Below are 114,207 nucleotides of genomic sequence, written 5' to 3'. Positions count from 1 at the left end.
CGTATCCGTCGCATTGTCGTTCAACCGCATGGCGAGCTGGCAGATCGGGCGAGAGAAGCAGGCGGGCATTTGATTGACTGAGATTATGGACTGGTACGGAAAGCCGCACGCCACGACAGCCGCTTCGTTAATGCAAGTGCCGCCTTCCAATCCGGGGAAGAAATGCGAACCCGCGAGGAGTTTCCAATTCAGGATGTGATCGAAGTCGCTCATGGTGGCCAACTCCGTAGGCGCCCCCATACTGAGCCTCCTCCCGTGCGGCGACACCGTCAACGGCTTGGACGTCGTCGCCTGAAGAGGGCGGGTCGGTGCCGCAGCACTGCCCGCACCTGCGCAATCGTGCGGCGGCGCGAACCATTCCAGACCTCTGGGACGCCATACGGCGCAGCCTGACTCGCCTCGCGCCAGATGAGTGCCGAGCCTACCTCGCCGCTGCAGGCTACGAGCTACCTGATCGGATGCCGCTCTAACCACCTTAAGAAGGGGGCAGCGGACGCCTGGTCATTTTCGGAGGCGCTCGCCGAATTGGAGCGGCGTACCGCCGGCGAACTCGATTTCGATGAGTTCTTCTCTGTCATCCGCGAAGCTGCGCGGAAGTTGCAGGAGGTATTGCCTCGTCCGTCGCAATCTGGTGCGCGAACAGGACACCTACCCGTGACGATGGCGGCGCTCTCACCAATCTCAGCTGAGGGGTGGTGGAGAAGGTCCAAGCTTCGTTTGCTTTCGTCTACCTGACCGTCCAGCAAGGTAGCCAAGACCAGCCGCGCCTGCGCAGGCGAGCGCAAACCCGCTTAGCGTTAGTCGTCCGGAACCGCGATGCTGGCGCGCTCGCAGGGTCCGCAACTTGGCGCGGATGAAAGCGTGCGCGGCGGCATCGACTTGCGCCGGCGAGAGGAGGTCCCGAGCTGCCGGGATCAGCTCCTGTGTGTAGCAGCGGAGGTGCTCACCGATCAGAGTGATGTCGAGAGCCGCTCCCCGCCAGCGGCCACTGCCGCCCCGCCGCAGCCAGGCAAGCGTATCGAGTTGCCCGATGAACCGCGCGTGCTCGTGATGCAGGTCCTCGGCCAGTTGACGCGTCCGATCCAGCTGGCGCAGCGGCATGTAGAGGCTGGCCTCCAACGCCTCGGCGTGAGCGGCAAGCTCGTCGATCAGACCGCCCAGGACCTCCTCACGGTCGCGGTTCGACAAGGTACCTGCGGCGTACCGGATCTCCGCGATGAGGTGCGCAAGAAAGGCGTGATCACGCGCGATGAGCTGCCACACGTTCATGCACCGAATCATCTCCGCCGTGCTCGATGGCTAATCCATTGTCGTTACTAAAGTTTCCGGCAGAATATCCGGCCGCCCGGGGCGGGATCTGGTCGGCGGCCGGCTGCGTCGATACGAGAGAAGGGCATGAGAGGTCGGCCTGGATGCCCACACGATCCAGGTCATTGCCTCCGGGCATCGCCTGCTCGGCGACCGAGAGTGTCTGCAGCCGAAGGATGTTCAGCCGGCCTATGGGGTACGACCTGGACCGCCCACGCTCGCATTCGTGGCGGCATAGATCTCTGTAGAGGGACGTGATCGTCCGTGAGGGAGCCTCGCCGGATGTGCGAGCGGCGTTCGCGAGAGGTAGCGGCGGATGTCCACGCTTGTGTCGACGATTGGCTGTGTGCTCGTGTTGGCGGGTTTTGCGGCCGAGAGGTACGCTGAGCATCGCTGGCTGGCTGCAGGCCGACCAGCCCCTTTGGACGCTCTGGCTATCTTCGGGCTGCTCTTGCCCTTCGCCGGCCTCGCCCTGCTGGCCAGTCCGCACGTCTGAGGCACCCCTCTCTGGCGCTGCACTGAGTTGCCGTCGGATGCGTTCAGCTTCTCGCTCCGCGAGTGCCCCAACGCATCCTGCTTTTGCCGGAACGACAGACGGCCCCGAATTGAAAAAATGGCCGGGGCTTCTCTTTGCGCAACCTTGGCTTCACTCGACCGCAGCCGTCTTCCTCGGCTTGCGAGCCCTGGTCGGCTTCTCAGCCAGCTTCGGCGCAGGCTCGGCAGTCTTCTTCGGGCCGCGGGCTTTTGGTGCCTCGGTGACGGTCTCGGCGACAGCAGCAGTCTTAGGAGCGACCCTCCGACGCTGTGTTCCAAGACCGAGGCTTCGTGCGAAGTCGGCACGCATGGCCGAGTAGCTGGCCGCTACCGATGGGTAGTCGGCCGGGAGGCCATAGCGGGCCCGGTATTCCTCGAAAGTCAGGCCGTGGCCGGACAGGTGCCGCTTCAGGGTCTTGTACGGCTTGCCGTCAATGAAGGAAATCAGCGCATCCGGCTTGATCGAACGCTTGATCTGTGCGGACGTCGGCTTCTCCGCTTGAGACTCGGCAGAAACAAAGGTGCCGCTCAGCCCGGCGAGGGTGACGTGAACGCCGGACAGGAGCGCCGGAAGTTCAGCCACCGGGACAGAGTTGTTCGCAACGTATGCGGCGACAAGGTCGGCAGCCAGACTGATGAAATCGGGCTTGTCTGCTGCAGGGGCGGATGTGCTCTCGGCCATTTGCGCCTCCTTCATATGCATGCAGAACAAACGCTCCGAGTTCGGAGGTTAGTCAAGGCGCAGTTTTGGAAATTCGGACGATCATGACGGATATCTACCGCTTTCGCGGTCGATCTCTAATGCATATCAGCAAACGCCGGTGTGAGAACGGGAAGGACAACGGTCCTGCTCAGTGGCCCGTGCCCTCCCAGGCCCGGTCACGCCCTCGCGGATCGCGGTCCGCCTGGTCGGCGGCAGATAACGGCAAGGCGGGGCGTGCAGCGCGACGAAAGTCCGACGCATCGAAGCGCGAGCCGTCTAGTACGATAGGCTCGAGGTCTCGATATCGCGGAGCGCGAGGAACTCGGCGCACCGCCGCTCAAGGTCCGAGCGCGGCTCAAGGTCTGGCTGGGTGCGCTTGGCCTCTTGCCACGCTTCAACGGCGGCCTCGGCGCTCGCCTGCATCGCGTTGTCCTGGGCGATGGTCAGCGAGCGAGACGGCTCTAGGCCGAGCTGGTGGCCGATCTCGCGTTCAACCGCTGTCATTGCAGCAAGGATGCGGAATTTGATCTCGTGCGCCTCGTTCATGCTCGCACTCCAGCCGACGAGCTGGTCTCGGGTCCTTGTAGCCGGTTGTCCATGGCTTTGAGCCAGCCATAGACGTGGTGTCAGACGCCCAACAGCTCGCACGAAGCGAGCAGGGTGCCGAGATTACCACCGACCGTTTTGGCGATCGAGACGGTGACGGTCGGCCTCCCCGCCCTGCGGCCAAAATACAGCCCGGCCTCACGCCGCACCCGACGGTGGTATTCGCTGCACGGCCTCGCTCCAGTCGAGGATGGCCAGCCAAACGTCTGCGTGAGCAGAGGGTGCCACCAGGGGCCGAGATGCTGGATCAGCGGGCCTCGCCCACCGTCATATTCGAGGGTGGTGACGGACAGGCCTGGTACGGCGTCGAAGCCTCTCAGGAGTGAGGACGGAGGTCCAACGCGGCCGTACGCATTTGTGACAACCATGACAGGCGCGCAAATCGCCGATCTCAATTCGGGCCTCCTCGCCAACTCCTCTGGTCGGCCTGATCCTCTCAATCAGCCCGGTCCAAAGCCAACCGGTCAGGTCAACCCCTCCGTGATGATCTGCTCCAGGGGAATGTCATGCGGCTGTGGGTAGATCGTTTCCAAGCGCCCGAGTTCGAAGCCGACACCGATGGTGCGCGGCCTCTCGGGCATCGCGACAATCGTTCGATCATAGAAGCCGCCGCCATAGCCCAGCCGGTAGCCTTGGCTATCAAACCCAACTAGCGGCACTACCAGGGCGTCGGGGAAGACCGACTCTCCCGACTCGGGCATCGGGATCTTCCAAGTGCCCTGCACCATCAGGCTACCCGGCGACCACTCGCGGAAGACGAGCGGCTGACCGCGTTCGACGATCACCGGGAGGGCAAGGCGTGAGCCGCGCTCCCGCATCGTGGTGAGAACGCCTCGTGGATCATACTCGCCCCGGAAAGGCCAGTAGAAACCGATCAGTCTGCCCGCATATAGCTCAAGAGCCAGCTCCAAGGCCCGGCTGATCCTCTCGCTCCAGACGGACCGATCCTCGGCCGAGATGCCGACACGCCGTGCGATCAGCCTGTCTCGGGTTTCCTTGCGCCAATCACGGATTGTTGGCCAATCCGCATTGGCGGCCGGCAACGCCGGACGGGAGCCGGCCACCTCGGGCACCTTGCTCATAGAAGTCATTCCCGGCCGCTCCCGTGTTGCTGTCTGAGATACACTACTGGTCGGTGCGAGTGCACCGCATGGCACTTTGGCTACTGTCCGCCGAAGGCGCGCAGCGGCCGTCCAGCTTCCGAGCGGTGCATCATCACGGCCGTTCCCGCCGCATCATCGATTGCAGCAAGCCGAGGCCCCACGGCTGCATGGAGGGACATCTCACTGCGATCCAGAACGAGATTGATGCGCTCGCACCACTCGGTGTCCGGGCTGTCGGCCGCCTCCGCTTCCCGGAGTGCCTCCGCAATCACTTGACGAACCTCGTCCACGAGCTGGCGTGTCAGGGGTGGACGCGTTCTGGCCGCATACGCCTCGGTGATGATCCCAGCCCACTCGTCTGCCGTTCGACCAGGGTGCGTGCGCATGTGCCCTCCCTTGCCCTCGAATGTACTCAATATTCAGAATGGATATGATCAATCCCTCCTGCGCTGGATACTTACTACACTCATCGGCAGCCAAACCAAACTCTGGGTCACAATAGAGATGCCACGGCGGGAACAGGCCGGGGGACGAACCGTGGAGGCCCTCGTGGCGCGGGACGCCCCCAGCACATCGGGAGCGAGTGATCCGTGCCAGCCCTCGGTACTGCTACAGGGAACGGAAGGAGCGCGCGCCCGAGCGGGTGCAGGCGGTGGCTGCCGACATGGACCTTGTGAAGCGGGGGATCGTCCGCTTCCCGGCAGCTCCGCACGTCGTAGCGCATCACCTTCGAGATCCAAGTTGGGTCATCATGGAGCTTCGGAAGGCCTCACGCTGATGGTCCGCTTCCTTGGGGCCAGATGCGGAAAGCAGACTGGCAGCTTTCGGCCAGAGTACGTCACGCCGGATCACCATCGGGCGTAGGACCAAACGTTCGGCATTGCGCCCATCCGGGTCATAGGAAACCGTAGGACAACGTCTCCAATGCGGACATCGAGGTCTCAGTCACCAGCGATAGCTCTTCTCGGGCGATCGCGGCTGAGGAAGCTCTACGCGCCGAGGTGATCGGGGGCCGCGAGCACTTGCTCTCGCTAGACGAGAAACTTCAGGCCGAGAACACCACGCTCCTGGCTCGCACCCAGTCCGCCGAGGCAGACGACGGTCGCGTCCAGGCTCGGCTGATAGATGACATGGCGGCGCGCGGGGAGAGTGTCGCAGACGCGGGCCGAGCTTGCGCTGCCATGGTGCCGGCGGTCGTAGAGAGGCCCCGTGGCGTGGATTTCCCGCTCGTGGCTTTCCTATCCGAGGCGCTGGCGGAGCGTGGCGACCGTCCCCGGGGCGGCAGCGGCAATGCGGGCGAGGTAATCGGCCTTGCTCGCCTGCATGTGATCGACGCCGAGCTGCGCGAGCGCCCATCGGTCGCGCCCGCGCAGGAGGTCGATCATGATCCCATGCTGATCGATCGAGAGCCGAAGGCCGTCGGCGTCCGCCAGGTTCTTGGCGCGCATCGGCAGCGTCAGGCCCATGTAGTCGATGAGCGTGCGCACGAGGTACGGGTTCCCGCACGCATCGAACAGGGCGATGTGGAAGGCGTCGTTCGCCTCGTGGATGCCGCGCAGGTCGCGCTTCTCCACCGTGTTGCGGTATGCGCCCTGGAGCGCTTCCAGGCGGGCGATCAGCCCGGGCTCGGCCGGCAGCGCAATCATCAGCATCGCCTGCCGCGTCAGCATCTCGCGGACCTCGTAGATCTGCCGCACTTCCTCGGCGGAGTAGGACCTGACGGTCGCCCCGACGTTCCGCTCCCGCCGCACGACGCCCCGGCGTTCCATCTCGACGAGGGCCTGGCGGATAAAGTGTCGGGAGGCGCCGAACCGCGCCATCAGGGCATCCTCGGTCAGGCGGGCTCCGGGCGCGAGCCGCCCGAAGATGATGTCCTCCTCCAGGAGCGCTACGATGGCGCCGATGCTGTCGCGCCGGAGGGGCAGGACGGGATCCACGGGCTCGTCCCCGGTCATCGCGCGTCCGCCCGGCCCGCGAGCCGGTAGCAGTCCTCCACGAGCCGCAGCGTCTCGAGATTGTCGGCCGGCGACGTCTCGAACGGCGCGCCGTCGTCCAGACGATCGATGAAGTGGGCGATCGTGGCCGCGTAGGAGTCCTCGTAGGTGGCGGCAAGGTCGAAGCTCTGTTTCCGTGTCTCCCGCCCCGTCATCGACAGTTCGGATCCGTGGAGCCGGATCGCGCCGTCGGGGCCGAGGATCTCGAGGCGGTCGGGGGCCGCGGGCGGGGCCCCGTGCGCCGCCAGGGTTGCGAACACCTGCACGGCGACCCCGCCGGTGCCGGCGAGTTGGATCAGCGCCGTGTCTTCCCCCGAGAGGTCCGGACACGTCCGGCTGGTCGCACAGGCGGTGACCCGCAGGGGCCCCAGCAGCATGCGCAGCGTGTCGAGGTGGTGGATGAGGACTTCGGCGACGAGCATCCGTGCCTCGCTGCGCATGAAGGGCTGGCGCTCCAGAGCCGGGAACCGGCCCGCGTCATCCAGAAGGGTGCCGCTCGTCACGAGGTCCAGACGCGCCGCGAAGGGCCGCCCGATCACGCCCGAGCGCAGCCACGCCGCAGCCTCGCGGTAATAGGCGCGAAACCGCCAGTTCTCGTGCACCATCAAGCGCGCCCGGTTGTCCACGGCGGCCACCAGCGCCTCCGCCTCCGCGAGCGTCGGGGCTAAAGGCTTCTGGCAGAGGATCGGCAGCCCGCGGTCGGCCGCCAAGCGGACAAGCTCGGCATGCGCCGCGCGGGGCGCTGCGATATCGACGGCGTCGAGGCCCTCCGCCTCCAGCATCTCACAGGCGCTGGCGTAGGTGTGCTGGACATGGAACGCGCGGGCGCGCGCCTCGCGCCTCTCGCCCGACGGGTCTGCGATCGCGACGACCTCGGCGCGGCCTCTCAGGGCGGCCCAGCCCGCGAGATGATGCTGTGCGACCCAACCGGCCCCGACCAAGCCGATCCGCCGAAGGGCACTCAATGGACTGCTCCCGCCCTGGTCGGGCCGCCTCCCGGCATAGAGAGTGTGGGAACGGCGGCCGTGTTCCGCGCATCGAACAGAAAGGCGGCATCGGGCCGGAAGAACAGGTCGACGACCTCGCCCACCCGCGCTCGCGTGTCGCGCGGCAGGCGCGCCGTGCATTCAGTTCCCCCCTCCGTCTCCACGACGAGGAGCGTCTCGGCGCCGAGCGGCTCGACGGCGAAAACCCGCCCGCGGATCCGGCCTGCCCCCGCAGTCCCGGTGGATTCGGCGGAGAGGTGCAAGTCCTCCGCCCGAACGCCGAGCACCACCTCGCGGCCGGCGAGAGGGGCGAGCGCGACCGGCGTCCAGCGTGTGAGCGCGGTATCGATCGCGGCTGTGTAGACCCGGCCCCCGCCGGTGAGCGGCACGGTGAACAAGTTCATTGGCGGCGAACCGAGGAAGCGGGCGACGAAGGTGTCGGCCGGGTTCCAGTAGACGTCGAGCGGTCTCCCAACCTGGGCGACGCGCCCGCCATTCATGACGCAGATCCGCGTCCCCATGGTCATCGCCTCGACCTGGTCGTGGGTCACGTAGATCATCGTGGATGCGAGGCGATGATGCTGCTTGATCAGCTCGTTGCGCGTGTTGACGCGCAGGGCCGCGTCGAGGTTCGACAGCGGCTCGTCGAACAGGAAGACCATCGGCTCGCGCACCATGGCGCGCCCGAGCGCCACCCGCTGGCGCTGTCCGCCCGACAGGGCTTGGGGCCTGCGCTCGAGGTAGGGCACGAGACCTAGCATCGCGGCGGTCTCCTTGACCCGCCTCTCGATCTCGGCGGACGGCGTACGGCGACGCTTGAGGCCGAAGGCCAGGTTCTCGGCGACTGTCATGTGCGGGTAGAGGGCGTAGGACTGGAACACCATCGCGATGTCGCGGTCCTTGGCGGGCACATCGTTCATCGTCCGACCGTCGATCGAGAGCGTACCGGACGAGATGGTCTCCAGGCCGGCGATCATGCGCAGGGTCGTGGACTTGCCGCAGCCGGACGGGCCGAGCAGCACCATGAACTCGCCGTCCCCGACCGTGACGTCGACGTTGTCGACCACGGTCGGGCCGCCGGAGCCGTAGCGCTTGCAGATCTTGGACAGCTGAACGACGGCCATCGGGGTCCTTACTTGACGGCGCCCGCAGTCATGCCGCGGATCAGCTTCTCGGAGAAGAAGACGTAGGCGAGGATCACGGGCACGACCGAGATCATGACCCCGGCCGCGATCATGCCGATGTCCTGGAAATGGTCGCCCATGAAGGCCCGGATGCCGATCGGGAGGGTGCGCTTGTCCGGATCGGTGATGAGCACCACCGCGAACAGGAACTCGTTCCAGAGCTGGATGAAGTTCAGGATCAGGGTGGTGGCGATCGCCGGCATGCCGATCGGCAGAACGATGCGGCGGAAGATCTCGATGTCGCCGTAGCCATCCATCTTGGCGGCGTCGAAGAGGTCCTGCGGGATCCGGGCGAAGAATCCCTCCAGCAGGTACACCGTCAGCGGCAGCTGGAGCGAGACGTAGACGAGCGTCAGCCCGAGGAGGCTGTTGTAGAGCCCGTAATCGACCAGGATCTGATAGAGCGAGATCAGGGTGATCTGCGGCGGGAAAATGATCGACGAGAACAGGATGCCGTAGATGATGCGGTTGCCGCGGAAGCGGTAACGGGCGAGGGCGTGGGCGGCCGCGGCGCCGACCAGCGTCACCACCGCGACCGCGGCGACGACGACCACGGTCGAGTTCCAGAAATAGGTGGCGAAGTCGGAATCGACCCAGGCGATCCGGAACTGCTCCCAGTGGAACGGTCGGGGCCACGCGTAGTGGTCGGCCGAGATCTCGCCCGTGGTGCGCACCGACATGGTGGCCAGCCACAGGAACGGCCCGAGCGTGTAGACGGTGTAGGCGGCGATCACGACCGCGAGGGCGGTCCGGCTCGCCAGGAAGCCGCCCCGCCCGGCGGCCGGGGGCAGGGTCGCGTCGGCGCTCACGTCAGTACTCCAGCCGGTCGCGGGACTTGAACACCCGGTTGAGGACGATGACGGCCGCGCAGACCACGCCGAACCAGACCGTCGCGATCGCCGACGGGTAACCGAGATCGAAGGTGTTCCAGTTGAAGGCGCGCTTGTAGACGTAGGTCGAGACCGTCTCGGTCGCCCAGAGCGGGCCCCCGCCGGTCATGATCCAGACGAGGTCGAAGACCTTCATCTTGCCGATGAAGGCGAGGACGTAGAGGTTGAGCAGCGTGGGCCGCAGCATCGGCACGATGATGTGGCGCAGCTTGGCGCCCCAGCCGCAATTGTCGAGTTCCGCCGCCTCCAGCACCTCGGACGGCAATGCGTGGATCGCCGCCAGACAGACCACCATGTTGAACCCGGCCCACTTCCAGGCATGCGTCACGATCAGGGCCGCCAGCGCCGTGTTCGGGTCGCCGAGCCAGGAGCGGGCCAGGACGCCGAGGCCGACGGCCCGGAGGCCGTCGTTCACCACGCCCCAATCGTAGTTGTAGATCCACATCCAGAGGATCGCGACCACGACGTAGGAGAGAAGGACGGGCGTGAACCACGCGACCCTCAGGAACCGCGCGAACGGGACGCCGGCGTAGAGCGCGAGCGCCAGGAGGAGGCCTGTCGCGACGTCCAGAACCGGGGCGACGAAGGCCCACACGAACGTGTTGCGGACCGCGATCCAGAACGTCTCGTCGCCGATGAGGTCGCGATAATTGGCGAGGCCGACGTAGCTGCGCTCCATCCCCTCGATCGTGAACAGGCTGTCGAAGATCGTCCGGAAGGCCGGATAGGCCGTCAGGCCGAGATAGATGACGAGCGCGGGGGCGAGGAACACCAGCAGGACGGGCCAGGGCACCCGCCGCGGATCCGACACGCGGCCGGATGCCGGTACGCTCTCCGGAAGCGCCGCCTTCGTCTCGACAGCCGTCGTCCCCGCCACCGCGTCAGCTCCCTTTGCGGCAGGCCGCGTCCATCTTGTCGGCGGCCTCGTCCACCCCGATCAGGCCGGCCGGAAGGGCGTTGTTCATGACCTGGGTGTACGTCTCGGCGCACTTGGATCGATAGTACATGAGCGGCGTTCCGAAGAAGTAGGTCGCGCCTTTGTTGCGGGCGTTCAGCTCGGCGAAATATTCCGCGTGGCTCGATTTGATCTTGGCAGGGTCAGATTTCAGACCGGTCTGCAGGGAAACCTGATCCATCCACTTGTCGCCGTTCCCAGGCGCGGCCATGGAGTCGAGCAGCGCGCCGGCGCAGGCCTTATTCTTCCCGCGCGCATACATGACGAAGCTGCCGGCCACCGCCAGCGTCTTGCAGGTCGGGCACTGGCCATCGTCCATGGCCGGGAACTGCATGATGCCGAGCGGGAAGCTCACCGGCATGCCCCCGCTCTCGGGCGGGGCGAAGGCGCGTCCCGTGAACCAGCTCGGATCCGGGAAGGTGAGGGAACCCGGCTTCTGGTAGAAGTAGTAGTGGGACTCGCCGAGCTTCAGCGTCGCGAAGCTTTTTGGATAGGCGCCGTCATCCACCAGCCCCTTGAACCAGGTCATCACCGCGTGGACACGCGGATCCTTGAAGGACAGCGTCCCGTTCAGGAGTTTCCCGTAATCCTCAGTGCCCAGCTTGCGCAGGAGCGACTCGAACAGCAGCAGGCCGCCGGGGAACGGTCGGTCGCCGACGCCCTGGGACACGGGCGTGATGCCGGCCGCGACACCCTTCCTGACCAAGTCCGCGAAGCCGGACTGCGTGAGCTGGAAGGAGGGCGGTACCTCGACCCCGACCTTCTTCACCAGATCCTTGTTGTAGTACAGCTCGACCGTGTAGGCCTCGACAGGCAGGCCGTAGACCTTGCCCTTGGAGGTCCAGGCCGGCTTGGCCCAATCCTCCAGCTTGGCCAAGTCGACATGGCCATCGAGCGGCTCGAGGAAGCCGCCCGCCAGGAACTCGGGCTGGTCGGGCTCCAGATAGAAAACGTCCGGTGCCTGGCCGGTGCGAACGGCGGATTTGGCCTGCGTGTAGATGTCGGCCTTCGGGATGAAGCTCAGCTTGACCGCGCACTGCTTGTTAGCGGCCTCAAATTCCCGGACGCGTGCGGCCACCCATTCCTTCTTGGCCGGCTCGTCCGGCCAGTTCGACCACATCGTGATCTGAACGGGCTCGGCCGCCACGGCAGTCCCGGCCGCGAGCAGGCCCAAGCCGAAGAGGGCCGCTATCCCGGTGCCCGCCCTGCGCATCGCACCTTCCTCCCTTGTGATTGTTACGCCGATCGTCCGCGACCGGTCCGAAGTTGTCAATAAAAATGCGGGCGGCTCGGACAGCCCCGCCGATGCCGCCTCCGATCTCGTGCATTTTATTGACAATCGAGTGCGTGGCCGCAAATTCGCGGAAGCCCGCGGTGCATGATTCGGGGGAAGGCTTCCGTCTGGCGAGTGGCCGCATGAGAGGTTGTCGCGGTACGGGAATGCCGAGCGCTCGCTTTGCGTGCGCAAGTCCCTCCTTCAACGGTGATCAGGTAACGCGGGGCTGTCGGTCAGGCGGGTGTCGTCAGGCCGATGGCGGCGTTCTCCTCGGGTGTGGCGAGGGCGTAGCCGTATGCCGCCGCGTGACGCAGGAAGGCATGCAGGTCGTCCCGGCCCGGTGGGCGTAGTTTCCGGGTCGCGGGTGCCGTGCCTATCGTCGCGAAGAAGCGGGCCCTGCGCACCGTCGCGCCCATCAGCATGCGTGCCACCGTCTGAGTGGGATTGCGCACGGCGTCGCGGATGCGTGGAGGCACGTAGGCGGCCTGATACGGCCCGACCGCCTCCCACTCGGTCGTCGGTCCTTCACGGAAGATCCCCAGTCGGCCAGGCAACCTGATTGTCCTGACGGGCTCTGTGCAAAAGAATTATTGATCGGATATAAGGCATTGACAAGCTGTTAACCATCACTCCGATCAACTGGCCGATAAACCATCCACGATGCTGATCGTATCAACGCAAGCCGTATACTGCTCTGATCATCACGGTTTGCCCCCGCAATGGCACTGCAGCTCCTTCAAGAATTCCGGTCGGACCGCTCCGGCGCTTCCGCTGTCGAGTTCAGCCTGGTCGCCCCCCTGTTTGTCGGCCTGATGATGGCGATCTGCGAGTTCTCGTTCGCCTTCTTCACGCTTACCTCCGCACAGCAAGCCGTATGGACCGAAGCGCGCCAACTCGCCCTTGGCCGGATCACGACGACGGCTGCCCATGACGCCGTGGTGGCTGCCCTCCCACGCTGGGCGCAGACGAAGGCGACAGTGACAGCCGCCAAAGATCCCGCTGACGCCACTCGCTACCTGGTCACAGCCGCGATCCCTCTCACCAGCGCAGCGCCGACGAGCTTCTTCGCCAGCCTCTACGGCACCCGATCGATGACTGCCTCCGCAACGTTGCCCCAGGAGAGCCAATGATGCGGAGGTTCCTGCGCAACGAGGAGGGCGGGATCACGGTGCTCTCCGCGCTGACCATGCCGGTTATGCTCGGCGTCGGCGCCCTCGCGGTCGACCTGGGTGTACTGCGCTACAACGGTATGCGCCTGCAGATTGCCGCTGATGCTGGGGCGATTGCGGGCGTGCGCCAGTTGCCGTCATCGACGAACGCAGTCCAGGCAGCGGTCACCCTGGCGAACCTGAACGCGCCGCCCAACGCCGGGCAAGTGACGCTCGCCAGCGACGTCGAGTTGGTCGTCTACGACGCCTCCACCAAGACGTACCGAGCACCGGATGCGAACACACCCGCGAATGCCGTGCGGGTGACGGCTGCCAGAGACGTCGCGCATCAGAACCAGGTGCCCGGCTTCTTCTCGCGCTTTGCCGGCTCGGCCGGTCCGTTCAGCCTGTCGGCCCACTCAATCGCCATCATGACCAGCGACGGGGACGGTGTCGCTGGTACGGCCTGCCTGTACGCGCTCGATCCGACGAGCGCGGACACACTCACGATTGCCGGCAGCACAGCGGTGACGCTGAACTGCGCGGCGAGGGCAAAGTCCTCCGCAGCGACCGCGATCTCATCGAACGGCAACGCCGCGCAGATGACGGCGACTTCGATCTGCCAAGCCAACACTCCGTCCCAGAGCCCCCGCGGCTACAGCCCAGCCGTCAGCAAGTGCGGCTCACCCACGACCGATCCGCTCGCGGCGGTCGCCGAGCCTACACCGACCAACTGCAGAGCGGGAGGCACCTTGAGTGGGACGCTCACGTCGGGCTGCTACACCGGGGCGGCGACGTTCAGGGGCAACGTCACCCTGGCGGCGGGGATCTACTACTTCCAGGGCGCGTCGGTCAAAATCGACAGCAATGCCACCATCTCTGGATCGGGCGTGACCCTGTTCCTCGATGCGAACTCGTCCCTCGATATCACTGGTACGCCATCGATCAGCCTGACCGCCCCGAGCAGCGGATCGCTCACGGGCATCGTGCTCTTCCAATCGCGCTCGGCGAGCGGCACCTCCCTGTCGATCAGCGGCAACTCCACCGTCTCTCTTGACGGGGTGCTGTATGCACCAGCCACATCGGTGACGTTCACAGGAAACGGAACGACCACGAACCCGGCCCGCTACGGTTCGGTGATCGCATCGCAGGTCCACTTTACCGGGAACTCGGCCTTCACGTTCGGCTCCACGCTGCCGAGTGGGCCAGGCAATGGGCACTCTGCCTTGGTGAATTGATTGCGCTGATCGCAAGCGTCCGATCCGAACCGCTCAAGTTCGGAAACGAGCGGCGACGGTCCCTGCTGAGGCATGTACCCACACGCTGACCGGTATTGTTCACACAGCCGACGACGACTGGAGACCCGACCGGGCGCGCTATCCAAGTACGCGAAGGCCTGCTCCGGTGCCCTATGCGGATGTTGCGCAGGTCCGCAATCCAGGCCAGCCAGACTACCAAAAGGCAGACTTCCTGAAGGCCCGAGATGGGTCGACTTCTGGCGTCCAGCCCATGTCGCGCGAGCGGTCGCTTTCCCCTACCTTCGTCCAGAAGCGGACCGGCAGCTTCCGGCCATACCCGGCCAGCCGCTCCACAAGTACTCCGCCGATCCGAGCTGTTCGACGCGTGGATCGCGTGCGGACGCTGCTCACTCGGCGGCTGTGTCGCACGTCTCCGGCGGGGGACAATTGCACATGAGATTTCGGTCGCCGTAAGCGTTGTCTACCCTGTTGATCGGAGGCCAGTACTTGTCCATCCTCCGCGCCCCTGCCGGAAAACAGGCGGCCTCGCGGGAATAGGGTCGCTCCCAGGCGCCGATGAGGTCTTGCACCGTGTGCGGCGCATTCTTGAGCGGGTTGTCGGTCCGATCTGCTCGCCCGGTCTCGATCGCGCGGATCTCCTCGCGGATCGCCAGCATCGCGTCGCAGAACCGATCGATCTCGCCCTTGGTTTCGGATTCGGTCGGTTCAATCATCAGAGTGCCCGCGACCGGCCAGCTCATGGTCGGCGGGTGGAAGCCGCAGTCGATCAGCCGCTTGGACACGTCCTCATTCGTGATACCGGCGCTCTTCTGGAACGGCCGTAGGTCGACGATGCATTCGTGTGCGACGCGGCCCTTCGCGCCCGCGTAGAGGATCGAGTATGCGCCCTCCAGGCGCTTGGCGATGTAGTTGGCATTGAGAATCGCCACGCGCGTGGCCTGGGTGAGGCCGCGCCCGCCCATCATCAGGCAGTAGCTCCACGAGATCGGCAGGATCGAGGCCGAGCCGAACGGTGCGGCCGAGACCGCCCCTGCCTCTCCATTGCGTGGGTCGGTCGGCAGGAAGGGGATCAGATGCGCCTTAACGCCGATCGGCCCCATGCCCGGCCCGCCGCCGCCGTGCGGGATGCAGAAGGTCTTGTGCAGGTTGAGGTGACTCACGTCGGCGCCGATGTCGCCGGGCCGGCCGAGCCCGACCAGCGCATTGAGGTTCGCCCCGTCGAGGTAGACCTGGCCGCCATGGGCATGGACGATGTCGCAGATCTCGCGCACGCGCGCCTCGAACACGCCGTGCGTCGACGGATAGGTGATCATGCAGGCGGCGAGTCGATCCGCATACTGCTCGGCCTTGCGGCGGAAATCAGCCACGTCGACATTGCCGCCGGAATCGGCGCCGACCACCACCACGCTCATCCCGCACATCTGCGCCGAGGCCGGGTTGGTGCCGTGCGCCGAGGAAGGGATCAGGCAGACATTGCGGTGTCCCTCATTCCGAGAGAGGTGATAGCCGCGGATCGCGAGAAGTCCGGCGTACTCACCCTGCGCGCCCGAGTTGGGCTGCATCGACATCGCGTCGTAGCCGGTGATCGCACAGAGCTTCTGGGACAGGTCGTCGATCAGCGCACGGTAACCGAGCGCTTGGTCATCGGGAACGAAGGGGTGAATCTCCGAGAATTCCGGCCAGGAGATCGGCAGCATCTCTGCCGTGGCATTGAGCTTCATCGTGCAGGAGCCAAGCGGGATCATCGCTCGGTCGAGAGCGAGGTCGCGGTCGGCGAGGCGGCGCATGTAGCGCGTCATCTCGCTCTCGGCCCGGTTCATATGAAAGATCGGGTGGGTCAGGTAGGCGGAGGTGCGGCGCAGGGCCTCCGGCAGCCGCGTTTCAGGCCACGTCTCGTCGTAGGCGAGGTGATCGCCGCCGAAGGCGCGCCACACCGCCTGGACAATGTCCGGCCTTGTGCGTTCGTCGACCGTGATGCCGACGCGGTCCTCGCCCACCTTGCGAAGGTTGACGCCATTGGCCACTGCGCTCCTCATGATCACGCCCTGGAATGGGCCGACTGGCACCGTCACCGTGTCGAAGAACGACGCGTGATCGGGTGTGAAGCCAAGGCGCTCGAGCCCCTCGGCGAGGCGCACCGCATCCCGGTGCACACGGCTCGCGATCGATCTCAACCCGGCCGGCCCATGATAGACCGCGTACATCGAGGCAACGATGGCGAGTAGCACCTGGCTCGTGCAGATGTTGGAGGTCGCCTTCTCGCGCCGGATGTGCTGCTCGCGGGTCTGCAGCGCCAGGCGGTAGGCGCGGTTGCCGCGGGCGTCGACCGAGACGCCGACGATCCGGCCGGGCAGAGCCCGCTTGTGCGCGTCGCGGGTCGCCATGTAGGCCGCGTGCGGCCCGCCATAGCCCATCGGCACGCCGTAGCGCTGCATCGAACCGACCGCGATGTCGGCGCCCATCTCCCCCGGCGCCTTGAGCAGAGTTAACGCCAGTGGGTCGGCGGCGACGACAGCAATCGCGCCGGCCTCGTTCAAGGCCGCAATTGGGCCCGAGAAGTCGTGGACCGCGCCGTTCACAGCCGGATACTGGAACAGCGCACCGAAAACGGCCCGAGGATCGAGTTCCGTGAAGGGATCGCCGACAATCACGCGCCAGCCGAGCGGCGCGGCGCGGGTCTTCAGCACGGCGATCGTCTGCGGCAGGCAGTCCCGGTCGACGAAGAAGGCGTCCGCCCTGGAGCCCGCAATGCGCTTGGCCACGCCCATTGCCTCGGCCGCGGCAGTCGCCTCGTCGAGAAGCGAGGCGTTGGCGACGTCGAGCGCGGTGAGATCGGAGACCAGCGTCTGGAAGTTCAGCAGTGCTTCGAGCCGGCCCTGGCTGATCTCCGGCTGATAGGGCGAGTAGGCCGTGTACCACGCCGGATTTTCGAAGATGTTCCGCTGGATCGCGGGCGGCATAGTCGTTCCGTGATAGCCCTGGCCGATCAGGGAGACGAGGAGCCGGTTCTTGTCGGCCGTCCCGCGCAGCCGGTCGATCGAGCGCCGCTCGGTGAGTGCGCGCCCGAAGTCGATGGGTTCAGCTTGCCGAATGTCGGGAGGCACGGTCTCTTCGATCAGGGCGTCGAGGCTCGGCGCACCGACGCACCCCAGCATCTCGGCGATCTCGGCCACCGTTGGGCCGATATGGCGGCGGTTGGCGAAGTCGTAAGGGTCATAGTTGCTGGGGGCGATCGTCATGGGCGGATCACGGTCCAGGTGGGCGTCTGCGGATCGTCGCGCGGTCTTGTCTGTCGCGATCAGCCGGTCAAACGACTGGCCATTCGGCGCAGAGTTACTTGTCCAGGGCGCCGTAGGCTGCCTCGTCCAAGAGTGCGTCCAGCGCGGCCGGGTCCGCGAGGCGCATCCGATAGAGCCAGCCCGCGCCCTGCGGATCAGCGCCGACGCCGGCGGGATTGTTGACTGCCGCCTCGTTCACCTCCGTCACCTCGCCGTCCAGCGGCGCGAAGACGTCGGAGGCTGCCTTGACCGACTCGACCACCGCGGCCGGCTCGCCCTTGGTCAGCTGGGCCCCAACCTTCGGCAACGCGACGTAGACGAGTTCGCCAAGCATCTCGGCGGCGTGCGCGGTGATGCCGACCGTGGCGACGCCGTCCTCCAGCCGCAGCCACTCGTGATCCTCGGTAAATCTCAGCATGATGATCTCCCAGATCAGCCGCGTTTGTACCTGGCGGGGACGAAGGGAAGGGGTGCTACGGCCACCGGCAAGCGCTGGCCGCGCACCTCCGCGAAGACTCTGGTGCCGGGCTCGGTCAGCGCGGCAGGCAGGTAGCCCATCGCCACGGGCACGCCGAGGCTCGGGCCGAAGCCGCCCGAGGTGACGCGGCCGGCGGGGGCGGCAGCGCCGATCTCGGCGAAGAGGAGCGCCCCGGCGCGCACGGGCGCACGCCCCTCCGGGAGCAGGCCGACGCGGCGGCGCGCGGGTCCCTCGGCTATCTCGGCCAGGATGCGTGTATCGCCCGGGAAACCGCCAGCCCGGCTGCCGCCGCTACGCCGGGCGGGCGAGATCGCGAAGGTCAGAGCGGCCTCGACGGGGCTCGTGGTCGCGTCGATGTCGGTGCCGTGCAGGCAGAGGCCGGCCTCTAGGCGCAGGGAGTCGCGCGCGCCGAGGCCGATCGGCCGCACCGCGGGATCGGCGAGCAGCGCCTCCGCGACCGCTTCGGTCGCTGCGCGCGGCGTCGAGATCTCGAAGCCGTCCTCGCCCGTGTAGCCCGAACGGGTCACGAGGCAGGGTGCGCCCACGACCTCGATCCGGTGCGCGTCCATGAAACGCATGTCTTCGACCGCCGGGGCGAGCGCGGCGAGCACGGTTTCGGCAGCGGGACCCTGCAGGGCAAGGAGCCCCCGGCCCAAAACGTCGACGGCCACCTCGGAGGGCAGGCGCGCCCGCAGGTACGCGGCGTCCGCCCGCTTGTTGGCGGCGTTGACCACGAGAACGAGGCGATCGCCGAAATTGGCGATCATCAGGTCGTCGAGGCTGCCGCCGGCCGCGTCGGTGAAGAGCCCGTAGCACTGCCGGCCCGGCGCCAGCCCGACCACATCGGCCGGAACCATGGCTTCGAGAGAGCGTGCGGCCTCAGCCGGATCGTCAGAACTCAGGGCGATCTGGCCCATATGCGATATGTCGAACAGCCCGGCGGCGGCGCGCGTGTGCAGGTGCTCCTTCAGCACACCTCCCGGGTACTGGATGGGCATCGCGTAACCCGCGAACGACCCCATTCTCGCACCCAGGCGCAGGTGCAAATCATAGAGCGGCGTGCGTTCGAGGGGGGCGGTCTCGGCGACCGTTGCCGGCATCTGGACTCTCCGCGACGAGACCGCCGGACGCACCGCACGGGTGTGTCCGATTGCCCCCATCTGTCGCGCTTACCTGAGAGTTTCCCTCACGTCGCAGACGCGAGGTTTCTCCTTCGGTGGACACCGTGCGGTGCCTCTCTCCAGATCGTCCAACGATACGGTGATTGTGCCTGAGAGTTTCCGGGGGTGGTTGCTCCGTCGGCGCCATACCTGACTTGTGATCGGGCTGGGCTCTCCCGCATCGCCTTGAGGACGCGCTGAGATAAGCATATGGGGCCTCGCAGCACAACACGAAGCGATGAAGGCACCCGAATGGGTGTCTGGCACCTCGGGTCGTTTCCCCTGGCGTGGTGTAGCTTGCTGAGAGCCACCACGATCACCGGCTTGGGCCGGGAGGATCAGGCTGCCAGGGTGGGCAGGCTGACGAGGGGATCATCGCCGATCGGAGCGATGCTTTCCAGGGTGATGTAGCGCGAGCGCTGGACGGCCCACTCGTCGTTCTGTTCCAGCAGGATCGCGCCCACGAGGCGCGTGATGGCCGCCTCGTTGGGGAAGATGCCGACCACCTCGGTCCGGCGTTTGATCTCACCGTTCAGGCGTTCCAGCGGGTTCGTGGAGTGCAGCTTGACCCGATGCTGGATGGGGAAGCCCATGTAGGCCAGCACGTCCGGCTCGGCCTCGTCCATCAGCGCGGCGAGTTTGGGCACCTTGGGCCGGAGTTGATCGGCCACGCGCCGCCACTGGAGCCGGGCCGCCTCGGCGTCATCCTGGGCGAACGCCGTGGCGATGAAGGCGGAGACGACGCGCCGCCCGCTGCGCCCGGCATGGGCGAGCACGTTGCGCATGAAGTGGACACGGCAGCGCTGCCAGGTCGCGTTCATGATCTTGGCCACTGACGCCTTGATGCCCTCGTGCGCATCCGAGATGACCAGCTTCACGCCGCGCAGGCCCCGGCGCGCCAGCTTGCGGAGAAAGTCCGTCCAGAACGTCTCGGCTTCGGAGGGACCGACATCCATGCCCAGCACCTCACGCCGGCCGTCGCTGTTGACGCCCACCGCCACGATCACCGCCACCGAGACGATGCGTCCGTCCTGGCGCACCTTCACGTAGGTCGCATCGATCCAGAGGTAGGGCCACTCGCCCTCGAGCGGACGGTCGAGGAACGCGCCGACCCGCTCGTCGATCTCCTGGCAGAGCCGGCTGACTTGGCTCTTCGACACGCCCGTGCCACCCATGGCTTGGACCAAGTCGTCCACGGACCGGGTCGAGATACCCTGGATGTAGGCCTCCTGGATCACCGCCGTGAGCGCCTTTTCAGCCATCCGGCGCGGTTCCAAGAAAGCCGGGAAGTACGAGCCCTTACGCAGCTTGGGGATGCGCAGTTCGACTGTCCCAGCCCGCGTCTGCCAGTCCCGTCCCGGTAGCCGTTGCGCTGGACCAGCCGCTCGGCGCTCTTCTCGCCGTGGGCCGCGCCGGTCAGGCCGCCGACCTCCAACTCCATCAGGCGTTCGGCCGCAAAGCCGATCATCTCGCGCAGGAGATCTGTGTCGGCGCTCTTCTCCATCAGCCCACGCAGGGCCATCATCTCGTCGGTCATCGGGGGTCTCTCGGGTTTGAGGTTGGTGCCAGCAACCCGACCCTACCCGGCAACCGCCGATGACCACCCCGCGAGAGATCCCGCCTGCTACAGCGCTGGGAGGGGCGCGCAGGCGGGCTCTCCCGCTACCGGCGAGCTACACCACCACCCGGGACACGACCGCACCTCGCGAGACCCTCCCAGAAGCGAACGCCCAACTCAGGTCGTCCATTCGGTCTCGTCAAATCGCTCATGAACCGCTGTGCTTGATACCTTGCGCCGTCGTCTCGGCCGAGCCGGGCACGCTTCGTGCTGAGCTTTGACTCGAGATGAGCCGCCCAAGTTGATCGCTATGGGTAATATCCGCGCCTCATCCCATAAGGCCGTTCGTCTAAACCGACTGTCTGGCATGCAGACAGTCCACTGCGTTGTCCTGTAGAGGCCGTCTTTGTGGTCACCGCTTCGATGAGTTCTGCCCGGGCATTTGCACCTCACCCCGCCACTCTCCGGTGAAGTCCGCCTTCGAGGTGTAGGCAACCGAAAAGTTACCGTTGCCCTTCACACCGGCCAACTCACCGGTGCTGTTGGTGACTTGGTAAGTGCCTCGCGCAGTAACCCGCCCCTGAGGATCAGTGGTGGCCGTGCCTTTGTAGGCGCTTGATGTTGCACCGGAGGGCGTGGTGAACGTGATGGTGCCATGGACGGGTCCCTGCCCATTCTTGAGCGTCACCGTCTCGACCCACTGCACCTTGGCGCCATCGAGCGGCGTGCCGGGACCCGTATTCATTCCCGAGGCCGTCTGCTGGATCTCCACCTCGTTCGGCCCACGCGGGTGCGATGTCTGATTATCGACGTGCCCCGTGTAATTGCCGCCCATCGGCATTGCGAGTGCAGGAGCCATTGCAGCACAGATGATAGCGGCAAGCGCCATAGAGCTGCCTCTCGGTGTGAGGGTCCGCCCAACCATCATCACGGGCAGCAGCATATCCTTGCTCATGCGACCTCCTATAGTGGCTGGCGCAGGTCGGAGCCCATCTCTCGACACGATCTGCACAGTGAACATGAAGGCGAATTGGGTAGGCCTTCAAACTGCAGATCACCATGGTTGATGCTGAACGTCCTGGCAGGATCGCTGAATGGCGCTGAAATTTTCCGAATGATTCTGAAATCGTGTTGAGATTTCGAGATTTCGCTGCCCACTTCTTGGGATCTGCTGCCTCTGGTCCGCTGGTGCCGACCGCACGAAGTGCGGGGCATTGCCGTTAGCCTCTCGATCAGTCCCGAGGAAGGCGTCGGCTTAGCCGCAAAGGGAGAACCCTGCCGGTTCCTCTAGCAAGAGCCACCGGATTTTCACTGGTCAGAGCGACGTTTTAGATGAACCGCGTATGGCGGTTGTCGAGCGGCAGGATCATTGGCGGCTCAAGGCGCGCGTGATTCTGCGTCCTGACGCTTGGATGGCGGCCGTTCGCCTTGAGTTTCCCGACGTATGGTGATTGCTATCTGCGGTACACGGTCGACACAGATCGGTCTTCGATGATCGACGGCATCACGCTCTCCGACGTCGCAATCGATCTCCGGCGCGAGCAGGTCGTCGGGCACGACGGGCAGCGGCGGGAGCTGCGTCCTCGCTCCTTCGACGTGTTGCGGCGACTTGCTGCAAGCGCGGGCGATCTCGTCAGCAAGGATGCGCTCCTCACTGATTGCTGGCCCGGCGTTATCGTCACTGAAGATTCCCTCACCCAGTGCATCTCAGAGATACGCAAGGTTCTGGGTCCTGATGCGCGGGACCTCATCCGAACCATCCCTCGGCGCGGCTACATGCTGGTCCTGCCCGACGAGACCAAGCCCGCAGCCGCCGTGCGCAGTGACGTCAGGCCTCCAGCGAGCTTCTGGCCGAGCATCGCCGTCCTGCCCTTCGACGAATTCACGGACGGCCCAGGCGCCTACGGGGCTTTGGGGGCGGGCTTTGCCGAAGACATCATCACTGAGCTTTCCCGCAATCGGAACATCACCGTCATCGCTCGCCAAAGCTCCTTCGCAGCAAAGTCGAGCGGCGGAACGGCGGCGGATGTCGCGCGGCTCCTCGACGTGCGCTACGTGCTTGAGGGCAGCATCCGGCGTGCCGGCGAGCGCATGATCGTCAACGCGCAGCTCGTGGAAGGCCCCTCGAACAGCCACGTCTGGGCAGAACGCTACGCCTTTGCGGCGGGCGAGGTCTACGCGGTGCAGGACGAGCTGGTGGTGCGGATTGCCGGTACTTTGTTCTCGGGCCTTCAGAGCCACGAGCAGGCCGCGAGCCTGCGTCGGCCACCGGCAAGCCTCGACGTGTACGAGCTCACGCTCCAGGCACTCGCGCACATGCTGCAGTTCAGCCACGCTGGCGTCACGGCGGCGCTGGAGGAGGTTGAGCGGGCTGTTGCCCTGGATCCCACCTATGCACCGGCGCACATCGCGCGGGGCTTCTGTCTCGCGACGGATGCCGGCATGGCGATCTCCGGCGAAGCTGGCCCGGAGCGTCTGGTGGATGCCGTGCAGGCAATCCGTCATGGGCTGGAACTCGATGCGTCGCTACCGGTCGGCCACCGCGCCCTGAGCTATGCGCTCCTGGTGACCGGCCGATGCGATGAGGCCTTGATCGCTGCCGAACGCGGGGTTGCTCTCAGTCCTGGCGATGCCCTGGCTCTGGCCTTTCTCAGCCTGGCCCAAACCGCGATGGGCCGCTACGCCGCCGCACTCGCCAGCATCGATCGCGCGATCGGCCTCAGCCCCTTGGCTCCCGGCTTCTTCCAGGGCGTGGCCGCAAGCCCACTCTATGCCCTGGACCGCTTCGATGAGGCGGTCCGGAACGCAACCGAGGCCAGCTTCAGGAGCCCGAGCTACCTGATGGCTTACGTCATGGCAGCCGCCTCATGCGTCGCTCTGGGACGCAGGGATGAAGCGTCAACGTGGATCTCGGATCTCTTGCAACGGAGCGCAGGGTTCAGCCTCGCTCTTCCGAGAGTGGCGAACGCTTACCGGCATGACCAAGGCATGGCGGAGCGGTTCAGCCAGCACCTGCGCGTGGCCGGGCTACCCGGCTGACGACCGCGCCGGGTTTGGGATCGCGCCTCGACACGGCCGATCGGGACGCCTCCCTGAGCGTCAGCCGGTTTGCCGGTTATCGGGCCGGCTCTGAACGATCGAGGGTCCGGACAGCACTGGTGTGAAGGGGCCGACGGGTATGACAGCGGTACGCCGAGAGGCCCCAGATTGCAGCGCCTGTCCCGACCTCTTCGTCATCATGCTGGGGATGCAGGTGCACACCGGCTACGGTTTGAAGACGCTTCTCGGCCTCGGGAAGCCCTTCGACGCGGCCGGTGTCACCCGGCCCGAAGGACTGCTTTATTACAAGAACCGGATCATATTCAGCCTGAGGCCGGCCCCTATCGGCATGCGCTGGTACTGGCGTGACATGCAGAGCCTACAGGCTTGTTCAAAGTCGGATCCACACCGCATTTGTCGGATACCACGATACCCAGGCGTGGACTCTCTCGCTCCGAGAGTGGCGCCCTGTCGGGTGAGCTTTATGGAAGCGCTGTAGTTCACCCATATGAACAGAACGCCGCGAGCATCACCGCGTGAGCTGAGAGGCAACGGCGTCTCTCATACCCCGCGCTTGATCATCTGAACGATCTGCTCATCGGTTTTCCCGCGGGGCCGGTATCCTCGGCGCTCCAACGCGATGATCATGTTCTCACGGGTATGAAACTGCTGCTCCAATGATTTGCTCATTGGACCAAAACGGGCGACGACAGCTTGGCGGAGGCGTTCTGGCATACTCATCGGCCAGATATGGCACACCGCGCCCGTTTTATTAAGGCGGGCTCAAGCGGGCGGAGCTGCCATGCGTTCTCATACCGGATCATTCTGCGGTCCGGCCGCGTTTGAGCTTTGCCGCATCGGCCGAAACCCGGAACCTGACGTGCATAGCCCTTTCCTGTCATTCCTGATGCTCGCGATCGAGTCGCAACGCGTCATCGAATTGCGGCTGGTGCGTCTCGCCTGTGGCGGCAGCGAAGGCTGCGCTGAGGCACAGTCGATGGTCATGGAGAAGATCAACGCCGCAGCCGAGGCCATGACGATGCTGATGCTCGGCGGCTCATCCGAAGCCGTCATCGCACGCTACCGCGAGCACGTGGCCGCAAACACGACGCTTGAGATTGTAGGACACCGCAATGCCGAATGCCGATGCCCACTCTTCCGATGCGGCAATGATTGAACCCAATCAGACTGGATACATCCTCAAGGTCACGCGCCCCGATGACGCGGAGCAATCCGGGCATCTGGTGATGTTCTACGCCGCGATCACGACCTCAGAGGACGATGCGCTCGCCATCGTGCGTCGGGCAGTGAAGGCAGACGCGGAAGTCGAGACGACCGGTGTGCGCCTTTCTCAGCAGACGGCCAGCGCGCTCGGTCTTGAGGCGGGCCTCGCTAGAGCCCTCTGACGCGGCTCCGGGATTAGGACACGCCGATCAGCTGCGGCGGCTGGCACCATCGGCCCGGATAGCGCGAAGCCCTGGACTATCACCAAGAGCGGTGCCGATCAGGCGCGCCTCTGGGTCCGCGCCGACGCCACTCCCCGCCTTTTGCTTGAGCGGCCAGTGAGTTGGCGTCTCGACCTCAATAGGTCGGCCACGGCCGATGATGACGCGGTTCGAACCTCCGCGGCATGGTCAGGGGTTGGAGCGCACTTCAGGGAGCGCGGCAGTTCGGGTCGAGGACACGTTTCGTCCGCCCCATCGGTCTCGCTTCCGATGATGCCGCACGCTCCGACGAGGACGCGGTCACGATAGACCGGCAGGCCAATCTGGCGGCGGATGAGTGGCATTCCCTCTCCGGCGACGGTCGAAAATCCTCCAGAAGTCTCGCCGGGCACGGGCATGTAATCGCTCGGATGGTCCGTCGACGCTGACGCGATCGCCTTGCCGATCGCTTGGTGGTTGCTCGTATCTGCTTGCTATGTTGGAGCGCTCGGCATCGGTTCACGCTGTCGACCGGCCCACGCCGGTCGCGGCTTGAGACACGGTTTGCGCCAGCAGGCGGGCCCCTCTCTCAAACAGCGCTCGGCGGATTCAGCGGCGGGCGCTGGAGCAAGCTCTCACTGCGGCGAGTGTCGAGGCCGAGAGAGTGCGCCATGAGGCGCGACGCGATCCCAACCTCGTACTATTATGGGGCGAGTTCTACCTGTAGACTCAGGAGCCGCGAGATCTCCGATCCTGCCTCATCTGCCAGCAGGTCCGCCAGTGTGTAGCCGTCGAGCACGGCCAGGAACGCACCCAAAGCCTCTCCGAGTGCTCGCTTCAGGCGGCACGACGCTGTGATCGCGCAGACCCCGCTCGCGAAGCACTCAACGAGCGCGAGATCGTCCTCAGTCTGCCGCACGACCGCGCCGATGACGATCTCGGCAGCCGGCCTGCCAAGCCGTAAGCCGCCGCCACGGCCACGGATAGTCCGGATCAGCCCTACGCGGCCGAGTTGATGCACCACCTTGGTCAGGTGGTTCTCCGAGATGCCATAGGCGCGCGCGATCGCGGCGATCGAACTCTGCCGCGGCTCATGCAGGCCGACGTATATCAGCGTGCGTAGGGCGTAGTCTGTGTAGCGGGTCAGACGCATCGCGTACCCTGTGTGAAATGAAGGTATATCTCGCTTGCATCTTTAAAGCCAGAGCGGCATAAGATGCAACGCACATACACCTTTGTGAGCTGCTGATGCCGACCCCACTCGCTCCCGCCACCGTCGCGATCATCAAGGCCACCGTGCCGGCCCTTGAGGCTCACGGCCTGACCATCACGAAGCGCATGTACGAGCGCCTCTTCCAGAACGCGGCGATCCGCGACCTCTTCAACCAGTCCCATCACGGCGAGACCGGCTCGCAGCCGAAAGCCCTGGCCCAGGCGGTGCTCGCCTATGCGCGCAACATCGACAATCTCGGCGTCCTCGCGGGGGCGGTCGAGCGCATCGCGCAGAAGCATGTCGCGCTGAACATTCTGCCGGAGCACTACCCCTACGTGGCCGATGCCCTGCTGGGCGCGATCGGCGACGTGCTCGGGGAGGCTGCCACGCCTGAGATCTGCGCGGCCTGGGGCGAGGCATACTGGTTCCTGGCGGAACTGCTGATCGGGCGGGAGGCCACGATCTATCGCGATCTCGCGGCCAAGCCGGGCGGCTGGAACGGCTGGCGTGACTTTGTGGTCGAGAGCGTGGCGCGGGAGAGCGAGACGATCCGCTCCTTCGTCCTGGTGCCTGCCGATGGCGGCCCGGTGCTGCGCCACCAGCCGGGGCAGTATCTCGGTTTCCTCTTCGACCTGCCGGGGCGCGGTGTCCTGAAGCGGAACTACTCGATCTCCTGCGCGCCGAACGACCGGGCCTACCGCATCACCGTCAAGCGCGAGGGCGCGGCAGACGAGCCGGCCGGGATCGTCTCGAACTGGCTGCACGATCACGCCAGATACGGGACGGTGCTTCGCGCGGCACCACCGGCCGGTGACTTCTTCCTCGACCGGGCGTCGAACGCCCCGGTTGTGCTTGTCAGCGGCGGCGTCGGGCTGACCCCGATGATCAGCATGCTGGAGACCATCGCGGCGGAGAGCCCGGACCGGCCGACCTGGTACGTCCACGGGGCGCTCAACGGCCGTGTGCACGCGATGCGTGATCACGCGAAGGCGCTGACCGCCGGCAACGAGAAGGTCCGGTTACACACCTTCTACGCGGAGCCGGAGGCGCATGATCGGCAGGGCGATCACTACGACGCAACCGGCCTGATCAGCGCAGACTGGCTCGTGGCGCAGACGCCCCGTGAGGAGGCCACCTATTATCTCTGCGGTCCCAAGCCGTTCCTCAGCGCGCTGGTAACCGGGCTTCAGCGGCAGGGCATCCCGGCCGAGCGTATTCGCTTCGAGTTCTTCGGTCCGGCGGATGAGCTGATCGAAGAACCGCGGCAGGCGGCGTGAGCACGATGGCGCCGCTCCTTTAGGTGAGCGGCGCCACAGCCGGAGGAGCGCCTGCGTGGACTACACTCGTATTGTGGCTGACGCCATTCTGTCTGCCTCCGCAGATGCGGTGATTGCCTCCGACGGCGATGGTGTTATCCACATCTGGAACCCGGGAGCCGAGCGCATCTTCGGCTACACGGCCGACGAGGCAGTCGGCCAATCGCTCGACATCATCACGCCCGAACGGCTGCGCAAGCGCCACTGGGAGGGGTACCGCAAGACCATGGCGACGGGGGAGAGCCGCTATGGTGAGGGCGCTCTCCTATCCGTCCCCGGCATCCGTAAGGATGGGCGGCAGATCTCGCTGGAGTTCACCATCGTGCCGCTCAAAGATGAGCAGGGGGCGATGATCGGCATGGTCGCGGTGATGCGCGATGTCACAATCCGCTTCACCGAGTTGAAGGTCTTGAGAGAGCGCTTAGCCAAGCTCACCGAGGGGCGTGCCGATACACCGTAGTGAGGGAGCGCATCATGGTTGGTCGTTTAATCAAGCCGCCTGAGATGCCGCCGGATTCTGCGGCTCCCGAACTTCCTAAGTTCGGCGAGTACAGCTCTCCACCCTGCTTCATGCATGAGCTCGATCCCGACTTCATCAGCCCGAAGATGGAGGCGCAACCTTCCGAACCGCGCGCCTCCGAAGTCTCCTCATCCGACTGGCCGAGCGTGCGGCGGTGGCGAAAGGAAACCCGAGCCGCTCTTATTGAGCAACGGGTCAGCATCTCTGCCCAGGACCGCGCCGCCTGGGGCGACCGCATCAGCCGGGCACTTGAAGCCGCACTACCCTCAGCGTCAGGCACATCCATCGGCTTCTACTGGCCCTTCAGGGGCGAGTTCGATGCCAGACCACTTTTGACAGAGCTGCGTGGTAAGGGAACACGACTGGCGCTCCCGGTCGTCGTGGAGAAGGGGCGTCCCCTACAGTTTCGCGCCTGGTCGCCTGGCGAACGCCTGGTCCGAGGCGTCTGGAACATACCCATTCCCGCTGAGGGCGAGGCCGTGGATCCAGACGTTCTGATAGCGCCGCTCGTCGGCTTCGATCCAGCCGGGTACCGCCTCGGGTATGGTGGCGGCTTCTATGACCGGACCATCGCGTCCAGGCCAACGAAGCCACTGGTCATTGGCGTCGGCTTTGCCCTTGCGCGGCTCGCGACGATTTACCCGCAGGCGCACGACATTCCCATGGACGTCATCGTGACAGAAGGTGCCTGGCCAGACTCGGACGAACCTTGATCTCGCTGTGGAGTTGGGATGGTGTTCGCGTTAGATAGTTTCTTAGGCGATGCGGCTCCAATCTACCCTGATTCAGGTTTGCGCGCTCTGGCCTATAAAGCTTTGATGGGCGAGATTGCCGAACTGCGCATCTATGATCATCCAGGCGAGCTGCAGCTTGATGAGTGCAAACTGTCGAGGGATCTTGGTGTCAGCCGCACGCCCATCCGAGAGGCTCTGACAATCCTGGAACACCAGGGGTTCGTACGTCGGCGGCCGCGACACGGCGTGTTCGTTGTTAAGAAGACCAGGCGTGAGATCATCGAGATGGTCTATGCCTGTGCTGCACTGGAGAGCATGGCTGTCCGGTTGGCATGCGCCAAAGCGACGGAGGCGCAGCTCGGCGCGCTTCGTGCGAGCTTCAGCGCCTTCTATGAGGTAGATCCTCCGAGCGGATATCACCGCTACTTTGAGGCTCGATGGCGGTTCTGCCGCCATGCCGCCACGCTCGCTCAATGCGGGGAGATCCTGTCCATGCTCGACCATCTCTTGCTGCATTTGCGGAGCATTCATGAGACGATTTTCCGCCAGAGCATCAATCTCGGATATTTGAGGGCCGCCTATGGAGCGATTATCGAGGCGCTAGAGCTGCGAGACGCCGAGCGCGCGAGCCAGCTTGTTCTAGAAAGAGGCTTCAGGTTTGCTCGCGACATCGAGAGCTGCGGCCATTGTTTCGAGCCTCCGAAAACCGTGATCTAACGATCTCCCGGCTCGATCTGTCGCCGAACCCACGTTCACTGTGGTCGGCTGATTCTCGTGGAGGCGGATCAGTGTTGCTCGCCCATCACATGCCCCCCCCCCGCAGGAATCCGTTCCTTCGGCGTTTTCACACAGTTTCCGTCGGCAGAGGCCTGCCCGTCTTTGCGGCGGATCTACTCCGAAGCAGACGAATTGCGTTCGGCTCACAGGCGCGACGCCGACGACGGCCGGACAACCTACGGCAACTGTGATGAAGCTGTTGCAGATGGTGCGCACGGATCGGCTCTAGCGATCCGACGAACCTATCCATAGCACTGAAGCCAAGCGATGGCGGTTTCGCAACAGGTCGTCACCTCACGTCTGCTGCAGTCTTAGCGCTTCTTCCACAAATCTTCCGGCAGCTTCGAAGTGGGACGGCCTCCGGCTGCCTCAAGTCCCTTCAGCGGTTCATACTGACGGCCAGTCGCGTCAAGCTCAGGCCCGGTCGCCTTCCCGCCAAAGGGACGGAGCTCCTCGCTGACGACGCGGAGTAGCCTCTCTCGAAAAACCGCATCGGGCTCCGGATCGCTCATGCCTTGCGCAACGACCCCACAAGTCAGACGTCCTGCGGCAGTGGCTATTATGGCAGCGTTCCGGAAGCCTTGTGCCCATTGCCGCCAAAGCTGTAACGGCAGTGCTGAATGCAGATAGTTGCTGGCGTCCGAACCTTCAGAGCCGATCCCAATCGCCAGTAGGACGAAAGTGAGCTCTGAGCCGATTCACTTTCGTCCCGCTGTGCATCAATCCCGCCATGAGTAAGCTGGGTGCAAGCTCCCCCAGCGCGGCGGTGGCTCGGCCTTGCCTAGAGGTGGCCGGCGCCGCGCGCCCACTTGTACTTGGCCCCCAGCACCTCGACGGGCAATTCAGTCGAATAGGCGTAGGCTGGGATGCCGTGATCGTAGAGGTACTGCGAGGCCTCCTCGACCTGCACATCGCCCGCGAGCGAGGCAACGATCGGCTTCTCGATGCCCTTGGCGCGCATCTCGTCGCGAACCTCGACGACGTTCTTAGCAAAGACCATCGGAGGCGTGATGATGGTGTGCCAGTAGCCCAGGATGAGCGCGTGGATCCGCTCGTCCTCAAGCCCGAGGCGAATGGTGTTCTGGTAGGTAACCGGAGGCTCGCCGCCCGTGATGTCGACGGGGTTGCCCGCCGCGCCGAAGGGCGGGATGAACCTGCGGAACGCGGCATCGAGATCGTCTGGCATCGCCATGAGCGACAGGCCGTTGTCGACGACGGCATCCGACAGGAGAACGCCGGAGCCACCAGCGCCCGTGATGATCAACACGTTCTCGCCTTTGGGCGTCGGCAGGACCGGCACGCCTCGGGCGAATTCGAGGAGCTGACGCAGCGAGCGGGCTCGGATGACGCCGCACTGTTTGAATACGTCCTCGTAGATCTTGTCATTGCCGGCAAGCGCTCCTGTATGGGAACTTGCCGCCTTCGCCCCTGCCGAGGTCCGGCCAGCCTTCAGCACGATGACCGGCTTCTTCTTCGAGACGCGGCGGGCAGCCTCCGCGAAGCTGCGGCCGTCTTTCAGATCCTCGCAATGCTGCGCGATCACACGGGTCGAGTCGTCCTGTTCGAAGAACGTGAGCAGATCGTCCTCGTCGATGTCCGACTTGTTCCCGAGTCCTACGATCGCCGAGACGCCCATCTTGGTCGAACGCGAGAAGCCGATGATGGCCATTCCGATTCCACCGGACTGGGACGACAGCGCCGCCTGGCCCTGGACGTCGAAGGGCGTGCAGAAGGTCGCACACAGGTTCTTGGCCATGTAGTAGAAGCCGTAGATGTTCGGCCCCATGAGGCGGATGTTGTAGCGGCGGCCGATCTCTTGGAGCTCGTGCTGTCCCGCCTCGTTCCCGGTCTCGGCAAATCCGGACGGGATAAGAACTGCCCCCGCAATACCCTTTTCGCCGCACTCGGTGAGCGCCGCGGCCACGAATTGAGCAGGGATGGCGAAGACGGCGACGTCCACCGGACCCGGCAAGTCCCTCACCGATCTGTAAGCCTTGATGCCCAGGATGGTGTCCGCTTTCGGGTGAACCGGATAGATCGTGCCTTTGTAGCCGCCATTGATGAGGTTCTTCATCACGGAATTGCCGATCTTGCCATCCTCTGCGGAGGCGCCGATCACCGCCACTGCGTCGGGACGCATGATCCGGTTCATCCCAGCCACGATCTCGTCATGCGACCGGGTTTGAGGCTTGGGGCGCTGCGCGAAGTCCACCACGATCCGCACGTCCGCGGCAGTCGCGTCGCGTGCGGTTGCGAAGACCGGATTGAGGTCGAGTTCGGAGATTTCCGGGAAATCGGTGATGAGTTGTGAGACCTTGACGATAATGTCCGCCAGCGCCTCGCGGTCAACCGCATCCGACCCTCGCACACCCTTCAGCATCTCAGCGGCTTGAATGCCGTCGAGCATCGAGAGCGCATCTTCGCGCGTGGCGGGTGCCAGCCGGAACGTGATGTCTTTCAGCACCTCGACCAGCACGCCGCCGAGCCCGAAGGCCACGAGCTTGCCGAAGGAGTCATCGGTGACCGCACCGATGATGACCTCGGTGCCCCCGATGAGCATCTGCTGAACTTGTACGCCATCGATCCGGGCATCGGCCTTGTAACGCTTTGCGTTGGCCAGGATAGTCTCGTAGCCGTCGGCCACAGCCTGCGCGGAAGAGACGCCGACAATGACGCCGCCAGCTTCCGTCTTATGCAAGATGTCAGGAGACACGATCTTGAGAACGACGGGAAAGCCCATGTTCTCGGCCGCCTGTACGGCGTCCTGCGCCGACGTCGCGAGGGCCTCCTTCGGCACCGGAATGCCGTAAGCGTCACAGACGAGGCGGCCTTCAGGGGCGGTCAGTGCGTCGCGCCCGTCCACCCGCACGCGGTCGAGGATCTGACGGACTGCACTTCTGCTGTCGGCAGGTGAATGTTGGACCGAGCGCTGCAGGGCCGTTTGGGCCATCGTCGTTCCTCCTGATCTTCGATTGTTTTATTTCGTTGGTACTACGAAGGCTACGTAGCCGAACTTATCTGATTTACTCAGCCGCAATCTGAGTCGGTGTACCGATAGCGCCGGAATTGGCGATCTCGCCGACTTCTGCGTCCGAGTACCCGAGCACATCGCGCAGGATCTCGTCGGTGTGCTCGCCGAGCAGCGGAGACCGCTTCACCTCGCTGGGGCTCGCCGAGAGCTTGATGGGATTTCCCACCGTCAGGTACTTGCCGCGGGTCGGATGGTCGACCTCGACGATGGTGCCGGTTTTCCGCAGCGCCTCGTCCTCGGCGATCTCCTTCATCGACAGGATCGGGCCGCAGGGAATGTCGTACTTGTTCAAGGTGTCCATCGCCTCGAACTTCGTCACCTTCATCGTCCACGCCTCGATCCGCGTGAAGATCTCGTTGAGGTGCGGCAGGCGCGCCTTCGGGGTCGCGTAGTTCGGGTCCGTCTTCCAGCCGGGCTCGCCGATGATGTCGCAGATCGGCTCCCACACCGCGGCCTGGGTGATGAAGTAGATGTAGGCGTTGGGATCGTGCTCCCAGCCTTTGCACTTGAGGATGCGGCCAGGCTGGCCGCCGCCGGAATCGTTGCCCGCGCGCGGGGTCGCGTCGCCGAACGGGATGCCCTCGCCGAACTGGCTGTACTCCTTGAGCGGACCGTGCTGCAGCCGCTGCTGGTCACGCAGCTTCACCCGGCACAGGTTGAGCACGCCGTCCTGCATGGCGCAGTCGACCTTCTGGCCGAGCCCGCTCTGGGTGCGATGGTACAGGGCGGTGACGATGCCGAGCGCAAGGTGCAGGCCGGTGCCGGAATCGCCGATCTGCGCGCCCGTGACCATCGGGATGCCGTCCCGGAAACCGGTGGTCGAGGCCGAGCCGCCGGCGCACTGGGCGACGTTCTCGTAGACCTTGCAATCCTCGTAACGGCCAGGCCCGAAGCCCTTGACCGACGCCAGGATCATGCGCGGGTTGACCTCGTGGATCTTCTCCCAGGTGAGCCCCATCCGGGCCAGCGCGCCGGGGGCAAAGTTCTCCACCAGGACGTCGCATTCCTTGATGAGGCGCCAGAGCACCTCCTTGCCCTTCGGGTTCTTCGAATCAAGCGTGATCGAGCGCTTGTTGTGGTTCAGCATCGTGAAATACAGGCTGTCCACATCCGGAATGTCCTGGAGCTGCTGGCGCGTGGCGTCGCCCACGCCCGGCCGCTCGACCTTGATCACGTCTGCCCCGAACCAGGCCAGAAGCTGCGTGCAGGTCGGACCAGATTGGACGTGGGTGAAGTCCAGGATGCGAACGCCTTCAAGGGCCTTGGTCATGGGATAAACCCCAGGCTGTGATGATCAGGACAAAGTCTTAGGAGCGCTCCTCAGGAGCGGGTCTACGGCTCGCGAGATCGCCGATAGCGATCAGAAAGGAGCTTCCGCGACCGGGCCGCTGCTGTTCGACCACAGTCACAGCTCGACGCGCCATCTCAGGATCCTGCATGAGCGATCACGGAAACGTCTCATGCAGGATGTCGCATTCTCGTCTGGCATGCAATATGCCATTTGCATTTTGATGCATCTGCCGCACCCCAGCGCGACAAGCGTTCCTCATTGACCGAGGCCGCGACGTCCCGGCCGGATCCCAAAAGAGCGCACAACCAGATCGCGGGCTCGCCGCTTGACTGCCACGTTCGGATCATCGGCCGCCGGACTCGGGCTTCTGGATGACCGGCTGCATCTGAGCACTCCACGAAACCGCGCTTGCATCGGTCTATCCAAAAATCGGCTCGGCATTATTCTTTAGCAAACCGAAATAGGAAGCCACCACAGCTTTGCCGGAGGTCCTTATCTGCCGGCGCAATTAGGATTCTTGCACAGTTTGAATGCTCGAACCTTCAGTGCGCACCATTTGATCGACCTGTCCACGGCGCGTCTCATCTGCATCGAGCATTTGGCGGCGAATGGGACGCAATACGAACAGCGCGAGCGCAGCAACTGCGATGTTCATCAGCGTGGCAACAACAAACACTGCGTGCCATGTGCCGGTCGTACTCTTCAATACGTTTGCAAGTGGTACGAGCCATGCAGAAGTGCCTTTCGCCGTATACAGCAGCCCTGCGTTCGTGGTCGCAAATTTTGAGCCGTACGTGTCCGTACAAGTCGCAGGAAAAAGGCTATAAATTTCTCCCCAAGTGAAATAGACTATTCCAGCCGTCAATACGAAGGTCACCGGCTGGCTTCCTACGGTTCCAAGCAGCCAGTATGCAACGGCACCCAGTGTGAATACGAGAGCCATCGTGGTCTCCCGTCCGATGTGATCGGATACCCACCCGAAGAACGGCCGCGCCAGTCCATTCAAGACATTGTCGACGACCAGCGCAACCGTAAGCGTTGATGCTCCAAAAATCAGAACCGCGTCGGCGATGCCGTAGTCGCGGGCGATTGGCGCGATTTGCGCTGTCACCATGAGGCCACTTGCTGCGACCATGACAAACATAAGGTACATGACCCAGAACGCTGGCGTACGCACCATTTCAACGGCCGTATAATCCCGATTGGAGACACGAAGCTTCGGCATCGGGGATGCTAGCCCGCGCGGCGGTGCGGCGAGAAACTGTGATAATCCGAGGACCACTGCGCCTTGAGCGAGGCCGAACCACTGAAAAGCAGTCTCGTATCCGTAGGCCGCTATGACTTCCCTGACGGGAATTACAGATAGGGCAGCGCCAGCGCCGAAGCCGGCAGCCGTGATGCCAGCCGCAAGGCCTCTTCGATCAGGGAACCATTTGAGCGCGTTTCCGACGCATGTGCCGTACACAGCGCCCGCACCGACCCCGGCGACGGCGCCAGCGAAATACAACATCACGAGAGAGCTTGCATGGGCATCGATAGTCCATGCCGCTGCTACGAGAACCCCGCCTAACGCCACGATGATCCGGGGGCCAAATCTGTCGACCAGCCAACCCTCGACGGGAACGAGCCACGTTTCAGTAGCAACGAAAATGCTAAAGGACACCTGGATTGCAGCTCGGCCCCAATGGTACTTGGAGTCGATTGGGTTGACGAACAGCGTCCAGCCGTATTGAAGGTTGGCCACCATAACCATACAGATAACGCCGAAGGCAAGTTGCACCCAACGGTAGTTTTCGCCCTTTTTTGATTGAGGAAGCTGGATCACGCTCACCTCCGTCGTCTCCACAATGGCATCGGATTCGCGAATGCCGCTAGTACATCTGTCAAAATATATTACAGAGTTCTTCTAGCCAGCCTTTCGCGATCGGCTTGGCGTGCCGCCCGGCGGACGTTGTCGCTTGCAATAACGACGTGCAGTGCGCCCTTTAGCCGGCACCGCTATAAGAAGCGGAACCTCGCACCGTGAACAGCGAACTGCTCCAATGGATGCGGAACTTCGTCAACGCTCGCGTCGATCACACGCCGATTATAGGGAAAGCGACTCTCCCTCCGTCTGAACTCACTCATGCTGGCGAAGCTGCCAAGCTTTCGCGCCGCGTCCGATATCATGCGCCTTGATTTGGTTATTTGATTTGCATTGCGCGCATATCAGGTAGGCATTTTGAAATGGGCGCTGGAAAACAGGGCCCGCAACGATGCTCAGCCTCAGCAGATCGGCAGACTCGAGGCCGACGCGAGCGGGGAGCATCGTCTCGAACTTCGCCCGCTGCCCGAGCCGAACGCTTGGTGCCGGTACGCGGCTCGAGCACACAGGTCGTGTAAGTCGGGACTCAGATCCGCTCGAAGGCGTGCGCCCGGTCCGCCGCTGCCGCCCTGGAGTTCAGCCCCGGGAACAACGGCGCTGAGACTCGCTCTCGGGAGCAGAAGCCAAATCGAACTTTACGCTGCCCCCTCGTTGATAAGCCCTGAAGGATGGATACAGGATTTCTTGCTGTCTGCGCGTTCAAACCACTGTGGGATGCAAGAGCCCGCTCACGGGAGGTTTGACATGGCGGCCAGCGGCAGCCTCGCGCACGCCTTCCCTGCACTGTCCGAGTCCGAGCATCGTGCGCAACCGCGCCGCGCCGTCATCGCCGGAACCGTCGGCACAACCATCGCGCGGTACGACTTCTTCCTCTACAGTACAGTCACGGGCCTCGTCTTCGCCAAACGCGTTCATCGCGGAGGACGGCAGCCGGGCCGGCACCCGGTTTCGAGAGCGGAAGGGAGGGAATGCCACTAGGCCCGTCTCCCTCCTGCGTGCTCCTGCTGGCCTCACCCGGGCGCGTGCGAAAGCGGTCGCGCATATGGGCGCGGCACTCGCAGCAGGCCTGTTCGGCGGCGTTCCGGTCGGGGAGTATCAGGCGGCCGTGACCGATCCGTATGAGGCCGCAGCGCTGCAGGTCGCCGAGGATACGGGTGAGCAAGCTTCGGCGCACGCACAGAACAACCAAAGCCCTCTCCGAGCCACCTTGAGCCAGTCTGGTGCGTCCACGAGTTGCCGCGCTCAGAAATCAAAGAGCGCGGCGGGATTCTGGACGAGAATACGTCGGCGATTCACTTCGTCGGGAACCCAAGAGCCGAACTGCTCCAAGAGATCACTCGTGTTCGGCATCCCGCTCTTCAGCCCGACATGCGGCCAATCACTCCCCCACAGGATCCGATCAGGCCGGGTTGCAAGCAGCGCGTCCGTAAACGGCCGGAGTTCCGGATAGGTTGGCCCGTTGCGCGAGAGGCGGTACGCGCCTGACAGCTTGACCCAGCCGGTCGCGGTTTGAACGAGCCGCTGCAAGGCGCGAAATCCAGGCTGATCAACTCCGTGTTCGGGCGCGAGAAAGCCCATATGGTCGATGACCACAGGACAGGGAAGCCGCTGTAAGCGCGGCTCCAACTCCACCAAGTGCGCGGGTTTCAGCAGGAACTGGAGGTGCCAGCCCATCTCGGACGCCCGAGCTGCGGCACGCTCGATCCCGGCCGGATCGAGGCCGCCAGGGTGGGCCATGATGAACCGAATGCCGCGGGCGCCCTGCTCGTGAAGCCTGCGCATCTCAGCCTCAGGCGCGTCAGGCCTCACTACCACGACCGCGCGCATCGGAAGCCCGATCTTGGCACCCTCCTCGAGCTGATCACGGTTGTCGTGGCCGAAAATGCTCGCCTGGATGACGACAACTCGCTCGATACCGAGCGTGTCGAACAATCGGCGGGCGCTCTCGGCATTGGCTTCCGGAGGTGTGTAGTCACGCTGCGCAACCAGTCGCTCAAGCCGTCTCGGACCGAAGACGTGGAAATGCGTGTCGGTCGCGCCAGCGGGCATCCGGAAGGTCGGACGGCGCAGGTCCGGATCGGGGGCGAGGCAGCTATCGTCAGTCATGGGCGCTAGCGAGTTCCGACGAGATTGGGCAGGGCGTGCGTGAACCAGGGTATGAACGCCACGGCGAGCACGCCGAGTACGAGCACGATGAGGTAGGGGATCATCGCCCGGCTGGCCGCCTCGATGCGGCTCTCGGCGACGGCGCATGAAATGTAAAATCCGATGCCGATCGGCGGGATGAAGATGCCGATCCCCATCGCGAGAATGATGATCATCGCGTAATGGATGCTGTCGATCCCGTATTGTCCGGCGATGGGGATCAGTAGCGGCCCGAGAATGATCAACGCCGGCAGGCCCTCGAGCAGTGATCCGACCACGACGAGAAGCGCGAGCGAGCCGATCAGGAACGCCGCCTTGCTGTCGCCGAGCGCATGCAGGAGCCCGATCAGGGCAACCGGTAGGTTGGCCGCGGTGAGCGTCCAAGCGAACGAGCCGGCGGCAGCGATGATGAAGAGCACCATCCCGGACAGAAGCCCGCATTCCACGACGATCCGCACGAGATCGCGCATCCCGAAGGCGCGGTATACGCCGCAGGCCAGGATCAGGCCGTAGAGCACCGCGACGGCCGAGATTTCCGTCGGGGTCGCGAAGCCGAAACGGATGCCGACGACCATCAGGACCGGCATGACGAGCGGCAGCACGGCCGCCCCGGCGGCCAGACCAAGTTCGGGTCCGGTCGCGCGGGGCATACGCGGTGCACCTTTGCGCACGGCCAGGAACCAGTTCAGCGCCATCAAGAGAATTGCGATCACGGCCGCGGGCAGAAGACCGGCGATGAAAAGCGTACCGATGGAAATCGGTGCGACGGAGCCAAGAACCAGCATCGCCAGACTCGGCGGGATCGTCTCCGACATCGCCGCCGAGGCCGCGAGGACGGCCGCGCCCTGCTCAGGTCCGTAGCCCTGCTTCTTCAGCTCTCCCCGCAACACCGAGCCGACCGCGACGACGTCGGCGACCTTCGATCCGGAGATGCCGGAGACGAGATAGATGGTCAGCACGACGACTTGCAGCAGGCCGCCCCGGAGATGACCGACTAGCGCCATCGCGAAGCGAACCAGTCGCAGGCTGATACCGCCGCGCTCCATGATGAGCCCCGCCCAGATGAAGAAGGGCAGCGTCAGAAGGATGAAGTTGCCCGTCCCATCGACGGTGTTCTGGGCCGCCGCGATCAGCGGCGCCGTGCCGGTAAGCTGCAGGTAGAACAGAGAGCCGAGCAGCATCGCGAAGCTGACCGGCAGACCCAGCAGGACGGCCGCGAAAAACAGGATCAGCATCAGGCTGAGCGTCGCCTGCGAGCTGGGATGCGGAATAGCCGGCAGAGAGGCGAGGGCGGACACGACCAAGGCGGCAGCGATGACGACGGCCAGCGTGCGCCGGACGAGGGCAGGGCGGTAGTCCGTCACGAACCGTTCAATCGCAAACAGGACGACGAGCGCCATCCCGGCGCTGAGTGGGACGACGAACCAAGCTGCACTGATCTGCAGGATCGGCGTCGTGGACAGCGAGGCGATCGACAGAAGGTCTAGAGAGACAAAGGCAACCGTTGCAGCGGTCACGAGGACGAGGCCGTCGATCGCGATCGCGACGGGCTCGCGCAAACCGGCAGGCAAAAGCTGCCGCACGAACTCGACTGTGGTGTGGTGTTTGGCCCGGTAGGCCAGGGCGCCTCCGATGAAGGCTAGCGTCGTCAGGCACAGCTTGGCGGCTTCATCCGCCCACAGCAGTGATAGATCGATCGTCGAGCGCGCGGTGATGTCCCACAGAACGACGCCGAGTTCGCCGACCAGCGCGACGACGAGGAGACTACGACAGAGCCACTCGATAACATCGAGCCCCCGCCCGTACACGCGCAGCACAGCGTATGGAGAGAGCGCCAGCGTGGTTGACGTCCGCTCGATCGCACCATGCGCGAGCGCCGAATCCCCGGCTGACATCGGGTTAGCCCTTCCCGACCTCCTTCAGCACTGAGTCGACCAGATCCGGGCCGATGGTGTCGCGAAACTGCTTGTATACGGGTTCGACCTGCTTGCGGTACGCATCTTGATCAGCCTGCACGATCGCAAGACCCTTCGCCTTAAAGCGCTCAGCTGTCTCATCGCTTGCCGTCGCGATTGTGGTGCGCCAATCGGCAGTCATATCTTTGGCGGCTGCCCTGATTGCGCTCCGCGCATTCTCCGGCAGGGCATCGAATTTGGCCTTGCTCGCCATGAGGACGCCCACGTTGTAGACGTGATTGGTCGTGTTGATCGTCCGCACGACCTCATCGTGTTTGCCGGCCGCGACTGAGATCATCGGCGTCTCAATGGCCTCGATCGTGCGCTGAGACAGCGCGAGGTAGACCTCTGTCAGATCAATCGCGATGGGGTTTGCATTGAGTGTCCGGAACATCGCTGCGAAGATCGCGCCGGGCTGAACGCGGATCTTGAGCCCCTTGATATCGGCTGGCTCCGGCACCTTTCGTTCGACGGTCGACACGACGCGCCAGCCCCAGTGACCATAGGACAGTCCGTAGATGCCCTTCGCGGGCATCAGGTCGAGGAGTTGAGCCCCAATCGGCCCGTCCAGAACCCGCTCGGCAGTCTTGGCATCGGGGAAGAGGAACGGCAGATCCACCACCTGAAATCGCGGGAAGAGCGGGCCGATGAAGCCGGAGGTGTGGGCGCACAGGTCGATGATGCCGGTCTGCATGCCGGTCATGATGTTGGTTCCGCTGCCGAGTTGGCCAATGCTGAACACCTGGATCTCGACAGCGCCGTCCGTCCTCTTGTTCACGTTCTCGGCAAAGCGCTTCAGCACAGCGTAGAGCGGATGTGCCTGAGTATCCGCGAAGGTGAGCTTCAGCGTGTGCATAGGCGTGGCGGCAAAGCCCGATCGCGCGAGAAACGGCAAGGCTACAGGCGCGCCGAGGATGGCACCAGCAAATGTGCGACGATTGATCAAGGACGTTCCCCGTTCCCTTGGCAGGCTCATTGGGCGGCCAGCCACTCATTCCGGCAGTCCGTTTTTCCCACGGCCGCGGATTGCTCAGGAGGATGTCGCTCGCGGCGCTGTCCGTCAATCATGCCAAACACGCCTGAACAGCTGATCTTGGAGACAAACTCGAAGGTCAGTCGCCGCCTAGGATAGCACCGGTGCCGACAAGGCTGCTTATGTCCCGCAGGCTAGGCCCTCGAGATGAGATCCGCCTCTCTGGTCCGAGGCAAACCATCCAAACAGCGTCAAGGGAGGGCGAGAACGACAGGTGTATCAACCGAGGGGAGGTGGGCCGAACGAAGGATCCTGTAGGCGTGAAAGGGAGGGCTGTGGCGGAGGGGGTAGAAACGATACCGCTCACCTTCCCGCCTTTCGCTGCATATCAACCTCTGCTCTGATGGACCTTTGACCGATATTGCCTTTTCAGATCAGACCGGCATCTCGGACCATGCCAAAGTCCAACCGCCTGGCGAATTCGGCAGCCTATGCGGGTCTCCTCTCGGCCGCATGGCCGTTGGCGCTCCGTGCAACACATGGTGGTCATGCACACGCTCGGTAGAACAACCTACGTTCCTGACGATCGAAGCACGAAGAGCGGTTCGCTTGACGATCGCGAAAATGTGGACGGCCTACTCGCCGGCCGATCGAACGCTAGCTACGGCAGTGACCGACCGGCTGCAGCGGACGATCGCTCTTCACACAAGTTCGTGTCAGTTTCTTGCCAGAGCAGACTAAAAGCCTGCGGATCACAATAGGATAGCTTCCCTATGGAATTTCTGCACACCATGGTCCGGGTGGCCGACCTCGACCGCGCGCTCGCCTTCTATGTCGACACGTTCGGCCTGAAGGAGGTCCGCCGGGTTGAGAACGAGAAGGGCCGCTTCACCCTCGTCTTCCTGGCCGCACCCGGGGATGTCGAGCGCGCGACGGCGACGAAATCGCCGCTGATCGAGCTCACCTACAACTGGGACCCGGAGACCTACACGGGAGGACGCAATTTCGGCCATCTCGCCTATCAGGTCGACGACATCTACGCCTTCTGTACCCGGCTGCAGGAGAAGGGCGTGACCATCAACCGGCCGCCGCGCGACGGCTACATGGCCTTCGTGAAGTCGCCGGACGGCATCTCCATCGAGATCCTGCAGAAGGGCGGTGCCAAGGAGCCGCAGGAGCCGTGGAAGTCCATGGAGAACACCGGCACCTGGTGAGCGTCCTGCACCCTTGACCCGGACGGCACCGCGGGCGCATCTGCTCATGGATCAGCCGGCCGGGCGGCCGCTCCGGACGCGCGAGCGTCCGGGGAGGAAAGTCCGGGCTCCATGGAGAGACGGTGCCGGATAACGTCCGGCGGGGGCGACCCCAGGGACAGTGCCACAGAGAGCAGACCGCCCCGGATGCGTCCGGGGTCAGGGTGAAAGGGTGCGGTAAGAGCGCACCGCGGACGCGGCAACGCGGACGGCACGGCAAACCCCACCGGGAGCAAGACCGAATAGGGGCGGCGCGCCCTTCGCGAGAAGGGCAGGCTGGCTCTCCAGGCCAGTCGCCCGGGTTGGTTGCTCGAGGCGGTCGGCGACGACCGTCCCAGAGGAATGGCCGCCACGTCGGGGCGCGCGAGCGCTCCGGCCCTACAGAACCCGGCTTACAGGCCGGCTGATCCACCGAAATTGCAATCTCACCAACGCATTGTCTGCCAGAGCCGCCACCCCGCCGCCGATGCAGCGGGTCCGAAATTCGTGAGCGGCAAAAACCTTCGGTTAACCTTGCCGGGTTCAGATCGGTCCGCGCGGCAGCGCCAAGCTTGTGCGTTGACGATCCTCCGAGGCCCATGATACCCGGCATCCTCCCGTCAACGGCGTGTATCGGATCGCCGGGCGCCACCTGCCTCACCGCAGGTCTCGTCCGTGCGCGGCGTTTTGCGCACTCCGCATCCGGTGCCGTTCCCGTCACGCGCGCCGCCCTCGTGCGGCCCGGCACAGGGCATCATGAGACGCACGAGCCGCATCCGCACCCGGCCCTCCGGGGTGCGCAGAGCCTTCGCCCCTTCCCGCGTTTTACCGGCGACACGCGCATGATCCGGCGCCGCCCCCCGGCCGAGCTGACGGCCGCCCCGCAGCCAGAATCCGCACCGCACGTGCCCGTGCTGCTCGACGAGGTGGTCGAGGTACTCAAGACCGAAGGCGGCCTCGCCGTCGACGGCACCTTCGGGGCGGGCGGCTACACGCGCGCGCTGCTGGCGGCTGATCCGGCCCTGCAGGTGCTGGCCATCGACCGCGATCCCACGGCCATCGCCCGTGGGCAGGCGCTGCTCGCGGAGGTCGGAGGGCGCCTGCGCCTCCTGCCCGGCCGCTTCGGCGATCTCGACACCCTCTTGGCCGAGGCCGGCGCGCCCCGGGTGGACCGGGTGGTCCTCGACATCGGCGTCTCGTCGATGCAGCTCGACGCTCCGGAGCGGGGCTTCTCGTTCCGCAACGACGGCCCCCTCGACATGCGCATGGGCGGCGACGGCCCGAGCGCAGCCGACCTCGTCAACGAGGCCGACGAGGCGGTGTTGGCCGACATCATCTACCATTACGGCGAGGAGCGGCGCTCCCGTGCCGTGGCGCGGGCGATCCACGAGGCTCGCCGCCGCGGCCGGATCGAGACCACGGGCCAGCTTGCCGAGCTGGTCGCCGGCGTGGTGCGGGCCGAGCCCGGCAGCCACATCCACCCGGCCACGCGGACGTTCCAGGGCCTGCGGATCGCCGTCAACGACGAACTCGGCGAACTGGCGCGCGCGCTCCACGCGGCCGAGCGGGTGCTCAAACCGGGCGGGCGGCTCGCCGTCGTGACGTTTCACTCGCTCGAGGACCGGATCGTCAAGCAGTTCTTCGCCGCCCGCAGCGGCCGTTCCGCGCAGGGCTCGCGCCATCTGCCCGGCGCCCCGGCCGAGACGATCCGTAGTTTCCGCCTCGTTACCAAAGGTCCTGTCCTGCCGGGCGAGGCCGAGACCGCGCGCAACCCGCGCGCCCGCTCGGCCAAGCTCCGGGCCGCCGAGCGCACCGAATCCGACGTGCCGGAGCCACTGGCGGCGCTGACCGCCCTGGCGAGCCTGCCCGAAGCCGCCCGCGGGGGCCATCGCCGATGATCCGCCTCCTGAACCTCCTGGCTGTGGCCGGTCTCGTGGCCTCGGCGATCTACGCCTACTCGATCAAGTACGATACGCTCTACCAGGGCGGTCAGGTCTCCAAGCTGCAGAGCGCGCTGCACTCCGAGCGGCAGGCGATCGCGGTCCTGCGCGCCGAGTGGCAGCTCCTGACCCGGCCGGACCGGCTGCAGGCCGCCGTCGACAAGCATCTCGCCCTGGAGCCGATCGGCACCAGCCATCTGGCCCGCCTCTCAGACCTGCCCGCCCGGCCCGAGCGCGGCGACGAGATCGGCCGGCTGCTCGCGGCGACCGCGACGCCCAAGGACAAGGGCATGAGCGAGCCGCGCACCACCGGCTCCATCACCCGCACCGTCACCACGACCCGCACCCCGACGACGGCTTCGAGGTAGTCATCCGTGTCTGAAGATGCCGACCAGACCCTAGACGCGGCAGCCGCAGCGGAAACGGCCGAGGCCGACGTGTCGGAGCACGAGGCCGCCATGCTGGAGGCCGCCGCGCTTGCGCATGCCGCGACCGCGCCGCGCCCCATCGAGGAAGACGCGCGCGAACCGGAGCCGCGGTCCGAGCGTGCCAAGGCGTTCGTGCGGAGCATGTTCCGGCTGGCCATCGAGCGCTCGCACATGCGCGTGGCGCTGGTCGGGCTGGTCTTCGTCGCGGTGTTCGGGACGATCTCGGCCAAGCTCCTGATGATGGCGATCTTCGGGGATCCGCCGAGCCAGGAGCACCGGGTCGCCGCCGCCTCCTCGACGGCCTTCCGGCCCGACATCGTCGACCGCAACGGCGAGATCCTGGCCACCGACATCCGCACCGTCTCGGTCTTCGCCGAGCCGGGCAACATCTACGACAAGGACGAGGCGGTGGAACTGCTCACCGCAGTCCTGCCGGAACTCAACGCCTCGGAGCTGCGCGCGAAGCTGTCCTCGCGCAAGGGAAGGAGCGGCGCGGGCTTCGTGTGGGTGAAGCGCGAGCTGACCCCGAAGCAGCAGGCCGAGGTCCATAGGCTCGGCATTCCGGGCATCGGCTTCCTGCCCGACCACAAGCGGGTGTACCCGAACGGCACCGCCGCCGCCCACATCCTGGGCGCGACCAATCTCGACGGCGTCGGCATCGCCGGCATGGAGAAGTACATCGACTCCACCGGCCTGCAGGCGCTCAACAGCTTCGGGCTGATCAACAAGCAGGCCGATCTCAAGCCGGTCCAGCTCTCCATCGATCTGCGCGCCCAGTTCGCCGTGCGCGACGAGCTGGCCTGGGGCATCGACCACTTCAAGGCCAAGGCCGGCGCCTCGATGATCCTCGACGTGAAGACCGGCGAGGTGATCGCCCTGGTCTCCATGCCCGACTTCGATCCGAACGATCCGAAGGACGCACTCTCGCCCGACCGCATCAACCGCATGAATGTCGGCGTCTACGAGATGGGCTCGACCTTCAAGGCGATGACGCTCGCCATGGCGCTCGAATCCGGCAAGTACAACGTCAACTCGACCTTCGACACCCGCGGCGGCGTGCTGAACTGGGGCCGCCAGAAGATCCACGAGTATCACGGCACCAACCGCGTCATCACCATGCCGGAGGTGTTCACGCACTCGTCGAACATCGGCTCGGCCAAGATGGCGCTCGGCGTCGGTGTCCCCGGCCACAAGGCCTTCCTGAAGAAGATGGGCCTGCTTGACCGGCTGCGCACGGAGCTGCCCGAAAGCGCGGCCCCGATCGTCCCGGCGCGGTGGAGCGAGATCAACACCATCACCATCGCGTTCGGCCACGGCATCGCGGTGGCGCCGATTCAGGCGGCGATGGCGGTCGCGGCCATCACCAACGGCGGCGACCTCATCACGCCGACCTTCCTGAAGACGACCCCCGAGGAGGCCAAGGCCCGCGCCACGCACGTGCTCTCGGCGCAGACCTCTGAGGCGATGCGCTACATCATGCGGCTGAACGCGACCGAGGGCTCGGCCAAGAAGGCGGCGATCCCGTACTATTTCGTCGGCGGCAAAACCGGCACGGCCGAGAAGGTGATCGGCGGCCGCTACATCCACAACCGCCTGTTCACGACCTTCATGGCGGCGGCGCCGATGAACGACCCGAAGTACCTGTTCGTGACCATCATGGACGAGCCGCAGGGCCTGCCGGAATCGGGCGGCTACGCGACTGCGGCCTGGAATTCCGGCGTGGTCACCGGCAAGGTGATCGAGCGGGTGGCGCCGATCCTCGGCCTGCCGCCGCAATTCGAGCCGCCGGTGAGGCCGTTCCCGCAGATGGTCAAGCTCAACGCCTACCACATCAACCAGCTCGGCGGCCCGTGAGTATGCGGCTCGCCGACCTGTTCCCGGAGGCCGCCGGGCCAGCCGCGGACCTGACCGTGTCGGACCTCACGGCCGACAGCCGGCAGGTCGCCACGGGCACGGTGTTCGTGGCCGTGCCGGGCACAAAGGCCGACGGGCGCCGCTTCGCCGCGCAGGCGGCGCAGCGCGGCGCCGCGGCGGTGGCCGGGGAGGGGAGCCGGCCCGCCGACCTGCCGGAGGCTGTCGCCTGGATCGCGGTTTCCGATGCGCGCCGATCCCTGGCGCTGGCCGCAGCCCGTCTGGCGGGCGCGCAGCCCGAGACCGTGCTGGCTGTCACCGGCACCGCCGGCAAGAGCTCGGTGGCCGACTTCGTGCGCCAGATCCTGTCTCGCCTCGGCCGCGACGCGGCGAGCCTCGGCACCGTCGGGATCGTCACCAATCGCGGCGCGCAGTACGGCTCGCTCACAACCCCCGATCCGGTGACGCTGCACCGGACGCTGGCGCGGCTCGCCTCCGACGGCATCACCGATCTCGCCATGGAAGCGTCCTCGCACGGCATCGAGCAGCGCCGTCTCGACGGCGTTCGGCTCACCGCGGCGGGCTTCACAAATCTCGGCCGCGACCACCTCGACTATCACACCACCATCGAGGAGTATCTCGCGGCCAAGCTGCGCCTGTTCACGGATCTTCTCCCGCCAGGCTGCCCGGCCATCGTCAACGCCGACGGCGCCTATGCCGACCGGGTGACCGCCGCCGCCGGAGGCGCCGGGCGGCCCGTCCGCACGGTCGGGCGGGGCGGCCGTGACCTGCGGATCGAATCCGTCCGGACGGAGGGGTTCGCACAGGCGGTGAGGCTCGCCTTCGGCGGTCGCGCCCGGGAACTGCGCCTACCGCTCGTCGGCGAGTTCCAGGTCGAGAACGCCCTGGTGGCGGCCGGCCTCGCGCTCGCCACCCCCGCCGGTGCCGCCGACCCCGACGGGGTCTTCGCGGCCCTCGACCATCTCACCGGTGTGCCCGGGCGCATGGAGCGGATCGGGGAAGCGCAGGGGGGGCTCTGCCTCGTCGACTACGCGCACAAGCCCGAGGCGCTCGAGAGCGTGCTCACCGCGCTCCGCCCCTTCGCGTCGGGGCGGCTGGTGGTGGTCTTCGGCTGCGGCGGGGACCGAGACCGGGGCAAGCGCCCCGTGATGGGGGCGATTGCCGCGCGCCTCGCCGACGCGGTAATCGTTACGGACGATAACCCCCGCACCGAGGAGCCTGCGACCATTCGCCGGGCGATCCTGGAAGCTGCCCCGGACGCGGAGGAGATCGGCGACCGCGCCGAGGCGATCCGCACCGCTGTCCGCCGCCTCGGCCCCGGCGACGTGCTGGTCGTGGCCGGCAAGGGTCATGAAACCGGCCAGATCGTGGGGGATCGCACGCTGCCGTTCTCGGATCACGCGGTGCTGCGCGCCGCGATCGCCGAGGCGGTCGTCTGACGGGCGGCTCGATCGCCGCAGGGGCTGACCATGACCGCACTCTGGACCCGCCAGGAACTCGAGGCCGCCACCGGCGGGCGCCTGATCGGCGAAGGCCGCCCGATCGGCGGCGCCTCGATCGATACCCGAACGCTCCAGCCCGGCGACCTGTTCTTCGCGATCCGGGGCGAGACCCGTGACGGCCACGACTTCGTCGCCGACGCCCTCGGGCGCGGAGCCGGCGCCGCGGTGGTGAGCGCGCCGCGCGCCGCGGAACTGGCGGTACACGGCCCCGTCCTGGCGGTGCCGGAGCCGGGCCCCGATCCGGTCCTGACGGCGATGATCCGCCTCGGCGCGGCCGCCCGCACCCGCACGCGGGCCCAGGTCGTGGCGGTGACGGGGTCCGTCGGCAAGACCGGGACCAAGGAGGCCCTGCGCCACGTGCTCTCCGGGCAGGGCGAGACCCACGCCTCGGCAGCCTCCTACAACAATCACTGGGGCGTGCCGCTGACGCTGGCCCGGATGCCGCGTTCCACGCGCTACGGCGTGTTCGAGATCGGCATGAATCATGGGGCCGAGATCGTGCCGCTGACCGCGCAGGTTCGTCCCGACATCGCGCTGATCACCACGGTCGAGCCGGTCCATATCGAGCATTTCGCCTCGCTCGCCGCCATCGCGGATGCCAAGGGCGAGATCTTCTCCGGGCTGCAGCCCGGCGGCGTGGCAATCATCAACCGCGACGTCCAGCATTTCGACCGGCTCGTTGCCCACGCGCTTGCGTCCCGGGCCGGCCGGGTGATCACCTTCGGCGAGCACCCGGAGGCCGACGTGCGCGCCCTGAAGATCGTGCTCCGCCCCGACCTGTCGGTGGTCGACGCAATCGTGATGGGCCAGCCCGTGACCTACAAGCTCGGCACGGCCGGGCGGCATGCGGCGCTGAATTCCCTCGGCGTCATGGCGGTGGTCCACGCGCTGGGTGCCGATCTCGCTCAGGCGGCCCTGTCGCTCGGCGGGCTGACGCCGCCGGTCGGGCGCGGCGAGCGCACGGCTCTCGAGATCGGCGGCGGCACCGCCTACCTGGTCGACGAGAGCTACAACGCCAACCCGGCCTCCGTGCGTGCGGCCCTCGCGACACTCTCCGGCATCGAGACCGGGCCGCGGGGGCGCCGCATCGCGGTGCTGGGCGACATGCTGGAACTGGGCGCCGCCGCACCCGACATGCACCGCGGCCTCGCCGAGGCGGTCGAGGCGACCAGGATCGACCTCGTGTTCGCCGCCGGTCCGCTGATGCGCCACCTGTTCGAAGCCCTTCCGGTGAGCCGCCGCGGCGCGGTGGCCGACACCGCCGCCGACCTGCTCGAGCCGCTCGCCCGGGCCCTCAGGGCGGGCGACGCCGTGATGGTCAAGGGATCGAACGGCAGCCGCATGGGCCGGATTGTCGAGGCGCTGAAAGCCCGCTACGCGGTCGACCCGACGCGGCGCGCGGATCTCGAGACCCGCTTGGCCGCCCCGTGATCGGCACGCCCGGACGTTCGCGACGCTCGGTGCCGCCCCCGAAACCTACGCCTGAACAAAGGGGCCGAGCGCCCGAATGCTGTACCTTCTCTCGGACCTGAGCAGCGCCTTCACGCCGCTCAACGTGTTCCGCTACATCACCTTCCGCACCGGCGGCGCGCTGTTCACGGCGGGCCTGTTCGTGTTCTGGTTCGGGCCCTGGATCATCTCCCTGCTGCGGATTCGCCAGGGCAAGGGCCAGCCGATCCGCGAGGACGGGCCGCAGACCCACCTGCTGACCAAGCGCGGCACACCGACCATGGGTGGCCTGATGATCCTGGCGGGCGCCGTCGTCGCGATCCTGCTCTGGGCCAACCCGCGCAACCACTACGTCTGGGTCACGCTGACCGTCACCCTCGGGTTCGGGGCGATCGGCTTCTACGACGACTATCTCAAGGTGACCAAGCAGTCGCACAAGGGCTTCTCGGGCCGGTTCCGGCTTACCCTGGAAGCCGTGATCGCGATCGCGGCCTGCGTGACGATCTCGGTCTACTCGCCCGCCGCGCTCCAGAACCAGCTCGCCTTCCCGGTCTTCAAGGACGCGCTCCTGAACCTCGGCTGGTTCTACGCCCTGTTCGGTGCCTTCGTGATCGTCGGGGCGGGCAACGCCGTGAACATGACCGACGGGCTCGACGGTCTGGCCATCGTGCCGGTGATGATCGCCTGCGGCACCTTCGGGTTCATCGCCTATCTCGTCGGCAACTCGTTCACCGCGAGCTACCTCCAAGTGAACTACGTCCGCGACACGGGCGAACTCGCGGTGGTCTGCGGCGCGGTGATCGGCGCCGGGCTTGGCTTCCTCTGGTTCAACGCGCCGCCGGCCCAGATCTTCATGGGCGATACCGGTTCCCTGGCGCTGGGCGGCCTGCTCGGCACCATCGCGGTGGCGACGAAGCACGAGATCGTCCTAGCGATCGTCGGCGGCCTGTTCGTTCTGGAGATGATGTCGGTGATCATCCAGGTCGCCTCATTCAAGCTCACCGGCAAGCGCGTCTTCCGCATGGCGCCGATCCACCACCACTTCGAGCAGAAGGGCTGGAAGGAGCCACAGGTGGTGATCCGGTTCTGGATCATCGCGGTGATCCTGGCCCTGGCCGGTCTGGCGACGCTGAAGCTTCGCTGAGGATCTGTGCTAGACACCTGTTCCAAGTGGCAGATCCCACCCAGGCCCTCATCCTGAGGTGCCGTCGCACAACGGCGGCCCCGAAGGAGCCCTCCAGGGATCGCGCGATGGCTGGAGGGCTCGTTCGAAGCCCGCTGATGCGGGCATATCAGGATGGGCATGGGATGGGATCGGCGGTCTTTCTCGTCCTATCCTGAGCTTTCCATGACGCCGATCACCACCTTCGCCGACCGCACCGTCGCCCTGTTCGGGCTCGGCGGCTCCGGGCTCGCCACGGCGCTGGCGCTAAAGGCGGGTGGTGCCGGCGTGCAGGCCTGGGATGACAACGCCGACAGCCTCGGGCGCGCGCGAGAGGCGGGGATCGAGACGCAGGACCTGCGCGAGGCCGATTGGTCCGGCTTCGCGGCCCTGCTCCTGAGCCCTGGCGTACCCCTGACCCATCCCGAGCCGCACTGGAGCGTCCGGCTCGCCCGGGAGGCGGGCGTCGAGATCATCGGCGACATCGAGCTGTTCTGCCGCGAGCGGCGGGCACGCGCGCCGGGAGCGCCATTCGTGGCGATCACCGGGACCAACGGCAAGTCGACCACCACCGCGCTCATCGCCCACGTTCTCGCCCAGGCCGGGCGCGACGTGCAGATGGGCGGAAATATCGGCACCGCGATCCTGTCCCTGGAGCCACCCGAGGCGAACCGCGTCCACGTCATCGAGATGTCCTCGTTCCAGATCGATCTGACGCCGAGCCTCGACCCGACCGTCGGCGTGCTGATGAACATCACCCCGGATCATCTCGACCGCCACGGAACGATGGAGCAGTACGCTTCCATCAAGGAGCGCCTGATCCGCGGCGCGGGCCTCGCGGTGGTCGGCGTCGACGACGGGCCCAGCCGGGCCATCGCCGAGCGGCGTCAGGGCGACCTCGTGCGCGTCCACGTTCCGCACGGCGAGGTGCTCTGCACGGACGCGCTGACGGTGCGCGAGGGGATCGTCCGCGATCCGGACGGAACGGCGCTGGCCGACGTCAACGGCATCGGATCGCTGCGCGGGGCCCACAACTGGCAGAATGCGGCCGTCGCGGTGGCCGTGGCGCGGGCGCTCGGCCTGTCGGGTGAGGAGATCCAGGCCGGGCTGACCTCGTTCCCCGGCCTGCCGCACCGGATGGAAGAGGTCGGCCGGCGCGGCCACGTCCTCTTCGTCAACGATTCCAAGGCGACGAACGCGGATTCCGCCGAGAAGGCCCTGACCGCCTTCCGGGACATCCACTGGATCCTCGGCGGCAAGGCCAAGGAGGGCGGCATCTTCCCGCTGGTGCCGTATTTCGAGCGGGTCGCCCACGCCTACCTGATCGGCGCGGCCTCGGATGCCTTCGCGGCGACACTCGAAGGCGCCGTGCCCTACACCCGCTGCGAGACGCTCGAGGTCGCGGTCCCGAAGGCCGCCGAGAATGCCACCGCCTCGGGTGCCCCCGAACCGGTGGTGCTGCTCTCGCCGGCCTGCGCCTCCTACGACCAGTTCCGGAATTTCGAGGTCCGCGGCGACCGCTTCCGCGAGCTGGTGCGGGCACTGCCCTGAGGCGCTGCCCGCGGGTTCCTCAGCGCGCCAGCACCTTGGCGGCGTCGCGGGTGGTCTCGACCGCCTGCGAGACGTTCGCCACCGACTGGACGATCGCCCCGATGTTGCCGGTGATGGCCGTGACCGCGCCGGCGGCGCTCTGCATGTTCTCGGCAAGGTCGCGGGTCACCGCGCTCTGCTCCTCGATGGCGGCGGCCGTGGCCACCACGGTCTCGCGCATCACCGAGACCGAGGCTCCGATCGCGCTGAGCGCTCCCACGACTTCCTGCGAGACGCGCTGCACGCTGGCGATCTCGCCGTTGATCTGACCGGTGGCGCGGGCCGCCTGATCGGCCAGGGCCTTCACCTCGGAGGCGACCACCGCGAAGCCGCGGCCGGCCTCGCCCGCGCGCGCCGCCTCGATGGTGGCGTTGAGCGCCAGCAGGTTGATCTGCCCGGCGATGTTCTGGATCAGGCCGACGATGCCGGTCATCGCGGTCGCGGTGTCGGCAAGGCGCTTGGTGTGGCCGTCGGCTTCCTGGACGCAGGCATAGGCGGTATCGGTGGCGCCCTGGGAGCGCACGATGCTCTGCGACATCTCCGCCACGGAGGCGGCCAGCTCCTCGGCGGCGGCGGCCACGGTCTGGACGTTCCCGGAAGTCGAATCCGCAGCCGAGGAAGCCAGCGCAGCCGCCTTGGTCGAATGCGTCACCGCTTGGTCGATCTCGCCGAAGTTCTGGTCGATGAGCGTCCGGAGGTTGGCGAACAGGCGGATCTGGTCGGTGATGTCGGTTGCAAATTTGACGATCTTGTAGGGCCGGCCGGCCGCATCGAAGATCGGATTGTAGGAGGCCTGGATCCAGACCTCCCGGCCACCCTTGCCGAGGCGCCGGAACTGGGCCGCCTGATAGGTGCCGTTCCGCAGGGCTGCCCAGAACGCCCGGTAGGCCTCGCTGTCGCGATAGGCGGGCTCGACGAACAGGCTGTGATGCTGTCCGACTACCTCGGCGCGCTCGTAGCCCACGGCGGCGAGAAAGTTGTCGTTGACCTCGAGCACCGTGCCGTCGAGGTCGAAGGCGATCACCGCCTGGACCTTGTGGATCGCCGCGATCTGGCCGGCGCGGTCGGCCTCCTCGGTCCGCTGCAGGGTGATGTCGGTGGCGAACTTGACCACCTTGTAGGGGCGGCCTCGAACATCGAACATCGGGTTGTAGGAGGCCTGGATCCAGATCTGGCGGCCACCGCGGCCGATGCGCTGGAACTGTCCGGACTCTAAGGCGCCGGACCGCAGGCGCTCCCAGAACGCCCGGTACGCCTTGGATTCCCGCTCGGCCGGATCCATGAACAGGCTGTGATGCTGCCCGACAATCTCCGGAAGCGTGTAGCCGACCACATCGAGGAAGTTGCTGTTCGCCGAGAGGATCCTGCCGTCGAGATCGAACTCGATCACGCCCTGGACCCGGTCGAGGGCCGCGAGCTTGGCATGCGCTTCACGGACATTCAGAGCAGAGAACATGGCGGGCGTGCTTCCGCTTGGCGGATCAGGCATCGCCGCGCGGCTTTCAGGGTAGGCCGCTCGCCGATCCGCGGCTTACATCCGAAAGTTGTGCGAAGGAGATTAACGTAGAGTGCCTTTTGTTCTCTAGATGACTAAACGAACTCGGCTTTCCGCGATTGGCGCCCTTCCGATCCTTGACGCATGATCGACGTCCCAACAGCGCGCCCGCGCGACGCTGGGGTTGGGCCCAGGAAGGCCGCGCATAAGCCTCCGTTTACCATTCCTGCACAGGATCCATTCCGACCCGCGCGGATCGGCATCCGCGCGGCCTGGAGTCGTTGCCCGGCATGATGTCACGCGCGGAACGCACCCCCCTGACGGATTGGTGGTGGACGGTGGACCGCGGGCTGCTCGCGGCCCTGTTCGCGCTGATGGTGGCCGGCCTCGTTTTCCTGATGGGCGGCGGCCCACCGGTGGCCGAGCGGATCGGCCTGCCGACCTTCTACTTCCTAAATCGGCAGGCGATGTATCTCGCGCCGACCATCCTGCTGATCTGCGCGGTTTCGTTCCTGTCCCTGCGCGGAATCCGCCGGCTCGCCCTGATCACCTGGGTCTGCGGCGTCATCCTCTGCCTGCTCGCCGGCAAGTTCGGCCCCGAGATCAAGGGCGCCCACCGCTGGATCCAGTTCGGCTCCTTCGGCCTGCAGCCCTCGGAATTCGTGAAGCCCGCCTTCGTGATCGTCGCCGCCTGGGCCTTTTCGGAGGGCGCGCAGCGGCGCGACATGCCGGGCGGCATCCTCGCCCTGCTGCTCCTGCCGATCACCATCGTGCCGCTGCTGCTCCAGCCCGATTTCGGCCAGACCATGCTGATTACCATGGTGTGGTGCGCGCTGTTCTTCGTGGCCGGCCTGCACCTGATCTGGGTGGCCGTACTCGGCGTGCTCGGGCTTGGGGGTGTCTTCGCTGCCTACATGTTCTTCCATCACGTTCGTGAGCGATTCAACAAGTTCCTCGACCGGGACTCGGGGGGCGGCTTCCAGGATTTCTGGTCGCGGGAATCCTTCCGCTCGGGCGGCTGGTTCGGCACGGGGCCGGGGGAGGGCGTGGCCAAGCGCCACCTGCCGGACGCCCATACCGACTTCATCTTCTCGGTCACCGGGGAGGAGTTTGGCGTGATCGTCTGCCTGTGCCTCGTGGCTCTGTTCGCCTTCATCGTGCTGCGCGGTCTCAAGCTCGCCCGGCGCACGGACGACACCTTCTCGCGATTGGCGATCACCGGCCTGACCACGCTGTTCGGGCTCCAGGCCTGCATCAACATGGCGGTGAACACCCAGCTGATGCCCGCCAAGGGCATGACGCTGCCCTTCGTCTCCTACGGCGGCTCGTCGCTGATCTCGCTGGCGCTCGGCACCGGCTTCCTGGTCGCCCTCACCCGCAAGCGCCCTCGGACCGTGATGCTCAGCCAGAAGCCCCCCGGCACCGCGCCGGCTACCGTCGCCGGGGTAATGCGGTGACGGTCTTCACCCCCACGATCCTGCTCTGCGCGGGCGGCACCGGCGGACACCTGTTCCCGGCAGAGAGCCTTGCCCACGCGCTGCGCGCCCGGGGCATCCGGGTGGCGCTCGCCACCGATGCGCGCGTCGACGCCATCGCGTCCGAGTTCCCGGCCTCCGAGGTGATCACCATCCCATCGGCGACGCCCTCGGGACGCTCGCTGGTGCGCCGGGCGAGCGCCGTGCTCACGCTCGGGCGCGGCTTCGGCGTCGCCGCAAAGGAAATCCGGCGGATCAACCCGGCGGCCATCGTGGGCTTCGGCGGCTACCCGACCGTGCCGCCGGTGCTCGCCGGCCAACTCCTGCGGGTCCCGACGGTGCTGCACGAGCAGAACGCCGTGATGGGCCGCGCCAACGCCTTCCTGGCCCGCGGTGCCCGCACTATCGCCACCGGCTTCAAGGAGGTCCGCGGCGTGCCCGACACGGCGCGTGCGCCCCGCATTCACACCGGCAACCCGCTACGCCCGGCGGTAATCGAGGCGGCCAAGGTCCCGTATCCGGCCTTCGGGACGGGCGATACCCTCCGCCTCCTCGTGTTCGGCGGCAGCCAGGGCGCCCGCGTCATGGGCGAGGTCGTGCCCGAGGCGATCACGCGCCTCCCTGCTGCGCTGCGAGCCCGGCTTCACCTCGTCCAGCAGGTCCGGCCCGAGGACCTGACCGCGGTGCAGAACCGCTACCTCGCCATGGGGCTCGCCGGGATCGAGGCGGCCCCGTTCTTCAAGGATTTGCCGGCTCGCATGGCCGCGAGCCACCTCGTGGTCTCGCGCTCCGGCGCCTCAACGGTCTCGGAACTGGCGGCGATCGGTCGCCCGGCGATCCTCGTGCCGCTGCCCGGCTCCCTCGACCAGGACCAGGCCGCCAACGCCGCGACCCTCGACGCGATCGGCGCCGCGCTCGCCGTGAAGCAGGCCGATTTCACCCCGGATCGCCTCGCCGGGGAACTCACCGCTTGCTTCGAGGCGCCGGCAAAATTGACCGCGGCGGCCGATGCGGCCAGAAGCGCGGGCATCCACGACGCCGCCGAGCGGCTGGCCGAGGTCGTCATCGAGACGGCCGCCCGCACTTGATCATCCGGGATTTCGCACCGGCGATCCCTCCACCAGACGGTTCGACCCATGAAGCTGCCCGACAAGCTCGGACCCATCCACTTCATCGGCATCGGCGGCATCGGCATGTCCGGCATCGCCGAGGTGATGCACAATCTCGGCTACACGGTGCAGGGGTCGGACGCTTCCGACAACGCCAATGTCCGGCGACTGGCCGAGAAGGGCATGCGGACCTTCGTGGGCCACGATGCCAAGAACGTCGAGGAGGCGGCCCTCGTCGTCGTCTCCACGGCGATCCGCCGTGACAATCCCGAGTTGCAAGCCGCCCGGGAGCGGCGGCTCCCCGTCGTGCGCCGGGCCGAGATGCTGGCCGAGCTGATGCGCTTCAAGTCCTGCGTCGCCATCGCGGGTACGCACGGCAAGACCACGACCACCTCACTCGTGGCGACGCTTCTCGACGCCGGCAACCTCGACCCGACGGTGATCAACGGCGGCATCATCAACGCCTACGGCACCAACGCCCGCATGGGCGCGGGCGAGTGGATGGTGGTGGAGGCCGACGAATCCGACGGCACATTCCTGAAGCTGCCGGCCGATGTGGCGATCGTCACCAACATCGACCCCGAGCATCTGGATCATTTCGGCTCGTTCGACGCCATCAAGGACGCGTTCCGGCGCTTCATCGACAACATCCCGTTCTACGGCTTCGCGGTGATGTGCATCGATCACCCGGTGGTCCAGGATCTCGTCGGCCATATCGAGGACCGGCGGATCATCACTTACGGCGAGAACCCGCAGGCCGATGTGCGCCTCATCGACGTGGACCTGCGCGGCGGCCAGAGCCGCTTCCGGGTGATGATCCGCGACCGTCGCCCCGGCTACCGGATGGAGATGGAAGATCTCGTCCTGCCGATGCCCGGCAAGCACAACGCGCTGAACGCCACGGCGGCCCTCGCGGTCGCGCACGAGCTCGGCGTGAAGCCGGACGCGATCCGACAGGCGCTCGCCGGCTTCGGCGGCGTGAAGCGGCGCTTCACCCGCACCGGCGAGTGGAACGGCGCGACGATCTTCGACGATTACGGACACCATCCGGTGGAGATCAAGGCGGTGCTCAAGGCCGCCCGCGCCTCGACCGAGCACGGCGTCATCGCGGTGGTGCAGCCGCATCGCTACACCCGGTTGCAGTCGCTGTTCGACGATTTCTGCACCTGCTTCAACGATGCCGACACGGTCATCGTCGCGCCGGTCTACGCGGCCGGCGAGCAGCCGATCGAGGGCTTCGACCGCGACAGCCTCGTGGCCGGCCTGCGCTCCCGCGGCCACCGCGACGCCCGGGCCCTGGAGCGGCCGGAGGAACTCGCGGGGATCATCGCGGAACTCGCCAAGCCCGGCGATTACGTGGTCTGTCTCGGCGCCGGCACGATCACGCAGTGGGCCTACGCCCTGCCGGACGAACTCGCCGCGCGGGGACGGTAGGCGCGGTGCGTGATCCCGCCCCGGGAGACGTCTCGGGTCGGCGGCACCTTCTATCGTCGATGCTGGGCTGCGCTGTGAGGATGGACCCGGCGGTGAATCTCCGGACCCCGGCCCCACAGCGTCCGCTGCCACCCCGATGCGATGACGACCGGGTCGTCGCATCCCTCTCCCCGCAGGCGGAGAGAGGGGAGATTCAAGAATGACCGCATCCCTCCACGATCGCATCCGGGCCGCCGCGCCCGACCTCCGCGGGCGCCTGCTCGCCGACCAGCCGCTCGCCGACCTCACTTGGTTCCGGGTCGGCGGACCGGCCGAGGTCCTGTTCACCCCGGCCGACGAGGAGGATCTCGCCCGCCTCCTCGCATCCCTCGATCCGGACGTGCCGGTCACGGTGATCGGTCTCGGGTCGAACCTGATCGTGCGCGACGGCGGCGTACCGGGCGTCGTGGTGCGCCTCGGCGGCAAGGCCTTCGGCAGCATCGCGATCGACGGCGACACGCTGACCGTCGGCACCGCGGTCCCGGACATGCGGCTCGCCAAGGCGGCGGCCGAGGCCGGTCTCGACGGGCTCGCCTTCTACCGCGGCATCCCGGGCTCGATCGGCGGCGCCCTGCGCATGAACGCCGGCGCGCATGGGGGCGAGACCACGGACGTGCTGGTGGAGGCGCGCGGCATCGACCGCCAGGGCGCGCTCCGCACTTTCAGCCACGCCGCGATGGGCTTCTCGTACCGGCACTCTGACGCCCCGGAAAACGTGATCTTCACGAGCGCCCTGTTCCGGGGCAGGCCCGGTGACCGCGTCGCCATTGAGGCCGAGATGGAACGGGTCACGGCCGCCCGCGAGGCGGCCCAGCCGATCCGCGAGCGCACCGGCGGTTCGACCTTTGCTAACCCGCAAGGCGGCAAGGCGTGGCAGCTCATAGACGCCGCCGGCTGCCGCGGGCTGACCAGGGGGGGCGCCCAGGTCAGCGAGATGCACTGCAACTTCCTGATCAACGCCGGCAACGCCACCGCGGCCGACATCGAAGGACTCGGCGAGGAAGTCCGTCGCCGTGTTCGGGAGGCGAGCGGGGTCGAGCTGCGGTGGGAGATCCGCCGGATCGGGCTGTCGGCCGGCACGACGTGAGAGCGGCGATCCGGACGCGCAGATGCGGCTGAGATACGTTGCTGGGCCGCCAGCGGTGACCGTTCGGACGCATTCAGATCCTGTTTGAAGCCGACCTATTCGAGGTGCCCTGATGTCCAAGCACGTCGCCGTCCTGCTGGGCGGCACCTCCAATGAGCGCGAAGTCTCGCTCAATTCCGGCAAAGCCTGCGCGGATGCGCTCGAGGGGGAAGGCTACCGGGTCACGCGGGTCGATGTCGGGCCCGACATCGCCTCGGTGCTGACCGCGCTCAAGCCGGACGTGGCCTTCAACGCGCTGCACGGGCCGGACGGAGAGGACGGCACGATCCAGGGTCTCCTGGAGATCCTGAAGATCCCCTACACCCATTCGGGCGTCCTCGCCTCGGCGCTCGCCATGAACAAGGAGCGGGCCAAGACCGTGATGCGCGCCGCCGGCGTCGCGGTCCCGGAGGGCCGGATCGTTAACCGTCGTGAGGCCGCCAGGACACACCCCCTGCCGCCACCCTACGTGGTGAAACCCATCGCGGAAGGCTCATCGGTGGGTGTGATCATCGTGCGCGACGGGCGCTCGCACCCACCCCAGATTCTCGCCTCGGACGCCTGGACCTTCGGCGAGCAAGTCCTTGCAGAACCTTACATAGCCGGCCGCGAACTGACCTGCGGCGTGATGGGCGACAGGGCCCTCGGGGTGATCGAGGTGAAGGCGGCCACCGGGGATTGGTACGACTACGACGCCAAATACGCTCCGGGGGGGTCCGTTCATGTGCTCCCGGCCGAACTTAAACCAAATGTTTACCAGCGTGTCCAAGAACTGTCGTTAACGGCGCATCAAGCACTGGGCTGTCGGGGCGTCAGCCGTGCCGACCTTCGCTACGACGACACACCGGGTGGAACCGGTCTGCTCGTCGTGCTGGAGGTCAACACGCAACCCGGCATGACCCAGACGAGCCTTGTGCCGGAGATGGCGGCCCATGCGGGCCTGAGTTTCGGTGAGCTCGTCCGATGGATGGTGGAGGACGCTTCCCTGAATCGCTGAGCGGCGGTGACGCCGCCGGCCGGACCGGCCCCGCGCGCCTCGTCGGCGCCGTGCTGGGACGGATCACCGGTCGCCTGCCGTCTCGCTCGCTCTCGGTCCGCCGGGCCCGTCAGGGCCAGCGCCTGAGCGAGCGCCTGCCCCGCGGCGTCGGCGCGGTCGGGGTTTCGGTTTCCTGCGCGGCCGTGGCACTCGCCGGCTTCGTGGCGAGCGGGCGCTACGACGCCTTCGTGGCCGAGCAGGGCCGCCCCCTCGACATCGCCGCGCGTCTGGCCGGCTTTGGCGTCGAGCGCGTGACCATCTCGGGCATCTCCCGGATGTACGAGCGCGAGGTGCTGGCCGCCGCCGGCATCGACTGGCGCTCCTCGGTCCCGTTCCTCGACGTCAACGCGGTCCGCGAGAAGCTCCTGCGCGTGCCCCTGATCGCGCAGGCTTCGGTCCGCAAGATCTACCCCAACGAGATCGCGATCACGCAGGTGGAGCGCGAGCCCGCCGCCCTCTGGCAGAAGAATGGCGAGATCAGCGTGATCGCCGCCGACGGCACCGTGATCGACGCCATGCGCGACGACCGCTACGCCAGCCTGCCGCTGGTCGTCGGCGAGGACGCCAACACCAAGCTTCCCGAATACCTCGCCCTGATCGCCGCCGCCGGGCCGCTGGCCGAACGGATCAAGGCCGGCACCTACGTCTCCGGCCGGCGCTGGACGCTCAAGCTCGACGGTGTCGACGTGCGCCTGCCCGAAGCCGATCCGGCCGCGGCGCTCGCCCGCCTCGTCCGGTTCGAGCGCGAGGCCGGTCTGCTCGAGAAGGACATCATCGCGGTGGACCTGCGCATGCCGGACCGCCTGGTGGTGCGCCTCACCGAGGAGGCGGCCGCCGCCCGCGCGGAAGCCCAGAAGGCGAAGAAGAAGGGCGCGGCCAGCTGATGTCCTTCCTGTCGATCTCCGCCCGTCCCGCATCCCGCGTCCGGTAGCGTCAATGCACAGCCAACACGGCCTCACGCCGCGCTTGAAGCCGCTCTCCGCCCGGCGTTCGACCACCCTTTCGGTGCTCGACATCGGCACGAGCAAGGTGGTCTGCCTCATCGCCGAGCTGCAGCCTGCAGAGGCGCTGACGACGCTCCGCGGCCGCACCCATCTCGCGCGCATCATCGGGATCGGCCACCAGCGCTCGCTCGGCCTCAAGGGCGGCGCCATCGTCGACCTCGCCGCCGCCGAGGGCGCGATCCGTCAGGCGGTGCACGCCGCCGAGCGGATGGCTAAGGTCGAAGTCCAGTCGGTCATCGTCAACATGTCGGGCGGGCGGCTCGCCTCCCAGCATTTCCAGGCGCGGGTGAATGTCCGCTCCGGCACCGTCACGGGCAGCGACGTCGAGCGGGTTCTGGAGACTGCGAGCGCTCATGGCGTCAGCCCCGGCCGGGCCGTGCTGCACGCCCTGCCCACCGGCTACGCGCTGGACGGCCAGGGCGCGGTCATCGACCCGTCGGGCATGATCGGCGAGGCGCTCAGCGTCGACCTGCACGTGGTGACCAGCGAGCTGGCCGCCGCCCGCAACGTCATGCTGGCGGTGGAGCACTGCCACCTCGGCGTCGAGGCGGTGATCGCCACGCCCTACGCGGCCGGGCTCTCGGCGCTGGTCGACGACGAGGCCGAGATGGGCGTCTGCGTCGTCGACATGGGCGGCGGCACGACGAGCGTCGGCGTGTTCTCGGGCGGCCACCTCGTCCACGTGGACGCCCTGGCGGTCGGCGGCCACCACGTCACCATGGACATCGCCCGCGGCCTTTCCACTCGCATGGCGGCGGCCGAGCGGCTGAAGACTCTCTACGGCTCGGCCCTCTCAACCCCGTCGGACGACCGCGACATGATCGCGGTGCACGGGGTCGGCGAGGACGAGGGCGAGGCGCCGGCCCACATCCCGCGCTCGCAGCTCGTGCGGATCATCAAGCCGCGCGTGGAGGAGGTGGTCGAGCTGGTGCGCGACCGCCTGCGGGACGCGGGCTTCGCCGCCCAGGCCGGTCGGCGCGTGGTGCTCACGGGCGGCGCCAGCCAGCTCGTCGGGCTCCCCGAGGTCGCCCGCCGCGTCCTCCAGGGCCAGGTGCGGATCGGACGGCCCCTCGGCATCCGGGGCCTGCCCGAGGCCGCCAAGGGGCCGGCCTTCTCGGCGGCGGTCGGCCTGCTGGTTTACCCGCAGGTGGCCCATGCCGAGCATTTCGAGCCGCGGGGGCACGGCGCCTTCGCGGCCACGGGAACGGACGGCTATCTGCACCGGGTCGGCCGCTGGATCCGGGACAGCTTCTAGGTTTCGCCCCCGCCCTACGGGCGGATTGAAAAGAATCCGGCGCCGCGGCGTCGCACGGACAGCACAGTTAGCGAGAGGCTCGACACCATGGCCATCACCCTCCAGGCGCCGGACATCCGGGAACTGAAGCCCCGCATCACCGTCTTCGGCGTCGGCGGCGCCGGCGGCAACGCCGTCAACAACATGATCGAGTCGGGCCTTCTGGGCTGCGAGTTCGTCGTGGCGAACACCGATGCGCAGGCGCTCACCTCCTCCAAGGCCGAGCGGGTGATCCAGATGGGCCTGGGCGTCACCCAGGGCCTCGGTGCCGGCTCGCACCCGGAGGTCGGCTCTGCCGCCGCCGACGAGGTGATCGATGAGATCCGTGACCAGCTCTCGGGCGCCCACATGTGCTTCATCACCGCCGGCATGGGCGGCGGAACCGGCACCGGCGCGGCCCCGGTCATCGCCCGCGCCGCCCGCGATATGGGCATCCTGACGGTCGGTGTCGTGACGAAGCCCTTCCAGTTCGAGGGCATGCGCCGGATGCGCACCGCCGAGGCCGGCATCCAGGAGCTGCAGGCCGCGGTCGACACCCTGATCGTGATCCCGAACCAGAACCTGTTCCGGGTCGCCAACGAGAAGACCACCTTCGCCGACGCCTTCGCGATGGCCGACCAGGTGCTCTACTCGGGCGTCGCCTGCATCACCGACCTGATGGTGAAGGAAGGTCTCATCAACCTAGACTTCGCCGACGTCCGGGCGATCATGCGCGGCATGGGCAAGGCCATGATGGGCACCGGTGAGGCGTCGGGCGAGAAGCGCGCCAACCGCGCCGCCGAGGCTGCCATCGCCAACCCGCTCCTCGACGACGTCTCGATGAAGGGCGCCCGCGGCCTGCTGATCTCGATCACGGGCGGCTCGGACCTGACCCTGTACGAGCTCGACGAGGCTGCCACCCGCATCCGCGAGGAGGTCGACCAGGACGCCAACATCATCCTGGGCGCCACCTTCGACGAGAGCCTCGACGGCATCATCCGCGTGTCGGTGGTCGCCACCGGCATCGAGCCGGCGCTGATCTCGGCGAACTCGCCGAACAACCCGGCGATCGCCGAGACCGAGCAGCGCATCGCCGAGGTGGCCGAGCGCCTGCGCGCCGAGGCCCGCGCCCGCGCCTCCTCGCCGGTCCCGAGCATCCGGACCGAGTCGGCCGCTCCGGCGCAGAGCTCCGCTCCGGCGCCCGTCGCGCCGCAGCCGGCTCCCGAGATGCGGGCCGAGCCGCGGATCGAGGCCGCCGCGCCGATGACCCGCGACGACGTCGTGCTGGCCCCGGCCCAGCCGCGCGCCGCCGCGCCCTTCGTTCCGCCGCCCGCGCCGCAGCCGGCCGAGCCCGCGCCGCAGTTCCAGGCCGGTCCGTTCGTGCCGCCGCGCCCGGCAGCCCCGGCGGGCGCTCCGCTCGCGCGCGCCCCGCGGATGCCGCAGATCCACGAGCTGCCGCCCATCGCCCAGACCCAGATCATGGCGAACCGCGCAGCCGAGGAGGCCGCTCCGGAATCCAAGCGGACCTCGCTCCTGCGGCGCCTCGCGACGGTGGGCTTCGGCGGCCGGCGCGACGAGATGGAAGGCGCCGCTCCCGCCGCCCGGACCGCGCCCCCCGTCGCCCCGCAGCCGCAGCTGGCCCAGCCGCACGTGCCGCCGGCGCCGCGCGCTCCGGCCGCTCCGGCCGTCCCCCAGTACCGCCCGGCACAGGGGAGCCTCGACGCCCAGGGCCGCGTCGCGCCGCAGTCCCGGATGATGGACGACGACCAGCTGGAGATCCCGGCCTTCCTCCGCCGCCAGGCGAACTGAGCGGACCGACAGCGAGAAGGAGCGTGAGCCGGCGGGAAACCGCCGGCTCTTCGTGCTGGACCGCGACAACTCACGGTTGATTTCTGAAGATGCGCACCGATCCTCCGGCTTAACGCATGTCATGTTTTGCCGGGTCGCGTGGTGCATACGCGCCACAGAACGGCCGCCTGTTAGCCACGCATTAACCAACCTTTAAGCCTCTGTTGCAGCTGCATTTTGCTGCGAAGCGCAGGCAAGCGTGTCTGTAACAGAGCGTAAGAATCCGTGATTTGGCTGGCCTATGCGGTGCAGCTATAGAAGCGTCGAGACCGACAAGACACGCACCGGGACACAACCTGGTCGCGTGGGCAGGGGCATCAAGCAGCGGACGGATCAGCCAGTTTCCTCACCATCCCCAGTCGGGGTGGCGGGACCTGATCGCGGCCGGGGGCTAAGGAATGCGAACGCATAAGCAGACGACCCTCAAAGGGCCGGCGACACTTTCGGGCATCGGGGTCCATTCCGGTAACCCCGCCGAGATCACCATCCGACCCGCTCCTGCCAATCACGGCATCGCTTTCCTCCGAACCGGCACCACCCACGGCAATGACCGCCTGATCAAGGCGCATCACGCCCTTGTCTCCGCCACCGAACTCTGCACCGTCCTGGGTGACATCGAGTCCGGCGCGGTCGCCACCGTTGAGCACCTGATGTCCGCCCTCTACGGCCTCGGCGTCGACAATGCCCTGGTCGAGATCGACGGCCCCGAGATGCCGATCCTCGACGGGTCCGCGCTCCCCTTCGTCCAGGCAATCGATCACGTCGGGATCGCCATCTCGGATACTCCTCGGCGCTGGCTGAAGATCCTCCGCCACGTCCGAATCGAGACCGGGACGTCCTTCGCGGAGCTCCGCCCCATCGACCGGGGCTTCCGCCTCGACGTCGAGATCGATTTCGAGAGCCCGGTGATCGGCCGCTCCCGCAAGGCAATGGACCTCTCGCCCGCCTCCTACCGCCGCGAGATCGCCGGCGCACGGACCTTCGGGATGATGCGAGACGTTGAGCGCTACTGGAAGGCCGGGTTCGCCCTCGGCGCCTCGCTTGAGAACACCGTCGCAGTGGGCGAGACCGCGGTGGTGAATCCCGAGGGGCTGCGCTTCCCGGACGAGTTCGTCCGGCACAAGATCCTTGACGCGATTGGCGACCTTGCTCTGGCCGGACTGCCGATCCAGGGCGCCTACCGGTCTTATTGCGGCGGCCACCGAATGAATGTCGGCGTGCTCTCCGCCCTCTTCGCCGACCGGGCCAATTACGCGATCGTCGAGGCCCAGGGCTCGCGGCGTGAGACAGTCCTCTCCGAGCTGAGCGTCGGTCTCGGCATCGCCGCCTTCGTGAGCGACCTCTGAAAAAACCAGCTGTGGCCCGAGGGCAACAGTCAGAAACCGATCCTGGCCGCCGCAGCGTTGCCGCTTTCGTGCCCGAATCGAACGTCACGGTTTAACCGTCCGTGAACGGAAGGCACGGCCCGGAAGGGTCGGATCCAACTCACGCGATGGCACGACGGCGCGGGACGGCGCCGGTTCCGGGAAAGAGCGCCAGATGCCTGTCACCATTCGTCATCGCCGGGCGGCGGCCTTCGTGGCGCCTCTCGTGGCCGTCCTCGGCCTGGGCCTCGGCGGCTGCGACTTCGACCCGACCAATCTCTTCGCCGAGAAATACAAGCCCGAGGTCGTTCCGGATGTTCCGGCCGACAAACTCTACAGCGACGGCTTGGCCAAGCTCGAGGACAGCGACTACGAGGGCGCCGTCAAGAAGTTCGACAGCCTCGACAAGCAGTACCAGTATTCCGAATGGTCTCGGAAGGCGCTGCTGATGACAGCCTACGCGAATTACGAGGGCCAGAAATACGAAGACGCGATCAGCGCCTCGAAGCGGTACCTGCAGCGGCACCCGGCCAGCAAGGATGCCGCTTACGCGCAGTACCTGATGGCGATGTCGAACTATAAGCAGATCCCCGACGTGACCCGGGACCAGGAACGGTCCGAGAAGGCGCTCGTGGCCCTGCAGGAGCTGGTCCAGAAGTATCCGACGTCCGAATACGCTGCCGACGCGAAGGCGAAGATCCAGATCACCCGCGACCAGCTCGCCGGCAAGGAGATGGAGGTCGGGCGCTTCTACCTGGAGAAGCGCAACTTCCCGGCGGCGATCAACCGCTTCCGCGATGTGGTGGCCAAGTACCAGACCACCCGGCACGCCGAGGAGGCGCTGGAGCGCCTGACCGAGGCCTACTGGGCGCTCGGCATCACCCAGGAGGCGCAGAACGCTGCCGCGGTGCTTGGGCACAACTTCCCGGAAAGCCCCTGGTACAAGGACGCGCACGCACTCCTGGCGCAGAACGGCCTTGAGCCCCGCGAGGAGAAGACGTCCTTCCTCTCGAAGATCTACCGGACGGTGACGGGCAAGACCGCCTCGGCCGAGTGACGCGCCGGGCCGGCCCCCGGCCCGAACCGCACCGCTTGAGGGCCCGGAGCCGCCGCTCCGGGCCTTTGCCGTTGCGGCGCACCGGCAGATCGGTGCGACGCATTTTTGGGGTGAATCCGCGCCGCAGCGGCCTTATGTCTGCGGTCCCATTCTGAGGAATCTCCGTCGCCGCATGCTGGCGCAGCTCGCGATCCGCGACATCGTCCTGATTGACAGGCTCGAACTGAATTTCCGGACAGGCCTGAGCGTCCTGACCGGGGAGACGGGTGCGGGCAAATCGATCCTGCTCGACGCCTTCGCGCTGGCGCTCGGCGGCCGCGGCGACGGCCGTCTGGTCCGCCATGGCGAGGCACAGGGCGTCGTCACGGCGGTGTTCGACCTTCCCCTCGACCATCCGGCGCGCCGGATCGCCGCCGAGGCCGAGATCGATACCGAGGGCGATCTCATCCTGCGCCGGACGCAGATGGCGGACGGCCGCACCCGTGCTTTCGTCAACGACCAGCCTGTGGGCGTGCAGGTGCTCCGGGCCATCGGTGCCGCACTCGTCGAGATCCACGGGCAGCACGACGACCGGGCGCTGGCCGATCCCGCCTCGCACCGGGCGATCCTCGACGCCTTCGGCGGTCTCCAGGGCCAGCTCGCCAAGGTCGGAGCGGCGTCCCGGACCGTGCGCGCGGCCCGCACCGAACTCGCCGAGCACCGCGCCCGCGTGGAGGCGGCCCGCAAGGAGGCCGACTTCCTGCGCCACGCCGTGGAGGAACTCGCCGAACTGGCGCCCCAGCCGGGCGAGGAGGCCCAGCTCGCCGAGCGCCGCAGCATCATGCAGCAATCCGAGAAGGTCGCGCGCGAGCTCAACGAGGCGCTGGACGCCGTCGGCGGTCCGCATTCCGGCGTACCCCATCTCTCGGCCGCCCTGCGCAAGCTGGAGCGCCGGGCCGCGCAACTCCCGGCGCTCGTCGATCCCTGCGTGAACGCCCTGGACGCCGCGCTGGTGGCCCTCGACGAGGCCCGCTCAGTGCTCGACGCGGCCGTGGCCGAGACGGAGTTCGATCCCCGTGATCTGGAACGGGTGGAAGAGCGGCTCTTCGCTCTGCGCGCGGCCTCCCGCAAATACGATGTCCCGGCCGACGACCTCGCCGCCCTGGCGGAGCGCTATGCCGGGGACGTGGCGGCGATCGACGCCGGCGAGGTGGCGCTGTCCGCCCTGGAACAGGCGCTCGCTCAGGCCGAGACCGACTACGCCGAGGCGGCCGAGAAGCTCAGCGCCGGCCGGCGCCGCGCGGCCAAGCAGCTCGATGCCGCCGTGAAGGCCGAGCTGCCGCCCCTGAAGCTGGAACGCGCCCAGTTCATCACCGAGATCGCCACCGACCCGGACTCACGCGATCCGGCCGGGACCGACCGGGTCGAGTTCTGGGCGCAGACCAATCCCGGGACCAAGCCGGGTCCGATGATGAAGGTCGCCTCGGGCGGTGAGCTGTCGCGCTTCATGCTGGCGCTTAAGGTGGTCCTGGCCGACAAGGGCTCGGCCCCGACACTGATCTTCGACGAGATCGATACGGGGGTCGGCGGCGCCGTGGCCGACGCCATCGGCCTGCGTCTCGCCCGGCTGGCAGCGACCGTGCAGGTGGTCGCCGTGACCCATGCGCCTCAGGTTGCCGCCCGTGCCGACACGCATTTCCTGATCGCCAAAACACCCGTGAAGGGTGCCGGCCGTGTGGCGACCCGCGTCGCAAGCCTGCCGGTGGCGGAGCGCCGGGAGGAGATCGCCCGGATGCTGGCGGGCGCCACGGTGACCGACGAGGCCCGGGCGGCCGCGGCCAGGCTCCTCCAGGGCGCCGACGCGTAAACGCCCGTCAACCTTAACCGTTGGTTGTGGTTAAAGCTTCATTAACTATTTGCAGTGAGAGTTTCCCGATCCCGGCGCCGTAGCGGGCCTGCGCGGTTGATGGGCGGGAGGGAATGATGAAGCCGTCACTCGTCGAGCCGAACGGGCATTCGCATGCGGGGCCGCCGTCGAAGCAGGCGCTCGATACGCGCCAGCTCGGCCTTACCCTCCGCACGGTCTATGAGGGCAGCGTCGACACCCAGCCGATCACCGACACCCATGTGGAACTGCTCCTGCGGCTGCGCCAGAAGGAGCGGGAACTGCGCCGGGCGAGCTGAGCGGACGCCGCCCTGCGACGCACTACCAGCGGCGCGCGCCCGGCCTTCGGCGGTATTCGGCGGCCCGAATCAGAGTCAGGACGCGGTCGAGGCTGACGAGCAGTTCCGCCTCCTCCAGCCGTGCCTGGTCCACCGTCTTGGGATCGGTGCTGAATTTCTGACGCGCCTGCGCGAGCGCCAGCGCGCGTTCGAGGGACTCCCGTTCGGCATGCAGGGCAAGCCAAGCCGGGTCGGCCTCTGTGTCTGCGTCGGCTTCCTCGCCGCCCACGATTCGAGCTTCCTTCTGTCCGCCTCGTCGGAGTTGAACGCGCGAGGTCCATGAACCGTGCCGCGCGAACCGCAGCGCGATGTCATGCCGGTGTCATCTATCTGTCGTAACCGCCCGGACATCGGGCGGCCGGCGCTGGGTCTCGTTGAAGATCGGCCGCAGGGCTCTGCCGCGGGCATAGGCTTGCCGGCGGAGGAGCGCAGGCTCTTGCCCGACGGCAACGGAGATTCCCTTGAGACCCTTCGCTTACGCGCTCGCCGTCGGCCTCGCGACGGTTCAGCTGGCGTCCGCAGCGCTCGCCGCCGACATCACAGGCGCCGGCGCCACCTTCCCCTTCCCGGTCTATTCCAAATGGGCTGAGGCCTATCGCAAGGAGACCGGCTCGGGCCTCAACTATCAGTCGATCGGCTCTGGCGGCGGGATCAAGCAGATCCAGGCCAAGACGGTCGATTTCGGCGCCACCGACGCGCCGCTGAAGGCCGAGCAGCTGTCCAAGGACGGGCTCGTCCAGTTCCCGACCGTCATGGGCGGCGTGGTGCCGGTGGTGAACATCCCCGGGATCGAGCCGGGCAAGCTCAAGCTCACCGGCGACGTGCTGGCCGATATCTACGCCGGCAAGATCTCCAAGTGGACCGATCCGCGGGTCACGAAGCTCAATGAGGGGCTGAAGCTGCCCGACGCGAACATCACGCCGGTCTACCGCTCGGACGCCTCAGGCACGACCAACATCTTCACCACCTACCTCTCCCAGGTCTCCGAGCCCTGGAAGAAGGAGTACGGCGCGGCCACGACGATCTCCTGGCCGGTGGGGCAGGGCGGCAAGGGTAACGAGGGCGTGACCGCCACCGTGAAACAGGTGCCGAACGCCATCGGCTACGTCGAGTCGGCTTACGCCAAGCAGAACAAGCTGTCCTACGCGCTGCTTCAGAACAAGGCCGGGAAGTTCCCGCAGCCCGACGACAAGGCGTTCCAGGCCGCGGCCGCCAGCGCCGATTGGAAGGCGGCCCCGGGCTTCGGCATCTCGCTCACCAACCAGCCGGGCGACGACGCGTGGCCGATCACGGCGGCGACCTTCATCCTCGTCCACAAGGATGCGGTCGATCCGGCCAAGGCCGGTGACGTGCTCAAGTTCTTCGACTGGGCCTACAAGAAGGGCGACAAGCTCGCCTCGGACCTCGACTACGTCCCGCTGCCGGACAACGTCGTCGAACTGATCCACGAGGAGTGGAAGACCGTGAAGGGTAAGGACGGCAAGCCCGTCTTCAACATGTGAGCGTGGCCGGGAGGGGGCTGCGGTCTCCTCCCTCGCATCTCGGATCGCACCGCGCTACCACGCCACCTTTCGCAGAGAACCGCGGATGCCCGCTTTGACAGAAACGATTGCTTTTGCCCGACCCCGTGCTGCGACCGCACGGAAGGGGCCGAGCCGGAGCGTCGATAACCTGTTCCGGGCCTGCGCCTACGGGGCGGCGCTCCTCGTTCTGGCCGTACTCACCGGTATCCTCGGCTCGATCCTGTACGGAGGCTGGCCGGCCTTCCGCGAGTTCGGCTTCGGCTTCCTGACCTCAAGCGCCTGGAACGTCGGAACCGAGCAGTACGGCGCGCTCGTCGCCGTGATCGGAACCGTGGCCTCAGCCTTCCTGGCCCTCCTGATCGGCGTTCCGATCTCCCTGGGGATCGCCATCTTCCTGACGCAGCTCTGCCCGGGCTGGGCGCGCAAGCCGGTCGCCATGACGATCGAGCTGCTCGCCGCGGTGCCGAGCATCATCTACGGCATGTGGGGGCTTTTCATCTTCGCCCCGCTCTTCGCGCGCTTCGTCGAGATCCCGGTCTCCAACCTCGTCGAGGGTCTGCCCATCGTCGGTACCCTGTTCTATGCCCGGGTGCCCTCCGGCGTGGGCGTGCTCACCGCAGGCATCATCCTGGCGATCATGATCGTGCCGTTCATCGCCTCGATCGCCCGCGACATGCTCGACCAGATCCCCACCGTGCTGCGCGAGAGCGCCTACGGTATCGGCTGCACCACCTGGGAGGTCGTCCGCTACGTGCTCGTGCCCCAAGCCGCCGTCTCGATCATCGGGGCGATCATGCTCGGCCTCGGGCGGGCGCTCGGCGAGACCATGGCCGTGACCTTCGTGGTCGGCAACGCCAACCGCCTCTCGGCCTCGATCTTCGACCCGAGCTCGACCATCGCGTCGCGGATCGCCAACGAGTTCAACGAAGCTGACGGCCTCCAGCTCAACGCGCTGATGGCTTTGGGCTGCATCCTGTTCGTGATCACCTTCGTGGTGCTCATCATCGCCCGTCTGCTGACGCGCCGCGTCACGGCCGCCTGAGGAGTTCGCGCGATGGACGCCTCCAACCCGATCAAACCCGCCGCGCCCCGGCGTGCCGGCCGCGTCCGCCAGGGCCGGCGCATCGCCGACCGGAGCCTGCGCGTCGCCTGCACGGCCGCCACGGCCGTCGGCGCTGTGGTGCTGGGGTCGATCCTCGTGATGCTGATCGTTCAGGGCGTGCGCGGCTTCACGCCGGCCCTGTTCGCCAACCCGACCCCGGGGCCGGGCTCCGAAGGCGGCGGTATCGCCAACGCGATCCTGGGCAGCTTGGTGCTCACCGGGATCGGCATCGCCATCGCCACGCCGATCGGCGTCATGGCCGGCACGTATCTCGCCGAGTACGGCCGCGCATCGCGCCTGGCGACCCTGATCCGGTTCCTGAACGACGTGCTGCTCTCGGCGCCCTCGATCCTGATCGGCCTGTTCGTCTACACGCTGATGGTGCGGCCGATGGGGACCTATTCGGGCTGGGCCGGGGGCGTGGCGCTGGCCATCATCGCGGTACCGGTGATCGTGCGCACCACCGAGGATATGCTGCGACTCGTGCCGGGAACCCTGCGTGAGGCCGGTGCGGCCCTCGGCGCCCCGCCCTCGACCGTGATCACCAGCGTGACCTGGCGCGCAGCCTCGTCCGGCATCGTGACCGGGATCATCCTGGCGCTGGCCCGCATCGCCGGCGAGACGGCGCCGCTCCTGTTCACGGCGCTCAACAACAACTCCTGGTTCTCCGCCGACCTCATGGGCGGCGTCGCGAACCTGCCAGTAATGATCTACCAGTTCGCGCTGTCGCCGTATCCGAACTGGCAGGGCCTGGCCTGGGCCGGGGCGCTCCTGATCACCCTAACGATCCTGGCGCTGTCGATCATCGCGCGCGTCGTGATCAAGCCGCAGACCTCGCGCTGAGACCCTTTTCGAGGACACGACGATGAACGCCGCCTCCGCGAGTCCCACGGTCGACCTGAACCGCAACCGCGCCGACGAGGGCGGGCCGGTGCGGATCGCCGTGAAAGGGCTCAACTTCTACTATGGGGCCTTCCACGGGCTGAAGGACATCAACATCAACTTCCATGACAGGCAGGTCACGGCGCTGATCGGCCCGTCCGGCTGCGGGAAGTCGACGCTGCTGCGCTGCTTCAACCGGATCTACAGCCTCTACCCGGAGCAGCGAGCGGAGGGCGAGATCCTGCTCGATGGCGAGAACATCCTCGACCCGTCCATCGACCTGAACGAGCTGCGCTCGCGCATCGGCATGGTCTTCCAGAAGCCGACGCCGTTCCCGATGTCGATCTACGACAACGTCGCCTTCGGGCTGCGGCTCTATGAGAAGCTGCCGAAATCCGAGCTCGACGGCCGCGTGGAGGAATCGCTCCGCAAAGCCGCCCTCTGGGACGAGGTGAAGGACAAGCTGCGCCAGTCGGGCACGGGCCTCTCGGGCGGCCAGCAGCAGCGCCTGTGCATCGCCCGCACCGTGGCCCAGCGCCCGGAGGTGATCCTGTTCGACGAGCCGACCTCGGCGCTCGATCCGATCTCCACCGGCCGGATCGAGGAGCTGATCGAGCAGCTGCGCGACGAGTTCACCATCGTGATCGTCACGCACAACATGCAGCAGGCGGCGCGCATCTCGCAGTTCACCGCCTTCATGTATCTCGGCCAGCTGGTCGAGTTCGGCCCGACCAGCCGGATGTTCATGAATCCGACGGAACGCCGCACCCAGGACTACATCACCGGCCGTTTCGGCTAACCTGTTCGAACGATCCGGCACCGGGGAACGCCAACCGGCATTCGCCGGCGCGGCGGCGGATCCACCGGACCCGACGGATCGCTTTTCGCGGGCCCCCATCGAAGGATCCACCATGCCCGGCCATATCGTCACCTCCTACGACACCGACCTGGAGAACCTGCGTCGCTCGATCTCGGAGATGGGCGGCGTGGCCGAGAAGATGACGGCGGAGGCGACCGACGCTCTTGTGCGCCGGGACGACGCGCTCGCCCAGACGGTGATCGTCGCCGACAAGCGCCTCGACGCGCTCCAGCGTGACATCGAGGAGCGCGCCGTGCTGCTCATCGCCCGGCGCCAGCCCCTGGCGATCGACCTGCGCGAGACCATCTCGGCGATCCGCGTCTCCGGCGATCTCGAGCGGATCGGCGACCTCGCCAAGAACGTCGCCAAGCGCGTCGTCGCGATCTCCGACCAGGCGCCGGCGCAGAAGATCGTGCTGGGCGTGCGCCACATGAGCGACCTCGCGGAGGGCCAGCTCAAGGACGTGCTCGACGCCTACGCGAGCCGTGACGTCCAGGCGGCCCACGACGTCTGGGAGCGCGACGGCGAGATCGACGCGCTGTACAATTCGCTGTTCCGCGAGCTCCTGACCTACATGATGGAGGATCCGCGCAACATCTCGTTCTGCACGCATCTCCTGTTCTGCGCCAAGAACGTGGAACGCATCGGCGACCACACCACCAACATCGCCGAGACGATCCACTACCTCGCCACCGGCGAGACGCTGGCGGGCGACCGGCCGAAGAACGATGCGTCGAACTACGCGACGGTGGACGGCAGGCAGGCTCCGTAAGAGCGAGCCGCTGCCGTCCAAGCGCGGCGCGCGCTCCTTCCTGTGGCGCGCCGCCCGAAAATCGGAGGGTGTGGGTTGAGGCTGAGCGGCGCCTCCCGCACCATCCGCCGGCCCGCCCGCTCCGGAGGGAGCCGGCGAGCCCGCAGGCCGAACGGCGCCGCCTCGTGAACGGGTCATCGAACGTGAGCATGCAAGTCCTGATCGTCGAGGACGAGGAGGCGCTGACCACCCTGCTGCGCTACAACCTGGAAGCCGAGGGCTTCGTGGTGGATTCGGCCGCGCGCGGCGACGATGCGGAGTTGCTCCTGGCCGAGCGGATCCCCGATCTGGTCCTGCTCGACTGGATGCTCCCGGGCCTCTCGGGGATCGAGCTCTGCCGCCGCATCCGCGCCCGCCGCGAGACAGAGCGGCTGCCGGTGATCATGCTCACCGCCCGCGGCGAGGAAGGGGACCGGGTCCGGGGCCTCGGAACGGGCGCGGACGATTACATCGTCAAGCCGTTCTCCGTGCCGGAGCTGCTCGCCCGGATCCGCGCGCTGCTGCGCCGGGCCAAGCCCGCCCATGTCTCGGACCGCCTGGCCGCCGGCGATCTCGAACTCGACCGCACCGGCCACCGCGTCCGCCGCGGCGGCGAGGAGCTGCATCTCGGCCCCACCGAGTTCCGGCTGCTGGAATTCCTGATGCTGGCCCCGGGCCGGGTCTTCTCCCGCGAGCAGCTTCTCGACGGGGTCTGGGGCCACGACGTCTATATCGACGAGCGCACGGTGGACGTGCATGTCGGGCGGCTGCGCAAGGCGCTGAACGGCCCGCGCCAGCCCGACCCGATCCGCACGGTCCGCGGCTCCGGCTACGCCTTCGACGAGACCTTCTCGCTGGAGGCTTAGCCGCGCCCGCTCAGCGGGTCAGCGCCGCGCTCTTGCCGTCCTTGGCCGCCGGCACGGAGTCCAGGGCCGCCAGCACCGTCCCCTCGGTGAGGATCTGCGGCAGCACCTGAGGCTCTCCCATTCCCGTGTAGAGCAGGTAGAGCGGCACGCCGCTGCGCCCGTGCTTCTCCAAGAGGCGGGTGATCTCCGGGTTCTGGTTGGTCCAGTCCCCCTTCAGGTAGGTCACGCCCCGCTCCGCCATCGCGGCCCGTACGGCCTTGGTGGAGAGCGAGGTCGTCTCGTTGACCGCACAGGTGATACACCAAGCCGCGGTGAGATTGACGAAGACCGGCCGCCGCCCGTTCACCAGGGTGTCGAGACGGGCCTGGGTGAAAGGCTCGATCCCGCTGGCGGCGGCCTGCACCGCCGGAGCGGCGCGGTTCTGGGCGAGGGCCAGCGTGAGGCCCCCGACGGCGATGAGCGCCAGGACCGCGCAGGCCCGGGCAATCGGCCCCGCCATCCGCGACGCACCGCGCCCGTGCTCCCAGGCCCAGGCGCAGAAGCCGACCAGCACGAGGCCGATCAGCGCCATGAGGAGCCCCTGCGGGTCGACCTGCTGGGCCAGGACCCAGATCAGCCACGCCACCGTCGCGTAGACCGGGAAGGCCAGGACCTGCTTGAGGGTCTCCATCCAGGCGCCCGGCCGGGGCAGGGCCCGCAGGGCCGGCGGCCAGAGGGTGAGCGCCAGGAAGGGCAGGGCGAGGCCGAGCCCGAGGCTCGCGAACACCGCGAGCGCCACGCCGGCGCTCTGGGTCAGCGCGAAGCCCACCGCCGAGCCCATGAACGGTGCCGTGCAGGGCGTCGCCACCAGCGTGGCGAGGACGCCCGTGAAGAAGGAACCGCTCAGCCCCGCACGCCGGGCCAGGCCGTCGCCGAGACCGGCGAGGCGTCCGCCGATATGGACCGCCCCGGACAGGCTCAGGCCCATCGCGAAGAGCAGATAGGCGAGCCCCGCCACCACGGCGGGCGATTGCAACTGGAAGCCCCAGCCGATCGCCGAGCCACCGCCTTTCAGGGCGATCAGCAAGGCGGCGAGGACCAGGAAGCTCGCCAGCACGCCGGCCGTGTAGGCGAGGCCGTGCAGGCGCAGGCGGCCCGGGCTCTCGCCGGCATGCCGCACGAGGCCCAAGACCTTGATCGACAGCACCGGGAAGACGCAGGGCATCAGGTTGAGGATCAGCCCGCCGAGGAAGGCCAGAGCCGCCGCGGCCGCGAGGGTCAGCGTGTCGGCGGCTGGCGCGGGCGGGGGCGCCGGACTCTCCGCTATGGAGACGGGCACCGGAGCGGCCGGCTCGTCGCCATAGGCGAAGGCGAGACGGTTGGTGCCGGCATCGGTCACCTCGTCCAGGGTCAGGACACCGGGTAGTCCGACGGGCGCCGGATCGGTCGGGCTGCTCCGGGCCAGAGTCAGGTGCAGCCCGGCCTCGTCGACGGACATCACCTGCGCGGCCGCGTTGTCGATCGCCGTCTCGGCATAGGGGAAGTAGGCAACGTTGCGGATGGTCTCGGGCTTGAGCCCGGCCGCCGCGAAATCGAGGCGCAGCGTGTCACCCTGGCTCGACAGGCGCAGCGGCCAGATGGCCGGTGCGGGCAGGGCGGCCCGGGCGCGCGCGAAGAGTCCGGCCGTCTCGGGATCGGGCCGGGGCTCTCCCACCGGCAGGGTCAGGGCGAGATCGGCCGAGCCGGGCACGCATTCGGTCTCGCAGACGAGATAGGTCAGCTTGGCCTGGATCCGCACCGGGTCGGCCGGATCGAGGCTCGGCGGCGGTGTGACCGGCACGAGGAGCGTGACCTCGCCCTCGTAGCCGTAGTTCATCAGCGTGGCGATCGGGATGCGCTCCGGCGCCGGCCAGCGGATCGCACCGGCAGTGAAGCCGGCCGGCAGGGTCCAGGTCACCTCCGGCGGCAGGCCCGAATCCCCCGGATTGCGCCAGTAGACGTGCCAGCCCGGCTTCACCTGCATGTGCACGGCCAGGGTGAAGGGCTGCGCCCCCGCCAGAGCCGCCGGCTCGGCGACGAGGCTCGACCGAACGAGGTCGGGGGGCGTCCGGAAGCCCTGGTTGAGTCCTTGCGCCGCCGCGGCCGTGAGGCTCGCGGCCAGCACCATGACCAGGATGGCGAGGCGGCGGATCATGCTGTCCCTTCGCGCGCAAGGCGGTCGCGGTTTCAGGCGCGGCGCCTTCGAGCCCGGCGCGGCTTTTTCCGTGGCGGCGAGCCTTAGCATGGTAGGCGCGAGCGGTCGCGGGCCGGGTCCTCAGTTCGGGAGCGGCGCGGTGGCGCGGTCCAGCCACGCGCGCGCCCCGTCGTCGAGGAGCGCGCCCAGTGTCTCCCGCACCCGGGCGTGATAGGCGTCGATCCACGCCCGCTCCTCTGGATCGAGGAGATCCGGTTCGATCACGCGCCGGTCGTAGGGCACGAGGGTCAGGGTCTCGAAACCGAGCATCGGGCGCTCGCCGCCGGGGATCTCGCGCGGCTCGACGAGGACCAGGTTCTCGATCCGGATGCCGTAGGCACCGCGGGCGTAGTAGCCGGGCTCGTTCGACAGGATCATACCCGGCTCCAGCGCCACCGTGCCGGTCTTGGCGATCCGCTGCGGCCCCTCGTGGACCGACAGGAAGGCGCCGACCCCGTGGCCGGTGCCGTGATCGAAGTCGAGCCCCGCTTGCCAGAGCGGCGCCCGGGCGAAGGCGTCGATCTGGGCTCCGGTTGTGCCCTTCGGGAAGACCGCCCGGGCGATGGCGACGTGCCCCTTGAGCACCCGGGTGAAGCGGTCGCGCATCGCGGCGTTCGGCTCACCAACCGCGACGGTGCGGGTGATGTCGGTGGTGCCGTCCGGATATTGCGCCCCGGAATCGATCAGGAACAGCTCGCCGGGTCGGACGGACCGGTCGCTGGCACGGGTCACCCGGTAATGGACGATCGCCCCGTTCGGGCCGGAGCCGGAGATCGTCGGGAACGATACGTCGCGCAGGTCGCCGCCGGCCGCCCTGAAATCCTCCAGGGCCTCGACGGCGGCGATCTCGGTGAGGTCGCCCGCGGCGGCCGTGCCGTCGAGCCAGGCGAGGAAGCGCACGACGCTGGCCCCATCGCGGATATGGGCGGCCCGGGCCCCGGCGATCTCGGCGGCGTTCTTCACCGCCTTCATCCCGGTGATCGGATCCTTGCCGACGTCGGCGACGCCGCCGGCGGCCTCGATCTTCTCCTTCAGGGCCACCGCGCCGGTGACCGCGTCGAGGCGCACGCGCACGCCGCCGAGCGAGGCCAACCCGTCATCGAGTCCGGCCCGGGGCAGGATCTCGGCCACCGGCGCCAGGGCCGCCCGCAGGGCCGGATCGACGTTCGGCGAACCGAGGAACAGCCGCGCCGGGCCCTCCCGCGGCAGGATCGCGTAGCCGAGGGCCAGGGGCGTGTGGCCGACATCGGAACCGCGCAGGTTAAAGGCCCAGGCGAGATTGTGCGGATCGGAGACCACCAGGGCGTCACAGCCGCCCTCGGCAAGGGCCGCGCGCACCCGGGCGAGCTTGTCGGCCGCCGCCTCGCCCGCGAGCGTTTCCGGATGGGCGACCACCGGACCCGCGGGGGGTTTCGGGCGTCCGGCCCAGACCGCGTCCACGAGGTTCGGGACGGCACGAACCGTGCCGCCCGCCTTCGCGGCGGCCCGTTCCAGGCGCGCCAAACCGTCCGGCGTATGGAGCCAGGGATCATAGCCCAGCACCTGATCCCGCTTGAGATTGGCGCCGATCCAGGCTTCCGGCGTCGATTCGGCCAAGGGCACGACCGCCACGAGGCCGGTATCGACCTGCTCGGGCGCCTGCAGGGTGTAGCGGCCGTCCACGATCAGCGCTGCGGATTCCATCAGGATTACGGCGGTGCCGGCTGAGCCGGTGAAGCCCGTGAGCCAGGCCAGCCGTTCGGCATCCGCCGGCACGTACTCCGACTGGTGCTCGTCGGCCCGCGGCACGACGAAACCGTCAAGGCCGAACTCGCGCAGACCCGCGCGCAGGGCCTCGATCCGCTCGGACCCCTTGCGATGGCTCGGATCGTCGAAGGTCTGGAAGCGTGGGCGGGTCCGGGACGGGCTTGTCTCTGTCATGGGCGGAGCCTAGCCCCCGCCGCTCCCGGGTCGCAACCGCGTATCAATCGTTACGGCACATGCTAATCTAGGGATTAAAGATCGCGAACAATCTTATCACGTCGCCGGATTTGGCGTATTTCTCCACGATGCCTCGCCGCGTCTACTACCGGATCTGCGACAGACCCGACGGCCGCTTCGACGCCGTCGTGACGATCGAGCCCGACACGGTGGTTCGGCGCGATGGCTTCAACGCGCTTGCAGAGGTCGAGGAGTGGATCGAGGGCCTGCGTGTCCTGATGGCGGCCCTCGGCGCGCCCGTGGCGCAAGAAAACGGGCCCGAACCCTCGACCGCGGTCGAAGCGGAGGCGGACGTATCGCTGGAGCCGGGGCGAGTGCGCACGGCGCGCTAACCCCGCCCGAGGGTCAGCCGTTCGTCGCCGGTAAATCGGGCGCGCGATTGGTGGGCGCGCCGTCGTAGCCCTCCAGCCACGCCGTACGAGCTGCCGAATTCACCGGGTACGGGCACGCGTCCTTGGGCCGGCCCTGCGCCCGCGCACGGGCGCCCTCGGTAATCGGGTCCGACGGCGGATCGTGGAGCGACGTCTGGCTCATGCCCGGACAACGCGCCAAGGGGTTCCCGGTTCTACGCCTCGCGCGACGCGCATTGACCCGCGCCGATCGCGCACCGCCGCGACCGGCGACGGGCACTCAGCGGCGTGGCCGCTTGGCCGCGCCGCCCCGCATCAGCACCAAGGCGACCCAGCCCTCGATCAGCCCATGGCGGACGAGCGAGAAACCCTGGTGGCGATAGGCCGAGAGCACGCCGGCCACGTCGCGCTCGATCAGACCCGAGAGGACCAGCACGCCTCCGGGGGCGACGACCCGGGCCAGCGTCGGCGCGAGCAGCCGCAGGGGTCGCGCTAGGATATTGGCGAAGACCAGATCGAAGTGGCGCGACCGATTCGCGAGCCGATGGCGCACCCCCGGCCCCTCGTAAAGTTTGAGGTAGGGGCCGAGGCCGTTGGCCCGGGCGTTCTCGCGGGCCGTGCGCACGGCTTCGACATCCAGGTCCCCTGCCACCACGGGCTGCCGCAGCGCCTTGGCGGCCGCGAAAGCGAGGATCCCGGTCCCGGTACCGACGTCCAATATATGGGTTGGGCGCCGCCGCTTCAGTTCGGAGACCAGCGCCCGCAGGCAGCCCAGCGTCGTTCCATGATGGCCCGTGCCGAAGGCCAGCGCCGCCTCGATCTCGATCGGCAAGTCATTGGCCCGCACCGCGTCGCGGTCGTGCGAGCCGTGCACGAGGAAGCGGCCGGCGCGAACCGGCTTCAGGCCCTCCAGCGAGGCGCGGACCCAGTCCTGCTGCTCGATCGTGCGGAACTCGGCCGCGTCGGCCGCGTCGCCGATCAGCGGGCGGATCAGCGCGCGGATGTAGTCCTCGTCAGGCGCGTCGGCGAAATAGGCCTCAAGCCGCCAGGTCCGGCCATCGGCATCCTCGAACGCAGCCACCGCGGTCTCTGTCGGATCGAACATCTCGCCCAGCAGATCGGTCATCGCCCGGGCCGAGCGTTCGTCGGTCAGGAGACGCAGGACGTGGGACGGGCGATGGGGCGGCAGGCCTTCGAGCATGGGTCCGGGCTGTAGCGCCGGGACGCGCCGCATCACAGGGGGGCGACGTGAAAAAATCCGGCCGTCCGTCTTTCGGGCCGGAGAGTGCACCGAGAAGCGTCGCTGAATTTGTTGCTGGCCGGACACATCACACAATACATGCTTTACCCCCAGGATAAATCAGTTTTCACGCGTCATCCATGTGCTTAAACAGTCTCGGCTTCCCCGAGGCCAGACCCTCAACTCCGGCGCGCCGCTCTTCGTGAACCGGCGCGCCAGTTTTGATAGACGACAGTGTGTTCATGACCTCACCGCTCCTCATCAGCGTCGTCTTCGCGCTTGTGACGACTGGTGTGGCCACGCTCTGGGCAGCTTTCGTGGCGACCGGCATGGAGGCGATGCCGGAGCCAGAGGCGGTCGAGCGGCGTGACATCCGGACTTGGTGAGACCCGAGCCCTGACGCTGCGAAGTCGGACATTTCCGAATCGCCCCACCCGTGCCCAGGAATGCGGCACGATGTCCGCGCGTTAATCAAAGGATCCGCAGCTTCGCGGGAACCGGCCGCGGAGGTCGGCGTTTTTGCCGGCTTTTCCGTGAATCGCGATTGAGCAGGATGCGTACAGCGTGACCAAGTCCAGGCGTTACGGCCCCCGGGGGCCCGTGGTCGTCAACGACGCGTCGGTCCTTCCTCAACCCCGCGATCGGATCTTCGGCGGTCCTGCGCCGGACGGGCCGCTACCGGGCCGCCTTCTCGTCCTCTTGAGCCGTCTGCATCGGGCGGAGGCCGCGCCGAAGGAAGGCCACGAGATCCCGCACGGGTGATTCCGACGCCGCGGTCCGATAGGCCGGAGCGGCAGCCCTTGGCCGGCGGGGGCGCCCCCCCTATGATCCCCGTCGTACCCGGCCGGATATAACGGGACACGACAGGGGATGCCCGATCCATGCGCCTGAATCGACGGATCCTGGTTGCAATCGCCCTCGGCGCTTTTGCGCTTGCCCCTGTTCCCGGACCAGTGCGCGCGGATGAGCCCGTGGTGGTTTTCGCGGCGGCGAGCCTGAAGAACGCGCTGGATGAGGCCTCGGCCGCCTGGGCCAAGGAAAGCGGGAAGGCCGTCCGGATCTCCTATGCGGGCTCAAACGCCCTCGCCAAGCAGATCGAGGCGGGGGCTCCGGCCGATCTGTTCGTCTCGGCGGACCAAGCCTGGATGGATTATGTCGAGAAGGCCGGCCTCGTGAAGCCGGGCTCGCGCGTCGACCTCCTGCGCAATGAACTGGTGCTGATCGCGCCGGGGCCCAAGAACACCGCCACGGACCCGCAGATCGCCTTGGCGCCGGACTTCGGCACGACGCTGACGCGGGTGCTGGGTGGCGGCAAACTCGCGATGGCGACGATCGACGCCGTCCCGGCTGGCAAGTACGGCAAGGCCGCCCTCGAACGGCTCGGCGCCTGGAAGGCGGTGAAGGGACAGGTCGCCCAGGCCGAGAACGTGCGGGCCGCCCTGCTGCTCGTCGCCCGGGGCGAGGCGCCGCTGGGCATCGTCTACGCCACGGACGCGGCCGCCGACCCGAGCGTACATGTGGTGGCGACCTTCCCGGCCGACAGCCACCCACCGATCGTCTACCCGGCCGCCCTCGTCAACGGATCGCGCAATCCGGATGCCGCCCTCCTGCTGACCGCTCTGCGTGGCCCGGCGGCCCGGGGCTTCTTCGAGCGCCAGGGATTCACGGTTGTCGGGGCGCCTGGCGCCAGCCAGTAGCGCCGAGGCGCTGCCGTGCTCGGTCTCACCCCGGAGGAGTGGACCTCCGTCGCCCTGAGCCTGCGTGTCGCCACGGTGGCGACGCTCACGAGCCTCGTGCCCGGCGTCGCCGTCGCGTGGCTGCTGGCGCGGCGCCGGTTTCCCGGCCGCGCGCTCCTCGACGGGCTGGTTCACCTGCCGCTGATCCTGCCCCCCGTGGTGACAGGCTACCTGCTGCTTCTGACTTTCGGCCGGCGCGGCCTGCTCGGAAGCGCGCTGGCGGAGATCGGCATCGTCTTCTCCTTCCGCTGGACCGGGGCGGCGCTCGCCTGCGCGATCATGGGGTTTCCCCTGATGGTACGGGCGATGCGACTCTCCATCGAGGCGGTGGACCGGCGGCTGGAACAGGCGGCCGGAAGCCTGGGCGCGACTCCGCTCGCCGTGTTCCTCACGGTCACGCTGCCGCTGAGCCTGCCGGGCTGTATCGCGGGCGCCGTGCTGGCCTTCGCCAAGGCCATGGGTGAGTTCGGCGCGACCATCACCTTCGTGTCGAACATTCCGGGAGAGACCCAGACGCTGCCTTCGGCGATCTACACCCTGACCCAGGTGCCGGGCGGGGAGGGGCCGGCCCTGCGCCTGACCCTGATCTCGATCGCCCTGTCTGTCACGGCTCTGCTCGTCTCGGAACTCCTGGCTTCCGGGGCCGGGCGGCGGCTGGGAGGAGGCTGAATGGTCTGGCCTGCGAGGCGGGACCGATCAGGCGCGCGACACCTCCGGGTGTGGGCCGGGACGCGCCGCGCGCCCTGCCAGCCGGGACGCGCCGCGTGAGCATCCAGGTTGACGTTCAGCTTCGGCGGGGCGCCTTCGCGCTCAACGCGGCCTTCGAGGCCGGTCCGGGACTCACCGCCCTGTTCGGGCGCTCGGGTTCGGGGAAGACGACGCTCATCGACCTGATCGCCGGGCTCGCCCGGCCGGACCGGGGCCGAATCATCGTCGATCAGGTCACGCTGGTCGACACAGCGGGGCGCATCTTCCTTCCGCCTCACCGGCGCCGCGTCGGCGTGGTGTTCCAGGACGCGCGGCTGTTCCCGCACCTCAGCGTGCGGTCCAATCTCCGTTACGGCCGCGTCTTTGCCCGCCAGCGGCCCGACCCGGCAGCCTTCGGCGCTGTGATCGGGATGCTCGGCATCGAGCACCTCCTCGACCGGCGCCCCGGCGGTCTCTCGGGGGGCGAGCGCCAGCGGGTGGCGATCGGGCGGGCGCTGCTCGCCAAGCCGCGCCTCCTGCTGATGGACGAGCCGCTGGCAGCCCTGGACGAGGCCCGAAAGGCGGAGATCCTGCCCTATATCGAGCGCCTGCGCGACGAAGCCGGCGTGCCCGTCGTCTATGTCAGCCATGCCGTCTCGGAAGTGGCGCGGCTCGCCACCACGGTAATTGTGCTGGAGGCCGGACACGTCGCCGCCGCCGGCCCGGCGGAAGCGATCCTGCGCCGGGCCGACCTCGTGCCGGTCCACGAGGCCGAGGCCGGCGCGCTCCTCGATATGGTCGTGGCCGAGGCGGATCCGGACACCGGCCTCACGCGCCTCACTGGCGCCGCCGGGCAGTTGCTGGTGCCGAGGCTGGCGCGACCACCTGGGACACGGCTGCGGGTGCGGATCCCCGCCCGCGACGTACTGGTGGCCACCGAGCGCCCCAGGGGCCTCAGCGCGCGCAACATCCTCACCGGCCATGTCTGCGCATTGACGCCCGCGGGCGCCGAAATGGCGGTCGAGATCGACTGCAACGGCGCCCGGGTCGCCGCGCGCCTGACGGCGGCGGCAGTCCGCGAACTCGGGCTGGAGCTCGGGCGCGCCGTTCACGCGATCATCAAGAGCGCCGCCTTCGACCCGGTTGGGATCGGCACGCTTCGGCCGGCGGTCGCGATCTGAGACTGCGCGAGCCTCGGACCGCGAGGCCTGCGGGCTGCCTCATCCGAGCTGGGTCAGCAGGGTGAAGGCGCCGAAGATCAGCACCGCCGCCACCGAGGCGGCGAGCAGGATGAGGGCAGCGCGCGATTCCCGCAGTTCCGGCGACATGGGCCTCCCCGATCTCAGCTTTTGCTGGTTTGCCGGCCCGCGGGAGATTTGCATCGATCCAGCCGCCTGTCGACACGGATCGAAGCCGGCAGTCCCGAATAACGGCGCCGTTTGACTCGGAGGTCCGGCCGTGAGCACCTTTGTACCGATCGGTACAAACTTTGTTCCGGAGCAACCCGTGTCGAATCGCCCGCCGCTTCCGCCCTTTACCGCCGAGACGGCGTCCCAGAAGGCCCGCATGGCCGAGGATGCGTGGAACGGGCGGGATCCCGAGCGCGTAGCGCTCGCCTACACGCCGGACAGCGTCTGGCGGAACCGCAGCGAATTCTTCGCGGGGCGTGAGGCCATCGTGGCCTTTCTCCAGCGCAAATGGGCGAAGGAACTCGATTACAGGCTGGTCAAGGAGGTCTGGACCTTCGGCGGCGACCGGATCGCCGTGCGCTTTGCCTACGAGTGGCACGACGCGAGCGGGCAGTGGTTCCGCTCCTTTGGCAACGAGAACTGGGAGTTCGACGAACACGGCCTGATGCGGCGCCGGATCGCCAGCATCAACGACCTTGCGATCACGGCGGCCGACCGCAAGTTCCACTGGCCGCTCGGCCGACGCCCCGACGATCATCCGGGCCTGAGCGATCTCGGCCTCTAGCTGCCATGTCAAGCGCGGCGGAGCGCGCCGGGATCCTCCCGGCGCTCGCGGAAGTGTTCCGTGCGCACGGCTACGAGGGCACCAGCCTGTCGCTCATCACGCGGGCGACCGGCCTGGGCAAGGGCAGCCTGTATCACCTCTTCCCCGGCGGGAAGGCCGAGATGGCCGCCTGCGTCCTCGCGGAGATCGACGCCTGGTTCGAGAGCAACCTCTACGCGCCGCTGCGCGAGGCGGACCGCCCGACCGAGGCCGTATCCGCCATGTTCGACGCCGTGGAGGGGTACTTCCGCTCCGGGCGGCGGGTCTGCCTCGTGGGCGTCGTGGCGCTCGGCTCGGAGCGCGATCGCTTCGCGGAGGCGGTGCGGAGCTACTTCGCGCGCTGGGTAGCGGCCCTCGCGCACGCCCTGAGGCGATCCGGCCGGGACGGGGCGGCGAGCGATGCCCTGGCGGAGGAGGTCGTCGCCCGGATTCAGGGCGCCATCGTGCTGGCGCGGGCCCTCGACGAGCCCCCACTCTTCACCCGCGCCATCGCGGCCCTGAGGACCAGGGTCGCCGCGGGCTGAACGCCGCGGCGACCCTCGCCGGCGTCTCAGGCGGCGGTGCGGCGCTCCACCAACCGGGCGAGGAACGCGCTGCCGATCGGGATGATCGAGTCGTCGAAGTTGTAGCCGGCATTGTGCAGGCCGGGGCCGGGATTGGCGCCGAGCCAGACATAGGCGCCAGGCACCGCCATGGTCATGTCGGCGAAGTCCTCGCTGCCCATCTTGGGCACGACATTCGCCTCGACCTTGTCGGCCCCGAGCAGCTCGGTGGCGACCTCCGTGGCGGCCGCCGCCTGCTCGGGCGCATTCTCCAGCACGGAGAACACGTCCTGCAGGTCGACCGTGATCTCGGCGCCGTAGGCGGCACCGAAGCCCGCCGCGAGCTCGCGCATGCGGGTGCCGGCCAGCGCCCGGATCTCCTTGTCGAAGGTGCGGATGGTCCCGGCGAGATGCGCCGTCTCCGGAATCACGTTGTAGGCCGAACCCGCCTCAATCCGGGTGATCGACAGCACGATCGACTTCAGCGGATCGGCGTTGCGCGAGACGATCGACTGGAGCGCCTGGGCGAGCCCGGTGGCGATCACGATCGGATCGGTGCCGCGATGGGGCTGAGCGGCGTGGATGCCCTTGCCGCGGATGTGGATGTCGAAGAAGTCGGCCGCCGCCATGATCGGGCCGGGGCGGAGCTTGATCATCCCGTGGCCGCCGCCCGGCTGGTTGTGCAGGCCGTAGATCTCGTCGCAGGGGAACTTCTCGAACAGCCCGTCCTTCAGCATGGCCCGGGCGCCGCCACGGCCTTCCTCGGCGGGCTGGAACACGAAAACCGCCGTGCCGTCGAAATTGCGGGTCTCCGCGAGATAGCGCGCGGCGCCGACCAGCATCGTGGTGTGGCCGTCATGACCGCAGGCGTGCATCTTGCCGGCATAGGTCGAGCGGTAGGGGAGATTGGTCTCCTCCTCAATGGGCAGGGCGTCCATGTCGGCGCGCAGGCCGATCCGCCTTCCATTGTCGGTCCGGCCCTTGAGCAGCCCCACCACCCCGGTGCCGCCGATGCCGCGATGCACCTCGCAGCCGAACTTCTCCAGCAGGTCGGCCACGATGCCGGCGGTGCGCACCTCCTCGAAGCCGAGTTCCGGATGGGCGTGCAGGTCGCGGCGCAGGGCCGTCAGCTCGTCGGCATAGGTCTTGATGTGCTCGATCGGACTCATGTCTCGGGACCTTCGGGGGAGGATGTCTCGGAACGGGAAGCGCCGTCGCAGGCGCCGCCCGCATCCGTACGCCGGAACGGCGTCAATGTGTCGAGGGCGTCAACTGCCTCGGCGACGTGGGCGCGCTCCCGCTGCAAGTAATCGGCCACCGCGCGGCGCAGCGCCGGGTCGGCGATGTCGTGGGCCGAGTGCATCAGGACCGGACGGTAGCCGCGGGCGAGCTTGTGTTCGCCCTGCGCGCCCGCCTCGACGCGCTTCAGGCCACGGGCGATCGCGAAATCGATCGCCTGATAGTAGCAGACCTCGAAATGCAGGAAGGGATGATCCTCAATGCAGCCCCAGTTGCGCCCGTAGAGCGCCGTGTCGCCGATCAGGTTGATCGCACCGGCGATGTACCCGCCCGCGCGCCTCGCCATCACGAGCAGCACCCGGTCCGCCATGCGCTCGGACAGGAGCGAGAAGAACCGGCGGTTGAGGTAGGGGCGCCCCCATTTCCGGGAGCCCGTGTCCATGTAGAAGGCGTAGAACGCGTCCCAGTGGGTCTCGGTGATGTCCGCGCCGGTCAGGTGCTCCACGGTGATCCCGGGTGCGAGCGCGTCGCGGCGCTCCTTGCGGATGGTCTTCCGCTTGCGCGAGGCGAGGGCGGCGAGGAAGTCGTCGAAGGTCGCGTAGCCGTCGTTCTCCCAGTGGAACTGCTGGTCGGTGCGCAGCAGGAACCCGGCGGCGCCCGCTCGGTCCCACTCGGTCTCGCGCATGAAGGTGACATGGATCGAGGACGCCTTGGTCTCACCGCGCATGGCCCTCAAGCCCGCGACGAGGCCGGCGGTGGCCTCGTCCGGATCGGCGCCCGGGGCGATCAGGAAACGCGGTCCGGTCACCGGCGTGAACGGCACGCTGACCTGGAGCTTGGGGTAGTAGTCGCCGCCGGCCCGCTCGTACGCATCGGCCCAGCCGTGATCGAACACGTACTCGCCCTGGCTGTGCGATTTCAGGTAGCAGGGCGCCACGCCGAGGCGCTGGCCGTCGCGCTCGACGGAGACGTGAAGGGGTAGCCAGCCGGTTTTGCGGGAGACGCAGCCCGAATCCTCCAGCGCCGACAGGAAAGCGTGCGACACGAACGGGTTGTGGGTCTCGTCGCCGGCCGCCAGGGTCTCGGGGGAGAAGGCGCAGGCATCCCAATCCGGCGCGCCGATCTCCTTCAATCCGGGAATCGCCCGCACGGTCAGTGTGGCGGTCTCCGGCGTCGGCCCGGGTGCTTGCTTCATGGCGGCGACTCTAGCCGGTGCCCGAGGAGGAGCAAGCGGGCGGATACGCGCGGCGGTGATGGCAGCCTTTCAATGAGGCGCCTAACGAAACCGCTTTCACATCCCCTCGCCCGCGACGGAGGCCGGGCGCATCACTCGTTGAACCGGCCGACGCAGGTGACGTCACCCTCCTCGCAGGTGAGATAGCCGTTCAGCACCTTGACTCGTGCGGCCGTGACCCGGGCCAGGCAGTCCGCGCGGACCTGCGGCTGCATGGAGCCGCCCTCGACGCCCATCGCCTCCAGGGCGCAGCTTGCGTCCCGGAACGGCAGCCACGCCTTCTGCGCCGCCCGTAGGCCATCCTTCGCCTCAGGACCGATCTGCTTCATCAGCCGGCCGTAGGCTTGGTTCATCGCCGCATCCGCGCGGTCGTAGGCGGTCGCCGCGCAGGCATTCAGATCCATCTGGGTCGAGGCGGCGCATGGATCGGCCGCCCGGGCCGGTCCGGCGGCGATCAGCATTGCAGAGAGGCCGACGCAGATCGACCGGCTCACGGCACGAACCCCTCGAACACCATCTGGTCCGCGTGCGCGCCCGCGCGGGCGCGCTGGTCCTCGCTCCGGACGGTCCAGGCCATGACGGGGATCCGTCCGAGCAGCCGGCAGAGATAGGTCGGGGCGCACGGCAAGTCGTCCACCCGCCAGGACAGGAAGTCGGGCCGGGTCTCGGCGAAGTGCAGGAGATTGGACAGAGCGAGGCGGGTGCTCGGCGGCAGCGCCGCATAGGCCGGATCGTCCTGCGTGGTCTCCGCTACAATGCCGCGCGGGAGTGTCGTCGGGCAGAGGTCCCGCAGAGCCGCGACCACCTGCGGATCGAAGGATTTCAGCGCCACCGGGCCGCCGTACGACGCGGCGATCTCGGCGGTGCGCGTGGCGAGCCGCAGATCGCCGTCGTAGCGGGACTTCACCTCGATCACCACCGGCACGGCGCCGTTCACGGCAGCCAGGAAGTCCGGCAGGGTCGGGATCGTCTCCGCGGTCCCAGCCACCGCGAGGCGCGCGAGCTCGGCCGCGGATTTCTCCGCGACCGCCTCGCTCGCCTCCGTCAGCCGCCCCAGGGCGGCGTCGTGGAATACGATCGCTTCGCCGTCGGCGCTCGCCTGCACGTCGCACTCGATGGCGAAGCCGCCGGCCACCGCCGCCCGGGCGGCGGCCAGCGTGTTCTCAGGCCGGCCCGCCGCCCGGTCGTGCAGCCCGCGATGGGCGATCGGCTGCGCGGTGAGCCAGTCGGGGGCGGCCATCGTTACCGGACCTCGAACATCGCCTCGACCTCGACCGCGGCGTCGAGGGGCAATTCCGCCACGCCGACGGTCGAGCGGGCGTGGCGCCCGCGGTCGCCCAGCAGCTCGACCATCAGGTCGGAGGCGCCGTTCATCACTCCGGCCACCGCCGAGAAGCCCGGCGCCGCATTGATGAAGCCGCCGAGCCGCACGCACCGGACGACCGCGTGGTCGAGGTCGCCCACCGCCGCCTCGAGCTGGGCGAGGACATTGAGCGCGCAGAGCCGGGCGGCGGCCTTGCCGGCCTCGGCCGAGACGTCGCCGCCGACCTTGCCCTTGTGCTCGGCCGCGATCGTGCCGTCCGCGCCGAAGCAGACTTGGCCGGAGATCACCACGAGGCTGCCCGTGCGCACGAACGGCACGTAGTTCGCCACCGGCGCCGCCGCCGTCGGCAGGGTGAGACCCTGCGCCTTCAAGCGTTCCTTGACCGTGCTCATCGGGACCTCCCGCGCTGACTGAAACCCGCCGCAGGCTGGAGCATGGCCGCCCCCCGCAGCGCAAGGGGATGAGTCGCGCACAGGCTAGAAATCGGGCCTTCCACGGTCGCGCGCAGAGCTGCCGCGCGTGCCGGGTGAACATCGAAACGTTGACAGGGGCGGCCTCTTTCATAGTAATCGCGCGCGTGCCGCCCATCACTGAGGCGGCACTTTCATTTGGAGCCGGCTAACGCTTGCTCCGCGATTTTTGCGAGAGACGGAGATGGGACCCGTGACGTCAGCCCTTCTGCCGACCTACGTCCGCGCGCCGCTCGCCTTCGAGCGCGGCGAGGGCGCTTGGCTCGTGACGGAGGGCGGCGAGCGATACCTCGATTTCGGCTCCGGTATCGCGGTGAACGGCCTCGGCCACGCCCACCCGCACCTCGTCGGAGCGCTCACCGAGCAGGCGGCCAAGATCTGGCACACCTCGAATCTGTTCCAGATCCCGGGCGGCGAGCGGCTCGGGCAGCGCTTGGTCGACGCGACCTTCGCGGACGTGGTCTTCTTCTGCAACTCGGGCGCCGAGGCCAACGAGGCGGCGATCAAGATCGCCCGGAAGTACCATGCGGCCGGCGGGCATCCCGAACGCTACCGGATCGTCACCTTCGCGGGCGCCTTCCACGGGCGCACGCTCGCGACCCTCGCGGCCGGCGGCCAGCAGAAATACATCGAGGGCTTCGGTCCCAAGGTCGAGGGCTTCGATCAGGTCCCGGCCGCCGACTGGGCGGCGCTGGAGGCGGTGATCGGACCCGAGACGGCCGCGCTGATGATCGAGCCGATTCAGGGCGAAGGCGGCGTGCGGGTAATTCCCAACGCGGACCTGCGCCGGCTGCGCGAGATCTGCGACGCGAACGGCCTGCTGCTGATCATGGACGAGGTGCAGACCGGCGTCGGCCGCACCGGCCGGCTGTTCGCCCACGAGTGGTCCGGCATAACCCCGGACATCATGAGTGTGGCCAAGGGAATCGGCGGCGGCTTCCCGCTCGGCGCCTGCCTCGCGACTCGCGAGGCCGCCCGCGGCATGACCGCCGGCACGCACGGCACCACCTTCGGCGGCAATCCGCTGGCCATGGCGGTGGGCAACGCCGTGCTCGACGTCGTGCTGGAGGACGGCTTCCTCGACCGCGTCGCCCGGTCCGGGCTGCTGCTCATGCAGAAGCTCGCGGCCCTGCGCGACCGGCATCCTCACGTCTTCGAGGAGATCCGCGGCGAGGGGTTGATGCTCGGCCTCAAGCTCGGCGTGCCGAACACCGACTTCGCCGTCGCCGCGCGCGACGCGCATCTCCTGGTGATCCCGGCCGGCGACAACGTCGTTCGGCTGCTGCCGCCGCTGACCATCGGCGAGGCGGAGATCGACGAGGCGATCCGGCGCCTGGATCAGGCAGCCTCCGGCTTCGAGGCCGTACGCGGGGCGGCCGAATAGGACCGATCCCGAGAATTTTGAACACCGCCCCCATGCCGTGGAGGGCGGCCCGAAGCATTTCCGGGCGCAGTCGATCCCGGCGCGCGTGACGGAAATGCCCCTGCCAGGAGGTAGAGTGCGGTTCATGATCAGGTGATCGTTGAGCAGACTCTAGGTATTGTGACGCGATGAAAGCCCAGATTGACGGCCGGGCACAGGCCCCGGCCCCGCACCTGAACGGTGCCGGCCCTCGCCATTTCCTCGACCTCAAGGATTTCTCCGGGGCGGACCTGCGTCGGGTCCTCGATGCCAGCGCGGCCATCAAGGCGCGCCGCCGCAAGGGCGAGTTGGCCGCTGAGCGCCCGCTGACCGGCAAGATCCTGGCGATGGTGTTCGACCGGCCCTCGACCCGCACCCGAGTCTCGTTCGACGTGGCGATGCGCGAGCTCGGCGGCGAGACCCTGATGCTCACCGGCTCCGAGATGCAGCTCGGCCGCGGCGAGACCATCGGCGACACGGCGCAGGTCCTGTCGCGCTTCGTCGACGCGATCATGATCCGCATCCTCGACCACGGTCAGATGCTGGAACTGGCCGAGTACGCCACCGTCCCGGTGATCAACGCCCTCACCAAGGTGTCGCATCCCTGCCAGATCATGGCCGACGTGCTGACCTTCGAGGAGCATCGCGGGCCGATCAAGGGCCGGACCGTGGCGTGGTCGGGCGACGCCAACAATGTGCTGGCGAGCTGGGTCCATGCGGCCGCGCGCTTCGACTTCACCCTGAACATCGCGAGCCCGCCCGAGCTGGCACCGCCGCCCGGCCTGATCGCCTGGGCGAAGCAGGAGGGTGCGGACGTCCATGTCACCACGGATGCCTTCGCGGCCGTGGACGGCGCAGATGCCGTGGTGACGGATTGCTGGGTCTCGATGGGCGACGACGACGAGGCCCACCGCCACAACCTGCTGAGCCCCTATCAGGTCAATGCCAAGCTGATGGCGGCGGCCAAGCCGGACGCGATCTTCATGCACTGCCTGCCCGCCCATCGCGGCGAGGAGGTGACGGCCGAGGTGATGGACGGGCCGAACTCGGTGGTGTTCGACGAGGCGGAGAACCGCCTGCATGCGCAGAAGGGGATCCTGGCCTGGTGCCTGCGCGCGGGCGGGCTCTGAGCCCGGGGTCGCGCTTCCCGAAGCGGCGCCCCATATAGGCCTCAGCGGGGCGCGTTCGCGGCCCGCCTCCCCATTACGGCTGCCGGACGGCAGCACCCCGGCGACGGACGTGGCGTGTCGCGCCCCCTCTTCCGTGCGGGCGCGGGCGGGGTGAGGAAGCCGATCTTTCCGCGAGGGTCATCTTCCACACCGCGTTCCTCTCCGCGCGGGAGCCGACCGACGCGGGCGCCGGGCGCATTGATCGGAGAGGGCATGACCTCAGGAACACAGTTGCAATCCCAGCACCAGCACGCCGGCAACGGCCATGCCGGCGCGGATGATGCCGTGCTGCCCTTCGCCGTCGAGGCCCTCGACGTGCGCGGGCGCGTGGTCCGGCTCGGGCCCTCGGTGGACACGATCCTGCGCCGACACGGCTACCCGGACCCCGTGGCGCGGCTGCTCGGCGAGGCGGCGGCACTCACGGTGCTGCTCGGCTCCTCGCTCAAGTTCGAGGGCCGGTTCCAGCTCCAGACCAAGACCGACGGCCCGGTCGCGATGATCGTGGTCGATTTCGAGGCGCCCGACCGTCTGCGCGCCACCGCGCGGTTCGAGCCGGAGCGGGTGGCCGCCCTCGGCTCCGGCCCCCTTCAGGATTCCGACCTGATCGGCACCGGCCACTTGGCCATGACCATCGACCAGGGGACCACGGCCAGCCGCTACCAGGGCGTCGTCGCGCTCGAAGGCCAGAGCCTCGAGGAGGCCGCGCACCAGTATTTCCGCCAGTCCGAGCAGATCCCCACGCAGGTGCGGCTCGCCATGGCCGAGGCCGTGGAGGAGGGCGCCGGCCGCTGGCGGGCCGGCGGCCTGATCGTGCAGTTCCTGCCGCAGTCGATCGACCGCGCCCGGCTCGCCGACCTGCCGCCGGGCGACATCCCGGAGGGGCACGCGCACCTCTCTGGGGGCGCCCCGGAGGACGATGCCTGGGTCGAGGCGCGTTCCCTGGTCGCCACGATCGAGGATCACGAGCTGGTCGATCCCAACGTGTCGAGCGAAACCCTGCTCTACCGGCTGTTCCATGAGCGCGGGGTGCGGGTCTTCGAGCGCCAGCCGGTCCACGAGACCTGCCGATGCTCGCGCGAGCGCGTGATGGGCATGATCCGCTCGTTCACCCCGCAGGAGCGGCGCGACATGGTGGCGGATGACGGGCGAATCGTGATCACCTGTGAGTTCTGCTCCCGGCGCTACGACCTCGATCCGCAGGAAGTCGAGGCCGAGATCGCGGAACAACCGCAACAGTAGAACCCGCGCGCCCGACCGTGCCCGAAGGCTATCGCTCCCGGATACGGCCAAGCTTCCTACGCGTAACGCATGAATACCGGTATTCGTTGCGTGAATTTTTAGAGACCCTGACCTGAACCGTTCCCGGACCTTCGACGTTGCGTGGCAGATTCAACATCGGAGGAATTCCCATGCGGAAATTGTCCATCGGTCTGGCCGCGCTGCTGATCAGCACCTCGGCCTACGCGCAACAGGGCGGCGCCGAGCGCGGCGCCGGGATGAGCGGCCGCGGCGCCCAGGGCGGTGCCGAGGCTGGAATGAAGGCCGGGGGCGGCGAGCGCGGCGGCATGCAGGGTGGTGGCCAGGCGGCTTCTGACCGGGGTGGCGCCGATATGGGCCGCTCTGCGCAGGGTCGGGATTCGGGCGGCGAAGGCCGGATGGCCCAGGATCGGGGTCGCGGCGGTGCGGAGCGCGGTGACCGCGACGGTGCCCGCGCCGAACGCAACGAGCGCGGCGACCGCAACGGAGCCCGTGCGGAGCGCAATGAGCGCGGCGATCGTCATGGCGACCGCGCCGACTTCCGCGGCCGGACCGATGTCAGCAGCCGGACCGACGTGCACGCCCACCGGGCCGATGGCGGCTTCCGCCGCGAGGGCCGCTACGTGTTCATCGGCGGCCGACGGGTCGTCTACGGCTCGCCGGAGTATCGCCGCCTGATCGTCACCGAGAACCGGGGTCCGCGCCAGCGCTACGTGGTCATCCGCGGCCATCGCGTTCTCTACGGCTCGCCCGAGTACAAGCGCCTCGTCAGCATTCACGAGAGCGGCCCGCGTCAGCGCTACGTGGTCATCCGCGGCCACCGCGTCCTGTACGGCTCGCCCGAGTATCGCCGCCTCGTCTCGGTGCACGAGGATCGATACGTGACGATCCGCGGGCATCGAGTGCGCTACGGTTCCGACGAGTATCGTCGCCTGAGCGGCGGCGGCACCGTCAATGCGAGCTTCCACTCCGAGCAGCGCGCCGGCGCCCGCTTCGACCATCGCGGCGAGCGGGACGGCGTCCGGAACGTGTCGCGCCACGAGGGACGCAATGAGGGCCGGATGGACCGCGGCAACGACCGCGGCATGGATCGGACGGCCGGCCAGGATCGCAAGACCGACGGCATGCGCAACAGCGACATGCGCGGTGGCCAGCAGGATGGCATCCGGAACGCCTCGGACCGCGGTGGTCAACAGGGGGGCATGAAGGCCAACGGCAGCGAGGGCGGCCGGACGGGCGGCGCCGAGCGCGGCGGCATGAGCGGCGGCAGCATGGGCGGCGCCCAGGGTGCCGGCCGGTCGGGCGGCCAGACGGGCGGTGCCGGCCGCAACTGAGCGGGCCCGATATGAGACGGGGAGGGGCTCTCGGCCCCTCCCTCACACTTTCAGCACGGGCTCGGCGATGTCGCCGCCGCCACCGCGGGACCTGAGATGGTCGGGCTGGAACAGGCACATGCGCACCGCATCGCGGTAGCGGCCGTTCACGAAGAACTCGTCCTTGAGGACACCCTCGGCGCGGAAGCCGCAGCGCTCGTAGATGCGCACGGCCCGGGCATTGTCCCGATCGACGTGCAGGTAGAGCTTGTGGATGTTGAGCACGCTGAACGCGTAATCCATGGCGATCCGCGTCGCCTGCCAGGCGTAACCGCGTCCCTGGAAGCTCGGGTGGATCGCGATCTGAAACTCGCAGCGCCGGTGGAGATGGTTGATCTCCACGAGCTCGATCAGCCCGGCTGGCTCGCCGCTCGGATCGGCCACGATGAAGCGGCGCTCGGTCTGGTTGTGGATGTTGCGCTCATAGAGCTGCTGCAGTTCAGCGAAGGACTCGTAGGCCTCCTCGAACCAGTAGCGCATGATGCTGTCGTTGTTGTTGAGCTGGTGGACGAAGCGCAGGTCCTCCCGCTCCAGCGGTCGCAGCTTGATGGTGATGCCGGTGAGCGCGTTCATGACGCACAGGCCTCGATCAGGTTGCGCAGAAACCGCTCGCCCTGGCCGAGCGCGTCGAGGGTGATGAACTCGTCGGGCTGGTGGGCCTGCGCGATGTCGCCGGGCCCGCAGACGACGGTCGGAATGCCTGCCGCCTGGAACTGCCCCGCCTCGGTCGCGTAGGGAACCGCGATGGTGCGGTTGCGCCCGGCGAGCCGCCGGCAGAGCCGCTCGGCCTCCGAGCCGGGCTCGGGCGCGAGGCCGGGAATGTCGACCTCCTCCAGGGTCTCGATCCGTCCGTAATCGCCGTAGCGGTTGAGGCGTTCGCGGGTCACCCGCTCGACCTCCCGGGCGAAGAGCCGCGGGATCTCGGCGGGGTCGAGATCCGGCAGGCCGCGATACTCCCAGTGGAAGCGGCACTCCTTGGCCAGGATGTTGCGGGCGGTGCCGCCGTGGATCGTCCCGACATGGACTGTGGTGGCGGCCGGATCGAACCGCCCCGAGGGATCGCCGCGCTCGATCATCAGATCGGCGATCCGGTTGAGCCCGGCCACGAGTTCGCAGGCCGCCGCCACGGCGTTCGCGCCCAGGGCGGGCCGGGCGGAATGGGCCTCGCGGCCGTGCACGGTGGTGAGGCAGGTGACGATGCTCTTGTGCGCGTCCGCCACCTCCATCCCGGTGGGCTCGCCGACGATCACCGCGGCGGGCCGCGGCAGGTCGGCGCCGAAGCGGGCGATCCCGTCCATCGAACCGAGACAGGTGGTCTCCTCGTCGTAGGACAGCAGGATGTGGATCGGCCGCTTCAGGTCGGCGGCCAGCATGTCGGGCACCAGCGCGAGCGCCAGGGCGTCGAACCCCTTCATGTCGACGGCGCCCCTTCCATAGGCCCGGCCGTCGGCGACGCGCAGCGTGAACGGGTCGCTGGTCCAGGCCTGACCCGCCACCGGCACCACGTCGGTATGGCCGGAGAGCACCACGCCCCCGTGGGCCATTGGACCGATCGTGGCGAGGATGGCCGCCTTGTCGCCCACGGCGTTCGGCAGGCGCAGGTACGGCACGTCCCAGCCGTCGAGGTAGACGCAGACGGACTCGACCAGGGCGAGGTTGGACTTGTCGCTCTCCGTGTCGAACGACACGAGGCGGGCCAGCATGTCGAGCGGGTTCAGCCGCTCGCCGGTCGCGGGCATGGATTCCTCCGGAGCGAGGCCCCGGATGTCCGAGGCCTCAGTGCAGGCTGCGGCGGACGTGCGGGCTGTCGAGGGAGAAGGCGGGAATCTCGGCCTCGAAGCTCTCACCGGCTACCGTCGCCATGGTGTAGCTGCCGGCCATCAGCCCGTCGGGCGTGTTGAGCGGGCACCCGCTCGTGTAGCAGAAGGATTCGCCCGGCTCCAGCACCGGCTGCTTGCCGACCACGCCAGTGCCGCGCACCTCCTGGCAGGCGCCGTGCCCGTCGATGATGCGCCAGTGACGGGAGCGCAGCTGAACCTGTTCGTGACCGTTGTTCACGATCTCGACCGTGTAAGCGAAGAAGTAGCGACTCTCCGTCGGCGAGGATTCCTCCTCGACGAAGCGGGACTGTACGGTCACACTAATTCCACGCGTCTCGGCCTTGTACATCGCCCTATTAGGCCCTTCTTCGGACTGTGCGAGTCGCTGAAGCTGACTGCACCGCGCTTCACTGGGGGTGGTAGTAGGCGGCGGAATCGCCGTCAATTGCGGCGGACTACCTCGCGCGAGCCTGTGCTGGCCGCCACAGGATCGCGCGCGGAGCCGCTCGGCGCAGCCCACCGCATGACGGGAGCGGCCGGACGGGTTAAGCCGGCATTAGCCGGTCCCGGCGGAGAACGGAGATTGCCGCGGACCGGCCGGGGCGCGCGAAGGAGTCAGGGGCGCGATGAACGCGGGCGCAGGCAAGCAGGCCGCCGATTCGGGCGCGGAAAGCCGCGGCGGCATCCTGCCGGCCCAGGCGATCGCGGCGCTCGCGAAAGCGGGAGGCATCCGTGCCGCGAGCGCCTTCACGGCCGATCAGATCCAGCCCGCCAGCCTCGACCTGCGCCTCGGCGACAAGGCCTATCGGGTCCGCACGAGCTTCCTGCCGGGTGCCGGGCGCACGGTCCAGACCTGCGTCGACCGGCTGTCGCTGCACACGATCGACCTGCGCCCCGGCGCCGTCTTGGAGACGGGCTGCGTCTACATCGCCGAACTGCAGGAACGCCTGGCCCTGCCGGGCGATCTCGCGGCGGCGGCGAACCCGAAGAGTTCCACCGGGCGCATCGACGTGTTCACCAGGGTGATCACCGACCGGGGCGAAGCTTTCGATCAGGTCGAGCCCGGCTATGACGGCCCGCTCTATGCGGAGATCTCGCCGCGGACGTTCCCGGTGCTGGTCCGCACGGGCTCACGCCTGTCTCAGATCCGCTTCCGCCGGGGGGCGCCGCGGCTGACGGAATCCGAACTCGGCCTGCTCCATGCCCGCTCGGCGCTGGTGGACGTGGACAGCCCGTCGTTCCAGGGCGGCGTGGCGGTCTCGGTGGACCTGTCCGGCTTCGACGGGCTGGTCGGTTACCGGGCGAAGCGCCACACCGGCCTCGTCGACGTGGATGCCCCCGGACGTCACCGGGCCTCGGACTTCTGGGAGCCGCTCGCTGCCGACGGATCGGGCAGCCTGATCCTCGATCCCGGCCAATTCTACATCCTGGCCTCGAAGGAGGCGGTGCAGGTCCCGCCGGACCATGCTGCCGAGATGGTGCCGTTCGATCCCCTGGTCGGCGAGTTCCGGGTCCATTACGCCGGATTCTTCGATCCGGGCTTCGGCTATGCCGGGGCCGGGGGGGAGGGAGCGCGCGCCGTGCTGGAGGTGCGCTCGCGCGACGTGCCGTTCCTGCTGGAGGACGGCCAGATCGTCGGCCGCCTCGTCTACGAGCGCATGCTGGACGTGCCGGAGACGCTTTACGGGGCCGGCGCCGGCTCGAACTACCAGGCCCAGGGACTGAAGCTCTCGAAACACTTCGTCCTGTAGGCCCGGCTCGGGTCCTCCGACGGGAGCATCGATCGCATGGATGCGGTGGACCGGAAGATCCTGGACGTTCTCCAAGAGGACGCGACGCTGCCGGTGGCCGAGCTCGCCGAGCGGGTCGGGGTCAGCGCGGCGCCATGCTGGCGGCGGGTGAAGAAGCTGGAGGCCTCCGGGGTGATCCGGCGCCGGGTCGCCCTGGTCGATCGCCGCAAGGTCAACGTCCCCACGACGGTCTTCGTGGCCGTGAAGGCGCCCCGCCATGCCGCCGACTGGTCCGACGCGTTTCGGCGGGTCGTCGCCGGATTCCCGGAGATCGTCGAGGCCTGGCGCCTGACCGGCGAGGTCGACTATCTGCTCCGCATCGTCGTGCCCGATATCGAGGCCTACGACGCCGTCTACCAGCGCCTCATCGCCAAGCTCGACTTCTCGAACCTGTCCTCCTCCATCGCCATGGAGGAGATGAAGTACACGACCGCCGTCCCGACGATCTACGTGGCCTGAGGCCGGCGCCCCGATCCAGACCTGCCGGTCGATGAGCGCGCTTCTCCTTGGCCGTCACCCCGCGGCAACCGCGTAGGTGCGGTGGATCGACGATGCCTGCGCCCGGTGATCGTAGCCGTAGACATGGATCGAGACAGCCTCGTCCGGTCCGTCATTGGCCATCCGGTGCAGGTTCGGGCCGGTCGGCATCATGCAGGCGACGAAGCCGGGGCTGCGGATTGCGTCCTGGGTCGCCACCGCGTGCGTGTCGCTGATGGGACGGTACCAGGTCTCGCGGAGGGTGCCGCGCAGCAGGCCGAAGCAGCATGAGCAATGGTGGTCATGCACCGGCGTGACCGCGCCGGGGCTCCAGACCATCGCCCAGACGCTGATCTCGTCCGTTCCGAACAGCAGGTTGCGGCTGAGACCCTCGCCCTGGCCTGTGAGCCGTGACCGGTCGAGGAGGTCGGGTCGGGACAGGATTCGAAGCAGGGTCGCCCGCGCGGCGGCGAGATAGGCCTCGGGCGCGCGGCGGGCCGAGAGGGCGAGATCCGACAGCATCGCCGCGACTTCGGCCGGGGTGGTCAGCTGCGACATCGGCGCTCTCCTTCCACGCGCTCCTCAAGGCTGCCGGAAGCGTACCGCGCCGCAGCCGAGGACGGATTGCGAAGGTGGCGGCGAAAGACGCTGCGCGCGCACTCAGATTGCGCAAACTGGACCAGATACGAAATAAACTGATCGGCCGCGGGGCGTGGGAGGAATGCGGACGGCCGGCGTGGCCGAATCGCGCAACATCGGCAGAATGTCTTGGAATACGGTCGGAACCTGCCGGTCTTCTCCGGCAGCGAGGGCGAGCGGTCGATCTCAGGATCCGGCGACGGAACGCTCGAAGGCGCGCACCAAATCCATGTCGAGCTTGCCGGTCATGCCGTACAGGATCCGCATCGCCTCGGAAGCCGGCATCGGGGGCCGATAGGGACGGCGCTCCACGAGGGCTGCGTAGACGTCGCAGACGGTGATCAGCCGGACGATGTCGGCGATGGCATCGCCTGCGAGGCCGTCCGGATAGCCCGAGCCGTCGAGCATCTCGTGATGGTGGCGCACGACGGCGAGCACGGCTTCGTCGAACCCGCCGGCCTGCACCAGGATCTGATGGCCGAGAGCCGCGTGCTCACGCATCACCTTCCGTTCCGCCGCGTCGAGCGGGCCGGGCTTGTTGAGGATCGCCAGCGGGATCTTGGCCTTCCCGACATCGTGCACCAGGGCGGCGCGCACGAGTTGCTGACGGTCGGCTGCCGAGAAGCCGAGATCGATCGCGAAGGTCGCGGCGAGGCCCGCCACCAGCAGGCAGTGCTGGTAGGTGGCGTCGTCGTAGGCGCGCACCGTCTCAAGCCAGGCGGTAAGGCCGCCCGCGCCGATCGCCCCGAGGATCTGATCCAGGCTGTCGTCGACGAGGGCGGCATCGACGGTCCCGGAATCCCGGGCCGCGTCCAGAAGGCTGGCGATGACCGCCCCTGCCTTATCGGCGGCCTGGACGACGAGCGGTTCGCCAGCGCTGGGCCGAGCGGGTTTCCGCGTTGGCGCCGGAGGCTGGAGCTGCGCGCGCAGCGCCTCCACCACTGTGGCGGCCGGCGTATCGACCGGCAAGCAGAGCCGCGCCCCGAGGCTGCGCGCCGCCGAGAGGCTGCGCGCGCCCATGCTGCGCATCAGGAAGATGCGGGGCAGCGCGGGCGTCGCCGCGATGAGCGCCCGCAGGCCGATCAGCGGCGACGGCTGCAGGAGGTCGAGATCGGCCACGAGGGCGATGCAGGGACCCTCGGGCGGCATCGCCGCCGCATTGAGGATCACGCAGGGCGCGACCTGTTCGAGCAGCCGCAGGAGCTCGGTGCGGCCCGTGGGCTGATCGGTGTAGAGGACGAGGGTGCCTGCGCGCATCTGGCCCTTCGCGGCGATGAGCCGCCACGGCGACGCGGTCGGGTCCGGGCGGCGCAGCAGGCGGCCCGGTTTAGCGCACCGACCTTGCCAGACCGTAACGCCCGCCCCGGCTTCAGCCGGACGCGGCCTCGTCGAGCAGCCACGCCACGTCGCCGCCGCCGGTCACGCGGCTGGCGGGAAGGCCCTCGCCGGCCGCGATGCGGGCGAGGGGGGCGCGCTTGCTGGCGCCGGTCACCAGGAACAGCACGTGCCGCGCGGAGGCCAGAGCCGGGAAAGTGAGGGTGATCCGCGGCACGAACGGCGCGAGGCCTGCCTCCGGGACGGGCGCCACGAGCCGACGCGTCTCCGTCACGGCCGGCTTGCCGGGGAAGAGCGAGGCGGTGTGTCCGTCCTCGCCCAGGCCGAGCAGGACGAGGTCGAAGAGCGGCCGGGCCGGATCGAGCCTGTCGGCACCGTAGAAATCCAGCAGCGTGCGTTCGTAGGCGCGGGCGCCAGCCTCCGCCCCTTGGCCGGACGGGATGAAGTGCAGATGGGTCGGCGGTATCCGCGATCCGTGGCCGAACGCCTCGCGGACCATCCGGACGTTGCTGCGCGCGTCGTCCCACGGGACCACGCGGTCGTCGCCGAAGAACCAGTGGATCCGTTCCCACGGCATCCGCGCCGCGTAGTCCGGCCCGGCCAGCAGCCCGTAGAGCACCTTCGGGGTGGAGCCGCCGGACAGACAGATCGCGATCCGATCGGATGCGGCCTCGCCGCAGGCCACGATCAGACGCTCGGCCGCTTCGCGGGCGACGGCCTGCGGGTCGGGCAGAACATGGATTCCGGCGGGAAGGCTCATGGGACGCGCCTCTCTAGGCCTTCGGCTCCTGATGGCCGCCGAAGCCCTTACGCATCGCCGACAGGAGCTTGTCGGCATAGCTCTCGTGCTCGCGGGAGCGGAAGCGCCGGTAGAGGGCAGCGGAGAGCACGGTTGCCGGCACGCTCTCCTCGATGGCGGCGTTGATGGTCCAGCGGCCCTCGCCGGAATCCTCCACGTAGCCGGAGAAATCCGTGAGCTGTTCGTCGCCCGCCAGCGCCTGGGCGGTGAGATCGAGGAGCCAGGAGGAGACGACGCTGCCGCGCCGCCAGACCTCTGCGATGTCGCCCATGTTGAGGTCGAAACGACGTTCGGCCGGGAGAGACTCGGCATTGGCGTGGCGGAGGATGTCGAAGCCTTCGGCATAGGCCTGCATGAGGCCGTACTCGATGCCGTTGTGGACCATCTTCACGAAGTGGCCGGCGCCGGTGGGGCCGGCATGGATGTAGCCCTGCTCGGCGCGCGGATCGCGGCCCTCGCGGTTCGGCGTCCGGGGGATGTCGCCGATGCCCGGCGCCAGGGTCTTGAAGATCGGATCGAGGCGGTCGACCGTCTCCTTGTCGCCGCCGATCATCATGCAGTAGCCGCGCTCCAGGCCCCAGACCCCGCCCGACGTGCCGACATCCACGTAGTGCAGACCCTTCTCCCTGAGGGCGATCCCGCGGCGGACATCGTCACCGTAGAAGGAGTTGCCGCCGTCGATGATGCAGTCGCCGGACTGCATCAGGCTTGAGAGCGCCTGAACGGTCTGCTCGGTGATCGCGCCGGCCGGCAGCATCACCCAGGCGCTGCGCGGCACCTCGAGCTTCGAGACCAGATCCTCCAGGCTCGAAGCGCCGACTGCCCCCGCCTCAACGAGGGCCGCGACGGCGGCCGGGTTCTGGTCGAACACCACGGCCGTATGGCCATCCCGCAGGAGACGCCGGACGATGTTGCCGCCCATCCGGCCGAGGCCGATCATGCCGAGTTGCATCACTGATCTCCTCAGGAATTGCCCCGTAAGGGGAATGACGCACGTCTCGTGTCTTCGTCCCGGCGTGCCCTCACGAGAACCCAGTCTGGCGCAGGTGCAAGCTCCTGGAGGAGGAGCCGCAGGCCCCCTCTCCCGCTCGGGAGAGGGGGCCTGCCGCGTCTCAATCAGCGGCGTTGCCGAAGAAGCGCTCGCCGGGGAACAGGATGCGCGCGTCGATCAAGCGACCGCCGCCTTCACCGCCGCCGCGACGCGCTTCAGCCCGGCATCGAGATCGCCCTTGATGTGCACCCGCAGCGCACGCCGGCCACGCTCCGCCAGCACGGCGAAATCGCCCCGTGCCTGCGCGGCCACCACGGTGCCGAAGCCGAGCGTCCGGCCGGGGATCGGGAGGTCCTGCGCGGGATCCGCAGTGATCTGCAGGAAGACGCCGGTATCCGGTCCGCCCTTGTAGGCCTGGCCAGTGGAGTGCAGAAACCGGGGACCGAATTCCAGGCAGGTCGCCACCTTCCGGGCATCGCGCACCGCCATGCGGGCCTCCTGCAGGAGGCCGGCAGTCTCCGCGTCGCGCGGCACGTAGGCGAGGAGCGCCAGATAGTCTCCGTCCTTCAGCCGGGCGATCTGAGCCTTGAGGGCAGCCTCAAGGCCCCCGGAAGCCTGTTTCAGACCCTCGGCGTTCCGCGGGTCGGCGTAGAGGGCGACTGCGTCATCCGAAAAGAGCGGCGTCTCGGCCGGGAGGGCGCCTTTCGCCTCGGCTTCCGCGAACAGCTTCTTGGTCTCGACCTTGCTGGCCTCGACGTCGGGCTGGTCGAACGGGTTGATGCCGATCACCGCGCCGGCCACCGCGGTAGCCATCTCCAGGCGGTAGAACTCCTGCGGGAGCTGCTCGACCTTGTCGAGGGTGATGCGGGCGATCGGGTGACCGTCCCGCTCCAGGGCCCGCAGGGCCTCGTCCTGTGCGGCCTCTGCTTGCCCATCGAGGCGCAGATAGATGAAGAACCGATCGTGGCCGTACACCGCCGGCACGCCCACCGGCTCGCCGTCCACCGGCACGAGGCCCTTGCCCTGCTTGCCGGTCGATTCGGCGATGAGCTGCTCCGCCCAGGCGCCGAAGCTCGCGATGCCCGGCGAGGCGACGATCGTCACCTTGTCGCGGCCGGCGAGGGCCGCCGCGCCCATGGCGGTCCCGAGCAGCACGCCCGGGTTCACGGCCGGGGGCACGGCCGGCCCGCAGGACCGCACCATGATGCGCGCGGTCTCCAGCAGCGCCTTCACGTCGAGGCCCATGGCGGCAGCCGGAACCAGGCCGAAGGCCGAGAGCACCGAGTAGCGCCCGCCGATCTGTTTCACGCCGTAGAAGATCTTCTTGAATCCGTCCGCCTTGGCGGCGCGCTCCATGTCCGAGCCGGGATCGGTCACGGCCACGAAATGCCCGCCCGCCCGGTCGCCGAGCACCTCCTTGACGCGAGCCAGGAAGTAGTCGCGGAAGACGTTGGGCTCCAGCGTCGAGCCGGACTTGGACGCCACGATGAACAGCGTCTTCGCCAGATCGATGCTCGCCTCCAGGGCCCGCACCTGATCCGGATGGGTCGAGTCGAGGATCTGAAGTCTCGGGAAGCCCTCGCGCGGACCGTAGGTCAGGCTCAGCACCTCCGGCCCGAGGCTCGACCCACCCATGCCCAGAACCACGGCGTCGGTGAAGCCTTCCGCCTTCACCCAGTCGGAGAAGACGGCGTAGTCGGCGACCTTCTCCAGCTCCTCCTCGACGATGTGCAGCCAGCCGAGCCAGTTCGCCTCGTCGTGGCCGGACCAGACCGAGGCATCGCCCGCCCAGAGCCGGCGGATCGACCCGCTCGCGCGCCAGGCCTCGACGGTCTTCTTGGCCTCGGCCGCCAGGGTTTCGTCCATCACGAGGCTCTGGCCGTCGAGGCGCTGGCCGAGCAGCGCCGCGCGCTTGCCGGCCACCGCGCCCAGCAGGTTGTCGGCGGCGTCGATGAAAAGCTGCACGCCCTCGCGCACCAGCTGCTCGGCGACCCGCTCGATGTCGATCCCGGCCCGGGCGAGCCGGGCCATCACAGCCTCGGCGCCGCGAACATCCTCCTCGATCGTCGCCCGCACGGTGCCGTGGTCGCGGAACGCGTCCATGGTGGCCGGCGGCATGGTGTTGACGGTGTTCGGGCCAATCAGCTCCTCGACGTAGAGCACGTCGGAATAGGCCTTGTTCTTCGTGCCCGTGGAGGCCCAGAGCAGCCGCTGCGCCTTGGCGCCCTTCTCGGCCAGCGCCGTCCACCTGGACTCCGCGAAGATCCGCTTGTAGCGCTGGTAGGCGAGCTTGGCGTTGGCGATCGCCACCTTCCCCTTGAGCTGCTCCAGGGCGATCTTCTCGTCGGGGTCGTTGGCCTCCGCGATCTTCTCGTCGAGGAGCTTGTCGACCAGCACATCGATGCGGCTGATGAAGAAGCTCGCCACGCTCGCGACCTTCGAGACGTCGTGGCCGCCCTTGGCCCGCGCGTCCAGCCCGTCGATGAAGGCGCGGGCCACCGCCTCGTAGGCCTCCTGCGAGAAGAGGAGGGTCACGTTGATCGAGATGCCCTCGGCCGTGAGCTGGCGGATCGCCGGGATGCCCTCCGGGGTGGCCGGCACCTTCACCATCAGGTTGTCGCGCGACACGGCCTTGTGCAGGCGCCGCGCCTCGGCGAGCGTCGCCTCGGTGTCGAGGGCGAGGTAGGGCGAGACCTCCAGGCTGACGTAGCCGTCGGCGCCGTCGCTCGACTCGTAGACCGGGCGCAGCACGTCGGCGGCCGCCTGGATGTCGGCGATGGCCAGACCCTCGTAGAGGTCGATGACCCGGCTGTCTCCGGTCGCCTGCACGGATTTCAGGCTGTCGTCATACTCCTCCGAGTGGCCGATCGCCTTCTCGAAGATCGATGGGTTGGAGGTGATGCCCCGCAGGCCGTCCCGCTCGACGAGCTGCTTCAGCTCGCCTTTCTGGATGAAGCCGCGGGCCACAAAGTCGAGCCAGACCGCCTGATCCTGTTCGTCGTGCAGGGCCTTGAGCGCGTTCATGTCTGTTCCTCGTCAGCGGACTGCGTTCCCTCACCCGGAACGCGTTCTCCTCCCTAGTGCGGAGGAGCGGGAGGTGGTGGTGGCGCAGGATTTGACGCTGCGGTGCCTTCTGCACCAGCCACACCCCTGGCCCTCCCCACAGGGAGAGGGAAAGAAGGCCCCCGAACCTACCTGTGCTTGGCTACCTGCGCCCGGGCGGCCTCCAGGACCTTCTCGGGGGTAAAGCCGAACTTGGTCTGGAGATCCTTGATCGGTGCCGAGGCCCCGAAGGTGTGCATGCCGATGATCGTGCCCTCGGAGCCGGCGTAGCGGTCCCAGCCGATGACGCTGCCCTGCTCGACGGCCACGCGCGCCTTGACGGCGGGCGGCAGCACCGCGTCGCGGTAGGCTCGGTCCTGACGCTCGAACAGATCCCAGGACGGCATCGACACCACCCGGGCCTTCACGCCCTCGGCCTTCAGTGCCTCGTAGGCGCCGACGCAGAGCTGCACCTCGGATCCGGCGGCCAGCAGGATCACCTCCGGCGTGCCCTCGCAATCGGCCAGCACGTAGCCGCCCTTCGCGGTACCCGAGGCTGCGCCGTACTTGGTGCGGTCGAGGGTCGGCAGCGGCTGACGGGAGAGCGCGAGCACGGCCGGCTGGTTCCTCAGCGAGAAGATCACCCGGTAAGCCTCGGCGACCTCGTTGGCGTCGGCCGGGCGCAGGGTCACGAGACCTGGGATGCAGCGAAGCGACAGGAGCTGCTCCACCGGCTGGTGGGTCGGTCCGTCCTCGCCCACGCCGATCGAATCGTGAGTGAAGATGTGGAAGACCGGCAGCTCCATGAGCGAGGCGAGCCGGATCGGCGGGCGCATGTAGTCGGCAAAGACCAGGAAGGTCGCGCCGTAGGCCCTGAGGCCGCACAGGCCCAGACCATTCACGATCGAGCCCATGGCGTGCTCGCGGACGCCGAAATGCAGGTTTCGGCCGCCCGGCGAGAACGGGCCGAAGGAACCCGCGCCCTCGAAGGTCAGGTTCGACTTGTTGGACGGCGCCAGATCCGCCGAGCCGCCGAGCAGGAAGGGCACGTGCTGGGCGATGGCGTTGAGCACCTTGCCGGAGGATTCGCGGGTGGCGAGCCCCTTGGCGTCGGACTCGAAGACCGGGATGTCCTTGTCCCAGCCCTCCGGCAGGCGGCCCTCCAGGAAGGCGTTCAGGTCCTCGGCGTGGCCGGCATCGGCCTCCTTGGCCTTGGTCAGCAGACCCTGCCACGTGTCGTAGAGGGCGGCGCCGCGCTTGCCGATCCCATTGCGGAAGTTCTCGTGGACGCCGTCCGGCACGAGGAACTGGGCATCCTCCGGCCAGCCATAGGCGCGCTTTGCGCCCTTCACCTCGTCCTCGCCGAGCGCATCCGAGTGGGCCTTGGCGGTGCCCTGCTTCTTCGGGGCGCCGTAGCCGATCACCGATTTGACGATGATCAGGGTCGGCCGGTCGTTGGTGGCCAGGAAGGTCTCGATGGAGCCCGTCAGCGCGTGAACGTCGTTGGCGTCGGCGACGCGCAGCACCTGCCAGCCATAGGCCAGGAACCGGGTCGCCACCTCCTCGCCGAAGGCGAGTTCCGTGTGGCCCTCGATGGTGATCGTGTTGTCGTCGTAGATCCAGCAGAGATTGCCGAGCCGGAGATGGCCGGCGAGCGAGGCGGCCTCCGAGGCGACGCCCTCCATCAGGTCGCCGTCCGAGCAGACCGCGTAGACGTTGTAGTCGAACAGCGGCAGGCCCGGCCGGTTCAGGTGCTGGCCGAGGAAGCGGCTGCCCATGGCCATGCCCACCGAGTTCGCCACGCCCTGCCCGAGCGGGCCGGTGGTGGTCTCGACGCCGGTGGTGAAGTGGTGCTCCGGATGACCGGGCGTACGGCTGTCGAGCTGGCGGAACTTCTTGATGTCCTCCAGCGACACCGCCGGCGTGTTGCCGCCGTCGCTCTCTGCGACGTTGGCGAGGTGCAGGAGCCCGTAGAGCAACATCGAGGCGTGGCCGCAGGAAAGCACGAAGCGGTCGCGGTTCGGCCAGTGCGGATGCGCCGGGTCGTAGCGCAGGTAGCGGTTCCACAGGGTGTAGGCGACGGGCGCCAGGGCCATGGGTGCACCCGCATGACCGGAGTTGGCCTTCTGCACCGCGTCGATGGCGAGTGTCCGGATCGTGTTGATGCTGAGCGTATCGATCTCAGCGAGGGCCGCCTTGGCCGGGGTGTCAGCACCGCTCATGATTTCGCGTCTTCCAGTTCGCCTCTCGCGGCCCGCCTCGCGGCCTCGCGCTGCCGTAGAACGGCGGGAGGAGCTCCATTGCCCTTACCACCCTGCCGGTCCGCAGGCCCTTCGCCGCGCGTATAGCTGAGCAGCGTGTTGACGAGCGCGACGTGGGTGAACGCCTGGGGGAAGTTACCCACAAGACGCTTGGCTTGCACGTCGTATTCCTCGCTGACGAGGCCGAGGTCGGTGCAGATCCCGACGAGGCGCTCGATGATCGCCCGCGCTTCGTTCCGCCGTCCCAGCCCGATCAGGTTGTCGGCGTACCAGAAGGTGCAGGGCAGGAAGGCTCCCTCGTTGCCCGACAGGCCGTCGGTGGTCTGCCCCTCCGTCTCGTAGCGGAGAATGAATCCGTCCCGCATCAGACCCTTGCCGATCGCGTCGACCGTGCCGACCACCCGCGGATCGTCCTGCGGCAGGAACCCGGTATGGGCGATGAGCAGAAGGCTCGCGTCGAGTGCCTTCGAGCCGTAGAACTGGACGAAACTGTTGAGCGCGGGATCGAAGCCCTTCGCGCAGACCTCGGCGTGGATCTCGTCACGGACAGCACACCAGCGCTTCGCTTGTTCCTCGGTGGCACCGGATTCGTGCATCTCGTGCATGCGAAGGGCCCGGTCGAACGCCACCCAAGCCATCACCTTCGAATGGGTGAAGTGGCGCGGACCCCCGCGCACCTCCCAGATCCCCTCGTCGGGCTGGCGCCACGCACGCTCGAGATGGTCCAGGATGGCGAGGCCGACACGCAAGCTGTCTTTGCTCGCCGGCAGGCCGCGGACATGGGCTTGGTAGAGCGCGTCGAACAACTCGCCGTAGACGTCGAGCTGGAACTGGCTGGCGGCGGCGTTGCCGATCCGCACGGGCTTCGAGTTCTCGTAGCCGGGTAGCCAGTCAAGTTCGATCTCCGGCAGCAGGCGTTCGCCGCCGATCCCGTAGAGGATGTGGGCCTGTTCGGGGTTGCCGGCCACCGCCCGCAGGAGCCAGCCGAGCCAGTTTCGCGCCTCGTCGATGTAGCCGCCGTCCATCAGGGCGATCAGGGTCAGGGTCGAGTCGCGCAGCCAGCAGAAGCGGTAGTCCCAGTTGCGCTCGCCACCGAGGTCCTCCGGCAGCGAGGCGGTGGGCGCCGCCACGATGCCGCCGGTGGGCTCGTAGATCAGCGCCTTGAGCGTCAGCAGGGAGCGCTGAAGCATCCGGTCCCAGGCGGTGCCGCCGGCGCAGCGGCCCGCCCATTCCCGCCACCACTGATCCGTGGCGCGGAGTTCCTTTCGAGGTTCGATGGGGTGCGGATCGTCCTCATGGGATGCGCCGTAGCTCAAAACGAAGCGGTGCCGATCGCCCGCGTGCACGGTGAACTCGGCCACGGTGGTCTGCTGGTCCGAACCCTTGAGGTGGACGTCCGTGCGCAGCACGACCTTGTGGGGGCCCGAGACAGCGCGCAGATCGTCGAGCTCGGAGCGGCACACCCAGGGCACGGCCGAGCCGTAATCGAAGCGCACCGCCATCTCCATCCGCATGGCGACGCGCCCATGCACGCCGTCCACGAGGCGGACCAAGTGGGAGCCGTCCCCGACCGGCATGAAGTCCGTGACCAGAACCTCGCCCTGCCGGGTCGTGTGCCGCGTCTCCAGCACAAGGCTGCCCGGGCGGTAGGACCAGCGGGTCTCGACGTGCTCCGCCTCGGGGAAGATCTTCCAGAAGCCGTGCGCCTCGGTCCCGAGCAGGCTGGTGAACAGGGCGGCCGCGTCGAAGCGCGGCCAGCACAGCCAGTCGACGCTGCCCTGCCGGCTGATCAACGCGGCGCTGCGGCAATCCCCGACGAGCGCGTAATCCTCGATGCGTGCAGCCATCCGGCCCCGGCTCCGCTCAGCGGACGGCTGCCCGGAGCGTCCGCTGCAACGCACCTAGGACGGCGATTCTCGAGATCCAGAGGCCTTCCTCCCGACGGCACGTCCCTGCGAACGCGGGCGAGCCGGTCAGCGCAGGCAGTCGGCCACCGCCAATGCCACGGAGCCCTGGACCGCCGCTGCGCCGCCACGCACGAGATCGGCCGCCTCATCGACCACCCGGGCGGCCGGTGCCAGAGTCTCGGCCACCGAGGCGGCGAAGGGCAGGGCCTGCGGCGGGAGGAGTTCGCCCTCGGCGGGCTCCGCGGCCTCCGCGTGGGCGGCGGCGAGCGGGTCGGTGCCGCGCACGGGCAGTTCAGGGCAGCGTCGTCCGGGGCAGGCGCGCCGCCCGGCGGAAGCGACGTGCGGTGCCGACCGCGCGGCAACCGCAGGCCGTACGAGCGCAGCGGCTGACTTCGGGGCCGAGGCGTCGAGCGGATAGGCTTCCGCGAAGGCCAGCGACGCTGGGAGGCGGGGCGGCGCCGGCGCGGCGACCGTCCGCGCGAAATCGGTCGGCGACGGTGCCGGCGCTTCGATCATATCCGCGCGAGGCGCAGGCGCGGCCGACTTGGAAGAGGGGCAGTAGACCGAGGCGGCGCCCAGAAGGGCGACGACGGCGAGAGTCGGCAGGAACGGCATCGAGACCCGGCCGGTGCCGGCGTCCGTGAGGGCGGGCTGATCTGGCCTGCGCATCCGAATCACCGATCTCCATGACCGCTTCGACGTCCCAGGATGCGGCCAGCATTGCGGCGGAAGCTGGACCGTTTCTTTTCGCAAGGATTGCAGACTCGTCACTGGAGACGGGACGGGCTCTCGCGCAGACTTCCCGGGATCCCGTGTGGCGGGCACGGACCTTGCTAAGGTTGGGGGTCCCGAACCGGGCCCCCCTCCTGAGACGACCCGCCCCGAATCGGGCCCCCATGACCGAATCCAACCTGACCGTCGCCGTGATCGACCCCAGCCGCGCCCGTGCGGCAATTCTGGAGGAGGGGCTCCGGGCGGCCGGGATCGGCCGTGTCGTGGTCATCCCCGACACCGCCGACCTGATGGAGCGCGTCGCCGCCCTCAATCCCGACGTCGTGGTGATCCATCTGGAGAGCCCGAGCCGGGACATCCTGGAGCAGATGTCGGGAGTATCGCGGCAGGTCGAGCGGCCGGTGGCGATGTTCGTCGACCGGTCGGACTCCACCATGATGCAGGCCGCCGTCGATGCCGGGATCTCGGCTTACGTGGTAGACGGGCTGCGGGCGGAACGGATCAAGTCGATTCTCGACATCGCGATCCTGCGCTTCAACGCCTTCGCCCGGCTCCAGCGCGAGCTGTCCGAGGCGCGGGGCGAGCTCGCCGACCGCAAGCTGATCGAGCGGGCCAAGGGCATCCTGATGAGCGTGAAGGGCCTATCCGAGGACGAGGCGTACAAGCAGCTGCGCCGGAAAGCCATGAACGAGAAGCGGAAGATCGCCGACATTGCCCGGGCCATCGTGACCACCGCGGACCTGCTCGGATGAGGCTCCAGCTCGGCTATGTCCCGCTCTGCGACGCCGCGCCCCTCATCGCGGCGCACGAACTCGGCTTCGCGCGGACCGAGGGGCTCGACCTCGACCTCACGGCCGAGCCCTCCTGGGCGACCCTGCGCGACCGGCTGGCGCTGGGGCATCTCGACGGCGCACATATGCTGGCGCCCCTGGCCCTGGCGAGCCGGCTCGCTCTGTCCGGGCCACCCTCCGATCTCATCGTCCCGATCCAGCTGAGCGCGAACGGCAACGCGATCACCCTGTCGGGCGCGCTCTGGGAGGCGATGCAGCCTGAGAGCGAGGCGCTCGCGGACGTGGCGCGCGCCTTCGCCCGGATGGCCGAAGCACGTCGGAGGGACGGACGCCCACTGACGCTCGGTACCGTCCATCCGTTCTCCTGCCACACCTACCAGCTCCGCATCTTCGCCGAGGCCGGCGGCCTCGATCCGGCGGCCTTCCGCATCGTCGTGGTCCCGCCCCAGCACAGTGTCGAAGCCCTCGCACGCGGCCTGGTCGACGGCTTCTGTGCGGGCGCCCCGTGGAACGACGTCGCCGTGGCGGCCGGACACGGCCGCTTGGCGGTGCTCGGCAGCACGCTCGCCCCGGACGCGCCCGAGAAGGTGCTCGCCGTTTCCGAACGTCTCGGCGGCGCGACGCTCCCGCTGGTGCGAGCGCTGGCGCGGGCAGGGCGCTGGTGCGCCAATCCGGATAACCGGGCCGAGCTGATCCAGCGCCTCGCGCGTCGGAGCTATCTCGATCTCGACGCGACGGTGGTCGGCCGGGCCTTCAGAGGCGGATCGCCAGCCGGTGCGGATGCCGGTGCGCCCCTTCGCTTCGGAGACACGGTCCAGGAGCCGCGCTTCGAGCACGCGCACTGGCTCGTGGAACAGATGCGCGCCTCACAGCAGATACCGCGGCAGGCGGACTTCGACGCGGCGCTCCCGACTGTCTTCAGGCCCGATCTCTACCGCGCTGCCTCGGCGGATCTGTGAGTCCGGAGACAGCCGAACACTTTCGTCACAGTCCCGCGGCGGCAGACCCCTAAGTCCCGGAACGTCGATCGGACTCGTCCGTTGAGTTCCCGCCATGCCCGGATGCCGTAGACTCGATACTGGATCGTTGACGTCGCATCCGCGCGGGCGGGTCGACCTGCGGCGCTACGTTTGCCGGAATGCCAGGGTCCCCCGCGCCAGCAATGACAACCGTCGGGCCGGTGGCCACCATGCCTGGTACTGGGTCTTGATAGCCGGCGCGATGCCGACCCTGGGCCTCCTGGCGATGCTCTCGTCACTGATCTGACGGGCCCGCGCTCCGCCTTCGGTCGCACCGCGGCATCCGGGCAGAGCGGCTCGCCGACCAGCCCCGGCCCCCACCGTCGGCGGGACCGCCGGGTCTTAATATCGGCGCTTCCAAAGGTCGACACAATCGCACCCGGGCGACCGGACAGGCTCTGCCCGGGGCTGCAGCCGTGCTCGCGCGGCCCGGCCGCGGTTCTGCCGATTTTGCCACCGGACGCCTGTTTTTTGTGCAGCGCACCCCGAAAGGGGCAGGCACCGTCAGGCCCTACGGAATGCACTGTTTTACCATTTTCCTACAGTGACTTAGCGCCAGATCTCGGGCTTGGCACGGAGTCTGCTAAATCGCTCATGTCCGTCAACGGCGACGGACAGCGCCGTCAGCGAGGCCGCTGATCCGGATCTCCTGGGGCAGCCTTCTGCCGGGAGACGACCGGCAGCGGCTTTTTCGTGGCGGTCCGCCAACGATCCTGCACTCGAGGTTCCAGACGCGATCGAGCGATGGCGACATCTCCCATGGACACCCGCGCACACGACGCGCGCGCCGAGACCGACCTGCCGCGCGAGAGACTCGTCGTCGTCGGCAACGGCATGGCCTCCTTGCGGTTTCTGGAGCGCCTAACCGAGGGCGCCCCCGGACGCTTCGACGTCACCTGCGTCGGCGCCGAACCCACGGCCGCCTACAACCGGGTTCTGCTCTCGTCCCTGCTCGGCGGCGAGGTCGAGGAGGCGGCCTGCGCGTTCCGCGATCTCGACTGGTACGCGGCTCACGGCATTCGCCTGATCACCGGCGCACCGGTGACGCAGATCGACCGGGAGAACGGGCTCGTGCTCGTCGGCGAGACCCACGTCCTGCCCTTCGACAAGCTGATCCTCGCGGTCGGCTCCCTGCCGATCCGCCTGCCGAAGCCCGGCATGGATCTTCCGGGTGTCATCACGTTCCGCGATCTCGCCGACGTGGCGGCGATCCGCCGGGCCGCCGTGCAGCACGCGCGCGCGATCGTCATCGGCGGCGGACTTCTGGGACTTGAGGCCGCAGTCGGGCTCGCGCGGCTCGGGGTCGACACGACGCTGCTCCACGTCATGGACCGGCTGATGGAGCGCCAGCTCGACCACCATGCGGCCGGGCTCGTGAAACGCGCCCTAGAGGCGCGGGGCGTCAAGATCCTTCTCCAGGCCGACACCGCGCGGATCGAGGGCGACGGACGGGTCCAGCGCCTCGTCCTCGTGGACGGGACCGTGCTCCCGGCCGACCTCGTGGTCCTGTCGGTGGGCGTGCGCCCGTCCGTGGCGCTGGCACAGGCGGCGGGCCTGCACATCGGCCGCGGCATCACGGTCGACGACCGGATGACCACCTCGGACCCGCGCATCTTCGCGCTCGGCGAGTGTGCCGAGCACCGCGGCCTGGTCTACGGCTTGGTGGAGCCCGCCTACGAGCACGCCGACACGCTGGCCCGCCATCTCGCGGGTCAGCCGGCCGAGTATCGGGGTACGGCCCTGTCCACGAGCCTGAAGGTGTCGGGCCTGCCGGTCTTCTCGGCGGGGATCGTCGACACGCCGGACGATGCCGAAGCGATCGTGCTCTCCGATCCCGGCGCCGGCCTCTACCGCAAGCTTCTGGTCCGGGACGGGACGCTGATCGGGGCCGTGTTCGTCGGCGACATCGCCGAGCAGGGCACCTGCAAAGCGCTGATCCGGACCGGCGATCCGATCGGAAACGTGGACGACGTGATGTTCGGGCGCCCCGCGCTCGAGCCGCTGGCCGCTTAAGG

General features: G+C 67.9%; 99 protein-coding genes, 1 other RNA gene, 1 pseudogene and 1 riboswitch (1 of these 102 only partly in view). Of the genes and pseudogenes, 54 read left to right on the top strand and 47 right to left on the bottom strand.

Going from position 1 to position 114,207, the window contains the following annotated elements:
- From ACYCO6_RS21555 to ACYCO6_RS21500, 12 genes are all read right to left on the bottom strand, one after another.
- Window positions 1–213 carry the 5' end (the start) of a hypothetical protein gene (locus ACYCO6_RS21555; RefSeq protein ID WP_459763124.1) on the bottom strand. It extends 327 nt beyond the left edge of the window, so only the first 213 of its 540 coding nucleotides appear in the window; it begins with the start codon at window positions 211–213; its stop codon lies off the left edge, out of view.
- A gap of 468 nt (window positions 214–681) precedes the next feature.
- Entirely contained in the window at window positions 682–1,269 is a 588-nt protein-coding gene (locus ACYCO6_RS21550; protein WP_459763121.1) for a hemerythrin domain-containing protein, read from the bottom strand.
- A gap of 685 nt (window positions 1,270–1,954) precedes the next feature.
- Entirely contained in the window at window positions 1,955–2,524 is a 570-nt protein-coding gene (locus tag ACYCO6_RS21545; RefSeq protein ID WP_459763119.1) for a Ros/MucR family transcriptional regulator, read from the bottom strand.
- Between the two features lie 297 nt (window positions 2,525–2,821).
- The gene (locus tag ACYCO6_RS21540; protein WP_459763117.1) at window positions 2,822–3,091 is read right to left on the bottom strand and encodes a hypothetical protein; all 270 of its coding nucleotides are present in this window, start codon (window positions 3,089–3,091) and stop codon (window positions 2,822–2,824) included.
- Between the two features lie 524 nt (window positions 3,092–3,615).
- Entirely contained in the window at window positions 3,616–4,233 is a 618-nt protein-coding gene (locus tag ACYCO6_RS21535; protein WP_459763114.1) for a 5-formyltetrahydrofolate cyclo-ligase, read from the bottom strand.
- Between the two features lie 80 nt (window positions 4,234–4,313).
- Window positions 4,314–4,640 (bottom strand): hypothetical protein, encoded by a 327-nt coding sequence (locus ACYCO6_RS21530; protein ID WP_459763112.1) that lies wholly within the window; start codon window positions 4,638–4,640, stop codon window positions 4,314–4,316.
- An 852-nt stretch (window positions 4,641–5,492) separates the two neighbouring features.
- Window positions 5,493–6,209, bottom strand: a complete 717-nt coding sequence (locus ACYCO6_RS21525) for a GntR family transcriptional regulator (protein ID WP_459763110.1) — start codon at window positions 6,207–6,209, stop codon at window positions 5,493–5,495.
- The gene (locus ACYCO6_RS21520; protein WP_459763108.1) at window positions 6,206–7,213 is read right to left on the bottom strand and encodes a Gfo/Idh/MocA family protein; all 1,008 of its coding nucleotides are present in this window, start codon (window positions 7,211–7,213) and stop codon (window positions 6,206–6,208) included. Before ACYCO6_RS21520 ends, ACYCO6_RS21525 begins: the two co-directional genes overlap by 4 nt.
- Complete coding sequence (locus ACYCO6_RS21515; RefSeq protein WP_459763106.1) at window positions 7,210–8,358, bottom strand: ABC transporter ATP-binding protein; 1,149 nt, start codon at window positions 8,356–8,358, stop codon at window positions 7,210–7,212. The genes ACYCO6_RS21520 and ACYCO6_RS21515 overlap by 4 nt, the downstream gene beginning before the upstream one ends.
- Before the next feature lie 8 nt (window positions 8,359–8,366).
- A complete protein-coding gene (locus tag ACYCO6_RS21510) occupies window positions 8,367–9,227 on the bottom strand; it encodes a carbohydrate ABC transporter permease (protein ID WP_459763104.1) in 861 nt (286 codons plus the stop codon).
- Window position 9,228: 1 nt separating this feature from the next.
- Window positions 9,229–10,185, bottom strand: a complete 957-nt coding sequence (locus ACYCO6_RS21505) for a carbohydrate ABC transporter permease (protein WP_459763102.1) — start codon at window positions 10,183–10,185, stop codon at window positions 9,229–9,231.
- 4 nt (window positions 10,186–10,189) lie between these two features.
- Complete coding sequence (locus tag ACYCO6_RS21500) at window positions 10,190–11,476, bottom strand: ABC transporter substrate-binding protein (protein ID WP_459763100.1); 1,287 nt, start codon at window positions 11,474–11,476, stop codon at window positions 10,190–10,192.
- On the opposite strand from ACYCO6_RS21500, the gene ACYCO6_RS21495 reads away from it, so the two are divergent.
- Window positions 11,460–11,645, top strand: a complete 186-nt coding sequence (locus tag ACYCO6_RS21495) for a hypothetical protein (RefSeq protein ID WP_459763098.1) — start codon at window positions 11,460–11,462, stop codon at window positions 11,643–11,645. The genes ACYCO6_RS21500 and ACYCO6_RS21495 overlap by 17 nt on opposite strands.
- A gap of 127 nt (window positions 11,646–11,772) precedes the next feature.
- On the opposite strand, the gene ACYCO6_RS21490 is transcribed toward ACYCO6_RS21495, so the two are convergent.
- On the bottom strand, window positions 11,773–12,093 hold the full coding sequence (locus tag ACYCO6_RS21490) for a hypothetical protein (protein ID WP_459763096.1): 321 nt from the start codon (window positions 12,091–12,093) through the stop codon (window positions 11,773–11,775).
- A 165-nt stretch (window positions 12,094–12,258) separates the two neighbouring features.
- Here ACYCO6_RS21490 and ACYCO6_RS21485 point away from each other — a divergent pair, with 165 nt between their 5' ends.
- Window positions 12,259–12,669 (top strand): TadE/TadG family type IV pilus assembly protein, encoded by a 411-nt coding sequence (locus ACYCO6_RS21485; RefSeq protein ID WP_459763093.1) that lies wholly within the window; start codon window positions 12,259–12,261, stop codon window positions 12,667–12,669.
- Window positions 12,666–13,925 carry a DUF7305 domain-containing protein gene (locus tag ACYCO6_RS21480; RefSeq protein ID WP_459763091.1) on the top strand — a complete coding sequence of 420 codons (1,260 nt, stop codon included), beginning with the start codon at window positions 12,666–12,668 and terminating at the stop codon, window positions 13,923–13,925. Before ACYCO6_RS21485 ends, ACYCO6_RS21480 begins: the two co-directional genes overlap by 4 nt.
- Window positions 13,926–14,332: 407 nt before the next feature.
- On the opposite strand, the gene gcvP is transcribed toward ACYCO6_RS21480, so the two are convergent.
- From gcvP to ACYCO6_RS21455, 5 genes and pseudogenes are all read right to left on the bottom strand, one after another.
- A complete protein-coding gene (gcvP, locus tag ACYCO6_RS21475) occupies window positions 14,333–17,185 on the bottom strand; it encodes an aminomethyl-transferring glycine dehydrogenase (RefSeq protein ID WP_459763089.1) in 2,853 nt (950 codons plus the stop codon).
- 94 nt (window positions 17,186–17,279) lie between these two features.
- Window positions 17,280–17,642 carry a glycine cleavage system protein GcvH gene (gene gcvH / locus ACYCO6_RS21470; RefSeq protein ID WP_459763087.1) on the bottom strand — a complete coding sequence of 121 codons (363 nt, stop codon included), beginning with the start codon at window positions 17,640–17,642 and terminating at the stop codon, window positions 17,280–17,282.
- A gap of 14 nt (window positions 17,643–17,656) precedes the next feature.
- The gene (gcvT, locus tag ACYCO6_RS21465; RefSeq protein ID WP_459763085.1) at window positions 17,657–18,802 is read right to left on the bottom strand and encodes a glycine cleavage system aminomethyltransferase GcvT; all 1,146 of its coding nucleotides are present in this window, start codon (window positions 18,800–18,802) and stop codon (window positions 17,657–17,659) included.
- A 148-nt stretch (window positions 18,803–18,950) separates the two neighbouring features.
- Window positions 18,951–19,051, bottom strand: a riboswitch (glycine riboswitch).
- A 149-nt stretch (window positions 19,052–19,200) separates the two neighbouring features.
- Window positions 19,201–20,399: pseudogene (locus tag ACYCO6_RS21460) on the bottom strand (IS256 family transposase).
- Window positions 20,400–20,832: 433 nt separating this feature from the next.
- On the bottom strand, window positions 20,833–21,375 hold the full coding sequence (locus tag ACYCO6_RS21455) for a hypothetical protein (RefSeq protein WP_459763083.1): 543 nt from the start codon (window positions 21,373–21,375) through the stop codon (window positions 20,833–20,835).
- Window positions 21,376–21,911: 536 nt separating this feature from the next.
- On the opposite strand from ACYCO6_RS21455, the gene ACYCO6_RS21450 reads away from it, so the two are divergent.
- The 3 genes from ACYCO6_RS21450 (at window position 21,912) to ACYCO6_RS21440 (ending at window position 24,865) form a co-directional block, all read left to right on the top strand.
- Entirely contained in the window at window positions 21,912–23,459 is a 1,548-nt protein-coding gene (locus ACYCO6_RS21450) for a winged helix-turn-helix domain-containing tetratricopeptide repeat protein (RefSeq protein ID WP_459763081.1), read from the top strand.
- A 907-nt stretch (window positions 23,460–24,366) separates the two neighbouring features.
- The gene (locus ACYCO6_RS21445; RefSeq protein WP_459773649.1) at window positions 24,367–24,636 is read left to right on the top strand and encodes a hypothetical protein; all 270 of its coding nucleotides are present in this window, start codon (window positions 24,367–24,369) and stop codon (window positions 24,634–24,636) included.
- Window positions 24,629–24,865: a hypothetical protein gene (locus tag ACYCO6_RS21440; RefSeq protein ID WP_459763079.1), complete on the top strand. Its 237-nt coding sequence runs from the start codon at window positions 24,629–24,631 to the stop codon at window positions 24,863–24,865. Before ACYCO6_RS21445 ends, ACYCO6_RS21440 begins: the two co-directional genes overlap by 8 nt.
- A 721-nt stretch (window positions 24,866–25,586) precedes the next feature.
- Here the strand turns inward: ACYCO6_RS21440 and ACYCO6_RS21435 are convergent.
- Window positions 25,587–26,036, bottom strand: a complete 450-nt coding sequence (locus tag ACYCO6_RS21435; protein ID WP_459763077.1) for an Rrf2 family transcriptional regulator — start codon at window positions 26,034–26,036, stop codon at window positions 25,587–25,589.
- A gap of 95 nt (window positions 26,037–26,131) precedes the next feature.
- Here ACYCO6_RS21435 and hmpA point away from each other — a divergent pair, with 95 nt between their 5' ends.
- From hmpA to ACYCO6_RS21415, 4 genes are read left to right on the top strand one after another with little or no spacing between them, the layout of a single operon-like run.
- A complete protein-coding gene (gene hmpA, locus ACYCO6_RS21430; protein WP_459763075.1) occupies window positions 26,132–27,373 on the top strand; it encodes an NO-inducible flavohemoprotein in 1,242 nt (413 codons plus the stop codon).
- A gap of 55 nt (window positions 27,374–27,428) precedes the next feature.
- Complete coding sequence (locus ACYCO6_RS21425; RefSeq protein ID WP_459763073.1) at window positions 27,429–27,872, top strand: PAS domain-containing protein; 444 nt, start codon at window positions 27,429–27,431, stop codon at window positions 27,870–27,872.
- A gap of 44 nt (window positions 27,873–27,916) precedes the next feature.
- Complete coding sequence (locus ACYCO6_RS21420; RefSeq protein ID WP_459773647.1) at window positions 27,917–28,645, top strand: 5-formyltetrahydrofolate cyclo-ligase; 729 nt, start codon at window positions 27,917–27,919, stop codon at window positions 28,643–28,645.
- Between the two features lie 18 nt (window positions 28,646–28,663).
- Entirely contained in the window at window positions 28,664–29,383 is a 720-nt protein-coding gene (locus tag ACYCO6_RS21415; RefSeq protein WP_459763071.1) for a GntR family transcriptional regulator, read from the top strand.
- An 841-nt stretch (window positions 29,384–30,224) separates the two neighbouring features.
- On the opposite strand, the gene ACYCO6_RS21410 is transcribed toward ACYCO6_RS21415, so the two are convergent.
- The 6 genes from ACYCO6_RS21410 to ACYCO6_RS21385 form a co-directional block, all read right to left on the bottom strand.
- Window positions 30,225–32,393 (bottom strand): acetate--CoA ligase family protein, encoded by a 2,169-nt coding sequence (locus ACYCO6_RS21410; RefSeq protein ID WP_459763069.1) that lies wholly within the window; start codon window positions 32,391–32,393, stop codon window positions 30,225–30,227.
- A 73-nt stretch (window positions 32,394–32,466) separates the two neighbouring features.
- Complete coding sequence (gene frc, locus ACYCO6_RS21405) at window positions 32,467–33,744, bottom strand: formyl-CoA transferase (RefSeq protein ID WP_459763067.1); 1,278 nt, start codon at window positions 33,742–33,744, stop codon at window positions 32,467–32,469.
- Window positions 33,745–34,273: 529 nt separating this feature from the next.
- A complete protein-coding gene (gene oxlT / locus ACYCO6_RS21400) occupies window positions 34,274–35,596 on the bottom strand; it encodes an oxalate/formate MFS antiporter (protein WP_459763065.1) in 1,323 nt (440 codons plus the stop codon).
- 1,275 nt (window positions 35,597–36,871) lie between these two features.
- Entirely contained in the window at window positions 36,872–37,678 is an 807-nt protein-coding gene (locus tag ACYCO6_RS21395; protein ID WP_459763063.1) for an amidohydrolase family protein, read from the bottom strand.
- A gap of 62 nt (window positions 37,679–37,740) precedes the next feature.
- Window positions 37,741–39,669 (bottom strand): TRAP transporter large permease, encoded by a 1,929-nt coding sequence (locus ACYCO6_RS21390; RefSeq protein WP_459763061.1) that lies wholly within the window; start codon window positions 39,667–39,669, stop codon window positions 37,741–37,743.
- 4 nt (window positions 39,670–39,673) lie between these two features.
- On the bottom strand, window positions 39,674–40,675 hold the full coding sequence (locus tag ACYCO6_RS21385; RefSeq protein ID WP_459763059.1) for a TRAP transporter substrate-binding protein: 1,002 nt from the start codon (window positions 40,673–40,675) through the stop codon (window positions 39,674–39,676).
- Window positions 40,676–41,475: 800 nt separating this feature from the next.
- Here ACYCO6_RS21385 and ACYCO6_RS21380 point away from each other — a divergent pair.
- The 9 genes from ACYCO6_RS21380 to murD all read left to right on the top strand — a co-directional run bounded on the left by ACYCO6_RS21380 (window position 41,476) and on the right by murD (window position 51,838).
- Window positions 41,476–41,916, top strand: a complete 441-nt coding sequence (locus tag ACYCO6_RS21380; RefSeq protein WP_459763057.1) for a VOC family protein — start codon at window positions 41,476–41,478, stop codon at window positions 41,914–41,916.
- A gap of 51 nt (window positions 41,917–41,967) precedes the next feature.
- An RNA gene (gene rnpB / locus ACYCO6_RS21375) (RNase P RNA component class A) lies at window positions 41,968–42,366 on the top strand.
- Window positions 42,367–42,776: 410 nt separating this feature from the next.
- Window positions 42,777–43,832, top strand: coding sequence for a 16S rRNA (cytosine(1402)-N(4))-methyltransferase RsmH (gene rsmH / locus ACYCO6_RS21370; RefSeq protein WP_459763055.1), 1,056 nt, complete (start codon window positions 42,777–42,779; stop codon window positions 43,830–43,832).
- On the top strand, window positions 43,829–44,242 hold the full coding sequence (gene ftsL / locus ACYCO6_RS21365) for a cell division protein FtsL (RefSeq protein WP_459763053.1): 414 nt from the start codon (window positions 43,829–43,831) through the stop codon (window positions 44,240–44,242). Before rsmH ends, ftsL begins: the two co-directional genes overlap by 4 nt.
- Before the next feature lie 6 nt (window positions 44,243–44,248).
- Entirely contained in the window at window positions 44,249–46,156 is a 1,908-nt protein-coding gene (locus tag ACYCO6_RS21360) for a peptidoglycan D,D-transpeptidase FtsI family protein (protein WP_459763051.1), read from the top strand.
- Window positions 46,157–46,158: 2 nt separating this feature from the next.
- Window positions 46,159–47,613 (top strand): UDP-N-acetylmuramoyl-L-alanyl-D-glutamate--2,6-diaminopimelate ligase, encoded by a 1,455-nt coding sequence (locus ACYCO6_RS21355; protein WP_459773646.1) that lies wholly within the window; start codon window positions 46,159–46,161, stop codon window positions 47,611–47,613.
- A 30-nt stretch (window positions 47,614–47,643) separates the two neighbouring features.
- Window positions 47,644–49,107, top strand: a complete 1,464-nt coding sequence (locus ACYCO6_RS21350; RefSeq protein WP_459763049.1) for a UDP-N-acetylmuramoylalanyl-D-glutamyl-2,6-diaminopimelate--D-alanyl-D-alanine ligase — start codon at window positions 47,644–47,646, stop codon at window positions 49,105–49,107.
- A 76-nt stretch (window positions 49,108–49,183) separates the two neighbouring features.
- On the top strand, window positions 49,184–50,269 hold the full coding sequence (mraY, locus tag ACYCO6_RS21345) for a phospho-N-acetylmuramoyl-pentapeptide-transferase (protein ID WP_459763047.1): 1,086 nt from the start codon (window positions 49,184–49,186) through the stop codon (window positions 50,267–50,269).
- A gap of 204 nt (window positions 50,270–50,473) precedes the next feature.
- Window positions 50,474–51,838 carry a UDP-N-acetylmuramoyl-L-alanine--D-glutamate ligase gene (gene murD, locus ACYCO6_RS21340; RefSeq protein WP_459763045.1) on the top strand — a complete coding sequence of 455 codons (1,365 nt, stop codon included), beginning with the start codon at window positions 50,474–50,476 and terminating at the stop codon, window positions 51,836–51,838.
- A 19-nt stretch (window positions 51,839–51,857) separates the two neighbouring features.
- Here murD and ACYCO6_RS21335 read toward each other — a convergent pair whose 3' ends face one another.
- Window positions 51,858–53,333, bottom strand: a complete 1,476-nt coding sequence (locus ACYCO6_RS21335) for a methyl-accepting chemotaxis protein (protein ID WP_459763042.1) — start codon at window positions 53,331–53,333, stop codon at window positions 51,858–51,860.
- A 329-nt stretch (window positions 53,334–53,662) separates the two neighbouring features.
- Here ACYCO6_RS21335 and ACYCO6_RS21330 point away from each other — a divergent pair, with 329 nt between their 5' ends.
- The 12 genes from ACYCO6_RS21330 to ACYCO6_RS21275 all read left to right on the top strand — a co-directional run bounded on the left by ACYCO6_RS21330 (window position 53,663) and on the right by ACYCO6_RS21275 (window position 68,300).
- A complete protein-coding gene (locus ACYCO6_RS21330; protein WP_459763040.1) occupies window positions 53,663–54,829 on the top strand; it encodes an FtsW/RodA/SpoVE family cell cycle protein in 1,167 nt (388 codons plus the stop codon).
- The gene (gene murG / locus ACYCO6_RS21325; RefSeq protein WP_459763038.1) at window positions 54,826–55,935 is read left to right on the top strand and encodes an undecaprenyldiphospho-muramoylpentapeptide beta-N-acetylglucosaminyltransferase; all 1,110 of its coding nucleotides are present in this window, start codon (window positions 54,826–54,828) and stop codon (window positions 55,933–55,935) included. Before ACYCO6_RS21330 ends, murG begins: the two co-directional genes overlap by 4 nt.
- 48 nt (window positions 55,936–55,983) lie before the next feature.
- Window positions 55,984–57,390, top strand: coding sequence for a UDP-N-acetylmuramate--L-alanine ligase (gene murC, locus ACYCO6_RS21320; protein ID WP_459763036.1), 1,407 nt, complete (start codon window positions 55,984–55,986; stop codon window positions 57,388–57,390).
- A gap of 199 nt (window positions 57,391–57,589) precedes the next feature.
- Window positions 57,590–58,516: a UDP-N-acetylmuramate dehydrogenase gene (gene murB, locus ACYCO6_RS21315; RefSeq protein ID WP_459763034.1), complete on the top strand. Its 927-nt coding sequence runs from the start codon at window positions 57,590–57,592 to the stop codon at window positions 58,514–58,516.
- A 112-nt stretch (window positions 58,517–58,628) separates the two neighbouring features.
- Window positions 58,629–59,552, top strand: coding sequence for a D-alanine--D-alanine ligase (locus ACYCO6_RS21310; protein WP_459763032.1), 924 nt, complete (start codon window positions 58,629–58,631; stop codon window positions 59,550–59,552).
- The gene (locus ACYCO6_RS21305; RefSeq protein ID WP_459763029.1) at window positions 59,519–60,475 is read left to right on the top strand and encodes a cell division protein FtsQ/DivIB; all 957 of its coding nucleotides are present in this window, start codon (window positions 59,519–59,521) and stop codon (window positions 60,473–60,475) included. The genes ACYCO6_RS21310 and ACYCO6_RS21305 overlap by 34 nt, the downstream gene beginning before the upstream one ends.
- A 52-nt stretch (window positions 60,476–60,527) precedes the next feature.
- Window positions 60,528–61,850, top strand: a complete 1,323-nt coding sequence (gene ftsA / locus ACYCO6_RS21300; RefSeq protein WP_459763027.1) for a cell division protein FtsA — start codon at window positions 60,528–60,530, stop codon at window positions 61,848–61,850.
- A gap of 87 nt (window positions 61,851–61,937) precedes the next feature.
- The gene (gene ftsZ / locus ACYCO6_RS21295; protein ID WP_459763025.1) at window positions 61,938–63,677 is read left to right on the top strand and encodes a cell division protein FtsZ; all 1,740 of its coding nucleotides are present in this window, start codon (window positions 61,938–61,940) and stop codon (window positions 63,675–63,677) included.
- Window positions 63,678–64,114: 437 nt separating this feature from the next.
- Entirely contained in the window at window positions 64,115–65,062 is a 948-nt protein-coding gene (gene lpxC / locus ACYCO6_RS21290; protein ID WP_459763023.1) for a UDP-3-O-acyl-N-acetylglucosamine deacetylase, read from the top strand.
- 193 nt (window positions 65,063–65,255) lie between these two features.
- The gene (locus ACYCO6_RS21285) at window positions 65,256–66,137 is read left to right on the top strand and encodes an outer membrane protein assembly factor BamD (RefSeq protein ID WP_459763021.1); all 882 of its coding nucleotides are present in this window, start codon (window positions 65,256–65,258) and stop codon (window positions 66,135–66,137) included.
- Between the two features lie 172 nt (window positions 66,138–66,309).
- Window positions 66,310–67,983, top strand: coding sequence for a DNA repair protein RecN (recN, locus tag ACYCO6_RS21280; protein WP_459763019.1), 1,674 nt, complete (start codon window positions 66,310–66,312; stop codon window positions 67,981–67,983).
- A 113-nt stretch (window positions 67,984–68,096) separates the two neighbouring features.
- Complete coding sequence (locus ACYCO6_RS21275) at window positions 68,097–68,300, top strand: hypothetical protein (RefSeq protein ID WP_459763017.1); 204 nt, start codon at window positions 68,097–68,099, stop codon at window positions 68,298–68,300.
- Between the two features lie 22 nt (window positions 68,301–68,322).
- Here the strand turns inward: ACYCO6_RS21275 and ACYCO6_RS21270 are convergent, their stop codons facing one another.
- On the bottom strand, window positions 68,323–68,568 hold the full coding sequence (locus tag ACYCO6_RS21270) for a hypothetical protein (protein ID WP_459763015.1): 246 nt from the start codon (window positions 68,566–68,568) through the stop codon (window positions 68,323–68,325).
- Window positions 68,569–68,800: 232 nt separating this feature from the next.
- Here ACYCO6_RS21270 and pstS point away from each other — a divergent pair, with 232 nt between their 5' ends.
- The 6 genes from pstS (at window position 68,801) to phoB (ending at window position 74,361) form a co-directional block, all read left to right on the top strand.
- Entirely contained in the window at window positions 68,801–69,841 is a 1,041-nt protein-coding gene (pstS, locus tag ACYCO6_RS21265) for a phosphate ABC transporter substrate-binding protein PstS (protein ID WP_459763013.1), read from the top strand.
- Between the two features lie 85 nt (window positions 69,842–69,926).
- Window positions 69,927–70,904 (top strand): phosphate ABC transporter permease subunit PstC, encoded by a 978-nt coding sequence (gene pstC / locus ACYCO6_RS21260; protein ID WP_459763011.1) that lies wholly within the window; start codon window positions 69,927–69,929, stop codon window positions 70,902–70,904.
- Window positions 70,905–70,916: 12 nt separating this feature from the next.
- On the top strand, window positions 70,917–71,807 hold the full coding sequence (gene pstA, locus ACYCO6_RS21255) for a phosphate ABC transporter permease PstA (RefSeq protein WP_459763009.1): 891 nt from the start codon (window positions 70,917–70,919) through the stop codon (window positions 71,805–71,807).
- A gap of 22 nt (window positions 71,808–71,829) precedes the next feature.
- Complete coding sequence (pstB, locus tag ACYCO6_RS21250) at window positions 71,830–72,645, top strand: phosphate ABC transporter ATP-binding protein PstB (RefSeq protein WP_459763007.1); 816 nt, start codon at window positions 71,830–71,832, stop codon at window positions 72,643–72,645.
- A 112-nt stretch (window positions 72,646–72,757) separates the two neighbouring features.
- A complete protein-coding gene (gene phoU, locus ACYCO6_RS21245; protein ID WP_459763005.1) occupies window positions 72,758–73,477 on the top strand; it encodes a phosphate signaling complex protein PhoU in 720 nt (239 codons plus the stop codon).
- Window positions 73,478–73,665: 188 nt separating this feature from the next.
- Complete coding sequence (gene phoB, locus ACYCO6_RS21240) at window positions 73,666–74,361, top strand: phosphate regulon transcriptional regulator PhoB (protein WP_459773644.1); 696 nt, start codon at window positions 73,666–73,668, stop codon at window positions 74,359–74,361.
- Window positions 74,362–74,371: 10 nt separating this feature from the next.
- Here the strand turns inward: phoB and ACYCO6_RS21235 are convergent, their stop codons facing one another.
- Window positions 74,372–76,534, bottom strand: coding sequence for a protein-disulfide reductase DsbD family protein (locus ACYCO6_RS21235; protein WP_459763003.1), 2,163 nt, complete (start codon window positions 76,532–76,534; stop codon window positions 74,372–74,374).
- A 120-nt stretch (window positions 76,535–76,654) separates the two neighbouring features.
- Window positions 76,655–78,493 (bottom strand): aminopeptidase P family protein, encoded by a 1,839-nt coding sequence (locus ACYCO6_RS21230; protein WP_459763001.1) that lies wholly within the window; start codon window positions 78,491–78,493, stop codon window positions 76,655–76,657.
- 128 nt (window positions 78,494–78,621) lie between these two features.
- Between ACYCO6_RS21230 and ACYCO6_RS21225 the strand changes: the two genes are divergently transcribed.
- Window positions 78,622–78,885, top strand: a complete 264-nt coding sequence (locus ACYCO6_RS21225) for a hypothetical protein (RefSeq protein WP_459762999.1) — start codon at window positions 78,622–78,624, stop codon at window positions 78,883–78,885.
- A 13-nt stretch (window positions 78,886–78,898) separates the two neighbouring features.
- Here the strand turns inward: ACYCO6_RS21225 and rmf are convergent, their stop codons facing one another.
- Window positions 78,899–79,087 (bottom strand): ribosome modulation factor, encoded by a 189-nt coding sequence (gene rmf / locus ACYCO6_RS21220; RefSeq protein ID WP_459762997.1) that lies wholly within the window; start codon window positions 79,085–79,087, stop codon window positions 78,899–78,901.
- A 96-nt stretch (window positions 79,088–79,183) separates the two neighbouring features.
- Window positions 79,184–80,104: a 50S ribosomal protein L11 methyltransferase gene (locus ACYCO6_RS21215; RefSeq protein WP_459762995.1), complete on the bottom strand. Its 921-nt coding sequence runs from the start codon at window positions 80,102–80,104 to the stop codon at window positions 79,184–79,186.
- Window positions 80,105–80,385: 281 nt separating this feature from the next.
- Here ACYCO6_RS21215 and ACYCO6_RS21210 point away from each other — a divergent pair, with 281 nt between their 5' ends.
- The 7 genes from ACYCO6_RS21210 (at window position 80,386) to ACYCO6_RS21180 (ending at window position 85,103) form a co-directional block, all read left to right on the top strand.
- The gene (locus tag ACYCO6_RS21210) at window positions 80,386–80,529 is read left to right on the top strand and encodes a hypothetical protein (RefSeq protein WP_459762993.1); all 144 of its coding nucleotides are present in this window, start codon (window positions 80,386–80,388) and stop codon (window positions 80,527–80,529) included.
- Between the two features lie 178 nt (window positions 80,530–80,707).
- The gene (locus ACYCO6_RS21205) at window positions 80,708–80,905 is read left to right on the top strand and encodes a hypothetical protein (RefSeq protein WP_459762990.1); all 198 of its coding nucleotides are present in this window, start codon (window positions 80,708–80,710) and stop codon (window positions 80,903–80,905) included.
- Window positions 80,906–81,024: 119 nt separating this feature from the next.
- On the top strand, window positions 81,025–81,840 hold the full coding sequence (gene modA, locus ACYCO6_RS21200) for a molybdate ABC transporter substrate-binding protein (RefSeq protein ID WP_459762988.1): 816 nt from the start codon (window positions 81,025–81,027) through the stop codon (window positions 81,838–81,840).
- Window positions 81,841–81,855: 15 nt separating this feature from the next.
- A complete protein-coding gene (modB, locus tag ACYCO6_RS21195) occupies window positions 81,856–82,548 on the top strand; it encodes a molybdate ABC transporter permease subunit (protein WP_459762986.1) in 693 nt (230 codons plus the stop codon).
- A 95-nt stretch (window positions 82,549–82,643) separates the two neighbouring features.
- Window positions 82,644–83,747, top strand: coding sequence for a molybdenum ABC transporter ATP-binding protein (gene modC, locus ACYCO6_RS21190; RefSeq protein WP_459762984.1), 1,104 nt, complete (start codon window positions 82,644–82,646; stop codon window positions 83,745–83,747).
- A 325-nt stretch (window positions 83,748–84,072) separates the two neighbouring features.
- A complete protein-coding gene (locus ACYCO6_RS21185) occupies window positions 84,073–84,540 on the top strand; it encodes a nuclear transport factor 2 family protein (RefSeq protein ID WP_459762982.1) in 468 nt (155 codons plus the stop codon).
- Window positions 84,541–84,545: 5 nt separating this feature from the next.
- The gene (locus ACYCO6_RS21180) at window positions 84,546–85,103 is read left to right on the top strand and encodes a TetR/AcrR family transcriptional regulator (protein WP_459762980.1); all 558 of its coding nucleotides are present in this window, start codon (window positions 84,546–84,548) and stop codon (window positions 85,101–85,103) included.
- Between the two features lie 26 nt (window positions 85,104–85,129).
- Here the strand turns inward: ACYCO6_RS21180 and ACYCO6_RS21175 are convergent, their stop codons facing one another.
- The 5 genes from ACYCO6_RS21175 to ACYCO6_RS21155 all read right to left on the bottom strand — a co-directional run bounded on the left by ACYCO6_RS21175 (window position 85,130) and on the right by ACYCO6_RS21155 (window position 89,310).
- Entirely contained in the window at window positions 85,130–86,290 is a 1,161-nt protein-coding gene (locus ACYCO6_RS21175; protein WP_459762978.1) for a M20 aminoacylase family protein, read from the bottom strand.
- Complete coding sequence (locus ACYCO6_RS21170; protein WP_459762976.1) at window positions 86,287–87,555, bottom strand: GNAT family N-acetyltransferase; 1,269 nt, start codon at window positions 87,553–87,555, stop codon at window positions 86,287–86,289. Before ACYCO6_RS21170 ends, ACYCO6_RS21175 begins: the two co-directional genes overlap by 4 nt.
- A 131-nt stretch (window positions 87,556–87,686) precedes the next feature.
- Window positions 87,687–88,088 carry a lysozyme inhibitor LprI family protein gene (locus ACYCO6_RS21165; protein ID WP_459762974.1) on the bottom strand — a complete coding sequence of 134 codons (402 nt, stop codon included), beginning with the start codon at window positions 88,086–88,088 and terminating at the stop codon, window positions 87,687–87,689.
- Window positions 88,085–88,834 carry a glycerophosphodiester phosphodiesterase family protein gene (locus tag ACYCO6_RS21160; protein WP_459762973.1) on the bottom strand — a complete coding sequence of 250 codons (750 nt, stop codon included), beginning with the start codon at window positions 88,832–88,834 and terminating at the stop codon, window positions 88,085–88,087. The genes ACYCO6_RS21165 and ACYCO6_RS21160 overlap by 4 nt, the downstream gene beginning before the upstream one ends.
- 2 nt (window positions 88,835–88,836) lie before the next feature.
- On the bottom strand, window positions 88,837–89,310 hold the full coding sequence (locus ACYCO6_RS21155) for a RidA family protein (RefSeq protein ID WP_459762971.1): 474 nt from the start codon (window positions 89,308–89,310) through the stop codon (window positions 88,837–88,839).
- Between the two features lie 271 nt (window positions 89,311–89,581).
- Between ACYCO6_RS21155 and ACYCO6_RS21150 the strand changes: the two genes are divergently transcribed.
- From ACYCO6_RS21150 to ACYCO6_RS21135, 4 genes are all read left to right on the top strand, one after another.
- Window positions 89,582–90,772, top strand: coding sequence for an acetylornithine transaminase (locus tag ACYCO6_RS21150; RefSeq protein ID WP_459762969.1), 1,191 nt, complete (start codon window positions 89,582–89,584; stop codon window positions 90,770–90,772).
- A 167-nt stretch (window positions 90,773–90,939) separates the two neighbouring features.
- Entirely contained in the window at window positions 90,940–91,920 is a 981-nt protein-coding gene (gene argF, locus ACYCO6_RS21145) for an ornithine carbamoyltransferase (RefSeq protein ID WP_459762967.1), read from the top strand.
- A 252-nt stretch (window positions 91,921–92,172) separates the two neighbouring features.
- Window positions 92,173–93,198, top strand: coding sequence for an Hsp33 family molecular chaperone (locus ACYCO6_RS21140; RefSeq protein WP_459762965.1), 1,026 nt, complete (start codon window positions 92,173–92,175; stop codon window positions 93,196–93,198).
- 170 nt (window positions 93,199–93,368) lie between these two features.
- Window positions 93,369–94,550 carry a hypothetical protein gene (locus ACYCO6_RS21135; RefSeq protein ID WP_459762963.1) on the top strand — a complete coding sequence of 394 codons (1,182 nt, stop codon included), beginning with the start codon at window positions 93,369–93,371 and terminating at the stop codon, window positions 94,548–94,550.
- A 42-nt stretch (window positions 94,551–94,592) separates the two neighbouring features.
- Here the strand turns inward: ACYCO6_RS21135 and speG are convergent, their stop codons facing one another.
- From speG to apaG, 3 genes are read right to left on the bottom strand one after another with little or no spacing between them, the layout of a single operon-like run.
- Window positions 94,593–95,162 (bottom strand): spermidine N1-acetyltransferase, encoded by a 570-nt coding sequence (speG, locus tag ACYCO6_RS21130; protein ID WP_459762961.1) that lies wholly within the window; start codon window positions 95,160–95,162, stop codon window positions 94,593–94,595.
- The gene (argE, locus tag ACYCO6_RS21125) at window positions 95,159–96,328 is read right to left on the bottom strand and encodes an acetylornithine deacetylase (protein ID WP_459762959.1); all 1,170 of its coding nucleotides are present in this window, start codon (window positions 96,326–96,328) and stop codon (window positions 95,159–95,161) included. Before argE ends, speG begins: the two co-directional genes overlap by 4 nt.
- 37 nt (window positions 96,329–96,365) lie before the next feature.
- Complete coding sequence (gene apaG / locus ACYCO6_RS21120) at window positions 96,366–96,758, bottom strand: Co2+/Mg2+ efflux protein ApaG (RefSeq protein ID WP_459762956.1); 393 nt, start codon at window positions 96,756–96,758, stop codon at window positions 96,366–96,368.
- Between the two features lie 277 nt (window positions 96,759–97,035).
- Between apaG and ACYCO6_RS21115 the strand changes: the two genes are divergently transcribed.
- Window positions 97,036–98,160, top strand: coding sequence for a 2'-deoxycytidine 5'-triphosphate deaminase (locus tag ACYCO6_RS21115; RefSeq protein ID WP_459762954.1), 1,125 nt, complete (start codon window positions 97,036–97,038; stop codon window positions 98,158–98,160).
- Between the two features lie 36 nt (window positions 98,161–98,196).
- Entirely contained in the window at window positions 98,197–98,658 is a 462-nt protein-coding gene (locus tag ACYCO6_RS21110) for an Lrp/AsnC family transcriptional regulator (protein WP_459762952.1), read from the top strand.
- A gap of 54 nt (window positions 98,659–98,712) precedes the next feature.
- Here ACYCO6_RS21110 and ACYCO6_RS21105 read toward each other — a convergent pair whose 3' ends face one another.
- The 8 genes from ACYCO6_RS21105 to ACYCO6_RS21070 form a co-directional block, all read right to left on the bottom strand.
- Window positions 98,713–99,234 (bottom strand): cysteine dioxygenase family protein, encoded by a 522-nt coding sequence (locus ACYCO6_RS21105; RefSeq protein WP_459762950.1) that lies wholly within the window; start codon window positions 99,232–99,234, stop codon window positions 98,713–98,715.
- A gap of 267 nt (window positions 99,235–99,501) precedes the next feature.
- A complete protein-coding gene (locus tag ACYCO6_RS21100) occupies window positions 99,502–100,572 on the bottom strand; it encodes an HD-GYP domain-containing protein (protein ID WP_459762948.1) in 1,071 nt (356 codons plus the stop codon).
- A 112-nt stretch (window positions 100,573–100,684) separates the two neighbouring features.
- Window positions 100,685–101,410, bottom strand: coding sequence for a 6-phosphogluconolactonase (gene pgl / locus ACYCO6_RS21095; RefSeq protein WP_459762946.1), 726 nt, complete (start codon window positions 101,408–101,410; stop codon window positions 100,685–100,687).
- 13 nt (window positions 101,411–101,423) lie between these two features.
- Entirely contained in the window at window positions 101,424–102,401 is a 978-nt protein-coding gene (gene gnd / locus ACYCO6_RS21090) for a phosphogluconate dehydrogenase (NAD(+)-dependent, decarboxylating) (RefSeq protein WP_459762944.1), read from the bottom strand.
- Between the two features lie 216 nt (window positions 102,402–102,617).
- Window positions 102,618–105,464, bottom strand: coding sequence for a bifunctional transaldolase/phosoglucose isomerase (locus tag ACYCO6_RS21085; protein ID WP_459762942.1), 2,847 nt, complete (start codon window positions 105,462–105,464; stop codon window positions 102,618–102,620).
- A 167-nt stretch (window positions 105,465–105,631) separates the two neighbouring features.
- Window positions 105,632–107,704: a transketolase gene (gene tkt, locus ACYCO6_RS21080; RefSeq protein ID WP_459762940.1), complete on the bottom strand. Its 2,073-nt coding sequence runs from the start codon at window positions 107,702–107,704 to the stop codon at window positions 105,632–105,634.
- Complete coding sequence (locus tag ACYCO6_RS21075; RefSeq protein WP_459762938.1) at window positions 107,701–109,590, bottom strand: glycoside hydrolase family 15 protein; 1,890 nt, start codon at window positions 109,588–109,590, stop codon at window positions 107,701–107,703. The genes tkt and ACYCO6_RS21075 overlap by 4 nt, the downstream gene beginning before the upstream one ends.
- A gap of 126 nt (window positions 109,591–109,716) precedes the next feature.
- Entirely contained in the window at window positions 109,717–110,319 is a 603-nt protein-coding gene (locus tag ACYCO6_RS21070) for a hypothetical protein (RefSeq protein ID WP_459762936.1), read from the bottom strand.
- Window positions 110,320–110,546: 227 nt separating this feature from the next.
- On the opposite strand from ACYCO6_RS21070, the gene ACYCO6_RS21065 reads away from it, so the two are divergent.
- The 3 genes from ACYCO6_RS21065 to ACYCO6_RS21055 all read left to right on the top strand — a co-directional run bounded on the left by ACYCO6_RS21065 (window position 110,547) and on the right by ACYCO6_RS21055 (window position 114,205).
- Complete coding sequence (locus tag ACYCO6_RS21065) at window positions 110,547–111,134, top strand: ANTAR domain-containing response regulator (protein WP_459762934.1); 588 nt, start codon at window positions 110,547–110,549, stop codon at window positions 111,132–111,134.
- Complete coding sequence (locus ACYCO6_RS21060) at window positions 111,131–112,132, top strand: CmpA/NrtA family ABC transporter substrate-binding protein (protein WP_459762932.1); 1,002 nt, start codon at window positions 111,131–111,133, stop codon at window positions 112,130–112,132. Before ACYCO6_RS21065 ends, ACYCO6_RS21060 begins: the two co-directional genes overlap by 4 nt.
- A gap of 819 nt (window positions 112,133–112,951) precedes the next feature.
- On the top strand, window positions 112,952–114,205 hold the full coding sequence (locus ACYCO6_RS21055; protein ID WP_459762929.1) for an NAD(P)/FAD-dependent oxidoreductase: 1,254 nt from the start codon (window positions 112,952–112,954) through the stop codon (window positions 114,203–114,205).
- The last annotated feature ends 2 nt before the right edge of the window (window positions 114,206–114,207 follow it).

The sequence above is a fragment of the Methylobacterium sp. CM6257 genome, from assembly GCF_054611515.1.
The sequence above is the reverse complement of the archived record's forward strand: the minus strand, read 5'-3'. Positions and strand labels throughout refer to the sequence as shown.

What these genes read in the sequence shown, in the direction of transcription:
- gcvP (WP_459763089.1), bottom strand. Translation starts at nt 17,185, where the DNA reads ATGACGATCGCCCCCAGCAACTATGACCCTTACGACTTCGCCAACCGC.
- ACYCO6_RS21525 (WP_459763110.1), bottom strand. Translation starts at nt 6,209, where the DNA reads ATGACCGGGGACGAGCCCGTGGATCCCGTCCTGCCCCTCCGGCGCGAC.
- gnd (WP_459762944.1), bottom strand. Translation starts at nt 102,401, where the DNA reads ATGCAACTCGGCATGATCGGCCTCGGCCGGATGGGCGGCAACATCGTC.
- ACYCO6_RS21170 (WP_459762976.1), bottom strand. Translation starts at nt 87,555, where the DNA reads ATGAAGCAAGCACCCGGGCCGACGCCGGAGACCGCCACACTGACCGTG.
- ACYCO6_RS21065 (WP_459762934.1), top strand. Translation starts at nt 110,547, where the DNA reads ATGACCGAATCCAACCTGACCGTCGCCGTGATCGACCCCAGCCGCGCC.
- phoU (WP_459763005.1), top strand. Translation starts at nt 72,758, where the DNA reads ATGCCCGGCCATATCGTCACCTCCTACGACACCGACCTGGAGAACCTG.
- rsmH (WP_459763055.1), top strand. Translation starts at nt 42,777, where the DNA reads ATGATCCGGCGCCGCCCCCCGGCCGAGCTGACGGCCGCCCCGCAGCCA.
- recN (WP_459763019.1), top strand. Translation starts at nt 66,310, where the DNA reads ATGCTGGCGCAGCTCGCGATCCGCGACATCGTCCTGATTGACAGGCTC.
- speG (WP_459762961.1), bottom strand. Translation starts at nt 95,162, where the DNA reads ATGAACGCGCTCACCGGCATCACCATCAAGCTGCGACCGCTGGAGCGG.
- ACYCO6_RS21085 (WP_459762942.1), bottom strand. Translation starts at nt 105,464, where the DNA reads ATGAACGCGCTCAAGGCCCTGCACGACGAACAGGATCAGGCGGTCTGG.
- ACYCO6_RS21535 (WP_459763114.1), bottom strand. Translation starts at nt 4,233, where the DNA reads ATGAGCAAGGTGCCCGAGGTGGCCGGCTCCCGTCCGGCGTTGCCGGCC.
- ACYCO6_RS21440 (WP_459763079.1), top strand. Translation starts at nt 24,629, where the DNA reads ATGATTGAACCCAATCAGACTGGATACATCCTCAAGGTCACGCGCCCC.
- ACYCO6_RS21225 (WP_459762999.1), top strand. Translation starts at nt 78,622, where the DNA reads ATGCCTCGCCGCGTCTACTACCGGATCTGCGACAGACCCGACGGCCGC.
- modA (WP_459762988.1), top strand. Translation starts at nt 81,025, where the DNA reads ATGCGCCTGAATCGACGGATCCTGGTTGCAATCGCCCTCGGCGCTTTT.
- ACYCO6_RS21075 (WP_459762938.1), bottom strand. Translation starts at nt 109,590, where the DNA reads ATGGCTGCACGCATCGAGGATTACGCGCTCGTCGGGGATTGCCGCAGC.
- ACYCO6_RS21135 (WP_459762963.1), top strand. Translation starts at nt 93,369, where the DNA reads ATGCGGAAATTGTCCATCGGTCTGGCCGCGCTGCTGATCAGCACCTCG.
- ACYCO6_RS21055 (WP_459762929.1), top strand. Translation starts at nt 112,952, where the DNA reads ATGGACACCCGCGCACACGACGCGCGCGCCGAGACCGACCTGCCGCGC.
- ACYCO6_RS21335 (WP_459763042.1), bottom strand. Translation starts at nt 53,333, where the DNA reads ATGTTCTCTGCTCTGAATGTCCGTGAAGCGCATGCCAAGCTCGCGGCC.
- pgl (WP_459762946.1), bottom strand. Translation starts at nt 101,410, where the DNA reads ATGAGCCTTCCCGCCGGAATCCATGTTCTGCCCGACCCGCAGGCCGTC.
- ACYCO6_RS21545 (WP_459763119.1), bottom strand. Translation starts at nt 2,524, where the DNA reads ATGGCCGAGAGCACATCCGCCCCTGCAGCAGACAAGCCCGATTTCATC.
- ACYCO6_RS21540 (WP_459763117.1), bottom strand. Translation starts at nt 3,091, where the DNA reads ATGAACGAGGCGCACGAGATCAAATTCCGCATCCTTGCTGCAATGACA.
- ACYCO6_RS21410 (WP_459763069.1), bottom strand. Translation starts at nt 32,393, where the DNA reads ATGGCCCAAACGGCCCTGCAGCGCTCGGTCCAACATTCACCTGCCGAC.
- ACYCO6_RS21515 (WP_459763106.1), bottom strand. Translation starts at nt 8,358, where the DNA reads ATGGCCGTCGTTCAGCTGTCCAAGATCTGCAAGCGCTACGGCTCCGGC.
- ACYCO6_RS21230 (WP_459763001.1), bottom strand. Translation starts at nt 78,493, where the DNA reads ATGACAGAGACAAGCCCGTCCCGGACCCGCCCACGCTTCCAGACCTTC.
- ACYCO6_RS21500 (WP_459763100.1), bottom strand. Translation starts at nt 11,476, where the DNA reads ATGCGCAGGGCGGGCACCGGGATAGCGGCCCTCTTCGGCTTGGGCCTG.
- ACYCO6_RS21115 (WP_459762954.1), top strand. Translation starts at nt 97,036, where the DNA reads ATGAACGCGGGCGCAGGCAAGCAGGCCGCCGATTCGGGCGCGGAAAGC.
- ACYCO6_RS21480 (WP_459763091.1), top strand. Translation starts at nt 12,666, where the DNA reads ATGATGCGGAGGTTCCTGCGCAACGAGGAGGGCGGGATCACGGTGCTC.
- ACYCO6_RS21550 (WP_459763121.1), bottom strand. Translation starts at nt 1,269, where the DNA reads ATGAACGTGTGGCAGCTCATCGCGCGTGATCACGCCTTTCTTGCGCAC.
- pstC (WP_459763011.1), top strand. Translation starts at nt 69,927, where the DNA reads ATGCCCGCTTTGACAGAAACGATTGCTTTTGCCCGACCCCGTGCTGCG.
- rmf (WP_459762997.1), bottom strand. Translation starts at nt 79,087, where the DNA reads ATGAGCCAGACGTCGCTCCACGATCCGCCGTCGGACCCGATTACCGAG.
- argF (WP_459762967.1), top strand. Translation starts at nt 90,940, where the DNA reads ATGAAAGCCCAGATTGACGGCCGGGCACAGGCCCCGGCCCCGCACCTG.
- ACYCO6_RS21180 (WP_459762980.1), top strand. Translation starts at nt 84,546, where the DNA reads ATGTCAAGCGCGGCGGAGCGCGCCGGGATCCTCCCGGCGCTCGCGGAA.
- ACYCO6_RS21455 (WP_459763083.1), bottom strand. Translation starts at nt 21,375, where the DNA reads ATGAGCAAGGATATGCTGCTGCCCGTGATGATGGTTGGGCGGACCCTC.
- pstB (WP_459763007.1), top strand. Translation starts at nt 71,830, where the DNA reads ATGAACGCCGCCTCCGCGAGTCCCACGGTCGACCTGAACCGCAACCGC.
- ACYCO6_RS21110 (WP_459762952.1), top strand. Translation starts at nt 98,197, where the DNA reads ATGGATGCGGTGGACCGGAAGATCCTGGACGTTCTCCAAGAGGACGCG.
- pstA (WP_459763009.1), top strand. Translation starts at nt 70,917, where the DNA reads ATGGACGCCTCCAACCCGATCAAACCCGCCGCGCCCCGGCGTGCCGGC.
- ACYCO6_RS21060 (WP_459762932.1), top strand. Translation starts at nt 111,131, where the DNA reads ATGAGGCTCCAGCTCGGCTATGTCCCGCTCTGCGACGCCGCGCCCCTC.
- ACYCO6_RS21160 (WP_459762973.1), bottom strand. Translation starts at nt 88,834, where the DNA reads ATGGCCGCCCCCGACTGGCTCACCGCGCAGCCGATCGCCCATCGCGGG.
- murD (WP_459763045.1), top strand. Translation starts at nt 50,474, where the DNA reads ATGACGCCGATCACCACCTTCGCCGACCGCACCGTCGCCCTGTTCGGG.
- ACYCO6_RS21395 (WP_459763063.1), bottom strand. Translation starts at nt 37,678, where the DNA reads ATGCCCGCTGGCGCGACCGACACGCATTTCCACGTCTTCGGTCCGAGA.
- ACYCO6_RS21485 (WP_459763093.1), top strand. Translation starts at nt 12,259, where the DNA reads ATGGCACTGCAGCTCCTTCAAGAATTCCGGTCGGACCGCTCCGGCGCT.
- ftsL (WP_459763053.1), top strand. Translation starts at nt 43,829, where the DNA reads ATGATCCGCCTCCTGAACCTCCTGGCTGTGGCCGGTCTCGTGGCCTCG.
- ACYCO6_RS21235 (WP_459763003.1), bottom strand. Translation starts at nt 76,534, where the DNA reads ATGATCCGCCGCCTCGCCATCCTGGTCATGGTGCTGGCCGCGAGCCTC.
- phoB (WP_459773644.1), top strand. Translation starts at nt 73,666, where the DNA reads ATGCAAGTCCTGATCGTCGAGGACGAGGAGGCGCTGACCACCCTGCTG.
- ACYCO6_RS21380 (WP_459763057.1), top strand. Translation starts at nt 41,476, where the DNA reads ATGGAATTTCTGCACACCATGGTCCGGGTGGCCGACCTCGACCGCGCG.
- ACYCO6_RS21070 (WP_459762936.1), bottom strand. Translation starts at nt 110,319, where the DNA reads ATGCGCAGGCCAGATCAGCCCGCCCTCACGGACGCCGGCACCGGCCGG.
- ACYCO6_RS21310 (WP_459763032.1), top strand. Translation starts at nt 58,629, where the DNA reads ATGTCCAAGCACGTCGCCGTCCTGCTGGGCGGCACCTCCAATGAGCGC.
- ftsZ (WP_459763025.1), top strand. Translation starts at nt 61,938, where the DNA reads ATGGCCATCACCCTCCAGGCGCCGGACATCCGGGAACTGAAGCCCCGC.
- ACYCO6_RS21445 (WP_459773649.1), top strand. Translation starts at nt 24,367, where the DNA reads ATGCTCGCGATCGAGTCGCAACGCGTCATCGAATTGCGGCTGGTGCGT.
- lpxC (WP_459763023.1), top strand. Translation starts at nt 64,115, where the DNA reads ATGCGAACGCATAAGCAGACGACCCTCAAAGGGCCGGCGACACTTTCG.
- murC (WP_459763036.1), top strand. Translation starts at nt 55,984, where the DNA reads ATGAAGCTGCCCGACAAGCTCGGACCCATCCACTTCATCGGCATCGGC.
- gcvT (WP_459763085.1), bottom strand. Translation starts at nt 18,802, where the DNA reads ATGCCGGCAACGGTCGCCGAGACCGCCCCCCTCGAACGCACGCCGCTC.
- ACYCO6_RS21450 (WP_459763081.1), top strand. Translation starts at nt 21,912, where the DNA reads ATGATCGACGGCATCACGCTCTCCGACGTCGCAATCGATCTCCGGCGC.
- ACYCO6_RS21210 (WP_459762993.1), top strand. Translation starts at nt 80,386, where the DNA reads ATGACCTCACCGCTCCTCATCAGCGTCGTCTTCGCGCTTGTGACGACT.
- frc (WP_459763067.1), bottom strand. Translation starts at nt 33,744, where the DNA reads ATGACCAAGGCCCTTGAAGGCGTTCGCATCCTGGACTTCACCCACGTC.
- ACYCO6_RS21285 (WP_459763021.1), top strand. Translation starts at nt 65,256, where the DNA reads ATGCCTGTCACCATTCGTCATCGCCGGGCGGCGGCCTTCGTGGCGCCT.
- ACYCO6_RS21355 (WP_459773646.1), top strand. Translation starts at nt 46,159, where the DNA reads ATGCGGCTCGCCGACCTGTTCCCGGAGGCCGCCGGGCCAGCCGCGGAC.
- ACYCO6_RS21275 (WP_459763017.1), top strand. Translation starts at nt 68,097, where the DNA reads ATGATGAAGCCGTCACTCGTCGAGCCGAACGGGCATTCGCATGCGGGG.
- ACYCO6_RS21530 (WP_459763112.1), bottom strand. Translation starts at nt 4,640, where the DNA reads ATGCGCACGCACCCTGGTCGAACGGCAGACGAGTGGGCTGGGATCATC.
- argE (WP_459762959.1), bottom strand. Translation starts at nt 96,328, where the DNA reads ATGCCCGCGACCGGCGAGCGGCTGAACCCGCTCGACATGCTGGCCCGC.
- ACYCO6_RS21305 (WP_459763029.1), top strand. Translation starts at nt 59,519, where the DNA reads ATGGATGGTGGAGGACGCTTCCCTGAATCGCTGAGCGGCGGTGACGCC.
- ACYCO6_RS21105 (WP_459762950.1), bottom strand. Translation starts at nt 99,234, where the DNA reads ATGTCGCAGCTGACCACCCCGGCCGAAGTCGCGGCGATGCTGTCGGAT.
- ACYCO6_RS21175 (WP_459762978.1), bottom strand. Translation starts at nt 86,290, where the DNA reads ATGAGTCCGATCGAGCACATCAAGACCTATGCCGACGAGCTGACGGCC.
- ftsA (WP_459763027.1), top strand. Translation starts at nt 60,528, where the DNA reads ATGCACAGCCAACACGGCCTCACGCCGCGCTTGAAGCCGCTCTCCGCC.
- ACYCO6_RS21215 (WP_459762995.1), bottom strand. Translation starts at nt 80,104, where the DNA reads ATGCTCGAAGGCCTGCCGCCCCATCGCCCGTCCCACGTCCTGCGTCTC.
- hmpA (WP_459763075.1), top strand. Translation starts at nt 26,132, where the DNA reads ATGCCGACCCCACTCGCTCCCGCCACCGTCGCGATCATCAAGGCCACC.
- gcvH (WP_459763087.1), bottom strand. Translation starts at nt 17,642, where the DNA reads ATGCTGAGATTTACCGAGGATCACGAGTGGCTGCGGCTGGAGGACGGC.
- ACYCO6_RS21420 (WP_459773647.1), top strand. Translation starts at nt 27,917, where the DNA reads ATGCCGCCGGATTCTGCGGCTCCCGAACTTCCTAAGTTCGGCGAGTAC.
- murB (WP_459763034.1), top strand. Translation starts at nt 57,590, where the DNA reads ATGACCGCATCCCTCCACGATCGCATCCGGGCCGCCGCGCCCGACCTC.
- ACYCO6_RS21140 (WP_459762965.1), top strand. Translation starts at nt 92,173, where the DNA reads ATGACCTCAGGAACACAGTTGCAATCCCAGCACCAGCACGCCGGCAAC.
- mraY (WP_459763047.1), top strand. Translation starts at nt 49,184, where the DNA reads ATGCTGTACCTTCTCTCGGACCTGAGCAGCGCCTTCACGCCGCTCAAC.
- ACYCO6_RS21415 (WP_459763071.1), top strand. Translation starts at nt 28,664, where the DNA reads ATGGTGTTCGCGTTAGATAGTTTCTTAGGCGATGCGGCTCCAATCTAC.
- ACYCO6_RS21435 (WP_459763077.1), bottom strand. Translation starts at nt 26,036, where the DNA reads ATGCGTCTGACCCGCTACACAGACTACGCCCTACGCACGCTGATATAC.
- ACYCO6_RS21155 (WP_459762971.1), bottom strand. Translation starts at nt 89,310, where the DNA reads ATGAGCACGGTCAAGGAACGCTTGAAGGCGCAGGGTCTCACCCTGCCG.
- ACYCO6_RS21350 (WP_459763049.1), top strand. Translation starts at nt 47,644, where the DNA reads ATGACCGCACTCTGGACCCGCCAGGAACTCGAGGCCGCCACCGGCGGG.
- tkt (WP_459762940.1), bottom strand. Translation starts at nt 107,704, where the DNA reads ATGAGCGGTGCTGACACCCCGGCCAAGGCGGCCCTCGCTGAGATCGAT.
- ACYCO6_RS21390 (WP_459763061.1), bottom strand. Translation starts at nt 39,669, where the DNA reads ATGTCAGCCGGGGATTCGGCGCTCGCGCATGGTGCGATCGAGCGGACG.
- ACYCO6_RS21100 (WP_459762948.1), bottom strand. Translation starts at nt 100,572, where the DNA reads ATGCGCGCAGGCACCCTCGTCCTCTACACCGATCAGCCCACGGGCCGC.
- apaG (WP_459762956.1), bottom strand. Translation starts at nt 96,758, where the DNA reads ATGTACAAGGCCGAGACGCGTGGAATTAGTGTGACCGTACAGTCCCGC.
- ACYCO6_RS21330 (WP_459763040.1), top strand. Translation starts at nt 53,663, where the DNA reads ATGATGTCACGCGCGGAACGCACCCCCCTGACGGATTGGTGGTGGACG.